The 115,343-nt window shown below is 41.3% G+C and carries 80 protein-coding genes and 5 pseudogenes (1 of these 85 running past the window's edge); 45 read left to right on the top strand and 40 right to left on the bottom strand.

Features of this window, described 5'->3' with window-relative positions; genetic code table 11:
* Positions 1 to 310: 310 nt before the first annotated feature.
* The 6 genes from H6G97_RS06905 to H6G97_RS06930 form a co-directional block, all read right to left on the bottom strand.
* Positions 311 to 838: a GrpB family protein gene (locus H6G97_RS06905; protein WP_190939934.1), complete on the bottom strand. Its 528-nt coding sequence runs from the start codon at positions 836 to 838 to the stop codon at positions 311 to 313.
* A gap of 72 nt (positions 839 to 910) precedes the next feature.
* Positions 911 to 1,408 carry a DUF427 domain-containing protein gene (locus tag H6G97_RS06910; protein WP_190940028.1) on the bottom strand — a complete coding sequence of 166 codons (498 nt, stop codon included), beginning with the start codon at positions 1,406 to 1,408 and terminating at the stop codon, positions 911 to 913.
* 238 nt (positions 1,409 to 1,646) lie between these two features.
* The gene (locus H6G97_RS06915) at positions 1,647 to 3,230 is read right to left on the bottom strand and encodes a beta-barrel domain-containing protein (protein WP_190939935.1); all 1,584 of its coding nucleotides are present in this window, start codon (positions 3,228 to 3,230) and stop codon (positions 1,647 to 1,649) included.
* A 97-nt stretch (positions 3,231 to 3,327) separates the two neighbouring features.
* Entirely contained in the window at positions 3,328 to 6,339 is a 3,012-nt protein-coding gene (locus tag H6G97_RS06920) for a peptidase domain-containing ABC transporter (protein ID WP_190939936.1), read from the bottom strand.
* An 824-nt stretch (positions 6,340 to 7,163) separates the two neighbouring features.
* Positions 7,164 to 9,593 carry a beta-propeller fold lactonase family protein gene (locus H6G97_RS06925; protein WP_190939937.1) on the bottom strand — a complete coding sequence of 810 codons (2,430 nt, stop codon included), beginning with the start codon at positions 9,591 to 9,593 and terminating at the stop codon, positions 7,164 to 7,166.
* Positions 9,594 to 10,002: 409 nt separating this feature from the next.
* Positions 10,003 to 10,455 (bottom strand): Hsp20/alpha crystallin family protein, encoded by a 453-nt coding sequence (locus H6G97_RS06930; protein ID WP_190939938.1) that lies wholly within the window; start codon positions 10,453 to 10,455, stop codon positions 10,003 to 10,005.
* Positions 10,456 to 11,051: 596 nt separating this feature from the next.
* Between H6G97_RS06930 and H6G97_RS06935 the strand changes: the two genes are divergently transcribed.
* On the top strand, positions 11,052 to 11,447 hold the full coding sequence (locus H6G97_RS06935) for a hypothetical protein (RefSeq protein WP_190939939.1): 396 nt from the start codon (positions 11,052 to 11,054) through the stop codon (positions 11,445 to 11,447).
* Between the two features lie 417 nt (positions 11,448 to 11,864).
* The gene (locus tag H6G97_RS06940) at positions 11,865 to 12,593 is read left to right on the top strand and encodes a hypothetical protein (RefSeq protein ID WP_190939940.1); all 729 of its coding nucleotides are present in this window, start codon (positions 11,865 to 11,867) and stop codon (positions 12,591 to 12,593) included.
* Between the two features lie 69 nt (positions 12,594 to 12,662).
* On the opposite strand, the gene H6G97_RS06945 is transcribed toward H6G97_RS06940, so the two are convergent.
* From H6G97_RS06945 to H6G97_RS06955, 3 genes are all read right to left on the bottom strand, one after another.
* Complete coding sequence (locus H6G97_RS06945) at positions 12,663 to 13,466, bottom strand: MGMT family protein (RefSeq protein WP_242054830.1); 804 nt, start codon at positions 13,464 to 13,466, stop codon at positions 12,663 to 12,665.
* Positions 13,463 to 14,116, bottom strand: coding sequence for a PAP/fibrillin family protein (locus H6G97_RS06950; RefSeq protein ID WP_190939941.1), 654 nt, complete (start codon positions 14,114 to 14,116; stop codon positions 13,463 to 13,465). Before H6G97_RS06950 ends, H6G97_RS06945 begins: the two co-directional genes overlap by 4 nt.
* 98 nt (positions 14,117 to 14,214) lie before the next feature.
* Positions 14,215 to 14,532 (bottom strand): hypothetical protein, encoded by a 318-nt coding sequence (locus H6G97_RS06955; RefSeq protein WP_242054831.1) that lies wholly within the window; start codon positions 14,530 to 14,532, stop codon positions 14,215 to 14,217.
* A 429-nt stretch (positions 14,533 to 14,961) separates the two neighbouring features.
* Between H6G97_RS06955 and H6G97_RS06960 the strand changes: the two genes are divergently transcribed.
* From H6G97_RS06960 to H6G97_RS06975, 4 genes and pseudogenes are all read left to right on the top strand, one after another.
* On the top strand, positions 14,962 to 15,261 hold the full coding sequence (locus H6G97_RS06960; RefSeq protein WP_190939942.1) for a hypothetical protein: 300 nt from the start codon (positions 14,962 to 14,964) through the stop codon (positions 15,259 to 15,261).
* 940 nt (positions 15,262 to 16,201) lie between these two features.
* Positions 16,202 to 17,065: a universal stress protein gene (locus H6G97_RS06965; RefSeq protein ID WP_190939943.1), complete on the top strand. Its 864-nt coding sequence runs from the start codon at positions 16,202 to 16,204 to the stop codon at positions 17,063 to 17,065.
* A gap of 168 nt (positions 17,066 to 17,233) precedes the next feature.
* A pseudogene (locus H6G97_RS06970) lies at positions 17,234 to 17,386 on the top strand (SulP family inorganic anion transporter); the annotation flags it as partial.
* Positions 17,387 to 17,583: 197 nt separating this feature from the next.
* Complete coding sequence (locus H6G97_RS06975; protein ID WP_190939944.1) at positions 17,584 to 17,763, top strand: hypothetical protein; 180 nt, start codon at positions 17,584 to 17,586, stop codon at positions 17,761 to 17,763.
* A gap of 41 nt (positions 17,764 to 17,804) precedes the next feature.
* Here the strand turns inward: H6G97_RS06975 and H6G97_RS06980 are convergent, their stop codons facing one another.
* From H6G97_RS06980 to H6G97_RS07025, 10 genes and pseudogenes are all read right to left on the bottom strand, one after another.
* Entirely contained in the window at positions 17,805 to 18,692 is an 888-nt protein-coding gene (locus H6G97_RS06980) for an aromatic ring-hydroxylating dioxygenase subunit alpha (RefSeq protein ID WP_190939945.1), read from the bottom strand.
* A 56-nt stretch (positions 18,693 to 18,748) separates the two neighbouring features.
* Entirely contained in the window at positions 18,749 to 20,377 is a 1,629-nt protein-coding gene (gene prfC / locus H6G97_RS06985) for a peptide chain release factor 3 (protein WP_190939946.1), read from the bottom strand.
* A gap of 283 nt (positions 20,378 to 20,660) precedes the next feature.
* Positions 20,661 to 21,275: pseudogene (gene cbiT / locus H6G97_RS06990) on the bottom strand (precorrin-6Y C5,15-methyltransferase (decarboxylating) subunit CbiT); the annotation flags it as partial.
* Between the two features lie 228 nt (positions 21,276 to 21,503).
* On the bottom strand, positions 21,504 to 21,752 hold the full coding sequence (locus H6G97_RS06995) for a DUF7219 family protein (protein WP_190939947.1): 249 nt from the start codon (positions 21,750 to 21,752) through the stop codon (positions 21,504 to 21,506).
* Positions 21,753 to 22,031: 279 nt separating this feature from the next.
* A complete protein-coding gene (cbiE, locus tag H6G97_RS07000) occupies positions 22,032 to 23,240 on the bottom strand; it encodes a precorrin-6y C5,15-methyltransferase (decarboxylating) subunit CbiE (RefSeq protein ID WP_190939948.1) in 1,209 nt (402 codons plus the stop codon).
* A 12-nt stretch (positions 23,241 to 23,252) separates the two neighbouring features.
* Positions 23,253 to 24,029 (bottom strand): class I SAM-dependent methyltransferase, encoded by a 777-nt coding sequence (locus H6G97_RS07005; RefSeq protein ID WP_190939949.1) that lies wholly within the window; start codon positions 24,027 to 24,029, stop codon positions 23,253 to 23,255.
* A 139-nt stretch (positions 24,030 to 24,168) separates the two neighbouring features.
* Positions 24,169 to 25,377: a 4-hydroxy-3-methylbut-2-enyl diphosphate reductase gene (locus tag H6G97_RS07010; protein ID WP_190939950.1), complete on the bottom strand. Its 1,209-nt coding sequence runs from the start codon at positions 25,375 to 25,377 to the stop codon at positions 24,169 to 24,171.
* 116 nt (positions 25,378 to 25,493) lie between these two features.
* Positions 25,494 to 26,360, bottom strand: a complete 867-nt coding sequence (locus H6G97_RS07015; RefSeq protein WP_190939951.1) for a GDSL-type esterase/lipase family protein — start codon at positions 26,358 to 26,360, stop codon at positions 25,494 to 25,496.
* Between the two features lie 154 nt (positions 26,361 to 26,514).
* Positions 26,515 to 26,670 (bottom strand): annotated as a pseudogene (locus H6G97_RS07020) (ammonium transporter); the annotation flags it as partial.
* 225 nt (positions 26,671 to 26,895) lie between these two features.
* Positions 26,896 to 27,219 (bottom strand): YnfA family protein, encoded by a 324-nt coding sequence (locus H6G97_RS07025; RefSeq protein ID WP_190939952.1) that lies wholly within the window; start codon positions 27,217 to 27,219, stop codon positions 26,896 to 26,898.
* A 237-nt stretch (positions 27,220 to 27,456) separates the two neighbouring features.
* Here H6G97_RS07025 and H6G97_RS07030 point away from each other — a divergent pair, with 237 nt between their 5' ends.
* A complete protein-coding gene (locus tag H6G97_RS07030; RefSeq protein ID WP_190939953.1) occupies positions 27,457 to 32,151 on the top strand; it encodes a GAF domain-containing protein in 4,695 nt (1,564 codons plus the stop codon).
* 77 nt (positions 32,152 to 32,228) lie between these two features.
* On the opposite strand, the gene H6G97_RS07035 is transcribed toward H6G97_RS07030, so the two are convergent.
* On the bottom strand, positions 32,229 to 33,776 hold the full coding sequence (locus tag H6G97_RS07035; RefSeq protein ID WP_190939954.1) for an acyl--CoA ligase: 1,548 nt from the start codon (positions 33,774 to 33,776) through the stop codon (positions 32,229 to 32,231).
* Between the two features lie 290 nt (positions 33,777 to 34,066).
* Here H6G97_RS07035 and H6G97_RS07040 point away from each other — a divergent pair, with 290 nt between their 5' ends.
* Positions 34,067 to 35,209 carry a BMP family ABC transporter substrate-binding protein gene (locus H6G97_RS07040; RefSeq protein ID WP_190939955.1) on the top strand — a complete coding sequence of 381 codons (1,143 nt, stop codon included), beginning with the start codon at positions 34,067 to 34,069 and terminating at the stop codon, positions 35,207 to 35,209.
* A 79-nt stretch (positions 35,210 to 35,288) separates the two neighbouring features.
* On the opposite strand, the gene H6G97_RS07045 is transcribed toward H6G97_RS07040, so the two are convergent.
* Positions 35,289 to 35,750 (bottom strand): hypothetical protein, encoded by a 462-nt coding sequence (locus tag H6G97_RS07045; protein ID WP_190939956.1) that lies wholly within the window; start codon positions 35,748 to 35,750, stop codon positions 35,289 to 35,291.
* A gap of 232 nt (positions 35,751 to 35,982) precedes the next feature.
* Between H6G97_RS07045 and H6G97_RS07050 the strand changes: the two genes are divergently transcribed.
* Positions 35,983 to 37,827 carry a tetratricopeptide repeat protein gene (locus H6G97_RS07050; protein WP_190939957.1) on the top strand — a complete coding sequence of 615 codons (1,845 nt, stop codon included), beginning with the start codon at positions 35,983 to 35,985 and terminating at the stop codon, positions 37,825 to 37,827.
* A gap of 30 nt (positions 37,828 to 37,857) precedes the next feature.
* On the opposite strand, the gene H6G97_RS07055 is transcribed toward H6G97_RS07050, so the two are convergent.
* Together H6G97_RS07055 and tftA are read right to left on the bottom strand one after the other, a co-directional pair.
* Complete coding sequence (locus tag H6G97_RS07055) at positions 37,858 to 40,470, bottom strand: BsuBI/PstI family type II restriction endonuclease (protein WP_338421606.1); 2,613 nt, start codon at positions 40,468 to 40,470, stop codon at positions 37,858 to 37,860.
* A 440-nt stretch (positions 40,471 to 40,910) separates the two neighbouring features.
* Positions 40,911 to 42,263, bottom strand: a complete 1,353-nt coding sequence (gene tftA / locus H6G97_RS07060; RefSeq protein WP_190939958.1) for a hormogonium tapered terminus morphoprotein TftA — start codon at positions 42,261 to 42,263, stop codon at positions 40,911 to 40,913.
* Positions 42,264 to 42,404: 141 nt separating this feature from the next.
* On the opposite strand from tftA, the gene dnaG reads away from it, so the two are divergent.
* Entirely contained in the window at positions 42,405 to 44,360 is a 1,956-nt protein-coding gene (dnaG, locus tag H6G97_RS07065; RefSeq protein ID WP_190939959.1) for a DNA primase, read from the top strand.
* A 15-nt stretch (positions 44,361 to 44,375) separates the two neighbouring features.
* Here dnaG and H6G97_RS07070 read toward each other — a convergent pair whose 3' ends face one another.
* Complete coding sequence (locus H6G97_RS07070; RefSeq protein WP_190939960.1) at positions 44,376 to 45,002, bottom strand: YdcF family protein; 627 nt, start codon at positions 45,000 to 45,002, stop codon at positions 44,376 to 44,378.
* 304 nt (positions 45,003 to 45,306) lie between these two features.
* Positions 45,307 to 46,647 carry a DEAD/DEAH box helicase gene (locus H6G97_RS07075; protein ID WP_190939961.1) on the bottom strand — a complete coding sequence of 447 codons (1,341 nt, stop codon included), beginning with the start codon at positions 46,645 to 46,647 and terminating at the stop codon, positions 45,307 to 45,309.
* Positions 46,648 to 46,856: 209 nt separating this feature from the next.
* On the opposite strand from H6G97_RS07075, the gene infC reads away from it, so the two are divergent.
* On the top strand, positions 46,857 to 47,372 hold the full coding sequence (gene infC / locus H6G97_RS07080; protein ID WP_338421607.1) for a translation initiation factor IF-3: 516 nt from the start codon (positions 46,857 to 46,859) through the stop codon (positions 47,370 to 47,372).
* Positions 47,373 to 48,311: 939 nt separating this feature from the next.
* Here infC and H6G97_RS55875 read toward each other — a convergent pair.
* On the bottom strand, positions 48,312 to 48,461 hold the full coding sequence (locus H6G97_RS55875) for a helix-turn-helix domain-containing protein (RefSeq protein ID WP_190939962.1): 150 nt from the start codon (positions 48,459 to 48,461) through the stop codon (positions 48,312 to 48,314).
* Positions 48,462 to 49,350: 889 nt separating this feature from the next.
* On the opposite strand from H6G97_RS55875, the gene H6G97_RS07090 reads away from it, so the two are divergent.
* Positions 49,351 to 49,917, top strand: a complete 567-nt coding sequence (locus H6G97_RS07090) for a PAS domain-containing protein (protein ID WP_190939963.1) — start codon at positions 49,351 to 49,353, stop codon at positions 49,915 to 49,917.
* Between the two features lie 42 nt (positions 49,918 to 49,959).
* On the opposite strand, the gene H6G97_RS07095 is transcribed toward H6G97_RS07090, so the two are convergent.
* Positions 49,960 to 50,667 carry a Crp/Fnr family transcriptional regulator gene (locus tag H6G97_RS07095; RefSeq protein ID WP_190939964.1) on the bottom strand — a complete coding sequence of 236 codons (708 nt, stop codon included), beginning with the start codon at positions 50,665 to 50,667 and terminating at the stop codon, positions 49,960 to 49,962.
* Positions 50,668 to 51,232: 565 nt separating this feature from the next.
* Entirely contained in the window at positions 51,233 to 51,847 is a 615-nt protein-coding gene (locus tag H6G97_RS07100) for a TetR/AcrR family transcriptional regulator (protein ID WP_190939965.1), read from the bottom strand.
* 297 nt (positions 51,848 to 52,144) lie between these two features.
* Between H6G97_RS07100 and H6G97_RS07105 the strand changes: the two genes are divergently transcribed.
* The 4 genes from H6G97_RS07105 to H6G97_RS07120 all read left to right on the top strand — a co-directional run bounded on the left by H6G97_RS07105 (position 52,145) and on the right by H6G97_RS07120 (position 55,958).
* On the top strand, positions 52,145 to 53,452 hold the full coding sequence (locus H6G97_RS07105; RefSeq protein ID WP_190939966.1) for an HlyD family efflux transporter periplasmic adaptor subunit: 1,308 nt from the start codon (positions 52,145 to 52,147) through the stop codon (positions 53,450 to 53,452).
* Between the two features lie 90 nt (positions 53,453 to 53,542).
* Entirely contained in the window at positions 53,543 to 54,718 is a 1,176-nt protein-coding gene (gene devC / locus H6G97_RS07110) for an ABC transporter permease DevC (RefSeq protein ID WP_190940031.1), read from the top strand.
* Positions 54,719 to 54,806: 88 nt separating this feature from the next.
* Entirely contained in the window at positions 54,807 to 55,523 is a 717-nt protein-coding gene (locus H6G97_RS07115; RefSeq protein WP_190939967.1) for a DevA family ABC transporter ATP-binding protein, read from the top strand.
* 36 nt (positions 55,524 to 55,559) lie between these two features.
* Entirely contained in the window at positions 55,560 to 55,958 is a 399-nt protein-coding gene (locus H6G97_RS07120) for a nuclease A inhibitor family protein (RefSeq protein ID WP_190939968.1), read from the top strand.
* 110 nt (positions 55,959 to 56,068) lie between these two features.
* Here the strand turns inward: H6G97_RS07120 and H6G97_RS07125 are convergent, their stop codons facing one another.
* On the bottom strand, positions 56,069 to 56,911 hold the full coding sequence (locus tag H6G97_RS07125; protein WP_190940032.1) for a DNA/RNA non-specific endonuclease: 843 nt from the start codon (positions 56,909 to 56,911) through the stop codon (positions 56,069 to 56,071).
* A gap of 392 nt (positions 56,912 to 57,303) precedes the next feature.
* Between H6G97_RS07125 and H6G97_RS07130 the strand changes: the two genes are divergently transcribed.
* From H6G97_RS07130 to H6G97_RS07145, 4 genes and pseudogenes are all read left to right on the top strand, one after another.
* Entirely contained in the window at positions 57,304 to 58,500 is a 1,197-nt protein-coding gene (locus tag H6G97_RS07130; protein ID WP_190940033.1) for an HlyD family efflux transporter periplasmic adaptor subunit, read from the top strand.
* Positions 58,501 to 58,546: 46 nt separating this feature from the next.
* Positions 58,547 to 59,719 carry an ABC transporter permease DevC gene (gene devC / locus H6G97_RS07135; protein ID WP_190939969.1) on the top strand — a complete coding sequence of 391 codons (1,173 nt, stop codon included), beginning with the start codon at positions 58,547 to 58,549 and terminating at the stop codon, positions 59,717 to 59,719.
* A gap of 60 nt (positions 59,720 to 59,779) precedes the next feature.
* Positions 59,780 to 60,517: a DevA family ABC transporter ATP-binding protein gene (locus tag H6G97_RS07140; protein ID WP_190939970.1), complete on the top strand. Its 738-nt coding sequence runs from the start codon at positions 59,780 to 59,782 to the stop codon at positions 60,515 to 60,517.
* A gap of 233 nt (positions 60,518 to 60,750) precedes the next feature.
* Positions 60,751 to 61,197 (top strand): annotated as a pseudogene (locus H6G97_RS07145) (IS4 family transposase); the annotation flags it as partial.
* A 577-nt stretch (positions 61,198 to 61,774) separates the two neighbouring features.
* Here the strand turns inward: H6G97_RS07145 and H6G97_RS07150 are convergent.
* Positions 61,775 to 62,065 (bottom strand): hypothetical protein, encoded by a 291-nt coding sequence (locus H6G97_RS07150; protein ID WP_190939971.1) that lies wholly within the window; start codon positions 62,063 to 62,065, stop codon positions 61,775 to 61,777.
* A 3,035-nt stretch (positions 62,066 to 65,100) separates the two neighbouring features.
* Between H6G97_RS07150 and H6G97_RS07155 the strand changes: the two genes are divergently transcribed.
* The 14 genes from H6G97_RS07155 (at position 65,101) to H6G97_RS07220 (ending at position 90,753) form a co-directional block, all read left to right on the top strand.
* Positions 65,101 to 66,957, top strand: coding sequence for a fatty acyl-AMP ligase (locus H6G97_RS07155; RefSeq protein WP_190939972.1), 1,857 nt, complete (start codon positions 65,101 to 65,103; stop codon positions 66,955 to 66,957).
* 295 nt (positions 66,958 to 67,252) lie between these two features.
* On the top strand, positions 67,253 to 67,558 hold the full coding sequence (locus H6G97_RS07160; protein WP_190939973.1) for an acyl carrier protein: 306 nt from the start codon (positions 67,253 to 67,255) through the stop codon (positions 67,556 to 67,558).
* A 40-nt stretch (positions 67,559 to 67,598) separates the two neighbouring features.
* The gene (locus H6G97_RS07165) at positions 67,599 to 68,996 is read left to right on the top strand and encodes a hypothetical protein (RefSeq protein WP_199349284.1); all 1,398 of its coding nucleotides are present in this window, start codon (positions 67,599 to 67,601) and stop codon (positions 68,994 to 68,996) included.
* 192 nt (positions 68,997 to 69,188) lie between these two features.
* A complete protein-coding gene (locus H6G97_RS07170; protein ID WP_190939974.1) occupies positions 69,189 to 74,027 on the top strand; it encodes a type I polyketide synthase in 4,839 nt (1,612 codons plus the stop codon).
* Positions 74,028 to 74,031: 4 nt separating this feature from the next.
* Positions 74,032 to 76,926 (top strand): type I polyketide synthase, encoded by a 2,895-nt coding sequence (locus H6G97_RS07175; RefSeq protein WP_190939975.1) that lies wholly within the window; start codon positions 74,032 to 74,034, stop codon positions 76,924 to 76,926.
* Between the two features lie 190 nt (positions 76,927 to 77,116).
* The gene (locus H6G97_RS07180) at positions 77,117 to 78,982 is read left to right on the top strand and encodes a TubC N-terminal docking domain-related protein (RefSeq protein ID WP_190939976.1); all 1,866 of its coding nucleotides are present in this window, start codon (positions 77,117 to 77,119) and stop codon (positions 78,980 to 78,982) included.
* 138 nt (positions 78,983 to 79,120) lie between these two features.
* On the top strand, positions 79,121 to 80,014 hold the full coding sequence (locus tag H6G97_RS07185; protein ID WP_190939977.1) for an SDR family NAD(P)-dependent oxidoreductase: 894 nt from the start codon (positions 79,121 to 79,123) through the stop codon (positions 80,012 to 80,014).
* A gap of 70 nt (positions 80,015 to 80,084) precedes the next feature.
* Positions 80,085 to 81,260 carry an MGDG synthase family glycosyltransferase gene (locus H6G97_RS07190; protein WP_190939978.1) on the top strand — a complete coding sequence of 392 codons (1,176 nt, stop codon included), beginning with the start codon at positions 80,085 to 80,087 and terminating at the stop codon, positions 81,258 to 81,260.
* A 29-nt stretch (positions 81,261 to 81,289) separates the two neighbouring features.
* On the top strand, positions 81,290 to 82,123 hold the full coding sequence (locus H6G97_RS07195; protein ID WP_190939979.1) for an SDR family NAD(P)-dependent oxidoreductase: 834 nt from the start codon (positions 81,290 to 81,292) through the stop codon (positions 82,121 to 82,123).
* A 70-nt stretch (positions 82,124 to 82,193) separates the two neighbouring features.
* A complete protein-coding gene (locus H6G97_RS07200; protein ID WP_190939980.1) occupies positions 82,194 to 83,738 on the top strand; it encodes a GMC oxidoreductase in 1,545 nt (514 codons plus the stop codon).
* Positions 83,739 to 83,827: 89 nt separating this feature from the next.
* Positions 83,828 to 84,955: a UDP-galactopyranose mutase gene (gene glf / locus H6G97_RS07205; RefSeq protein WP_190939981.1), complete on the top strand. Its 1,128-nt coding sequence runs from the start codon at positions 83,828 to 83,830 to the stop codon at positions 84,953 to 84,955.
* 384 nt (positions 84,956 to 85,339) lie between these two features.
* Positions 85,340 to 86,554, top strand: a complete 1,215-nt coding sequence (locus H6G97_RS07210) for a glycosyltransferase (RefSeq protein WP_190939982.1) — start codon at positions 85,340 to 85,342, stop codon at positions 86,552 to 86,554.
* Between the two features lie 8 nt (positions 86,555 to 86,562).
* Positions 86,563 to 88,128, top strand: coding sequence for an MFS transporter (locus H6G97_RS07215; protein WP_190939983.1), 1,566 nt, complete (start codon positions 86,563 to 86,565; stop codon positions 88,126 to 88,128).
* Positions 88,129 to 88,563: 435 nt separating this feature from the next.
* Positions 88,564 to 90,753: an SBBP repeat-containing protein gene (locus tag H6G97_RS07220; protein ID WP_190939984.1), complete on the top strand. Its 2,190-nt coding sequence runs from the start codon at positions 88,564 to 88,566 to the stop codon at positions 90,751 to 90,753.
* 402 nt (positions 90,754 to 91,155) lie between these two features.
* Here the strand turns inward: H6G97_RS07220 and H6G97_RS55880 are convergent.
* Positions 91,156 to 91,307 (bottom strand): annotated as a pseudogene (locus H6G97_RS55880) (IS66 family transposase); the annotation flags it as partial.
* A gap of 980 nt (positions 91,308 to 92,287) precedes the next feature.
* Here H6G97_RS55880 and H6G97_RS07225 point away from each other — a divergent pair.
* Both H6G97_RS07225 and H6G97_RS07230 read left to right on the top strand, forming a co-directional pair.
* Positions 92,288 to 93,223, top strand: coding sequence for a M23 family metallopeptidase (locus H6G97_RS07225; RefSeq protein ID WP_190939985.1), 936 nt, complete (start codon positions 92,288 to 92,290; stop codon positions 93,221 to 93,223).
* Between the two features lie 120 nt (positions 93,224 to 93,343).
* Entirely contained in the window at positions 93,344 to 93,883 is a 540-nt protein-coding gene (locus tag H6G97_RS07230) for a late competence development ComFB family protein (RefSeq protein ID WP_190939986.1), read from the top strand.
* A 79-nt stretch (positions 93,884 to 93,962) separates the two neighbouring features.
* Here the strand turns inward: H6G97_RS07230 and H6G97_RS55335 are convergent, their stop codons facing one another.
* Complete coding sequence (locus H6G97_RS55335; RefSeq protein WP_190940035.1) at positions 93,963 to 94,592, bottom strand: L,D-transpeptidase; 630 nt, start codon at positions 94,590 to 94,592, stop codon at positions 93,963 to 93,965.
* A gap of 681 nt (positions 94,593 to 95,273) precedes the next feature.
* On the opposite strand from H6G97_RS55335, the gene H6G97_RS07245 reads away from it, so the two are divergent.
* The 3 genes from H6G97_RS07245 to H6G97_RS07255 all read left to right on the top strand — a co-directional run bounded on the left by H6G97_RS07245 (position 95,274) and on the right by H6G97_RS07255 (position 97,221).
* Positions 95,274 to 95,426, top strand: coding sequence for a hypothetical protein (locus H6G97_RS07245; RefSeq protein WP_190939987.1), 153 nt, complete (start codon positions 95,274 to 95,276; stop codon positions 95,424 to 95,426).
* Positions 95,427 to 95,792: 366 nt separating this feature from the next.
* On the top strand, positions 95,793 to 96,449 hold the full coding sequence (locus H6G97_RS07250; protein WP_190939988.1) for a sigma-70 family RNA polymerase sigma factor: 657 nt from the start codon (positions 95,793 to 95,795) through the stop codon (positions 96,447 to 96,449).
* A 157-nt stretch (positions 96,450 to 96,606) separates the two neighbouring features.
* On the top strand, positions 96,607 to 97,221 hold the full coding sequence (locus tag H6G97_RS07255; protein ID WP_190939989.1) for an anti-sigma factor family protein: 615 nt from the start codon (positions 96,607 to 96,609) through the stop codon (positions 97,219 to 97,221).
* A gap of 13 nt (positions 97,222 to 97,234) precedes the next feature.
* On the opposite strand, the gene H6G97_RS07260 is transcribed toward H6G97_RS07255, so the two are convergent.
* Positions 97,235 to 97,687, bottom strand: coding sequence for a gamma-glutamylcyclotransferase family protein (locus H6G97_RS07260; protein WP_190939990.1), 453 nt, complete (start codon positions 97,685 to 97,687; stop codon positions 97,235 to 97,237).
* Positions 97,688 to 98,017: 330 nt separating this feature from the next.
* Between H6G97_RS07260 and leuS the strand changes: the two genes are divergently transcribed.
* Both leuS and H6G97_RS07270 read left to right on the top strand, forming a co-directional pair.
* Positions 98,018 to 100,639, top strand: a complete 2,622-nt coding sequence (gene leuS / locus H6G97_RS07265) for a leucine--tRNA ligase (RefSeq protein ID WP_190939991.1) — start codon at positions 98,018 to 98,020, stop codon at positions 100,637 to 100,639.
* Positions 100,640 to 102,402: 1,763 nt separating this feature from the next.
* Positions 102,403 to 103,557: a pyridoxal-phosphate-dependent aminotransferase family protein gene (locus H6G97_RS07270; protein WP_190939992.1), complete on the top strand. Its 1,155-nt coding sequence runs from the start codon at positions 102,403 to 102,405 to the stop codon at positions 103,555 to 103,557.
* Between the two features lie 414 nt (positions 103,558 to 103,971).
* Here the strand turns inward: H6G97_RS07270 and H6G97_RS07275 are convergent, their stop codons facing one another.
* The 6 genes from H6G97_RS07275 to petM form a co-directional block, all read right to left on the bottom strand.
* Complete coding sequence (locus H6G97_RS07275) at positions 103,972 to 104,199, bottom strand: DUF2949 domain-containing protein (protein ID WP_190939993.1); 228 nt, start codon at positions 104,197 to 104,199, stop codon at positions 103,972 to 103,974.
* A 510-nt stretch (positions 104,200 to 104,709) separates the two neighbouring features.
* Positions 104,710 to 105,216, bottom strand: coding sequence for a DUF192 domain-containing protein (locus tag H6G97_RS07280; RefSeq protein WP_190939994.1), 507 nt, complete (start codon positions 105,214 to 105,216; stop codon positions 104,710 to 104,712).
* 236 nt (positions 105,217 to 105,452) lie between these two features.
* Positions 105,453 to 106,139 carry a response regulator transcription factor NblR gene (nblR, locus tag H6G97_RS07285; RefSeq protein WP_190939995.1) on the bottom strand — a complete coding sequence of 229 codons (687 nt, stop codon included), beginning with the start codon at positions 106,137 to 106,139 and terminating at the stop codon, positions 105,453 to 105,455.
* A gap of 324 nt (positions 106,140 to 106,463) precedes the next feature.
* Positions 106,464 to 107,381 carry an NAD(+) kinase gene (locus H6G97_RS07290; protein WP_190939996.1) on the bottom strand — a complete coding sequence of 306 codons (918 nt, stop codon included), beginning with the start codon at positions 107,379 to 107,381 and terminating at the stop codon, positions 106,464 to 106,466.
* Between the two features lie 131 nt (positions 107,382 to 107,512).
* Positions 107,513 to 108,511: an SDR family oxidoreductase gene (locus H6G97_RS07295; RefSeq protein WP_190939997.1), complete on the bottom strand. Its 999-nt coding sequence runs from the start codon at positions 108,509 to 108,511 to the stop codon at positions 107,513 to 107,515.
* 256 nt (positions 108,512 to 108,767) lie between these two features.
* Positions 108,768 to 108,872 carry a cytochrome b6-f complex subunit PetM gene (petM, locus tag H6G97_RS07300; RefSeq protein WP_094344256.1) on the bottom strand — a complete coding sequence of 35 codons (105 nt, stop codon included), beginning with the start codon at positions 108,870 to 108,872 and terminating at the stop codon, positions 108,768 to 108,770.
* A gap of 207 nt (positions 108,873 to 109,079) precedes the next feature.
* Between petM and pdxA the strand changes: the two genes are divergently transcribed.
* Positions 109,080 to 110,168: a 4-hydroxythreonine-4-phosphate dehydrogenase PdxA gene (gene pdxA / locus H6G97_RS07305; protein WP_190939998.1), complete on the top strand. Its 1,089-nt coding sequence runs from the start codon at positions 109,080 to 109,082 to the stop codon at positions 110,166 to 110,168.
* A 147-nt stretch (positions 110,169 to 110,315) separates the two neighbouring features.
* On the opposite strand, the gene H6G97_RS07310 is transcribed toward pdxA, so the two are convergent.
* Entirely contained in the window at positions 110,316 to 110,981 is a 666-nt protein-coding gene (locus H6G97_RS07310; RefSeq protein WP_190939999.1) for a phosphoribosyltransferase, read from the bottom strand.
* Between the two features lie 981 nt (positions 110,982 to 111,962).
* Between H6G97_RS07310 and H6G97_RS07315 the strand changes: the two genes are divergently transcribed.
* The 3 genes from H6G97_RS07315 to H6G97_RS07325 all read left to right on the top strand — a co-directional run.
* Positions 111,963 to 112,466, top strand: coding sequence for a hypothetical protein (locus H6G97_RS07315; protein ID WP_190940000.1), 504 nt, complete (start codon positions 111,963 to 111,965; stop codon positions 112,464 to 112,466).
* Between the two features lie 711 nt (positions 112,467 to 113,177).
* On the top strand, positions 113,178 to 114,311 hold the full coding sequence (locus H6G97_RS07320) for a hypothetical protein (protein ID WP_190940001.1): 1,134 nt from the start codon (positions 113,178 to 113,180) through the stop codon (positions 114,309 to 114,311).
* 266 nt (positions 114,312 to 114,577) lie between these two features.
* A protein-coding gene (locus tag H6G97_RS07325) for an adenylate/guanylate cyclase domain-containing protein (RefSeq protein ID WP_242054833.1) crosses the window boundary here: on the top strand, positions 114,578 to 115,343 show its 5' end (the start). The gene runs 1,139 nt beyond the window's last position; 766 of the gene's 1,905 nt are visible here — the first part of the coding sequence; the start codon lies at positions 114,578 to 114,580; its stop codon lies beyond the right edge, outside the window.

The following is a 115,343-nucleotide window of genomic DNA, read 5'->3' on the forward strand; positions in this document are numbered from 1 at the left end:
TTTAATTCAGCAACTAAAACGCCCAAGTATTCCTATGTGCTTGGTTTGATTTAAATTGTCGTGTGGTAGGGCTACGCCCCGCTCGCTATTTGTTCCAGTTGCGTAAGTCCTGATATCATGTTCGACTTAATACTTATGTCATTGCGAGCGTAGCGCGGCAATCCCAAACCTTTGCGATTGCTTTATTCCACTTCGTTGCATTCGCAATGACATATTATAAGTGATTTGCCGAACATGATATTATTAGTCTATCTCTGGAATACAGAATTGGAGTTTTAAATCTTATGGAAGATGGGTAAAGGAGATTATCTTATTCAGATTTATTAAGTGTCCACCATACTAATGCTTTCTTTTCCATCTCTTTGATGAACCCATCTTTCCCATCCATATATCCGATGATATCGTTAGGATATTGTTTAGCTAACTTACGTTTTAATTCACTATATTTCTGTGCATCTTCGGGATGTGCAATCATGTAATCCCGAAATGCTAAGTGTCGTTCTACTTCTAGTGATTTGGCTGTGAAGGTGTGGACATGATGCGTTCTTGTACCTGTTTCATTCTCTTTACGAAAGTAGCGGCGACCTGGTATGCCAAACTCGCCCATTACTTGATAACCTAATTCTTCCATACCCAAACTACGATCGTCGACTTTAGCGATGTTTTCAACTTCAATTAACAAATCAATAATGGGTTTGGCGTAGATATGTGGAATTGCTGTGCTGCCAATATGGTGAATAGCAACTACATTTTCACCTAGTGTAAGCGCAACATACTTTGATTCATCATCGAATTTGCCGCGCCATGTTCGATTATGTGGTACTACTTCTACTTTCATCAGGATTTAGAAATAACATTCTTGAATTTGAATTCAAAATTTCAAATCCAAAATCCAAAATCTAAAATTAGCTCACCATCCCCAAGTACCAGGAGCGCCTTTGAATGGCCCAACAATATCACTGGTAATCCAACCGCCGTAGAAGTTACCTGGTTGTGGTTGCACCTCTTCGCCATTTACATAGCATTTATCCATGACATGAGCATAAAAAGCTACATAGTCTTTCATGGATTCGAAAGCTGGTGTGGGGTTTGGGTAGAACCAAGCAACATTATGAACTTCTTTATCACCAACTCGGAGTGTGTAGTAACTAGCACTTCCTTTCCATTCACAAAAGCTAGATTGCGGTGTCAGGTGTAGATATTCCATTTTGATATCCGCAGGAGGAATGTAGTAAGAAGGAGGATGACTAGTTTCTAAAACACGTTTGGCGCTTTGAGTATCTGCAATTACTACTCCATTAAAGATTATTTGGATATGTTTGCTTGTGTCCTCCAGACGAGGTGGACGGGGGTAATCCCAAACTGATTCTTGTCCGGGAGCGGGTTCGATACGTTGAGAATTAACCATCTTAAAATCTTGATGTGAGTGATGAATTTGCGTCACCGAACAGACTGTCATAGATATCGGTTTTACCGAAGAAGAATTCAGGAGCCAGAATCCAGAATGAATTCTGTACGACTGCATAGAAAATCGAGGTTTAAATTCCTCGATTTTAAACGCGCGTGATATTAAATTCTTTTCTCTGTGAGTATTACCCCTGACTTGACTGCTGGGGTATTCTGAATTCTGTCTTCAGCAGGACTTCTCATCGTACCTCTTTAAGAGCATCAACTTGCTTAGTAAACAATTCGGTGAATAAACTAAGCACAGTCCGTTCTTCGCGCACTTTTATATTGGCACTGATGGACATACCTGATTGCAAGTTGACGTTTTTACCCTTAATTACTAGGGATTGCCTATCTAATGAAACTTTTGCCGGAAATCTATAAAACTGATGGGTTTGATCTGGCGGTAATGCGTCTGATCCTATCCCAGTCACTTCTCCTTTGATATCGCCAAACTCGCTGTAAGGAAAGGAGTCAATTCTGACATCTACTTTCATGCCTTTTCGCACAAACCCAATATCTTTGTTAGTGATGAAAACTTCAGCTATATAGTTTTCATTGGGGACAATTTGCAGCAGTTTTGTAGTAGGATTCGCTACAAAACCAGGGTTTTTCGCTTGCAAATCGAAAACTGTGCCAGCTACAGGGGCACGGAGTTCTTGATATCTAACGTTTAACTGTGTTTGAGATATTTTACTATTTACATCCGCCAAACGTTGCTCATTATCTAGGAGAACTTTGGTGAATTGGCTATCGATTGTGGCAATACGCTGTTTGTTTTCACCTATCTTATCCAAAATGTTTTTATCAGAAACAGCGACTGTATTGCTTAACTCTTGTTGCCCTTTTTCTATATCAAACTGGAGGCGTTTTAGCTCCTCACCTAGTTGCGCTACTTCTGCTGTGCGGTTTTGGACTTCTTGTTGCTGATTGAGATACTGAAGTTGAGAAATACCACCTTCTTCTGCCAATATCTTCAGTTTACCTAAAATTCCCTCTTGAATAGCTAAACTTGCTTTACTATCTTCGAGCTTAATTTGATTTTGAGCAAGTTGTTTTTTGGTTTTTTCTACTTCCAGCCGCGCTGCTGAGGAACGTGAGTCTAATTCCTTTTTAGCAACTCTTAAAAGTTGTTGTTCGTCAACTCCTATCCCAGAAGATTCACCAGAATTTTTTAATTGAGTCCGAAATAATTCATTTTCTGCTACTAAGGCTGCCCGACTTTTTAACAGGAAAGCTGTTTCTGGTGGCAAACTGCCGCGCAAATATAACAGTTCAGATCCCGTGGCGGTACTTGCACCCATCAATCGGCGATAAATCTGGTTTTCTTTAATTAATGCAACACGAATTTTGTTTAAAGAATTTAATTCGGCAACGGGGGCGATGGAATCAAAAGTTAGCAGCAAATCTCCTGGCTTGACTTCTTGCCCATCTTTAACGTTAACTGTTTTCACAACTCCACTAACAGGAGCCTGAACTTCTTTGATTGTTCCTTGCGGCTTTAATTGCCCTGTTGCTGGCACTACTTGCTCAATTTTGGCAAAATAAGCCCAAGCAATTGCAAAGCAGGCTAGCCCCATTAGTGTAACCATGATTGTACGCGACCAAATTGGGGATTGGCGCAAGACAATGGATTGCTCAAATTCCTGACTGTTTGAGTGACTTAAAGACTCTTGAGCAGCTTTCTGTTGTTTTGTAAGTACCCGTGAATCTTGCTTCAGTCCGTTTTTCGGATTGCCGTTTTTCTGATTGCCGTTGAGGTGATTCCCATTAATTTGAGTCATAACGATTTAGGGTTTTGGATTTTGGTTTTGGATTTTTTGTAGGGTGGGCAATGTTTACTACTAACGCCAAAAACATTTGCCTTCAGCAATGACTAAATTACAAGTTCACATCTTGTTGTTGATACAGGTAATAATAATGACCTTTCGTAGCCATTAATTCTTGATGGTTGCCTTGTTCTATTACCCTGCTATTATCCATTACAACAATCATATCTGCATTACTTACAGTGTTCAATCGGTGAGTAATAAAGAATACTGTATCACCCTTGAACGCTTTGGCTAAATTGAGACATATTTGCCGTTCTGTGGGATAATCTAATGCGCTAGTTGCTTCATCTAAAACTAATAACTTTGGTCTTTGTAAAACTGAACGAGCGATCGCAATTCTTTGTCGCTGTCCACCTGAAAGTGCAGAACCCCGTTCTCCTACCCGCGTGTTGTAACCGTTGGGTAAGTTCATGATAAACTCGTGGGCGCACGCAACCTGAGCCGCTTCGATAATTTCTTCGGTTGTGGCATCGGGATTGGTTAGGGCAATATTTTCCTGAACGCTGCCGTCAAATAATAATGTTTCTTGGGGAACTACGCCAATTTGCCGACGCAGTGAATAAAGTTCTACTTTGGCAATATCATAACCATCAATTAAAATTCTGCCAGACTCTGTTTCGTAAAGTCTCAGCAGTAATTTCATCATCGTACTTTTACCAGACCCACTTTGTCCGACAATGCCGATAAATTTACCTGGCGCAAATTCTAGGTTGACATTAGAAAGTTGCAGAGGGCCGCTTGTGCCAAACCGGAAGGAAACATTTTCATATTTCACTGCTCCCTTGATTGAGGGTAAAGGTATATTGTAGCGGTCTGTTTCCCCTTCTTGTGGCGTATCGACAATATCGCTCAAACGTTCTAGAGACAAGGCAGTTTCTTGGAAGCTTTGCCAGAGTTGAGCTAAACGCAATATTGGGCTGGTGACGTAACCCGATATAATTCTAAAGGCAATTAATTCGCCTAAAGTTAATTCTCCTTGGAGTACTAAATAAGCCCCTACCCACAAAACTAGTAAGCTGCTGAGTTTGTTGAGAAAGTTACTAGTAGAGTTGGCGAGGGTGGAAGTCACAACTGTTTTAAAACCAGCAGCAACAAACCTAGCGTAACGCTCTTGCCAGGAAAAGCGCGATCGCAATTCGATATTTTGCGCTTTTACTGTTTGAATTCCTGACATCACCTCTACTAAATAAGATTGAGTTTCGGCGTTGCGTTCGGCTTTGCCACGTAACTGTCTGCTAATGGTGGGAGAAGCAACTAAGGTGATTACCACAAACACAGGAATTGTGCTTAAGCCGACTAAGGTGAGTTGCCAACTGTAAATCAGCATGACACCGATATAGACGACTGAAAATAGAGCATCTAACCCCACTGTTAAGGCAGTACCCGTGAGGAATTGACGGATATTTTCTAGTTCGTTAATGCGAGTAGAAAGTTCACCCACCGGTCGGCGTTCAAAATAGCGCAGTGGTAGGCGTAGTAAGTGGTCGATGATTTGCGACCCTAAACCCATATCGATCCGGTTGGTGGTATCGACAAATAAGTAGGTTCGTAAGGTAGTCAACACTGCTTCAAATAGCCCGACTACTAAGAGCAAAATTCCCAAAATATGTAATGTGCCAATACTATTTTGGGTGATAACTTTGTCGATAATTAACTGGACGACTAGCGGATTTGCCAACGCTGCCAACTGCACAAAAAAGGAAGCGATAAAGACTTCTATCAAGACTTTACGGTGGCGCGATAAGTAGGGTATAAACCACCGTAAACTAAAGCGTTCTTGGGGTGTTTCTTTAGTAGCAGTGAGCAATAATACCCTAACTTTGGGCGGAAAGTCGGTTGGATCAACATCTAAATGTTCAACCAATTGAGCGGGTTTACAGCGCACAATTCCTTGAGATGGCACACCTACAACCATCATATTTGCATCCGCTTCATATAAAACGGCAAAACTATCACCATAGCGAATCAATGCTGGTGTGGGAATGCGCGTTACTGAAGCGACTGGTAGCTCTATTAACTGTGCCTTCAGTCCGATTAATTCTGCTAGGTAAGCAGTAACTTGAAACGATATAGTTCCCTGACGCTTGACTTGCTCAGTTAAAATGCGGCGAACCACTTCTCGACGAAACGGCATTTCTAGGTGCTTCGCAATCATTTGGAAGCAGGCGAAGGCTGTATTTAGTTCTCCCTTGCCGCCAAAAAACGGGTATTTTTGTTTTGAGGAATTTTTTGAGTTTTGGGGGGTTGCCTGTGGAACTACTTCGTCGGATGCGTAGGGAATAACATCTAGGTCGTTGGCGCTATCTCTATCTATTCTGGTTTCAGTTACCGCAAGTTCTATCTCATGACTATCTTCCAAGATTAAATCTGACGGATGTATACCAAGCAACCGTGCGGGATTTTGACCTATGACCTGGATTTTGTCTCTGTCGTCTTCCCATTCTAGGCGATCGCTAGGTGAGAAATTTGTGACTGTACCACCGCCACTCACAAACCAAACGCTTTTGCTATCCACTTGGTTAAACGGGGTTTTTCCTGAAGGGAGGTAATGGATTTTCGCCTGTGGTAAGGCTTTTTCTGCCAGTTCTCTGAGATTTAAAGTAGCGATCGCTTGCTTTTGCCAATAGGAACTGAGAATATCGAAAACTTCTACTAAATAACTGCGATTTTTGCGGGCTTCGGCAAAGGCTGGGTATGAAGCTAGAAAGCTAAAATATGCTGCTGCACTCAAGGTTAAACATACTACTTCGGTGGAGGCGATCGCTGTTTCACAGGCGACATCGCGCAACAAACCAATTTCGCCGATAATTTCCCCTGGTTGCAATAATTTTAGGGTGATTGGCATTTGCGTCTGGGGGTCGTATCCCAACAGGCGCACTTGTCCCTCATAAATTATGGTGATGCGTTCTGGGAGACTTTCTTTACCGATGATTTTCTGACCTATGCGGTAGCGCCAGGCTTGTAGCTGTTCTGATAGATTAGCGATCGCTCCATCTGGTAACTGATCAAACCCTTCTAGGGTAGTGAGAAATTCGGGAAAAGTGCTTTTAATATAAGTCATATAAAATCAAGTAGAAGGTAAAAGATGAGGAATAAAGTCGAGAATATTAGGTAATACCTCTTTTACTATCAGTGATAGCGTTTGTTTTTATGCTAGCAGTGGCAACACTTCTGTGGCATTCACAATGCCTAAATATGTAAAACCACAGAGGCTTACTTCGTCTAATTACATACCTGCATTTACATGACAGAGTTCCTACTGTTATACATTGTTCAAAGCAAATATAGTGTAAATAGATCGAGGACAAGTTATCACTTGGTTAACACTACATAATTTATACAAGTTTAAAATCAATAATTTAACATTGCTGCAAGTATGCAATAGGTTTAGTCATCATCAAATCAATACACAGAAACTCGGTTGTTTAATTTAGTGTCGCGTATTTAAATTTATGATAATCAACATGAAAATATCACAAATGCTTTCCTAAGTAAATACCCTACTTTCAAATTATGTAATAAAAAAAACTTTAAATTTCAGAATTATTTTTTACAAATTATTGAATATACGGATTGAAATTATCACTAATAGCGAAAGATAGTAAACTTTCCTCGCTAAACAGTACTTACTGCCCAATTATGAAAGAATTATCCATCACTTTTTTGCCAGCTTAATTTAATAAAAATTAACTGGAAAAGTAAACGCGAAGATTTTTTGTCCCTCTAGACGAATCAACTATTAAATTTATGAAGGAAAGATAATAACTGGCTTCAGTAAATTTACTAATTTAATCAATATTAAATTATTTAAATTCCTACGCATCAAATAACCCCACCCCACAACTGGGATGAGGTTGTTCGATTTTGCTAGGTAATTACCCGATTTTAAGCAAAATTGACACTTAAATTTACCTGCACAATCATATCGTTATAATCTTTGTCACCACCATTTGCTAAATCTTCAAAACCAAAGGTGTTATTCGCTAACAACCGAATGTGATCGACCTTATCGGAGTTAGCACCCAAAAATGCGAAGTAAACGTTCTTATTAAGAATTGCATCGGGTTTCCCATCCACAATAATAAATGGCGCAAACAAAGAATTAGCCCCGAAAGTGCCAGTATATTTTGCAGTACCTTGGTTGTCTACCGCCAAGTCTATGCCTGCAACCCGCCTACCTATAGCTGCTTCGGTGTAACCAGCCTGTCCAACAAGAATATCTGCTATGCCATCATTATTGGTATCAATACCACCATTTTCATCAGCTACTCGATAGAAACCGACAAAATTGTTGTAAGATGCTTCTCTGTTGACTGCAAACTCGGCTGTTACTGATTGTGTCACACTCCGTAAATCAATCAATTCGCCTTGATATTTGCCTTGTAGACCAGTACCTAAAGATATTTCTTGCTCTGTTGTCTGAATATTTACAACCAAATTCTGGAAGTTGAGAGAAAACCCTTCATCTTCTGTGTTGCTATTTGTAGCTGAGGAAAAAAGGACACTTGAGAAGGAGGATTTTCCAGATAGCACAGCCTGAGTAGTACTGTTGGATACCATATAAAATCTAAGTTTGGTATCAGAGTCAAATTCTAATATGTTTTTCAGGTCGGCGGGATTAAAACCATTAGGCAGATTGCTAAGGGTGGAGAAAATCACCTTTGAACGCAAAAGAGCCACTTGCGTATAACCCTCTGCACCAGGGGCTATGCCGTTAATTGTACCTTGTTCATCGTCAACGAAAAATACACCCAGTTCATTCACCTCTTTGGAAGCACTGGTTTTAATCTTGATTGAGAGTTTGACTTTATCACCTTTAATATTCAGCTTAGTCTTGACACTAAAGATATCGCCTGTAATTTTTGTCAGTAGAGTAATGGACTGGATAGTAGGAGCAGTATTGTCAGTAACCGCAAGTGTAAACACATCACTTGCTTTATCTCCAGCAATATCTTTAGCGGTGACTTTGATGTTCAAACTACCCACATCTTTATTTGTCGGTGTGCCACTGAAGGTATTGGTAGCAGAATTAAAGTTCAACCAAGTGGGTAGTAGGTTATCATTTTCCAGGGTTGCAGTGTAGGTGAGGATGTCTCCAACATCTGCATCGCTGAAGGTGTCAACTGGGACGGTGAAGTTGAAGACACTATCTTCAATGGCTTCTTGGTCAGCGATCGCCTTGGACAAGACTGGCATATTGTTAGGAGGGCTATTAAACACCGCCACTGCCGAGTCATAATATCCAGCTGCATAGACGAATTTGCTGTCGGGGCTGACAGTGACGAAGTAAGCACCATCAACACCATCAACACCATCTGTATCATCCTTTTGAAATTCCACAAAACTCAGCTTGCCTGTTTGGGCATTCCGTGTAAACACTGCCACTGCTAAGTCATTAAATCCAGCTGCATAAAGGAATTTACCGTCGGGGCTAACTGTGACATACTCAACATTAGCAAGCCCATCAACACCGTCTATGCCATCTTTTTGAACTTCTACGAAACTCAGCTTGCCTGTTTGGGCATCTCGTGCAAACACTGCTACTGCCGAGTCATCATATCCAGCTGCATAAAGAAATTTACCATCGGGGCTGATTGTGACGGACTCGGCACCAGAAAGCCCATCAACACCGGCTATGCCATCTTTTTGAAATTCCACGAAACTCAGCTTGCCTGTTTGGGCATCCCGTGCAAACACCGCTACTGCTGAGTCATCAAGTCCAGTTGCATAGAGGAATTTACTGTCGGGACTGACTGTGACGGAGTAGACACCAGCAAGCCCATCAACACCATCTGTATCATCTTGTTTGAATTCTACGAAATTCAGCTTGCCTGTTTCTGCATCCCGTGCAAACACTGCTACTGCCGAGTCATTATATCCAGCTGCATAGAGGAATTTACCGTCGGGACTGACTGTGACGGCTCTAGCACCACCAACCCCATCAACACCGTTCACATCATCTTTTTGAACTTCTACGAAACTCAGCTTGCCTGTTTGGGCATCCCGTGCAAACACCGCTATTGCCGAGTCATCATATCCAACTGCATAGAGAAATTTACCGTCGGGACTGACTGTGACAGACTCGGCACCAACAAGCCCATCAACACCGTCCGTATCATCTTTTTGAACTTCTACAAAACTCAGCTTGCCTGTTTGGGCATCCCGTGCAAACACCGCTATTGCCGAGTCATCATATCCAGCTGCATAGAGGAATTTACCGTCGGGACTGACTATGACGGCTCTAGCACCAGCAAGTCCATCTACACTGTCTATGCCATCTTTTTGAACTTCTACGAAACTCAGGTTGCCTGTCATAAACTTATTGATTAATACTTACTATTTCTTTGCCCAATTTATGAAAAAAAATAACTAACTGACTTCAGTATATTCACTACTTTGGTTAATATTTAGTCAGTTTAATAGCGCAACATTAAACAATCCCACTCATGGCCCGAATCAGGGTGCGAGTATCTCAATCAGGCTTGATGCAAAAAATCAGAAGAATCTAAAGTATTTTTAATAGCAACAGTTAGAGTTATAGGAGCAATATCACCAGCAGCAAAATTTAAGGGGAAATGGTTAATGATGCTACTGGTATAGTGTGTGCGATCGCACCTTTGGATATACAATATTTACAAAAACAAAAAAGCCTGGTTATTTGCATAACCAAGCTCTTAGCTATCTCAATCTATCAAAGGAGGTAGAGTAATTTAATCACAACACATTAGGCAGTAGGTTGTTCCAAATTAACCTTGACAACTTTGTTCTTTTCTTGCTCAGTTTTAGGCAGTGTCAGATTCAAGATGCCATCTTTATAATCTGCCGTAACGTTAGTATTTTGAATACGAGCAGATAGAGGAATTACGCGTTGAAACTTACCGTAGTAAAACTCACTTCGGGTAACACCTTTTTCCTCAGTTTTAGTTCCTGATTTCCGCTCGCCGCTAACGTAAACAGCATTTTTTGTGACTTGCACATCCAGGTCTTTAGCTTCGATTCCTGGCAATTCTAGCTTTAGATGAATAGCATTTTCAGTTTCTTCTATTTCAGCAGCAGGTACTTTAGTCAAGCCTCTGTCTAACAATACAGATGGTACTCTGGTATCTTCAAACAAACTATTGAGTTGATGTTGCAGAGTGTCAATTTCTTTCCAAGGATTCCAACGAACTAGTGTCATAACTCTTCCTCGCATCAAGTAGCTTTTGTTTAATCAGTTTTGCACTTCAATTCGTGCTTACATATTCATATTATTTAGCGTTGAGCCTGGTGTAAGTTCGGTTATTAGCACCAACTAATTGATAATTACCGCCTTAAATTGGATATAAAAAAATACGGTTTGCTCTAATTTGTCTGTTCGGTAAAACCGAATAGACAAATTAGATTCAAGCATAGTTAACCAATAAATCTGCTGTTGAAGGAGATGGCTTGAAGATACTCCTGCGGCGGGTTGCGCCAACTTGTCGCTGGGTTGGGCTACGCCTACAACTGAGCAACAGCACTGCATATATTTATAGATTACCTCTGTTAAATAAATATCTGTTCAAGCTTGTTCTGAACTTTGCTCGCAATTTATTAACCAATACAGCATAAGCGATGCAACTCTTTCCCTTGCTCCATTTTTTTCAGTCCTCGCACTCAATTAGCTCACCCGAATGGGTGAATCAAAAATCAACCGTCTAGGTGAACCGATTGCAGGAAGTTGAGACTAATAAAAAATAAGAATCTATTACTCAATAACACTAATTGCACCTTACTATAACTACGAATAATCTTATGAAACTCTCCACCTTGATAGATTCTGTACTCATTGTTGCTTCTATTGCTTTATTGCCTGGAATTGGTGACGCTCAAACAGCTACTAACAATAGTGGCGAACCTATAACTATCAACTCTAACAATTTATTTACTCATTCTACAAATGTCAGCTACCTCAAACCCTTTGATGCTGCATTTCTAGCTTATCAAGGTAATTTGAAAGCACAGGGCATTTCTAGTGGTAGCGCTTTGATATCTCAATACCAAACGGGAAACGTGACTGCACTATATGTAGTTAAGGCTGCTGTTAATGCTAAAAATTTACCAGCACAAGCTTTGAATGATAAAGGCTATTTAAACGCTGTCCAGTCACAACTAACATCATTCGACAACACCAGTCATTTATCTTACTAAAATACAGCGTTGAGAGGTTCGTAACGGATTTATGAAATGCTGTACTATCATCTCGCTACTTTGATGACAAAATGCGTCACTGGCAAGCAAAAGCTGCTGTCTCCTCCTAATCACCATCCGATTATCAAACATTACTCGAACCCCTTCAATCTTGGAGGGGTTTTTAGTTGCTGCTACAGTTGGTACTTGATCTAGCTTTACTTCTGGAATGGTTGTATAGCAATAGTTTTTACGTTTTTGCTACTAAGGGGCGATCGCTCCCACAATGGCGTAGCATATCACACTTTTAGAAAAAATGGTCGAGTAATAAATTATTTACTGTTCTATCAAATTAACGTTGTTAAGTTACTCAGCAGGTGTAATTCTCACCTCTAGGCTGTGTTAGATATTGTGACGCGAAACAGGAGTATAGATACGTTGCTAAAGCTTTCTCCAGAATCTCCTCTATTTATTGTCTTAATCATTATTAGTTTTCTAGTAGTAACTTTGTCAACTTGGTTATCATCTAAACCATTTGTTTTAAAACCATTTGGGGTTAATGATATTATCCAGCTACTCACGTTACAGTTATTTATTTCTTTGTTAGTAGAGCGTTCTTTAGAAGTTTTTATAACTACTTGGCGGGGTTCATATATCGAGCAATTAGATATTAGTATTCAGCAAGAAAAATATCTAATATCTGAGCAGATAAAACTTATGGAAGTGCAACAAAAACAGTTTCCATCTTTAGAATCAAATCAAATAAGTGGACTTCCACCTGAAGGAATGAGTTTAGAACAGCAAATAATCCAAAATTTTACACAAAGTCAACAAGATTCATTAAAAATATTTCAGCCACAAATGGATGAGATAAATCAAAAAGAGCGCCAAAGAACAGCCTATAAATCTGATACGCGAACAATTGCTCTATGGACATCCTTGTTATTTGGTCTGCTAATGAGTGCAATAGGTATTCGTTCAATTGAGCCACTTGTAGTTATTGATTTAGATAATCCCATACAATTAATTATTTTTCGTTGTTTAGATGCATTGATGACAGGAGGCTTAATTGCAGGAGGTAGCGAGGGAATTCATAAACTCATAAAAGTTTTTATCGATTTTATGGAAGCCACATCGAAACAAATAAAAAATCAGGGATTATCTTGATAAAACAAAGTATTTCCCCTCCCATAGCACGAAATAATATTGCAAATAGTATCAAATTTACAGCAATATCTATTTTAGATATAGAGTCTCATCTTCCCATAGATAATCTTTAATATTGACAAAACTTTTGTTTAAATTGCTCACTAAACTTGCTTCAGATAAAACCTGGGCTCCTTCAGTTTCCAACTTATTTTTTTGTTGGCTAACATAGTTTATCAAATAACCTTTAGAGTCTAATATTCTATATAGCGGATAATTAGTAACAGAGGTTTTTTTAAGGTATGTAGGAATAACTCTTAAATAGCTATTATCTACTCCCATAGCTTTGATTATCTGTTTATATGTAACTACTTTTCCACTGGGAATTTTGATGATAAAATCTAGAAATCGTTCATAAGGATTTTCAGATAGTGCTGGAAATTTATTAGCTTGAAATTGAAAATTACTACCAACCTGAATTTTACCTGATTTAATAACTACACCTAAAATTCCTCTTTTGCTTTGGATGCTCTTTAATGATTCTACCAAGTGGGCTATTCGCTTACACGGTTCGCAGTGAAAAGTTAAACGAATTGCTGCACCACTTTCAAAGGTTAGCAAAGAGCCAGGGATAAAATTATCAAATTCTCTACCTTCAATCACAATATTTTCTCGCAATTCACCTGGTTTAATTGATAAGTCTAAGATATCTTCACTCCTAACAATTAAAACTTGCCTGGGACTTATAGGATAGGCATTAATATCTCCTTCTATACCATGACCTACTTTTAAATTTAATGTTTTAAGCTCTACATTGCAGAACCTGGTTTTACCTTGGTGAAAAGATGTATGATTGAGGGAGGCATATTCATTTGGCGGCGTTAAAAATTTCAAGTTGAGAAGGTGAAGTCAGGTAAATCATGGGATTTAGTAAGAATGAATAAACTTCCATCTCCTCCCCGTCCAATCCTTAAGGTTTCATCTAAATAAGTAATATCCAGTGTGGCAGTTCTGCTAGTAGGATTACTTGCAGAGACAACTTTGAATGGGTTGAGTTGGGGGGTATTAATGCCAACAATCTTCTCAATCGATAGGTAACGTTTGTCAAAATAAATGTTGATACGTTTGTTCGGTAGAGGCTCTAAACCTTCTTTGGCTGGCTCAAAGCTAGCTGTTACTTTGACATATCCCGATACTAGCCCAAAAGAATGTTTAACTTTAGCTAGATTGAAGAACAATTTATTTGCAACATCAATCACTTGATAAACTTTACCCAACTTTAATCCCAATGGGAGAGAAACTAAAGAACGGATTTCTCTGGCTGTGGAGTATTGCAGTTGCCAAGCTCCCTCTAGCAAAGAAGTAGCGTAGAGAAGAGGATTGAGATTGGGATTGACACTCTCTAGTTCGGTCGTCAATTGTTCAATTTCTTCGACCAAGGTTTTGTCTAGCTGCAAATCGGTCGCGGGAGAGCCGTCACTCTTGGTTTTAATTTTCTCAAGAGTGGCTTGTAATTTTTCCTTACTTAAAAGTTGTTTGTTCAATGTTTAAAGATTTTCCTTAAAATATTTTATTGCCTGAGTTCCACTTTTATGCGTTTATCGCATAAAAGTTGGATTATTTAGATGATATCTGTGATTGTTCATGCTCCCAGAAAGTAAATTTTGGTTGGAGATTTTTTTGGCTTATTGGCATAGACAGCCAATGTCTTTCCAGTTTCATTGCGGCATTGCGCCTGCTTTCTAGCTGTTTCTATGACATTTTTCTGAAACTGCAATTGTGCCAGTCGCTGCTGGAATTGCTCAGGTGTATCCTTTACAGTTAGCAGTTGATTCAGCGCCTGAGTTACCTCAGCATAGTCAGCCCCTTTAGTGAAATCCTTGCCTGCCCAATAGGGTTGAGCAATTACCAGGTTCACCATCAGCACGAGAGCGACAACAAGAATTTTGAGTAACTGCATATTTCCCTCCTTTTTAAAATTAGTGTTCAGTGCTACTGAAACTCTACCAGATTCCAAAACCTTGAAAATTTTGAGCCCGATCGCGAAAACCCCATAGTCATCAAAATTAATAGTTCTACAAGGTCTCCCCAATATTCAAGTAACGCTTAAATTTACGCTGTACTGAAATTTAAGGCGTAAATTGTGATTCTTGATTCCAATAAATTACACCTAGATTTTTTTTGTTACTAGTGTTTGGTGAATTGCTGAGTCAAATGTTAAACAACAAGGGTATAATTACTGGAGCTTAATTAGACTGGTAATTTAGATTAATTAAAAATATCAATTTTAAATATACTTTACTTAACAAACGTTTTTACTGAGATTAATTATTTCAATTCGTATTAGGGATTTTACTAAGATGCTCTCTCAAAATTACGGTCTAAAAAAATGATTTCAGCAGGAATCGAAGTAAAAATAAATCGTTTGGAATCCATTGTTGAGCAAATTGGGGAAGCAGTACTCTCTACGACTGAGACAATTGAGCATCTTGCAGAAAGATTGGAAAGTCTCAGCATCCAAGTAGAAGCACAGGGGCAGCAGGTGCAGCAGCAAGGCTATCAAATTGTCGCCTTGTGTGATGCTATGCAGACTCTTGCCGAATCTCACCATGATTCACTGCAAAAACTCAACCAACTGACACAAACCCTAGAGCGATTTATGTCTTTAATTCAAGAATTAGATGACTAAAATAATTCGCAATGACGTTCTCTATGAGATGTTGCACATAGCATCTTATAGAGAGCATCATTACAGCAGATTTCAAGGAAGTAAGTACACAAATATTTGTCTCGAAGTTAGATATAAAGGGTGTTTTACTTCTGAATCCCGACTCCTAAATTCTGGCTCCTGAATTCTTCTTCAACAGTCTAAAAACTTGGAATATTGAACTAATTTAATGATGCTGATGTCAAATCCTTAACTGAGTTATATCAATTTACATTGAGCTTGCAAATAGAGAGCCGAGGGTAAGTCGGACAGGAGGAAAATGGCACGTCAGTTAGAAATAAAAATTACCAAAAGTGGAGAATATCTAGAAAATACGCTGATATTGAGATAGCGGGCTTCGGCGTTGGTTAAAAAAGCAGCTTTAAAATGAACTTTCTGCCATACATTAATTCTTTTTTAAATTTCAGTAGACTGAAAAGTTCTGCGATCGCTTCGGGCGGGGCGTAGCTCATCGAGCCTACGATTAAATAAGCTACACAGAGCGTTCCAGGCATTTTATGGATCTCTTCGGGCGTGGCGTAGCCCATCGCCAAAAAAATAGTAGGTAGTTTAAAATATTTTATAGTTAATTTGTAATTAAAAGAGAAAGAGCAACCACGCCCATTAAAAATTTAGTCATCTACTATGCGGGAACGCTATTCGTAAAATGTCCCGTAGGGAAGGCGAAAATTAGTGCAGAGACACAGCAACCACTGAGCGCAATTATGTAGACATAGAGCTATTTTCCCCAAGATATTACGTACTCGAGAAAGCAGTATTGAAATTTCGTCGCAATGGAGCAGAAGTAGAACTAATCGGACTGAATGAGGCTAGTACTACCTTGCTGAATAAATTAGAAATTAATCAAAAATTTTAGCATTTTTACCTTTTAATCATTTTATTTTCAGGGTATAAAACCACTATGAAAACTATTTTAATTTGTACCGATGGTTCATCTTTTGCAGAAAGTGTTTATAAATATGGAGCTTGGTTTGCTATTCAATTGAATGCCAAACTAAATGTTTTATTTGTTACCGATATTCAAAGTCAAAAAGTATCTTCTACTGGCAACTTAAGCGGGAGCATTGGACTTGGCGCTTCCGAAAATTTGCTGAATGAATTAGTGAATTTAGAACATGAAAAAGCCAAGCTGAACAATCAACGGGCAAGATTGATTTTACAAAACGCCAGCGAAGCTCTGACATCTGAGGGTATAAAAGATTTTCAATTAACTAATAAAACAGGTTTTCTAGTGGATTGTTTTCATGAATTTGAAGAAAATTCCGACTTAATTGTTTTAGGTAAAGGGGGAGAAACAGCAGATTTTGGATTTGGGCATTTAGGGGCAAATGTGGATCGGATTGTTCGTAGTAGTAGTAAGCCATGCTTAGTTACTCCCCGTGAATTTAAAACGATTGAGCGTATTTTAATTGCTTATGACGGTAGTCTAAGTGGGCAAAAGATACTGCAATTTTTAGGAGATTACCCTTGCTTTCAAAATTTAGAGATCCATCTGCTGACGGTGGCTAAAAGTAACTCAGATCAAACAGCATTAGCCAGACTGAATGAAGCTAAACAATGGTTGCAAAGAGCCAGATTTGAGCCAGTTTGTAGCCTCTTAGAAGGTGAACCCGAAAAAGCTATCGTCAACTATATTACCCAGCAAGATATTAGCCTTTTGTTAATGGGGGCTTACGGACATAGCCGCATTCGCCATCTGGTGATTGGTAGCACCACAACTCAAATTCTTCAAAGCAGCAATATTCCCGTACTGGTATTTCGTTGATCACAGATATTTTCTTGAGAATACGATTCAGTAACCAAGCAAAAATGCAAAAATATTTATACCTTTCAAATTGAATCGAAGTTTCAAAATAAATATTGTTTAACTACTTAGCCTGATTGTGTTCAAATCTTTCTAATTCAAATCTTTTTAATTGAGAGTAATAACAAGGTGTCCATCAACCCAATCAACAAAATTCATTTTCGCAATTGGCGCGGCGACCTGTTTGGGAGCTTAGCTGCTGCCGTTGTGGCTCTACCCTTAGCCCTAGCCTTTGGGGTTGCTTCCGGTGCTGGGGCAATCGCTGGACTCTATGGTGCTATCATCGCCACGTCTGGATAGTCGTCACCCCTGGACAAGTGGAACGGCGGATTACCCACCTTGAATTGCAGCGATTCTGTAAGCCTAACCATATACAGAATCACTCCTCTGTGTCAGCCCAAATTAGTCAGGTAGAAAGCCGCTTACAGGCATTGAAATCGGCATCTGCCCTAGTTCAGTCAAGAAGTCTTGTCTGAAAAGTGCAGCAAGGTGAAATTGTTGACCATCTGGGTGGCACTGATTTTTATACTGACAGTCTCACCCCTACCGAACATTTAGAAAAGTTGGGGATTGCAGGTTTAATTCTGGGTCATCATTGGATGAGCGATCGCTTGACTACTGACTACTACCACTGGCAAAATCTATTTTCTTGTGGTTAGAGACTTTTAACAGTGCCGATTGAAAAGTTAAACCTAATGATCTAACTACGCCATCGAAGTGTCTTTTCTTTAATTGGGTTAACGAAAGAACGCCCCTGGATTTGAGATTTAGCAAATTCTGCCTTCAATCTATAGTACCAACGGGCTTGAGCATCGGCATCTCCAACTAAAGTTAAGGGTGAATTATATTTCAAACCGATTTGTTGTTTAAGCAAAATTTCTCGATCTTGGTTGAGAAAACTGCGTGTAAACCATAGCAATAATGGCTTGAGAATAGGAAACCAAGGTAAAGTTGTGTAGAACATAGTTGTTTCCTCGGTTTCAGTTTCGGAAATGGGAGTAATTGCTGTTAGGTTACAGACTAGATGTTTCTCGGTAGACACCTTCTCAATCCGAATTCCTGGCAAACGAAATGAGATTTCGATCTGTGGATTATTTCCAATCAAGCGATAGAAAAATGTTTGTTGTTCTAGTGGATGCTTTCGCATGGTAAAGCCGTATAAAGACGGTTCAAAGGTTTTGGCTACCTCATTTAGTGTTTCCGGAGACCGCCACCACCACGCCTGGTGAACGAAAGCAATATGAGCAGGATCGATTAAACCTACTACGGCGTGATCGACATCACAGGGAAGGCAGATGGATTCAACGGCTTGATAGACTTGATCGGCAAATTCAGGGATTCGGGGGATGTCTTCTAGTATTAATGAAGTCTCATCATTTGACATATAAATCCAGATATTTCCTTGCGCCTCTTGTATTGGATAACTTTTCGTTTCACTTCTTTTAGCAAAGACTTTCCCTGAGCGATCGCGGCTAAAAATTATTAGCTCGTTTAAGAGAGTTTTTGAAAGTATCTGTCCAGGTTTTAGCTGCTTACTTGGTAATGCATAGTACCAGGTATTTCTTAAAAACAAAGGTATTTTAGCCATCTTAGAATTTGGGTTAAACTATATTGTAAGTTGAATTAATGCACTAAACCCTCTTTCTAACCCTTCTCACTTGTAGGCGGTAAAGCAATCGGACTTAACTCCAACTCTGGATGTTCTCCAATAATTTGATCTAAATTCCACTGGTTTTTAAACAACAATACCGGACGCTCCCAACGGTCTTTCACCACAAAGGTATTGAACAAACGCCCCACTTTTTCCAGCACAGCCCAGCCTCCAGTTACCCATCGCGCTACTGAATAAGGTAAAGTCTCTAAATAAGTCTCCACTCCGTACTCATTCACCAGACGAAACTGCACCACCTCAAACTGAAGTTGACCAACGGCAGCTAAAATTGGGTTGCGTTTGCTTTCATCTGTAGAGTGTAAAATCTGCACTGCTCCCTCTTCTTGCAGTTCAGTTACCCCTTTGTTGAAATTCTTGTATTTGGTGGGGTCAGCATTCTTCAGGTAAGCAAATAACTCTGGGGAGAAAGAAGGAATACTCGGATATATCAGCTTTTCGCCTATGTACACAGTATCCCCGATCGCAAATGTCCCCGGATTATTTAACCCCACTACATCGCCTGGGTATGCAACTTCAACGGTATCTCGTTCTTGAGCAAACAATTTCTGGGGATGTGATAGGCGGATCGTTTTACCAGTACGGGCATGATTCACCACCATATCTTTTTCAAATTTACCAGAACAGACTCGCAAAAAAGCAATGCGATCGCGGTGTTTCGAGTCCATGTTGGCTTGCAACTTGAACACGAACCCAGAAAACTCTGGATAGGTTGGGGCAATTTTACCCTTGTTACTTTCATGGGGAGTTGGCTTGAGTCCATATTCCAAAAATGACTCTAGGAACAACTCCACACCAAAATTATTCATGGCGCTACCAAAAAACACTGGGGTCATCTTACCTTGATGTACTGCTTCTAAGTCGAAGGTTGAACCTACCCCATCGAGAATTTCTATGTCTTCTTTGAGTTGGTAGTATAATTCTGGCTCTAAAAGCGACTCAATTCTCGGATCGCCCAAGGAAATAGTAGTATCTGCGGCTTTTTTGCTACCATGAGTAGCCGTCTTCTGAAACAGATGAATTTGCTGATGGCGACGGTCAAAAACGCCTCGGAATTGGTCGCCTGTACCAATAGGCCAATTGATGACATAAGTTGAAAGTCCTAACTCTTGCTCAATCTCATCAATTAGTTCTAAAGGCGACATACTGGGACGATCCAGTTTGTTAATAAAGGTGAAGATAGGCAAAGAACGCAATCGGCAAACTTCAAATAGCTTGCGAGTCTGAGTTTCCAATCCTTTAGCAGCATCGATGAGCATCACTGCATTATCCGCAGCCGCTAGCGTTCGGTAAGTATCTTCACTGAAGTCTTGATGTCCTGGTGTATCTAAAAGATTGATAAGAAACCCTTGGTACTCGAATTGCAATACTGTTGAGGTGATAGAGATACCTCGTTGTTGCTCCATTGCCATCCAATCAGAGGTAGCGTGACGTTGGGCGCGACGAGCTTTTACTGAACCTGCTTGCTGAATTGCTCCTCCGTAGAGTAGCAGCTTTTCGGTAAGTGTAGTTTTACCTGCGTCTGGGTGAGAGATGATGGCAAAGTTACGCCGACGATCTATTTCTTCTTGCGGGGCGATTGCATCCCGTAATTCTGTTTGCATAAGTCTAAAATCTTGATAATTGCTCTATTGGTAAACTGTGACTATGTAGCGAGAGTCTGTCTAGCAAGGATGAAACTGCATTACCATGCCAGATAGCCATACTAATAGAGCAATGCTAAGGTGGGCACTGTTTCCCAATTATCGGGTCAGAGGAGTGAATTTTTCTGAGGCTACAGTTGCTCACGGCTCAAATATCAAAACTTGTTACAAGGTATTTTTTTCATTATATAACTATAGGCAATTATTGAATTACTAGGAAATTGTTCCAAAATTTTTCCGCCGATTACCCAATACCTTTTACAACTACCCATTGCGTCACACCCGCCATTCCTCGCCAGCCCAAAAATTTACCAATAGGTTCCGCCCGTTGAATGGCAACACGAGTTAAATCGCCACCGACTCGTTCATGCCATTGAAATAAAGTTTGCTCACCCTCTACCCTCACCACATTTGCCACCAAACGCCCACCCGGCCGCAGTGCTTCCCAACAAACATCAAAAAGTCCCCTTGCTGTCACCCCACCACCAATAAAAATCGCATCTGGTGTAGGCAAGTCTTTCAGAGCATGGAGCGCTTTCCCTTCAATGATTTGCAGATTTTGTGTACCGAGAGTAGCGGCATTATCAGCAATATATAGTAGTCCAGATGAGTTTTGCTCGATCGCGAACGCTCGACACCGAGCATTACTCCGCATCCATTCAATAGAAATTGAGCCACAACCCGCCCCAACATCCCACAATAATTCTCCCGGTGTCGGTGCTAAAGCTGCTAGGGTAATTGCCCTAACTTCACGCTTCGTTAACTGTCCATCGTGGTGATAGGCGTTATCTGGTAATCCTGGTAATCTTGGTAAAGGGATAACCCCAGCATCAGCAATACAATAAACTGCGATCGCATTATCAGAAAATCCATCCCAATAAATTACCCAAGAACTAAAAGATTTATTCATTAAAATTAATTTACGCCCATATTTAGAACGTCATGGGCTTAGTTTTGATGAATAAAAGTTGAGGAATTTAATAGTAGATAAACAGGGTGCTTAAAACACAGTCCATTACACTTTCGCAAGGGTAATTATAAAGAGCGATCGCATTATCGCCTTTTTTAACAAACTTCAGGATTTTTCTCATGGTTCCTCACTAATGAACAATGTTTTTTTACTACGCTTTAACTGTTTCCAAAGTGCTTTAATCTGTTTGTAAGCATCTTCTGGGTCAAGCTTTCCAGATGTTTCTAAACTGGTAATGTAGCCAACTTTTTGAGCAAATTCTTGAAGGTTGGCATTAAATACTAAATTCTCTGGCTTAACTTGACCATAATAGCGACTACGAGGGTAAAGAAATTTATTCTTATCGTCAAGATTATGATCGTCCATTACTTCACCCCCAATAAATGACTTTTTGTCAACGATAATCACAACAGAGATCGCTTCAATAAAAAATTGGTGCGATTGTTGCAAACCATGAGCGAGTCTAAAAGGGAACACAAAACTAATTATACAGCAACTAGCTGTTTATTAACCGCAATGATAATTAGGTTTTTCAATTATGAACATTAAGTGTGAACTATACCAGCTTTTGGTAATAGTGCTGTAATAATAAGTAATAGAAATTTCAGTTTTAAATTAATTTTCCTTAGCTTATGATTCATCTTGTTATTTGACAACTACCCATTGCGTCACACCCGCCATTCCTCGCCAGCCCAAAAATTTACCAATAGGTTCCGCCCGTTGAATGGCAATACGAGTTAAATCGCCACCGACTCGTTTATGCCATTGAAATAAAGTTTGCTCACCCTCTACCGTCACCACATTTGCCACCAAACGCCCGCCTGGCCGCAGTGCTTCCCAACAAACATCAAAAAGTCCCGTTGCTGTCACTCCACCACCAATAAAAATCGCATCTGGTGCAAGTAAGTCTTTTAGGGTATGAGGCGCTTTACCTTCAATAATTTGCAGATTTGGAGTACCAAGAGTGGCGGCATTATCGGCAATATATAGTAGTCTAGAAGCATTTTGTTCGATCGCGAACGCTCGACACCGAGCATTACTCCGCATCCATTCAATAGAAACTGAGCCACAACCCGCCCCAACATCCCACAATAATTCTCCCGGTGTCGGTGCTAAAGCTGCTAGGGTAATTGCCCTAACTTCACGCTTCGTTAACTGTCCATCGTGGTGATAGGCGTTATCTGGTAATCCTGGTAATCTTGGTAAAGGGATAACCCCAGCATCAGCAATACAATAAACTGCGATCGCATTCAAAGCAGCAACTTCAGTTTCACTCCAGAATGCAGCCGTACCTTCTACAATTCTTTCATGAGCGCCGCCCATACGCTCCAATAAGGTGATTTTACTGCCACCATAGCCGCGATTTGTCAAAATTTGGGCAACAATGGCGGGTGTGTCCTTCCCTTCACTCAAAATCAACAATCGCGCTTTTGGGTAAATATAAGACTGAAGCAGAGATGATGGACGACCATTCAAACTCAAGGTTTCCACCTCAGTTAAAGACCATCCAACCCTAGCACAGGCGAGGCTGAAGGCTGAAGGTGCGGGGACAATCGTCATTTCAGAGACGGGAATTCGCCGCATCAAGGTAACACCAATGCCGTAACACATAGGATCGCCACTTGCAAGTACGCAAATTGACTGACCCCGACGCTGGATGATTTCCTCAACTGAAGTGCTAATGGGGGATGTCCAGACTAGTTTCTCACGTTGGTCATCTTTAGGGAGCATTGCTAAATGGCGATCGCCTCCTACAATAACTTTAGCTTGATCCACTAGAGAACGAGCGATCGCGCTTAATCCCTGTAATCCATCTTCCCCAATACCGACGATAGAAAGCCATTTCTCTGTCATGCTAATTCATGATTATTTATCGGCGATTACAAATAAGTAATCTCCTTGATTATTTTCATACTTATTGACAATCTGGGTGATGCGTCCTGTATCAATATCTGCTGCTAGCCTTTGGCATCCTGTTGCGATTTCATCTGCCGAAGCTAATAAAGCAAACGTAGAAATTCCAGACCGGACATTTTCATCTAAATATATTTCAGGACGATATTTTCCACTGTATAAAAATAGGTCTTGCAAGTTTTTAGAAATAGAATAAGGTTCGATATCTACTAAATTAAAACCTACATTATTTAGAGCATATTTTATTTTTTCTAAACTTGGCATCTGTTCAGCAGATTTATGTATAGCCTCTGGAAAATATTCGACTAACCAATATTTGCTCATTTGCTCCGGGGTGGCAGTAAACAATACAAAACGACCAGCCGCCAAGACACGGTAAATCTCTCTAAAGGCAGGAGTTAGTGCAGCAAAATGATGTATTGCTAGCGTGCATAACACACCTGAAAAAGCCCCATTAGCATAAGGTAAAGCTTCAGCTTCTGCAACTTGCCAAGCTACAATATTATTCTTATTTGTAGCAGCATCAATCATATTTTTTGACTGGTCTATTCCACTCCAAACACCGCCATATTTTGCCAAAGCTAACGTGTAATTTCCCGTGCCACATCCCACATTGAGATACGAGGAATCTGATTTGATTTGGAGGTATTTAGCTAATTGGGCAGCAATGTCAGTGTCAGCACGACGAGTCAAATCATAGCCTTTGCCAATTTGCTCATAAACAGCCATTATTGAATTTCTCACAAACTTTAAAAATAGTGAACAATAGTAGTTTCTTAAGCTACTTTTGAGGGTTCGTAGTAAGGACTAAAGTCCTTATTTTTTTCAGCACTAAAGTTTTACTACGAACTTGCTTACTTGATAACTGTTAAACCAACGCTGTTGTTGCTTTCATCGCAAAAATTTTCTCAATTACATCTTCTACTACCTTATCTGGTGTGGAGGCACCAGAAGTAATTCCCACAACAATTTCTCCATCTGGCAACCAGTTTTCTGTAGTTATTAACTGCCCATTTAATTGCCGATGTTCTATGGAATCTCCTGATTTAATCCGTTCAACAGTATCAATATGATAAGAAGGAATTCCCCGCTCAAAAGCAATTTGTTGCAATTGAGTAGTATTCGATGAATTAAACCCACCAATTACTATCATTAAATCTAAATTTTGTTCCACTAACTCCAACATGGCATCTTGCCGTTCTTGAGTGGCATCACAAATAGTATTGAAGCTTTGGAAATGCTGATTTAACTCGGTGGGGCCATACTTTTGCAACATAGTCCGCTCAAAAAGCTTGCCGATTTGCTCAGTTTCGTCTTTTAGCATCGTAGTTTGATTAGCAATGCCAACTCTTGCTAAATCTTGATCGGGGTCAAATCCTGCTAAACAAGCTTTAGCAAATTTTGTCATAAATTCTTTACGGTTGCCACCATTCATAATATAGTCAGCAACATATTGCGCTTCTTGCAAATTCAACACAATTAAATACTTGCCAGCAAAGGAACTAGTCGCAACTGTTTCTTCGTGTTTATATTTACCGTGAATTATTGATGTATAATCGATTTTTTTGTGCTTTTCTACTGTATTCCAAACTTTAGATACCCAAGGACAAGTTGTATCAACAATTTTGCAGCCTTTATCGTGAAGTATCTGCATTTCTTGAACGCTAGCCCCAAAAGCGGGTAATATCACTACATCACCAGTACCAACAACAGAAAAGTCTTTATTCTTTCCTTCAATGGGGATGAATTCTACCTCCATTTCCTGCATTCGCTGATTTACAGAAGGATTGTGGATAATCTCGTTAGTAATCCAGATGTGTTCTGTGGGGAAGTGCTGGCGGGTTTCGTAGGCCATGGCCACAGCTCGTTCTACACCCCAGCAAAAGCCAAAGGCTTGTGCTAGTCGGATTGTCACATCACCCCGTTGTAGAGTGTAATTGCGATCGCGAATTTCTTGAATCAAATTACTCTGATACTCAGACTGCAATTGGGTGGCAACTTCTGCTTGATGACCAAACCCCTTGCGATTGTAATTTTCCGAATGTTGCAGGCTGCGCTTAAAAGCTTTTGTATCCATTAGATTTGTTTATTTAAACCACTATTTCTTATTTTCTCGCGCCAAGACGCGATTTATACAAAGTTGTCTTCAAAGATATTATCAGAGAGGGGGAAAGGAAAAAGGATTTAATGCCTTTAACCTTTACCCTTCAACCTTTTCCCCTCTTTTTCTTGTTGGGGTTTTAATTCGATTTCACTATATATCTGCAATGCAGAACGCCAAACTATATAGCCTTCAGGACTTAGGTGTAAACCATCAGTAGTAAATTCGCGGCGGAGATTTCCTTGTTTGTTGGTGAACAGGGGATATAAATCGAGATATTTGACACCTTTTTTGGTAGATATGCTTTGCAGTTGCTGATTTAACTTGCGAATGCGACTATTGGCAACAGCCAGAAGTTTTTCTCGTCCTTTCCAGGTTGCTTCTTGCGCCCCATGTGGCAAAATCGATTGAACAACAATTTGCGCTGTGGGATGCGTCTTTCGAAGGTAATTGATAATTTGACGCTGATTATCTAAAATTGCCTCGTCGCTGACCCCGCGAATTAGGTCATTAATACCAATCATCACAAAAATCACCTCTGGCTGGGTGCGGTCAAATATCTGTAATCTTTTCAAAAGACCATTGCTAGTTTCGCCAGAAATTCCTTGATTGAGCCAATTTTTACCTTCGGGTAATAACTCAGGGGGAAACCACAAACTCAGAGAATCTCCCGCCAGAATAGTTAAATGCGGAGGACGTTGGTCTGCGGCGACCTTGGCTTCTTGCTTGAGGATGTCTACCCACTGTTGGTAAGTGAGTTGGTGACGGCGGCCCAAATCAGGTGTAGCAATTTGGGGTGAACTGTTCAGGTTGATTGGCTCTAGGGATGTTATTATCCCAAAAAAAGCGGCCAATCTCTGCTGTTGCCAAATTAGCAAAATGACCGCCAACATTAGGATGCCGTTGGTTAACAGCGAAAAAAATGCCCAGATAGGAAAGGTTTTAAAAGAAGTAGACACAACTAGCGAAATTTACCAATTATTTGAATCAAATTTTAACGCTAGCGATCGCAAATTACACAATCTTAAATTGGGAAGTGGGGAATAGGAGAGAATAATAACTCCTTACTCAGTACAGACAGACGCGATTAATCGCTTCTCTGTCTACTCCCTACTAAGTGGGGCGATCGCCAAACTCCGAATTGTAACCTTCTTCGCCATATTCGTTAATATCCAAACTTTGCACTTCAGCTTCCTCTTTGACTCTTAGCCCGACTGTAGCATCGATAACCTTGAGAATAATCCACGTACCAACACCTGCGATCGCATATAGCGGTTCTCGTTTACGTGAGTACACCCGTAAGGGCACCGCACTGCCGTGCCCCTACACCTTGCAATATAATCTTGTACCGTATCTGAATGGGAACCGCTATACCACCAACCCCATGCACCGAATAAGTATCTAAAGCATCGTCAATTTGTAGCTTGTGCTTATTACCTGTTTAAAAGGGAACAATATAAAAGTTCTTTGTCAAAAAAAATATAAAAATTTTATTTAAGTTCTGGGTACAAACATGATCATTAAAACACTCACTAAAGCTAAACATGCTCCGATTAAGTCATACCGGTCTGGAGTTACCCCGTCTACCTTCCAACCCCAAAGCATTGCTATTGCGATAAACACGCCGCCGTAAGCTGCATACACTCTGCCAAAATTTGCCGGTTGGAGAGTTGCAATAATTCCATAGACAGCTAAGGCAATTCCCCCCAATATGCCCCACCAGAACGGCTTACCTTCACGCAACCACAACCATATCAGGTAGCCACCCCCGATTTCAAATAAACCAGCCCACAAAAAATACAACACGGACTTAATCATTTGACTGATTCTTTAATAACGTCGAACTCAGTGAAATTACGCTAACGCTTTTAAGTAAACTATTGCCATTAATTAAAGTAAGTTTGTTGACGTGGGTACTGCGTGCTGAGGGATGAGAAGAAACAAAGTAAGGACTTCTTTTTTAATAATTCTCCCTAACCCCCAGTCCCCAATCCCCCTTATCCCCAGAGGGGGCCCCACCTTCTCCAATCCCCAGAATGTAGATAAGGCTTAAGGATGAAAGCACCATTACCTGATAACGAAGCCCAGAGAATTGAGGCACTTTTGCAATATAAAATTCTTGATACACCATCTGAAGCCGCTTTTGACGACCTCACCCGTTTAGCCTCCTATATTTGTCAGACTCCTATTGCTTTAATTAGCTTAATTGATACAAATCGCCAGTGGTTTAAGTCAAAAGCCGGTTTCCATGTCCTACAAACACACCGAGATTTTGCATTCTGTGCCCATGCTATTCTCCAGACTGATGTTTTCGTTGTGCCAGATACAACAAATGACGAACGGTTCGCTACTAACCCACTGGTAACATCTGACCCATATATTCGGTTTTATGCTGGTGTACCTTTGACTAACCCTGAGGGATACACGCTAGGAACCTTGTGTGTAATTGATTATGTACCACGAGAACTTACTCCAGAACAAGTGGAGGCATTACAAAATTTAGGTCGTCAAGCCATCAAGCAACTAGAATTGCGCCGGAATTTAGCAAATTTGGTACTTGTTACTAAGAAAAGTAAACAGTCGCAGAAGGTACGCAAGCAATTTTTCAAAAAGATAGTAACAGGTTTTGGTTTGGCTTCGACAATTTTAGTTTTGATTAGCGTGGTTTCTGATCAAAATATAAGAGAATCTAGCAATAATCGCACTACTACAGTAAAAACTACTTATAAAAAAATTAACAGCCTAGAAAAATTACTATCCCAGATAAAAGATGCTGAGATTGCACAAAGTAGTTACATTTTCACTGAAAAAAAACTTTATCTAAAACCGTATAAAGTAGCGGTTACTAATGTCAAGCAAGAAATTGCTAACCTGAAGAGTTTAACAGCAAATCAACCAAACCAACAAAAGCAGATTGCAACCCTTGAATTTCTTATAACAGCTAAACTTGCTGAACTAAAACAGGCTATGGACTTGCGCCAGAACAAGGGATTAGAGATGGCGTTGCAAGTACTACTGAGAAATAATGAACAAAATCTCATGGGTGATATCCGCAAGATGATTAATGAGATGGAAAACAAGGAAAGGGAAAGACTTCAGCAGCAGTCACAAGCAAAAAAAGCTAGCAATCGGAATACAATTCTGGCACTTGCGATCGCCATAAGCCTAAGTTTTATTGTTCTTGCTGTAGTCTACTACTTCATCTATCGTGAGTTTCTTGAGCGTATGAGAACAGAAGAAGCCTTAAATCAAGAACGCAATTTTATCTCAGCAGTACTGGATACAACCAGCGCTTTAGTAATAGTTCTCGATTCTCAAGGGCAAATTGTTCGTTTCAATCAAGCTTGTGAGCAAACAACAGGTTACTCTTTCGATGAGGTGAGAGGTAGATATTTCTGGAACTTGCTCCTACTTCCTGAAGAGGTGGAGTCAGGCAAAGCAGTTTTTGAGCAATTTCTAACTGGTCATATCCACAATGAGTATGAAAACTATTGGGTAATGAAGGATGGCAGTCGCCGACTGGTAGCGTGGACGAATAGCTTCCTAAAAGACTATGAGGGGTGTATTGAATACATCGTTGGCACTGGCATTGACATCACTGATCGCAAACGCGTACAAAAGCATTTAACTGCACAATATGCTGCAACCCGCGTCTTAGCTGAGTCTGCCACGACAAGCGAAGCTACTCGTCAAATATTGCAAGGGGTCTGCGAGAGTTTGGGATGGGATTTGGGTGAAATTTGGATGGTCGATGAGCAAGCGAATGTGCTGCGTTTTCTCGATATCTGGCATAAAGCATCCCTTGAGATGCAAGAGTTTAAATCACTGAAGCGGCAAACCACCTTTGCGCCAGGAATTGGATTGCCTGGCCGAGTTTGGGCTAGTTCTGAACCTGTTTGGATCGCTGATATTGTTAAAGATATTAATTTCCCTAACTTCCAAATTGCTGCTCAAGTAGGATTACACGCAGCTTTTGGTTTTCCAATCCGCAGCAGTAACAAAATCCTTGGTGTCATTACCTGCTTCAACCGTGAAATTCAGCAGCCTGACCAAGATTTAGTAAAAACGATGAGTTATATCGGTGAGCAAATGGGGCAATTTATCCAGCGTAAACAGGCTGAAGAAGAAATACAACGCCAAAACTTGCGATCGCAACTATTTACCGAAATCACCCTCAAAATTCGCCAGTCTTTGCAAATCGAAGAAATTCTTCAAACCACTGTCGAGGAGGTACAAAAGATTCTCAAGACAGACCGGGTTTTAATCTATCAGCTTTTACCAGATGAGTCTGCAACCACTGTGATTGAAGCAGTAGTTTCTGGCTTACCAGCAATCAAAGAGCAAAGCATTACTCATCCTTACTTCCAAGCGGAATATCTACAACAACACTATTTACAGCAGTACCGTCAAGGACAGATTTTAGAGCTGGCTAACTTGGATCTGCTGGAAGTTGAACAAAGCTATCTGGAATTAATGCAACAGTTTGGGGTCAAAGTAAATTTGGTTGTGCCCATTCTTGTCAAGGAAGAAGTTCGTGGTTTGCTCATAGTTCATCAGTGTGACGATTCCCACCATTGGTCTAGTTTTGAAACTCATCTTTTGCGGCAAATAGCCGACCAAGTTGGTATTGCCTTAGCCCAAGCCCATTTATTAGCAGCAGAAACTCGTCAGCGACAAGAACTTGAAATAGCCCGTCGCCAAGCCGAATTAGCTTCTCAGGCTAAAAGTGCCTTTTTGGCAAATATAAGTCATGAAATTCGCACTCCGATGAACGCTGTATTGGGGATGACCAGTTTGGTATTAGATACTCCCTTAGAACCAGAACAGCGAGATTTTATAGAAACAATTCGCGTTAGTGGAGATGCTCTTTTAAGTTTAATCAACGAGATTTTGGATCTTTCCAAACTTGAGGCTGGAGGGATGGCTCTCGAAACTCTAGATTTTGACGTATCGACTTGTATAGAAGAAGTGGTGGAATTATTAGCTTCCTCAGCCCATAACAAGGGATTAGAAATTGCTGCACTGATTGAGCATAACGTCCCCACGCAACTCAAAGGAGATAGTGGTAGGCTGCGGCAAATTCTCATGAACTTAATCAGCAACGCTATCAAGTTCACCAGCGCTGGTGAAGTATTAGTGCAAGCCGAATTGCGTTCGCTTTCTTCCAATACAGCCACCATCCATTTTGCCATCACAGATACAGGTCTTGGCATTAGCCCTGAAGACCAACGCAAACTATTTATGCCATTTACCCAAGTCGATGCTTCTACAACTCGCAAGTATGGTGGTACCGGCTTGGGATTAGCCATCTGTAAACAACTGGTGACTTTAATGGGAGGAGTAATTGGGGTAGAAAGTGAGATGGGGAAAGGATCTAAGTTTTGGTTTGAGGTGCTTTTTACGAAGCAAGTTGAGCCTGTTTTGCCACAATGCGATGATCGCACAATTTTGCGCGATCGCCGCTTGTTAATGGTGGATAACAACGCCACTAATTACAAAATTATCCACCATCAAGCAACTCATTGGGGAATGGAAGTAGACCAAGCTGACAGTATTGCTGCGGCTCTCAAAGTTATTCAGGAAGCTCGTGAGCAAGGCAAATCTTATGATGTCGCTTTGGTTGATATGCAAATACCCCAAACTTCTGGCATGGCAATAAACGAACAAATTCAAGCCAATTCTGGAATTGCCAAGATACCTTTGATTATGCTCGCCTCTACTAATCAACGGGATGAAGTACAGCAAGCGCTCAAAATCGGATTTGCTGGTTATTTAGTAAAACCTATCAAGCCATCACGACTCCTCAATACCATCATGACTATTTTAGAAACTCAGCCGGAATCAGAAGAAGGGGCTAGAGGTTCGAGGTTAGAAGCTACTGAAAAGGTTCAGAGTAGAGAAACTTCAGGCATTCTTACTTCCTCTGCTCCTAACGTATCTACTAAAGCCAAGTTAAGAATTCTGCTAGCTGAAGATAATTTAGTAAATCAGAAAGTAGCCTTGAAGCAACTCCAGAGTTTGGGCTACAAAGCCGATGTTGTTGCTAACGGCAAGGAAGTTTTACAGCTATTAGAAAAAATTCCTTATGATTTGATTCTAATGGATTGCCAAATGCCAATCCTCGACGGTTTAGAAACCACAAAAGAAATTCATCGTTTGCAAGAGGATGCTTTTGCCCTGCGTCGTCGTCCTGTAGTGATTGCGATGACGGCTAATGCGATGAAAGAAGATGAACAAATGTGTCTAAGTGCAGGAATGGACGGTTATTTGAGCAAGCCAGTGTTTAAAGAAAAATTGGCTGAGATTCTGGAGCAGTGGACAGGCGTGATCCTCTCACAACAAGAGGAAGTTGTGTATGAACAGACAGTTTGTACCACAAATAACGGCAAAATTGACCTAGCAATTAATTGGGAACACTTGCATCAAATATCGGGAAACGATCAAGAATTTGAATTCAATCTATTGCATTTATGCGTTGAAGATATTAAACCCCGTTTAGAGACAATTAAAATAGCGATCGCACATAATGACTTTAAACAAATAGTGCGAGAAGCTCATCACCTTAAAGGCGCTAGCAGCAACATTGGAGACACAGCTATGTATTTAGCAGCTAACAAATTAGAACAACTAGCTAACAATCAAGACTTGAGAGGTACTACTAACTTAATTTCAGAATTAGAAGAATTTGTCAACCACATTCAAGACTTTTTAAGCAAAAACAAAGTCTTAACAATTCCAAATTCAAAATAATAGGGATTGGGGATTGGTTATTTCCCCCTACCTCCCCTGCCTCCCCTGCTCCCCCTGCTTCCCTCACTCTCTACTCCCTATTCCCCAATATTAAGCAATTTCGCGATCACTAACCGTTGCAGTTTTCCAGTAGCACCACGAGGTAGTTGCTCTAAAATGTGAACTTGCTTGGGAACTTTGAAGTCTGCCAGCATAGTTGAACAGTGAGCTAAAAGTTCTTTTTCGCTAGCTTCTGCTTTTAGCACCACAGCCGCGTGGATATCTTCTCCTAAAGATTTGTGAGGGACGGCAAAGGCTAAGGCTTCGGCGACGGCGGGATGGCGCAGCAAAACATCATCCACTTCTAAAGGAGAAATCTTTTCCCCACCCCGATTAATCAATTCTTTAATGCGTCCAGTCAAACGGAGATAGCCGTCTTCATCCACAGTACCCTGATCCCCTGTGCGGAACCAACCGTTTACAAAAGCTGTAGCGTTAGCTTCTGGGTTGTTTTCGTACCCATCTATAACATTGGGTGCTTTTACCACCACCTCACCCAAGCTTCCCTGAGATAATAAGTTACCTTCAGAGTCCATAATGCCCACTTCTACGCCAAACCCATAACCTACAGTACCTGGTTTCCGCACTTTTGGCGGTAGGGGGTTGGTGGTCATTAAGTGAGATGCTTCAGTCATGCTATAAGATTCCACCACTGGAGCATTAAGAGTTGCCTCTAGCTGTTCAATGATAATTGGGTGTAAGGAAGCACTACTAGAGCGAATGAAACGAAAGCGGTTAGCTTTGACAATTGCTGTGTTGCGGCTAGCGCGTGCCAAAATTGTCTGGTGCATGGTTGGCGCTGCGGAGTACCAAGTGGGTTTGTAGGTATCTACCAGTTTCCAAAACTCCAAGGCATTAAAGCCATTGGGACAAACTAGTGTACCGCCCGATCCCAGAGTTGCTAGCAAACAGCCCACCAATCCGTGAATGTGGAACAGAGGCATTAGGCAAAGTGTAGTGTCAGCTGCGGTGAGTGAGTAAGCACCGATGAGGTTGCTGGCTGAAGCGATTAAGTTGCGATGACGAATCGGTACACGCTTGGGACGACTGGTAGTGCCGCTAGTATGGAGAATCATCGCTATATCATCGTCCCCAACTAAATTTTCCCAGTCTCCAGCGATGCACTTAGCTTGTCCTTCGTGGAACGTCTCGGAGAGAAGTGTCTTTAGTCCCCTGTCCCCAATCCCTAATTCAAAGCTTAATGTGCCGTCAGTATTTACCTTGGCATTAATCAGCATCATATCAGGTGTGACGGCGGCAATGGCTGCTTCTGGCCCCTCAGACAAAGTAATCAGCGCTTTTGCCTGGGTATCTTTGTAGTAAAAGGCAAATTCTTCTTGTTTGTATTTGGGATTCAAGGGTGCAGCAGTGCCACATAGGGCGGCAGCCAAAAAGGTAATCGCCATTGGTGAACCATTAGTCATGGCAATGGCAATACGTTCTCCTCGTTTCAATCCAAAGCTGTTGAGTTGGGATACCAGCCCAATAACATTCTCGCGCAATTGCTTATAGGTTAGCGATCGCCTTTCAGGTGTAACTAGCGCTGAATGATTGTCTTCCCCTGCTAAAAGTTCAAATAAATTCATTAGTTTTTCTGATCTGTAAACAGATGATCTAGTTAATAGTTTTACCAGTAGTTTCTCGTAGATTATCTGCAATCTGGACATGATACATGATATACTTCCCAAAGTTTAAAAATTAGCATTTTTTTACTTTAAACCCTGTTCCCTTGCATATTTTCAAGCGACTTCTGGGGGTTGGCGACTTTAAAACTAAAGTAAAAAGCTAAAATTAAGTAAATAGTCAATTTAAACCGTGTTTGGTGTTACCAGCGATCAGAAAACCTTTTGGCCCAGGTAAACCCCATCGATAAAATATGGATCGTCGGAATTTTCTAAAGTATGTCACTTTAGCAGGATCTACTTTTGCCTCAACTAGTTGTGTTCAAGGTAAAAATTCCAAATCGCAGAGTGAAGTGTCTCTCTCAGCATCGTCTGTGGTAGTAAATGAACCTCTCAAGGTGGCATTTGTTTATGTGGGCCCTGTGGGTGATTTTGGTTGGACTTATGCCCATGATTTAGGTCGCAGAGACATGGAAGCCAATCTTCAAGATAAGGTCAAAACTACCTTTGTCGAAAATGTCAACGAAAGTGTTGACGCTGAAAAGGTGATTCGCCAACTAGCATTAGATGGTAATAAGTTAATTTTTACAACTTCCTTTGGGTACATGAACCCGACAATGAAAGTTGCCAAGGACTTTGGCGATGTTGTCTTTGAACACTGTACAGGATACAAACGTGCTGCCAATGTCGGCACTTACCTAGGACGCTTTGAAGAACCGCGTTACTTAACCGGCATGATTGCTGGCAAAATGACAAAATCCAATGTAGTTGGCTTTATTGGCGCATACCCAATTCCAGAAGTAATTCGGGGCATAAATGCATTTACTCGAGGAGTATTGCTAACAAATCCCCAAGCAAAAGTTAAGGTACTGTGGGTACAAAGCTGGTACGCTCCAGCTAAAGAAAGAGAAGCGGCTCAAGCTTTGGTCAATTTAGGTGCAGATATACTAACGCAGCATACCGACTCTGGTGCTGTTATCCAACTGGCACAGGAAAAAGGCATTTATGCTTTTGGCTACAACACTGATATGAGTAAGTTTGGTCAAAAAGCTCACCTGACATCAACTATTAATAAATGGGGCAAATTCTATACAGATAAAGCCTTAGCTGTAATGAGTAATACTTGGAAGTCTCAAGAGGTTTGGGATGGTATTGGTGCAGGAATGGTGGATATTTCCCCAATGAATCAGGCGATTCCAGCTAATGTGCAACAACTGGTGAATGCAAAACGCGATGAGTTTATTCAAGGTACTGCACATCCTTTTGATGGGCCGGTGAAAGACCAAAAAGGCGTGGTGCGAGTACCCAAAGGTAAGGTGTTGGATGATAAGCAACAACTGGCGATGGATTGGTATGTTGAAGGAATTGAAGGGTTAATTCCTCAAGGTAAATCCTAGCACTGCTAAACAATACTAGGATTTATCTTTTTTATTTTTTAATTTAGTAATTGGTGTTGTGAAATTAGCAGTAGCAGAATTATGAATTAAAAATTTTCTTCAAATTTTCTGGCTGCGTTGCTGCTAAATATTGAGCCGACATTTCCGGTGTAAGTAATTCTATCATGACTTTGTTTTCTAACCAGAACTCAATAACATCAAAAAAAGAGTCGCGGTTACAACGTAATACTCTCCAACCTTCGCGTTTGCCAATCAACTCAATTTTTTCTTGAGTAGAAGAAACTGAGACTGCTGCATGAGTAGCCGTAAACCCAGAAGCAGTAGCACTTTCTGCAAACATACACTGGTTATCTCCCTTACCAGGTATTAGCTGAGTTTTTAACGGATAAAGTTCAATCCCTGTTCCATGTTCGTCAAGGGGAAAAACCATATAGCTACCTGGATGAGGAAAAAAGGGAAAAGCTTGCCCGTTAATGGCTTCAGCCAGAACTTGAGCAACGTGCTGGGGATTTTGCACAGAAAGAGATATGTGATGAATCATACTTAATTACCTCATGGTTTGTTTATAAATTGTTTATTTTGTGGAGTGCTTATCTTCCACAAGTTAAGTTGATTACTTATCACCCGATTTATATTATTTTATGCTCAGAGTAAAATGATTTACTTTTCACGGATTTTGAAAAACCTTGCTTCCATTTTTCTCCTTTAGTAAGCTACTAGTAGTCTGCCAAGACTAGAATTAGAATTGACGTGACATTCTCCTAATAGCCAAAGTGCCAGACTCTCTGCCATTAAGCGATCGCTATCTTGCCTTAATCGATGAAATTGTTGAAACCACCCTCAAGGGCAAAATTAGCTCTGTAGAACAGGTGTATCAAATGCTGCTGAAAGGAATTACTTCCGGTACAGGGGAAGTATTTGAGCTAGCTTTGAGCGATCGCCTGAATGCCCTCCAAAGCCAAGTAGATAGCCAAAAAGACGAACTCAAAAAAGCCAAGGCGACTCGGAGCTTGAGAGCCATTAAAACTATTCAAAGTCAATGGCAACGCTGGCAAGAGCAAAACAAAGCCACAGAAGCTATTGTCTTGGCAGCTTCAGAAATTACCACAGCCACCGCTGACGAGCGTCTGGCGGCCTTTATCCGGGTTACTGACCCCAATCAGAAGTATCCGCTAAATTTACAACAGCTACAGCAGTTATCAAAAGCACTGCTGCAATTTGCTCAGGTAGATTCTGATTTACAACAATTTTCCGAAGGTATTACCCGTGGTTTAGCTTCTTGGCAGCGATTACAAGACAACTTGCTCAGTTGGATGTACGAGCAAAAAGAATCCCTAGGATTTGGCGGCGTACCAGGAGAACGTGGCCCTTGGGCAAGTTGGGCTAAACAACTTAATAGTGAGTTACCCCAAGCACTGCTTCGCACCTTAGCTAGGGAAGAATCGGCAATTGAGTTTGCCCAACAACAACGAGGCATCACCCTTAGAGATTGGGTGGAAATGGCATTGATTTTACAGTTATTGCAACGGGGATTAATTAACTGGTTTGACCAACAAGCTTACGATATTAAAGCCGGGCCAAAGTTGTCCATTTCCACTTTCTTAACCTTTGCAGTGATTTGGAGTCAGTTAGCAAGTGGTTTTGGCAGCATTAGCACAGTATACAGGGATGCCTGTTCTCAAATCATGCTCCAGATTTTGCGAACCTTTGCCCAGCGTCCATATTTTCCCTTTTACGGCGGGATTTTCGCCTCTTTTACTGGTACTTATTTACGAGATGCCCTAGATTATTTGGATGAACCGCTACGGCGAGGCGAGGGAACCCAAGAAAAAGCGCGGATTTTGACCCTTTTAGGCTATTCTCAGCGTGCTTTAGGGCAATACCAGCGCTCTATTGATTTCCATCAGCAGGCGCTAGAGATAGCCAGGAATGCATGCGATCGCGCCTGTGAAATTGCCAATCTCAACCACCTCAGCCGTACTTACGTGCAACAGCAAAATTATGCTGAGGCAATTAGCTACAGTCAACGAGGATTAATATTGAGTCGGCAAGCTGGCGATAGGACAGGAGAAGCAAACGCGCTAGTAAATTTAGGTTACAGCGAAGTCATGCAAGCTCAGGAACTAGAAAATCTAGAACCAGAAACTTATGAAGCTGCAATTAATTATTTGGAACAAGGTTTAAAATTATCAGAAAAATTAGGCGATATTCAAAGTAAAGCCTTATGCGTCAGCAGCTTAGGAATTGCCTATTTAGTAATTGGACAACACCAAACGGCAATTAAATATCTCGAAGATGGTTTTAAAACAGCGCAACTTTCTGGTGATTTGTATCTCCAAGGGCGGAACTTAGCTTATTTAGCAGAAGCTTATTATCATTTACAAAATTCCGAAAAAACTGTTTACACTGGCTGCTTAGGAATGTATCTTTTAGAGCAAATTGCTTCTCGTGAGTGGCGGCAACCAGCAGGGTTACTAAGAATTTTACAAGGACAAATAGGGGCAGAAGCTTTCCAAAAATTATTACAGCAACATCGCCCGAAAATTATTGCAGTTATCGGTGTAGATGGGTACGATCACATTCCGCAATTGTTAGAAGAATATAAACAAGATATGTAAGAAAGTAATTTGATTCAGGTTTAACCGCTCTCAAGTATCGTCGCTTTCCTGTTCAGCGACTTCAATTTGGTAAGCCTGCAATAGATATTCACCATTGAAATGAATCAGGTGAGTTGAATCATCAGCAACCCAAACATCTGTTTCCCAAGCAATCTCTGCTAGATATCCCACCATTGCCTTACGGCTAAGAAATGTTGTTACCATCACCAGCGGTATTTGGACATCTCTGAATAACACTTCAAGTTCTTTCTTCCGTTTAAGATTAATGGGGCCGTGTGAAGTTACAGCTTCAATCAGCACCAACCAGTTATTTGTTGTGAAGTGAATGATCACATCTGGCATTTTGCCGTGGGAATCGATGTTAACACCCAAATCTGTCAATGCCGTTTCATCGAAGTGGGCAAACTTTTCATCTGTATCCCCAATATAGATGAGCTTTCCACCAGGAGTAAAACGAAGGGCAAAATCATGAATAATTTTTTCAATTAGAATATTCTGACCACCTGGCGATAAAGTTTTAATTTCTCCGTTAATTACTATGGGAATACGAGATATTTCACGTTCTTGAGCATATTGCTTTTTTAGAGTTTCAACTGAAGCAAGATAAGTGCAAATACTATTTTTCCATTCGTCAGTACCGTAGCTTATTAATAGTTCTAGCGCACTATTTTCAATTTGATATACAGTTTTGGGACTGTTGATAGGGCGGCTCAAATCATCTGGATTGGCAACTATTAAAGCTGCATCCAAAAATTGATGTACTGTCTGACGGCGAATTGTTTCTCGTGTGTTGGGTTTATAAGTTTTGCCATAATGTTGAGCCATAAAGTTCATCATCGGCGTAATTCCCATCAAAGGGGAAGTGGCTAATTGCCAAGAGTCTATCGGTTTTAAGTCAAGCAACGCCAAGAGAGTTAAAGCTGACCGTTCGTTAAGCTGTGCCCGTGGAAAGCCCAATTGTGTCAAGATTTGCAGCGCTTCATCAATTCGAGACTTAGTTGCAATTGGATTATTCTCTGACAGATTTGACATACTCATTAGCTTCTTTTCGATAAGTTCATCAATTTCCCGCAAAGAAGGAAACTGCTCTTTAAATCCCGTTCCTAAAGATAATAGCTGTGACAAATTAGGGTATTTTAATTTTCGCAAATCTGTTGCATTGACCTGAGTATGCCCATTGAACAACCGGAAAAAAGCATCAACTAAGGTTGAATTGAGATAAACAGCAAGCCCACGAGCCAAGTTAAGGCTGAGTCCACGCCCATCTTTGTGAAAGTAATTCAAGTGATTTTCAAAGCCGACATAGCCATAATTAAATTGGTTGGCATCATAAACTACTGCAACAACACGCCTTTTTTCTTCTTTCGATGAAAATCTTTTACATAAGACGTAATGCTCATTTGGTATTAGAAGATTCGTTGTTTCTTCTATATTTACTATTGCTTGAGGCTTTTTAGTTATTTTCGGGTACTCTACATATCCATTCGATAAATTCACCGGATAAATTAATGGAACAGTATTGGTTTCTGAATTTGTCCTTAAGTACTCTTTTGCTCGGAAATCTACTACCCGTCCGGTTGAAACTGTTAGCCCCAAATCGTTCAAAGTACAGCTTAAAAGTGCCATTCTTTGAAAGATTTGCTGGCTAATATTATCTGGAATAATATGAATAAACTGATCTAAATCATTAGGGTGAACTAAAGCTGTATATGGTACAGAGTGTGACATGATCAATTCATCATTAGCACCAGAACTGGTATTGATAATGACGCTGCTAGATTTTTGCTTTTGTTTTGTAGCTTGGATGATGATAGTTTCCTGCAAAACATCATCATCGCTAAATGCTTCTTGCCGCGATTCAAAAAGATGTATTTGCTTTAAAGCCATCATCTCTAAAAACATCTTGCGGAAGTCACGAAAATATGGCCCATTGCAAAAACTGCGCGGAGTAATCGCTACAAACTCCCCACTTGGTTTTAGAAGTTGCGCTGTAGCAGCCATAAAACCAGTATAAAGATTGCTAGTTTCCAAACCGATGGAACGCAGCAACTCGCGTACCTTGGAATTAGCATTGATTTTCAAATAAGGTGGATTGAGAATAGCATGAGTAAATTCTGTTGCGTAGTTTACCGCCGTAGGCATCGCACTATTTAATAAACCAAGCTTTTGCAGCCTAACTGCATCTTCAATAAAATCAGTCTCACGAATTTCGTAATTGAAGGAAATACCAAGATTTTCACATTTCCTCTTACATAGCTCTAGAGTCTGATGCAAATATCGAATTAGAAAAGGGTCAATTTCATAAGCTACAACGCGCAAACTTGATGTGGGTTTTCGCTGCTGACATACTTTTTCCACAAAAGCCGCTAGTAATGAACCGATTCCGGCTCCAGCATCAAGCAAGGATATTTCAGGCAAATCCAGCCTATTAAACATCCCACTCATCAATTGGGCTACTGAGGCGGGAGTCAGAAACTGACCCATCGATGCTTTTTTATCTTGCTTTAGCTTTAAACTTACTACAGCCCGACGCAGATCCACTTCTGCAAGCAAGTTTCCGCTTGATAGTTTTGCGAGGCTGGTAAACTCTAAACTACTGTTATGACTTGCTACTAACGCTCTACTGCCTGATGGAACGATCACGGTCTGTCTTCTTAATTGCTATCAAGTTTACTAACTTTACGGCATTTTTATGCTAAAGCAGACCACGTTTGCGATCGCATTGTGCAAAATTTTAGTACAGTTTTGCCTAAAAGGGTAGCGTTTTTTATGTCGGGGAACGTATTGGCAAGGCAAGCTGCTGCATTAACAAAACAAGCTGACGCATTGTTAATGCAGTGTATAACCAATTTAATTCGCTACAAATGTAGGACTTACGCATGAGTTACGGAATAACGAACCGCAGAGGCACAGAGGGCACGGAGAAATCAGAGTTGGAGAGATATTTTGCGTAAGTCCTAAAATGAATAAAATCTGTATCTAGTAATTTTGAGGCTTCTCAAGCAATGCTAACTACTCTAATAACTCACGCAGTGACAATACAGGAATACAGGGATTGATGAACTGGAAAGCTCTTGCGTGACTCAAAGAAGTCCTGCTGATTCATATAATCGTTTGAGCATTGCTGAAATCTTTGTACCATAATCCAAATCTGCTGACCACCGCCCTGATAGCTGATCAATTAATGGCGCAATCCCGCGTGTGACAAAGCGAAATCTTGGATCTACTACGTCTTGTACCAAAGGTTCTAAACTAGCGTAAGCTTTTAAATGTTGAATGTGTGCCCTCACTCCAATTCTGGCACTTGGAAAAGACGCAGCTTCCGAACCGCCACCGATCGCACCTAAGCCTGCAAAGTTATTTTGCTCTGGTCTAATATCACTACCAAATCGTAAAAATCCAGTTTCTACACACATTTGGCAAAAGGAAATATCATAGTTCACTCCTTCTATACCTGCTTCTTCCTGATAAAGTTTGGGAATGTCAGGAAACTTTACCAAAGCACTTTCATTATTATTTTTCAAGAATAATTGTAACTGTAATTCTGAGGTAGTACCGTTCGACATCACCCGCGAAAATTGACCAGGACAAACCACCAAATTCGATCGCAAGCTAACAGTACGCGTTGCAGCATCCCAAGTGACTGCAACATTAAAATCTCTCAGTTCAATCGCTTTCACATAAACTACTTTGCGATAGGTAATTCGATTGACATTAGGCGTTTTGGAAAGGTCAATCCGCAAACGGTCTACTAAATCAATGGGAATGTAAGCATTACCATTAACTAAAACTCCTTGCTCTGAGTAATTTTGTCCATTAATATTAATATTAATTGGCGGATAATTTGCTTCCGCCGGAGTTCCAGGAGTGGGGTCAATGACACGACTCCAAGTCACCAATCCGTCGGCAATTCCCAAAGCAAAATCGCGGCGACGACTTTGTAGCAAAGTCCGATCTTCTGGATTGGTAAGAAACCCTACTTCCATCACTAAAGCTGGAAGCGTTGTCTGGCGACAGAATGCTAAACTTCCTAATCCACTATTTGTATCTGGCTTGGCTCCCCGATTTGGTAATTGGGGTACGCGACGCAACAATCCCACTAGTAGTTGTTCAGCATTACTCTTGCGCTCGCTATTATTAGCAATGTAAAAGACACCAGCCCCACGCACAGAAGGGCTATTAGCCGCATTAGATTCAATTTCTAGGGCAACATCACCCCGACGGCCACGAGAATTGATCCAGGTGATAGTTTGGGCGGCGCTCAAGTCATCAGGAACCGCCAAAATTTCCACATTCCGCGCCCTTAGTTCCGTGACAATCAAATCGCGCAGCAGAATCATTTCTTTAGCTTCAGTTGTACCACCTGCGATCGCACCTGGATCGGTTCCTCTGGCTTCTTTGCCTCCATGAGCCGCTGATATAAAAATACGTCCCATTTTAAGTATTTCCTCTGATAAAATTAAATGTAAGCAATTGTATACATCATTCTTGGTCTAGCAACAAGAATATAATAGCTATCAGTTGGTAAACGCACCGCAGTGTTAACTACCAACCCATGAATTAATAAATAGACTAGAATGCAAATCCCCCGCTTGCACCCAGACACAATTGAGGAAGTTAAACTACGGGCTGATATTGTAGATGTCGTCTCGGAATACGTAGTTTTACGCAAACGCGGAAAGGATTTTGTCGGTTTGTGCCCCTTCCATGATGAGAAATCTCCCAGTTTCACCGTCAGCCAAACCAAGCAAATGTACTATTGCTTCGGCTGTCAAGCTGGGGGAAATGCCATTAAGTTTGTCATGGAGTTAGGAAAGCGCTCTTTTGCTGATGTGGTGCTGGATTTAGCACGGCGTTACCAAGTACCTGTGCAAACCCTAGAACCCGAACAACGCCAAGAATTACAGCGTCAGCTATCTTTACGTGAGCAGTTGTACGAAGTTCTGGCAACGTCCGCCCAGTTTTATCAATATGCCCTCAGACAATCCCAAGGGCAAAAGGCACTTCAATATTTGCAATCTAACCGGCAACTCAAAGAAGAAACTATACAGCAATTTGGTTTAGGTTACGCCCCCGCAGGTTGGGAAACTCTCTATCGTTATCTAGTGGAAGATAAACGTTTGCCCGCGCAGATACTAGAAAAAGCGGGATTGATTAAGCCACGCAAGGAAGGAGGCGGTTATTATGATGTATTCCGCGATCGCTTAATGATTCCCATCCGCGATGTCCAAGGGCGCGTCATCGCCTTTGGTGGTAGAACCCTGACTGATGAGCAGCCTAAATATCTGAATTCACCAGAAACCGAACTTTTTAGTAAAGGTAAAACATTATTTGCCCTCGATCAAGCCAAAGGTGGGATTTCTCAACTCGATCAAGCCGTGGTAGTAGAGGGATATTTTGATGCGATCGCTCTCCACGCGGCTGGTATTAATAACGCTGTCGCCTCTCTAGGTACTGCTTTAAGCTTAGAACAGGTACGGTTAATATTACGCTACACCGAATCGAAACAATTAGTACTCAACTTTGATGCCGATAAAGCCGGAACCAATGCCGCAGAACGGGCGATCGGTGAAATTGCTGAATTAGCATACAAAGGCGAAGTTCAGCTAAAGGTTCTCAATTTACCCGATGGTAAAGATGCTGATGAATACTTGCATAGCCACACCCCAGAAGATTATGCAGCACTGCTAAAAAATGCACCACTTTGGCTAGATTGGCAGATTCAGCAAATGATTCAAGACCGCGACTTAAAACAGGCTACTGATTTTCAACAAGTAACTCAGCAAATAGTCAAATTACTTAAAAATATCGCTAACAGCGATACACGCAACTATTACGTTTCCTACTGTGCAGAAATACTCAGCTTGGGAGATACCAGACTTATACCCCTACGAGTCGAAAATCTGCTAACTCAAATTGCTCCCCCTGCGGCTACATACTCTAAACCTGTGTCAGCGAAGAAAGCATGGGGAAGTAGCAAATCCCCACTCCCCACTCCCCACTCCCCACTTCCCACAGAACGGAGCCTTTTAGAACACGCAGAGGCCTTATTACTGCGAATTTACTTGCATTGCCCTGAACAGCGTCAATTGATTATTGCCGAACTAGAGGAGAGAGATTTGCAATTTAGCCTTTCCCACCACCGATTTTTATGGCAGCAGATTTTAGAAATTTCATCCGGTAATGAAGAAACGAAAAATTTTGTGTCTCTACCAAATTTAATTTCCCGCCTGCAAGATCAGTTCTTAGAGTTGGACAGCGAGATGACCTTAATTGCCCATTTATTTCATGTGGATGAAAAAAACCAGAAAGAAATACTTCGGACTCCACAAGTGGTTCAAGCTGCGATCGCTTGCATGGATTTGGTGATGCTGGAAAAACGCTATCGTCACTTTTTGGAACTGTGGCAACAAACTGATCCAGAAGCTGAACCAGAGCGATATCAATCCTATTATCAGGCTTTCTACGCTGAAAAAATCAAGCTGCAACAAATAGATCGACAACGGTTATTTTCCATCACAGAGTTATTGTAGTTTCGGAACCTACAGCTAGATTTTAAACACTAAATAGACAAAGTAAAAATAAGTTTCTCGGCTTAAAAACTCTATCTGACTGTGAAAACTGCGATAGCGGGTAGTAGGTGTGGGAGACGAATGTGCATCCATTCCTAGGTCTCGCGCCATTAATACGGCTCGCTTCAGATGCAATGGGTCGCTAACAATAAGAAACTTGGTTAATTGGTGAGCATTCGCTACTTCCAAAGCATTTTTGAGGTTCTGGTGAGTTGTGCGAGATTCAGTTTCAGTGAAAATGTCAGCAGCTTTTACCTGTTGTGCGATTGCATAATTTTTTCCAACTATAGCTTCTGCTGGTTCATTACTTTCGCCAACTCCGCCAGTAAAAATAATCGTCTCAACAGATCCATTTTTATATAAATTAATGGCGTGGTTGATTCGCTCTCTGAAAACAGGAGATGGTTCTTGTCCCCAAACTGCCGCTCCTAAAACAATAGCTGCATCTGCCTTGATATTATTAGTACTGCTGCCATACAAGTAAATACTTGAGGCTGTAGATGTGATCGCCAGCAAGAAGGCAGATATCAAAGCCAGTGTAACCAAAATTAACCATTTTTTGGGAATTTTGTAATTGACATGGGGCGTTGTGCTATTTTTCATTCTTAGTTTCAATATCTAAGCTAAGTGCGTAAGTCCTAACAGCAGTGTCGCTATTAGGACTTATATCATGTCCGCTTAATTTAGTTATTATTCCGGGCATCTATGCAAAAATATTAAAACTCTCTTTCCCCTGTTCCCTGCTCCCTGCTCCCTGCTCCCTGCCCCCTGCCCCTGCGGTTTTAATGATAAGTCTTTTACCGGACATGATATGAGTCCTGGTTATAAAGTCAAGTTCAAGAGCAGGTTGAAAGTGAATTTAACCGCTTAGGGGCGTTGCTGAAAGAGTAATCCTTAAGAACGAAGATTAGCGATCGCGTTTCGCAGAACGGCGTGATGCAGACGAACGAGCGCCAGGTTTATCGCCATTAATGGCAGGTGGCGCTACCTTACGTTTAGCCGATCTCTCTGGTGAGAGTTTAGCAGTACGAGCCGGACGCTTATCACTGCCGGGCTTGGGTCTGTGTTGCCGTCCATTTGCGATCGCTTCTGGTTCAATATCAAGGTTGGGCCCAAAACCAGCGACTACTTCCCTGGGCAAGCGTTGCTCGATCAGTTTTTCAATATCTGTCAATAGAGGATATTCATCGACGCACACCAGCGATAAGGCTTCACCTGATGCCCCAGCACGACCAGTGCGACCAATGCGATGCACATAATCCTCTGGTACATTGGGCAGATCGAAGTTGACTACATGGGGCAGTTCGCTGATGTCAAGACCTCTAGCAGCAATATCTGTCGCCACTAGTACCTGTAAAGTGCCATTCTTGAACTTTGCCAAAGCATGGGTACGCGCTGGCTGGCTCTTATTACCGTGGATTGCCAATGCTTGAATACGGTCTTCGCCTAACTGCTTAACCAAACGGTCAGCGCCATACTTAGTGCGAGTGAACACTAGCACTTGATACCAATTATCTCGCCGAATCAGGTGAGCCAGTAATTGGCGTTTCTTGTCACGGTCTACCTGATAAATCTTCTGGGCGATCGTGTCGGCGGTGACGTTGCGGCGTGCTACCTCAATCATTGTTGGGTGATTGAGCAGTCCGGCAGCTAGCGCCTTAATTTTGTCCGAAAAAGTAGCAAAGAATAGCAAATTTTGCCGCTTTTTGGGTAGAAGTGAGAGGATGCGGCGGATATCATTAATAAAGCCCATATCCAGCATCCGGTCTGCTTCATCCAGCACCAGAACTTCAATATGCGAGAGGTTGACTGTGCCCTGCTGTACGTGGTCTAGCAGCCGCCCTGGAGTAGCGACCAGAATATCCACTCGACCCTTCAAACGTTGTTTTTGCAGATTAATGCTGACTCCACCAAACATCACCAGTGAGTTTAGCTGCAAGTATTTGCCGTACTCGCGCACGCTTTCTTCCACCTGTGCGGCTAGTTCACGAGTCGGAGTGAGAATTAGCGCCCTGATTTGTGGATATCCATTAGATGTACCTTTGCTCTTGTCGGACGACAACCGATGCAAGAGCGGCAGGGTAAAACTAGCGGTCTTACCAGTGCCAGTTTGTGCCCCAGCTAGCAAATCGCTACCCGACAAAACGGCAGGAATTGCCTGCATCTGAATTGGCGTAGGTTCGGTGTATCCTCGTTCGGTAACGGCACGGATAATTTCATTGGACAAGCCGAGAGTAGAAAAAGACATAAGACTCCAAAAATAACATCGGCCTGTCGCCAATGGCGGCGTCAGTCTTAGGCGGACGAATAAAAATTTATTGAAAAGCTGGATGGGCAGTAGCGCAAAGACTGAGAGCGAGTGCCACAGTGCTCAATTCTAACAGATTGCCATCCATTGTGTAGTTAAAGTTGCTCTGATTCAGTGTTGTGTTAAATTGGCATTATCGGCGAAGTAAAGTGTTAAAGAATTGGGAGAAATTCATTATCGCAATCCAAAAGCAACTGATTAATTCACAGATCAAGTCCCCTAGCGTCTTCTTAATTGATCATGAGAATAATAATCGTGGTCTGATCGACACCAATGAGGCGCTACAGCTAGCTGAAAGCTTAGAGCTTGACTTAGTTGTAGTCTCTCAAGGCAAAGACGCTCCTATAGCGAAGATTCTCAACTATGGGAAGCTTCAGTACCAAAAGAAAAAACGTCAGAGCCAGAGTGCTAGACCCACGGTAAAGGAAGTTCGCTTCGGTCTAAACGTGGGCATCGCTGATTACAATTTACGCATTGAAAAAGCAGTTCAGTGGTTGAGTAAAGGCGATTCAGTGAAGTTTGCCATCCGTTTACGGGGCCGAGAACATCAATATCGTGACCAAGCAGGAGAACTGCTAGACCGAATTGCAAATGATCTCAGTCAAGTAGGTAAAATCCAGTCGCTGGATAAACGCGCACTAATTGTTCAAGTCATTCCTGCCTAATTAATCTAGCGATCGCTAGAGGATGTATTTATGGCAGTTTGTAAAGAACGAAAAAAGCCGGAGGCAACATTGTAGCTTCTATGGAAAAAACTTAACGTTCTGCCCACAGAAGACACCAATGGGTTTTTTCAGTGTGCATCTAGTCGCGCCTGCACAGAGGTACACTGGAGATAAAAATGGAACCTTAAATCAGTGGGGGATGCAATAACCCCAAGTGCTGGGACATTCAAACATCCCAGATACTTTCTACGAATATTCATAGAACCAACCCATCTCTGTGGAACTTAAAGCCGCACTAACACTTAAAGGTGCGGCTTTTGTGTTTATGTTGTTTACTGCAAGATAGATTAAGTACAGCTTTGCCTAAATTCATGAGGAATTGAGGGTTGGAATTTAAACGCAGATGCGCTTCACCTTCCCGCAGGGTAGGGGCGCAAAGGTAAGCAGAGGATTGGCTGCGAGTTAATGAAATGTTGTATTAAGGCTTTTTTATTACTCTGAAAAAATAAGATACAGCGTTTTTCAGGTAAATGAAGTATACGGGTAGGGGCACGGCAGTGCCGTGCCCTGACGATAATTTGTACCTCACCAAGTTGCAATCTGCTGTATTTGTTAAGTTGGGTTGAACTTTAGTGTTACCCAATAAAATCAAGGATTCTTGGTGTTGGGTTGCCCTGTGGGAAGCCGCTTCTCTACGAGATGTCCTGCAAACATCGGTGAGTTTCCAGATAAAAAGACTTTTGTCAATCAGTTAAAATACTTAAAAAAACTTAATAAGAATGATAATCGTGTATGGGGAGAAGCTGCGCGTAGCTTGCTGCTTCTTTGTTCGCGGAGCGTTGCGTAGGGAAGGAGTACAAGCCGGAAAATCCGCTGTTAATAAGGTTCCGATCAAATCCCCCTTAATAGAGGCACGGGGGATTAAAAATTTTCTTCATTTTATCGCCAGTGAGAAAATCGTTCCACAATATCCTTTACTGTCTTATAACTTAAATGAAACTGCTGGGCGATCTGGCGACTAGAATAACCTTCTCTGCTCATTGTTAAGACTTGAAAAGCATACTTGTCTAATTGTTTTAAATCATCCATCTAATTTCTAGACCTTTTGTATAGAGGGTTGGGTAAAAATTTGTATTATTCTAGATGTAACAATTATTGTAAAACAAGCTCTTACAGTAATTATTCGTAATTCTTTTGAGTTATAAGAAAGCCTTAAGTCTGCGAATAAATTAGAGAGATGACTGTGGTTAGGGCATATCTAAAAAAAATTACTCTTTTTGCCAAATTTATTCTTGTACCTGGTGAAAAAGCTAAGGTAGATAAAGTATGGTTTAATGTTAAGTTGGCTAGCAATAAGGGATACAAAGGGACTTGCAAAAAATAAATTATCCCAAATTATTCCTAGATTTGTGAGGCGCAAGGCGTTGCGCCCCTTCGTACCCTGCGGAACGCTTACGCGAACGCAGAGCGTTCCGCAGGGATGGGATATTTTTTTAACTGGAAGCCCCAAAGCAAAAGTTAGGGGTGCTTTTAAGAAAATTGAGTCATAAATGTAAATCTTAGACTTGCCAAAAAGCTCTGTTTATAAAGGTTCTAGTGACATCAACCTCTCAACTTCCTTGCTTAGTTGTAGTTTTTCAAAGCCAGGGTTAAGAACTTGTGGCGACTTTTGCAGCGATACCGGAGTCTGAGTGTCAAGAGCAAATTTTCATAATATTGTACGAAATCGTACTGACTGGGAGCGACTGAGTTCTTTAAACTTTAAACAATACTTAAATTTAGGCAATCCCGAACGTCTAAGAAATTTAGGAGCAAATTCATCGATGGCAATATCCCTTAATTTCTCGTTACTGGTTAAAACCCAGTAACTAACAACTGGTGGGATAAAATCCTTTAGGAATTGCTTAACAGTCTCTTTCTTTATATTCAGGGATTGAAACTTAGATGCCACCTGAATTAATAATGAACCTAGATATGTATGTTTACCCAGCAGTTACAGTCAGTGCAAGGGCGTTCAGCTAACTTGTACCAAGATACGAACACCGCAGTACAGCCAGAAGCCGATATGCTGCTAGCAACTTTGAAGGAACTTGATACTGCTTCAAAAACACTAGAGATAGTTACAGAGAAGTTGTTCGAGCAAACTCAAAAATTGGGAAATGTACAAGTACGGCTTAGAGAGGAATACAAGCGCTACCAAGACCTGTTAAACTTCATACCAAATGCTTACTTGGTGACTGACACACAAGGAAAAATTCTGTCAGCTAATCGTGCCACGGCGTCACTATTCAATCTTCAACAGCGATTTTTGGTAAACAAACCGTTAGTCTGTTTCATTGCAATAGAAGAACGTCAGGCGTTTCGTTCCCAACTAAACCAGATGCACACGTCTGAGTGTGATTATGTGCAAGAGTGGATATCACGGATACAGCCCCGTGACTGTGAGCCTTTTGAGGCTGCTATAACTGTAGCTTGTGTGCGCGACGTTAAAGGCAAGTTAACAGGCTTGCGCTGGATGGTGCGCGACATCCATCACATCTCGTAACAGCCTCTATTAGGGCTAAAAAGGTGAGAAGGACTCTATTCGTTATCTCTCTACCTTAAACTTTAGCAGGCGATCGTATTCTTTTTTGATTACCCCATAACACTCACAAGAAGCCTCTTCTAGTCCCTGCGGATCAAGGATATGGATTTTCTTTCGGCTGCATTCGATAAGACCTTTCTTCTCCAAGAGATGGGCCGTTTCGGTGATGCCAGAACGGCGCACGCCCAATATGTGGGAGAGGAACTCATGGGACAGGAACAGTTCATCCGAGTAGAGACGGTCACTGGACTCAAGCAACCAACGGGCCATGCGTTTTTCTATAGTATGAATGCGGTTGCAGGCAACATTCTGTGAGATTTGCGCGATATAAGCCTGTGTGTATTTGAGCATCACATCCCGCAGCGGCTTATTAGTGTCGAACTCATCCAGCAGCAGATATGCCTTCATTTTCACCGCCTTGCCGGGAACCTGAACGATGTACTCGGTCTGCGTCGTCTCGCTCCCGCCCATGAAGGCGTTGATCCCTACCATCTCCCGACTTCCAACCACTCCGGCTTCAACCGTGCTACCGTCCATCATTGTAACGGTGACTGAGATTAGGCAGGTGAGAGGGAAGTAGACTTGTTCGATGGTTTCGCCGGGTCGGTTGAGTACCTTACCGGATGGAAGTTCGACCTCCTCCATTTTGTTTTCTATGTGCTTGTATATGTCGCGGGGCAGAGCGGTAAGCAGAGTATTTTCAGTAGCCATATTTTTGTTAGAGCTTATTTATTAACTATTTTTAATATTGTTAAGCTATGACATCCGAAGACCTATAAGTAGGTCGGCGTAAATAATTATTGTTGGGATAAGGCAGAGGGCAGGGGGAAAAAGAGTTTGAGCGTTGTTTACTTTTCTTTACACAGTTTGCTTTTATTGTGCCGACTTACTTAAAAATAACTACGGCAGGTTCGCCAATTTTGAAGAGATATTAACTAGCAGTTTTTTAATAATTAGCTGATACCTTTTTAAGGTTTTCACGCCAAGTAAGCTTTTGCAACCTGTATTAATTAAATGTATCCTTTCGTTATTATATGCGGCCCCCGGATTTCTCACTTGTGAGAAATCCGGGTCAAATATTCCACCATTGAGCGGTATCATGTCCGCTTGATTACTTATTAAACCCGCAGAACTCCACGCCCTGTCAAAGCTGTGCTTTGTCTCCCCCAAGAGCAGGCAAAGAGGGGTTCTTTTATTATGGGTAATTTGGCGGAGATGATCTTAATCAAGGTGATATTCGGCTTTCCGACCGAACAAGCGCTGGGAAACAGCCAATCTAATCGGCGCATTTATTAATTAGGTGTGTGAAGGCATCAATCAGGCGATCGCTTTCCATTGGTATAATGTCCTGTCCATGCATCACATTTTGAGTAATATGAAAATGCACCAATGCTCCTATGAGAATTCTCGCTGTTGCCTCTGGGTCAGGTATCTTTAATTCAGGAGCCGCCAAGTATTCAGTTAGAGTTTCCGCTACTGGCTTAATCATCGCCCGAACACAAATTTGAGCTAACTCAGGAAAACGCCCAGATTCTCCTATTAGTACTCGCATAAATGCACTATGTTCTTTGTCGTTAATCATCTGCTCTAATGCTTTGGTTGCTACCTGGTGGAGTATAGCGGCTGGTTCTCCCTCAATAGGTTCTGTGCCAAAAATGGAGTTGTTCTTTTTGCTTGCCAGTTGCTCTAACAGTACTTTAAAAAGTCCTTCTTTATCTTGAAAGTGGCTGTAGACTGTCGCTTTAGAAACACCTGCTGCTACCGCTACCCGATCCATACTTGTGCCAGCGTAGCCATGTTGAAGGAATTCTTGCATTGCTCCTTGCAGAATTTGCTCCACTTTATCAACGGAATTGTCTCGATCCACTTCGCCAGCTTTGATGCGTACCATTTATTAATCATCCTTTCTTATAAACAATATTAATAGATGCTGCAAAATGCCCTGGTAAAAAATGGCGAAAATAAATAGAAGGGTGGAGGGGACTGGGGGAGCCACTTCTCTTACCTTGCGGGAAACTGACGCAACAGTTGGGATCTTAAACCTTTGCTACCTCTGCAATAACTGCCTTCCTTGATAAAGCTGAAAAGAGTTTAGTTGTATCTTCTTGACTAAACTAGTCCGTTTAGTTTAGCATAAACTGAACTGAACAGTTTAGTACAGTTTGCTACTGGTGGTAAGGGGGAATGTATGAGGGAAAACAGGAATTCAGAGGGTTTAAGCTCTTCTCAGAATCTTTTGCGATCGCCTCTTCTACTTGCAATAATTGGCTCTCTAGCGATAGGTGGAATCAGCGTTTATACGGTGATGAAGCTTCAGGCTACGGCTAATGAAAAGCAAAAAGTACCCGTAGCAGTTCAGCCTGTGGTAAAAACAGTAACAGCATTAGGGCGGTTGGAACCAAAGGGAGAGGTAATAAAACTGTCAGCACCTTCTTCTAATGAAGGAAATAGGGTACAGCAACTATTGGTGAAAGAAAGCGATCGCGTCAAACCTGGGCAGATAGTTGCGATTATGGACAACCGCGATCGCCTACAGGCTAGTTTGATTGAAGCACAAAAACAAGTTCAAGTTGCCAGAACCCGCCTTAATCAGGTAAAAGCTGGAGCCAAACAGGGAGAAATTGGAGCGCGTCAAGCTACTGTGAATCGTTTACAAGTAGAACTAGAAGGAAACATTAAAACTCAGCAAGCCACAATTAATCGTATAGAAGCAGAGCTACAAGGGCAACAACGGAGCTTGCAAGCAACAGTGGCTCGCGTAGCAGCCGAGAGACGCAATGCCCAAGCTGATGTGCAGCGCTATGAGACTTTGTACAATGCAGGAGCAATTTCTAGCCAGGAAGTTAATAACAGACGCTTAAGCGCCGAAACTTCCACTCAAGCGTTAATTGAAAGCCAAGCGACTCAGACAAGAACTGTTGCTACCCTACAACAGCAGCTTAACGAAGCAAAAGCCAACCAAGAGCAAACCCTTGCCAGCTTGCAACAGCAGATTAACGAAGCAAAAGCTAACCTAAATCAAACTGCTGAAGTCCGTCCAACAGATATAGCAAATGCACAAGCAGAGGTAGACAGCGCTCAAGCCACCGTGGATAAAATTAGAGCAGAACTGGCGCAGGCTTATGTTGTGGCTCCTAAAGCCGGTCGAATTTTAGAGATTAATACACGAGCCGGAGAAACTGTTGGCAATGAAGGAATTGTGGCTCTAGGTCAAACCGACCAGATGTATGCAGTAGTAGAAGTTTACCAAAGTGATATCAAGAAAGTGCGTCCGGGACAGGATGTGCGGGTAAGCAGTGATTCCCTACGCAATGAATTAGAGGGAAGAGTAGATCGGATTGGTATGCAGGTAAAGCGGCAAAATCTGATCAACGCTGACCCCTCTAGCAATATTGATGCCAGAGTTGTGGAAGTGCATGTGCAACTGAATAAACTATCTAGCCAAAATGCTTCTAGCTTCACTAATTTGCAAGTTAAAGCGGTAATTGAAATTTAATTGGGAATTGGGCATGAGGTTATTCCATTCTTGCCTCCCCTGCTCCCTCTGTCTCCCCTGCTCCCTCATCTCCCCACTCCCCTATTCCCTATTATGAAATTAATCGAACAAGTGCGGCGGCGAACGCCTTTAGGATGGCTGCAACTGAGTCATGAAAAAGGCCGTCTTTTGGTGGCATTGTCAGGCATTGCTTTTGCCGATGTTCTGATGTTTATGCAGCTAGGATTTCAGAATGCGCTGTTTGAAAGTAACACAATCATACATCGCAGTATGCAGGCTGATATGTTTGTCATCAGTCCCCAAGCACGTAACTTAGCAAATATGTCTAGCTTTACGCGGCGACGGCTGTATCAAGCAATGGATGTACCAGGTGTAAAGTCGGCAGAAGGAATGTATATCAACATTGTTGATTGGAAAAATCCCCAAACACATCAGAAGACGACAATATTAGTTATGGGGTTCAATCCGGATCAGCAAGTGTTTAACTTAGCGGATGTGAATCGCCAGATTGATGATATTAAGCTACCAGATACCGTTTTGTTCGATCGCGCCTCTAGAGGAGATTATAATGATGCGATCGCTAAAATAGAACAGGGTAAAACTGTCACAACCGAAATAGAACGCCGGACAATTACCATTAGCGGCTTATTTTCAGTCGGGGCCTCCTTCATAGCTGATGGTACTTTAATCACCAACGACCAGAACTTTCTGCGACTATTTCCCAGACGAGAAGCCAGCGGTGTCAGTGTCGGTTTGGTACAGCTGCAACCAGGCTACGACCCAAAACAGATGAAAACAACTTTAGAAACTTATTTGGATGATGATGTTAAAGTTTTAACCAAAGCAGAATTTATCGAATTTGAAATAAATTACTGGAAAACGAATACTGCTATCGGGTTTATCTTTAGCCTGGGTGTAGCGATGGGGTTTATGGTGGGCGTGATTATCGTCTATCAAGTTCTTTCTACAGATGTGAATTCTCACATCAAAGAATACGCCACTTTCAAAGCAATGGGGTATAACAATCTTTATTTATTAGGTGTGGTGTTTGAAGAGGCAATAATTTTGGCAATTTTGGGCTTTATTCCCGGAGCGATCGCACCTCTAGGACTTTATCATTTAACTCGTAATGCCACCAATTTACCACTTTATATGACTGTAGGGCGGGCCTTAACGGTATTAACTCTAACTATGATTATGTGTATAATTTCTGGTGCGATCGCTACTCGTAAATTACAGTCTGCCGACCCCGCAGATATGTTTTGAAATTAGTCCTTTGTCATTGGTCATTTGTGATTTGTTACTTAAAAGGACTAAGGACAAATGACAATCATCACGAGTAATCGAGCTATTTATGACTAGCAAACCCGTCATCTCTGTTAAAAATCTCGACCACTATTTTGGTAATGGTCAACTCCGCAAGCAAGTTCTTTTTGATATCAATCTAGATATTAACGCTGGTGAAATTATTATTATGACTGGGCCTTCTGGCTCTGGTAAAACTACACTTCTTACCTTAGTCGGCGGTTTGCGTTCTGCCCAATCTGGTAGTTTGCAAATATTGGAACAAGAACTGTGTGGCGCTAGCAAAGGACAACTTACCCAAGCGCGACGCAATAACGGTTATATTTTCCAAGCACATAACTTGCACGGTAGCCTGACAGTACTCCAGAACGTCAGAATGGGCTTGGAAGTACATAATAATATTTCGCCGACAGAAATGAAAACTCGGTCAGCCCAAATGTTAGAGGAGGTAGGATTAGGGCATCGCCTGAATTATTATCCTGATGATTTATCTGGGGGACAAAAACAACGAGTTGCGATCGCTCGTGCATTGGTTGGTCGTCCTAAAATTGTTTTAGCGGATGAACCCACCGCCGCCCTTGACAGTAAATCGGGACGAGATGTGGTCAACCTCATGCAACAACTAGCAAAGGAACAACATTGTACCATTCTTTTAGTCACTCATGATAACCGTATTCTCGATATTGCCGATCGCATTGTCCACATGGAAGATGGCAAATTAGTAAATGACGATGCTGTTATTGCAGCAGTTAAAATGAACGGGTAATGATACAGTATGAGCGGTATCAAAAATTAATTACTCATGAGTAACAAAATTACTGAAAAATTAAAACAGTCTTCTGCTGATTTGTTAATGATGAGCGAGTCAGAATACCCTTTTGAGGTTTTTTTATGGACTGGTGAAGCTAACGGTCTGACAACTCAAAAACTACTCCAGTTAACAAATCATCCCCAAGACTCACCGATTGAGGAAGTGGCTTTAGATTATTTATTTCGAAATTGTGCCTATGAACAAGAGTGGCATGACGAAGAACAGAAACAAAATGTTAAAAAATTTCAAACACTTGTCCAGATTCTTAAAGATAACCTCAATGAAATTAAAGTTTATCGTATCGGTACGATAGATATTGATGTTTATATTATTGGCAAAACTCCATCTGGAGATTTAGCAGGTATTTCTACTAAAGTTGTGGAAACTTAGTAGCTAATTTATAATTCGTAATTAATTTATAGATTAACTCAATTTATGGATTGAAATTAACAAATTTATTAATTACGAATTATATTAAATTCTGTGTAGTTTTGATTGAGCTACAAATTATCAACTCTAGATTCAATCACAGATTGAACAGATGTTGACACATTCGATAATAAATTTAAGCCTGTTTGAACTTCAATTGAGTCAACAGAAACTCGATATGTTCTCCAATCGTTGTTTCTTATGCCTTGAATGTTAGGCATATTAACACTAATAACCCGCGTGTTAGCCGTAACCCCAGACCCTCCAGCACCAGGGTTTACTACAATAGTTTTCCAAACCCTAGTCGGAACTTGAACATTGCCATTAGCAATTGTATATCTTGTGCCATTCGATCCAGTTCCACCAATGCCGTAAGTGCCAGAAATAATACATAGTTCATTCCCTTGGCTCACTAAGCTTCTAGAGTAGTTTTCTAGTGAAGCCCAAGGCCCCTGATTATTATCCGGTGATTGTGGCACCATATTCGTCATGAGAAAAGTTGCTGAGTTATCGGTTACTGTCTTTGTTCTGTCAGCAGAAGGTGTCATGTGTCCTCTATCAAACCCGCTACCAGAATAGTCAGAGCTACCTACCCGATACCACCCAGTAGGGAGAGTAGTATCAGCACGGAAGTTATCTTGTCTGGGTGTGGAACCTAGCCACGAGGAATTTAGCTGCCAAGACACCCAATTTGGAATCCCTTTATCGCGGCTGTAACTTAGCGCATATTGAGGTTTTACTAATAAATAGTTGTTTGGAGATGAGACGTTTGTTGTTGCATTACTTGGATTGCCCACGCACAGATGCACACTTGATGATTGTGCTTTAGTTGGGCGTAAATATCCAATCAAAGCTATAGGTAGGGCTACAGCTACACAAGGCAACAGAAATTTAAAAAGCCTAGTTTTTTTCATGTGTTTAGTATTTAAATACACAATTAGTTTCTATGGCTTATGTCTCGGAGATCAAGTATTCAGGGATACAAAAAGTATAAAATTTGTAATCTGATTGTTGGCGCTGTTACAACCTGCAATTTGAAAACAGTCTACTATACCTGGGTACTTTCATAAAACAAAGGTAGTTTACCAAGAACATAAACCTCTCATTCAATAAAGATATTTGTTGTTCTCTTCGCCAGCTAAATAACTTTATCTAAGTAAAATCTCAACAATTTCTAAATTATTCTATGGGCTTTTAAGTGATAAATCAACAATAACGGACTAAAGAAGTAAGAAGTAGCAAATAAATACTGAGAAAAGCTTAATCTATTCTTTTTTCTGCGCCACTAGTTAAGAGGTAATCTATGGTGCGAAATTCAAAGCTAGGGTACAGAATGTTCCCTAAGTCTATTCTGCGTCCATCTGTTGCTATAGGTATAATTGCATCTTTATTGATTGGCGGAATAAGTTTTTATATAGTAAAACGCTGGCAAAATTATGCAAATCCAGAGGCACAAATTCCAGCAAGACAATTGCCACCGTTAAAAACGGTAACAGCTTTAGGACGGCTCGAACCACAGGGAAAAGTAATAAAACTTTCTGCTGCGGTGTCTGCGGAAGGAAGCCGGGTAGAAAAGTTGTTGGTGAAGGAGGGGGATAGGGTAAAAGCAGGACAGGTAATTGCAATTTTGAACAGCCGCGATCGCCTGGAAGCAGCATTAAAAGAGGCACAGGAACAAGTGAAAGTAGCCCAGGCTAACCTAAACCGCACCCAAGCAGGTGCTAAACGCGGTGAAATTGCTGCCCAAAAAGCCGCGATCGCTCGCTTAGAAGCAGAACGTCAAGGTGATATTAATACCCAAGTAGCGACAATTGAGCGATTCCAAGCCGAAGTGCGTAACGCCCAAGCGGAAGACGAACGCTATCAGCAGCTATATCAACAGGGGGCAATTTCCGCCTCCCAACGGGATAGCAAGCGTTTAAACTTGGAAACTACCCAAAAAAGCCTGCAAGAAGCCCAGGCGCAGTTAAATCGTATCCAATCAACTAGCCATCAGCAGGTAAAACAGGCTACAGCAACACTAGATGAAATCGCTGAGGTGCGAGGAGTGGATGTAGCAGCTGTCCAAGCAGAAATTAATCGTGCCGTAGCAGCCATGAATCTAGCAAAAGCTAATTTAAAACAGGCTGAGGTGCGATCGCCTCAAAATGGACAGGTATTTGAGATCCGCACCCATCCTGGAGAATTAGTATCAAATGATGGCATTGCAGATATTGGACAAACCAATCAGATGTATGTGATAGCCGAAGTATACGAAAGTGACATCGGCAAAGTGCATTCAGGGCAGCAAGTGCGAGTTTTTGGTGATTACCTCCCCATTGAATTGCAGGGAATCGTAGATCGCAAAGGCTTGCAAGTGCGACGGCAGAATGTCATTAACACAGATCCCGTAAGCAATATCGACAACAGAGTAGTAGAAGTCCATATCCGACTAGATGAAGCCTCTAGCCGAAAAGCCGCTACCTTAACCAATATGCAAGTTAAGGCGGTAATTGAATTGTAAAACGGGCATTTCCCCAATCCCCAATCTCCAACCCCAGTACCTAATTATGGGATTGATCAAACAACTGCGACGACGAACCCCTTTAGGATGGCTGCAACTGAATCATGAAAAAAGCCGTCTTTTGGTGGCATTATCAGGCATCGCCTTTGCGGATCTTTTGATGTTCATGCAGCTAGGTTTTCAAACTGCGCTGTATGACAGTAACACCAGACTACATCGCAGTTTGCAAGCAGACATTGTTTTAATGAGTCCCCAGGCTCGTAACTTGCCAAGCTTGTCTACATTTTCTCGTCGGCGACTTTACCAAGCAATGGATATACCAGGGGTAAAATCGGCGGAACCAATGTATTTCAACAACACAATTTGGAAAAATCCCCAAACACACCGTGAGACGGGGGTGTTAGTTATCGGGTTTAACCCAGACAAGCCAGCGTTTGACTTACCGGATGTTAATCAGCAATTGCAAGCGATCAAAATGCCGGATACCGTCTTGTTTGATCGTGGTGCAAGAGGAGATTATCAAAAAGTGATCGCTCAAATTGACCAAGGTAAAACTCTAACCACCGAAATAGAACGGCGCACAATTACCATTAGTGGATTATTCAAAGTTGGTGCTTCTTTTGGTTCTGATGGCAACCTAATTACCAGCGATCAGAACTTTTTGCGGCTATTTTCTGGGCGACAGCCCAGCAGTGTCAGTCTAGGTTTGATTGTTCTTAAACCAGGTTATGACCCGAAAAAAGTAGCAGCAATGCTCAAAGCCTACCTAAAAGATGATGTCAGAGTATTAACCCATACTGAATTTATTGAATTTGAAAATAACTTCTGGAGAACAAATTCCCCAATTGGATTTATTTTCAGTTTGGGTGTATCGATGGGGTTTGTGGTGGGGGTAATTATCGTCTATCAAGTCCTCTCCACTGATGTTAATGCCCACGTTCGAGAATACGCGACCTTCAAAGCAATGGGATATCGCAATTACTACTTGCTAGGTGTGGTGCTTGAAGAATCGTTGATATTGGCAGCGCTGGGCTTCTTCCCCGGATTGGGAGTGTCTTTAGCACTTTACCAACTGACTCGCACTGCCACAAATTTGCCTATGTACATGACTGCAATTCGCGCCTTGCAGGTATTGGTGCTAACTATCATTATGTGTACAATTTCCGGTGCGATCGCTACCCGCAAACTTCAAGCCACTGATCCCGCTGATATGTTTTAAGTTTGTCATTTGTCATTTGCAAAGGACAAATTACGAGCGTTACGAGTAATCGATCTATTTATGACTAGTCAATCCGTCATCTCCATCCAAAATCTCGACCATCATTTTGGTCACGGCTCACTCCGTAAGCAAGTTTTATGTAACATTAACTTAGAGATTAACGCTGGTGAAATTATTCTCATGACCGGGCCTTCTGGTTCTGGAAAGACTACCTTGCTGACCTTAGTAGGTGGGTTGCGTTCTACCCAATCTGGTAGTTTGCGGGTGTTGGGACGAGAACTTTGTGGTGCTAGTGCTGAACAACTAGTGCAGGCGCGACGCCGTAATGGTTATATTTTCCAAGCACATAACTTGCATGGTAGTTTAACAGCACTCCAAAACGTCCAAATGGCTTTGGAATTGCACAAACATCTTGGGTTAAAAAAGATGCAAGCTAGGTCAGCCCAAATGTTAGAGCAAGTAGGATTAAGAAATCATTTGCATTACTATCCTGATAAACTGTCTGGGGGACAAAAACAAAGAGTAGCGATCGCTCGTGCTTTAGCCAGTCATCCTCAAATAATCCTCGCGGATGAACCCACCGCCGCGCTTGACAGCCAATCGGGACGAGATGTAGTCAATCTCATGCAAAAACTGGCAAAAGAACAACGCTGTACCATCTTGATGGTTACTCATGACAACCGTATCCTAGACATTGCCGATCGCATCGTTGACATGGAAGATGGCAAACTCAAGTCCAAAGTAATACTACTGTTTTGTATAACGATACTGTGGCAACTAGGGACAGCGATCATTTAGCAATTACTAATATTGAGAGATTTATCACAATGCGCTTGGGTTAAGAATAATTGTAGTAGTGCGGCAAGCGTAATTTGTTAGGTTGGGTAATCATAGAATAGTTTTGTTTAATACTTTTTAGGCTTTTTGAACCCAATATTTTAACCTTGCCGCGCTAGTAGGTTGGGTTGAAGGGATTGAAACCAAACAAAGGCTTGAAAACGTTGGGTTTCGCTCCTCAACCCAACCTACATAATGTAGTTATTTTGGTCATAATTAATCTTAAAACTAATGTCCGCAGCCATGTAATTCTATTCTTTAGTGGCTTGGAATTATCATTTGAGAAAATAATCGACTACTATAATCTCTGTTTCCAAATCGAGTTTAACTTTCGTGATGCTAAACAGTTTTGGGGTCTGGAAGATTTTATGATCTAAGCCAAACTGCGGTAACTAATGCTGCTAAAACACGCATTTTTTATGGTCAATTTATCCCATCGTCTCCTCTCGTATTTTCGTCAACATAATCCCGGTTCTGGTATTATTGACCTGAAAGCTTATTATCGTGGCTTTCGATATGTCCGTGAAATGTTAAAAATGCTTAGGGAAAAACCTGAGCCTATTTTATTAACCCAAATTTTTGTCAAGCTTACTGTTTTAGGACATATTCATCCCGTTTCTACAGGTGTTGAACCCTCGTAAATTGGCTACGGTATTGATTAAAAGAGATAAAAAGCGATGAATTTAGCACCCAGTGAGTTAGAACGCTATCACTACCAAAGGAAGTAATTACCTAATTTACTCAATTCATATTATTTTTTATAGTTCTCTACAGTTTTTACCAAAATAGTTAGATAATTGTAGCAATCGCTCTATAAGCAGATCGCCACAATTCATTTAGAGCTATTTTGTAGCAATTATGACATCCAACGCTTTAATCACAGCGATCGCTTATTTTCCCTTTTAAAGTTGGAGATGCTCTACTGTATTAGGCATTTAGTTGTATTATATGTAGCGTATAATGTAAATGTATGCTACAATTTTTGGAACGGCGTAAATTAAATCTGTGAAGTATCCCAACCTGCAATTCTTACGCTTGGGCCTTCCTTTGAATATCTTAGAAAGTCCAATCTTTTCGAATCAGCAACGGTCTGAAATTTCAATTTGGTTATATCGAAATTATAGATAACCAATGGGTATTTACTAATTTCCCAGGGATGGCATCGCCTTTAGCTTTATTAAGTTGATGTAAAAGAAAAATTTCTACCTATTAAACTAATTAATGTTTATAATCTTGATGATCATTTGTACCCTGTTCAGTTTCTAGTAGCCGTGAAATTAGCACGTCTGGTTTTCTACTAATAACAGCCTTAATTTTATCAATAGCAATTACCTCACTGATTTTTACAACCATTTCCCATAAAGTATCCTCTTCTGTCTCTTTATTGTAAGTTGTATGTTTAAACCACAATGAATCATCCCAAACTCCGATAATTGTGGCAAAATACCACTTGTCTCGTATTAGTATCCAGATTTCTTTTTCTAAGTAAGTCTGTAGTAGAGTTTTCATAATGCCTAAGATAATGAGTAATACTGTGCTACATATTAAATAAGCATTAAAAGCTAAGACAACAGTTAAAATACTGAAAGTGTTTTAAGAAAATCAAAGGCTGGTTATTAGAGAAAGTTTTTGAAGAAGAATACATCCTTATCTCCAAAGGGGAAAAGGGTCAAGGCTAAAGAATGATGGTAATTACTTAACCCCACAAGGTACAGATAAAGTGTTTTTAAATATACAGAATAGTAAACTACTTAGACTTAGCCGTAGGCTAAGTCTAAGTAGTTTACTATAGACCCGTTGCGCTGCACCTGAATCTGACATCTGGTATCCAACACCCAGTTTTCTTCTGCCCCGCGCTTACCCTACTTGATTCCATTGGCAATAACTCTAGCCCAAAAATCTGATTTTACTGTTAAGGTAGGTTCCCAATCTGGTTTGATCCTTCCAAGGCTCACCCTTCTATAATCCTTACTTGATAAGCCTTTGAAATAAAATTGCCATTCCCTAAGACCTTAACTTCTCACCTATGATATCCATAAAGTTAAAAAATAAAAAAATATGTGTTTTAGTGTAAAGAAGGCAAAAAGCAGGTATGCTGAACATAGAGGAATGCAATAAACGTGTAGACCTCTGTGCCACACTGACTAATAGCTCCAAATCAAAGATTTTGGTAGGGAAATTAAAACCTTGGCTATTCTCACTCGCCATTCTTGGGTTCTGGCATTTCAGTAAAGGAGTAAATCTCTTATGCCCTATGTCTTTAGGTATACAACGGAAAGTTAAGTTTTTAAACTTAATGATCTAACCTAAGAAGTGTTGCATTAACCATCAAATAACTGTATTGTTTAGATTGGTTTTTCTAAAAGATCACTAAAAATAAACAGATGAGGAGGAATAAAAATTGTTTTGATTGATTCACAAAAACTATTAATCAGCCCTTTCCAGGCTTCACCTTTCGGAAGTAACTACTTAATAGGCGCTACTTTCAAATTTTGCAGCAATTACATTTATTAAAAGGTTCTATGGGTTGGTAATTACCTTCTAACCCTAAGATTTTCAACCTTTATAATACTTGTGTTCTCTGATTTCAATGTAATTTTAGCTACGAGTATTGATCTTAAATTGGAAATCTATTATGTTTATTTATAAGTAGCAAATATTCAACAATTAACAAAAAGCCATAGCGAACTTAGATATTCCTTTAGCAATCCCCAATGATAGCAGGTAAAATCTAAGTCCTTATTTAAACCGGGAGTTAACCCCCCTAGTCTCCGAAAATGCCAGAGGGATTATCCCAGTTTTAGTTGTTTATCAGGCTATTAATAAGTTAACCTTTGTGGCTAACTTACTTATGTACTTTTCTGCAAATCTCGGGCAAGAGAAATTCAGAATTAGCTGGCGCACTTTCGTGCAGCCGCTTTTTACCATGAATAACAACTAATAGCAATTATGACACAAACTCTTCGTCAAAATCAAGCTATAGTAAATCAACCTTTTGTAAGTTGTAACACTTGCAAGGGCAATTTATTCTACTTAGGGCAAACTCATCTAAAGTATAAGAATCCTTTAACGGTACAGCAAGGATTGGGGCTTTTGATGATGATTCAGGCTATTGTTTTCATCAATAACCTGTCCAACAAGGATTTCAGAAATTACGTGCGTTTGCCCTGTCATTCTACCAATCAACCGCAACGAAAATTTTGGCTCAAAGATCAGAATTTTCGCTCAATAAATAAATTTAGATTTTTCTCTAGCAGCATAATTTTTATGAGGGTGCGAAATACGGCGGCTAACAACTTTGGTTAGTTAATCTGAGAATTTTAGTAGTTGTTTCTCACCTATGCATCTCTAATCAAGAGAAATACACGGATGTTGTAATTGCTTGTTCAGCATTGATTGTATTTTTAGGCTCAAAGCAGGACAGGTGCATAGAAAACTGGGATCAAAAATTCTAAGTTTGTAGCGCGTTCTTTGAGGTGAGATAGAGCTATCCATATTTTCCAAGTATCAATATATTTGCGATACCTATTTCGCGATGAACTTTGGGATTTATCGCTAGTTTATTGTCGTAGATATTCTGCAATCATTCTCATTTGAAGGCTGCAACATTGAATATAATTCACATTTTTCACAAACGTTGATACAGCACCTATTGCTATGGTTAACTTGCAAATCCACCTTAGTTGGTTGATTATAACCACACAATGAATTAGTATTTGCAACTAATTAGTAATTACATTACAACTAGGCAAAGGCTGATTTTCCTATGTAGTAGCTCGATAAGGAAAATTTTCCTAAAAAGTATTTGAGTTAAAGAAAATATATGTTATCAACACTAAAATACTTTTCAAGTCATCATTCCAAAACAAATCTAATCAGGGTTATCAAGTCTTTTTAGAATACAATTGCAGCAAAAATCTGGAATAAATGCAGATGCAGATGCAACATATTAGACCAAAAAAAGGCTTAAATCATGTTTTTCCAGGTTTATCTGCCTATATTTTCTAAGTTGAATTCACTGTACTTTGAGAAACATAGATTTTAAAGAACATGATAAACTCACTTGATTATTTTGTTCAACTTTGTTATGTCATTGAGTTTTTTGCTAGTAGCTAAAAACTAAGATATAGATAAAGTTTTTGCATATACTTCATTAGATAGATTCATAAAAAAGTTTTAAATAGTGTGTTGACTTATGAAGAAATTAACTATATTCTAATTCCATGAAACACAAACAAAATCTGTAACACTTGTCACATCATTTTAGCTTGTGTAATCGAATAAACCCATCTAAATAAATATAGTTCGCATCAACCTTAATCAGCAATGAATAAATCATTATCTCTAATTTGATTTATTTCCTTAAGCTTCAAACCCATCATTTAAATCTTTGTTAATGAATAGGGTTTAGTGAGATAAACTTAGAATCTATAAATAATAAGATAGTCTGATTGACATCATGCGATCACTCTAATTTCTTAACGCAGATTTAAGTATCACATCTGCCTGACACAAATAACTGTAATTGAATAGAGGCACATTGAATGAGTGTTTATTCCAACAGCTTGATAACTCCGGATCATTTTTCAACGTTAGTTGAATTGCTGATTTATAGAGCAAAAAATCAGTCTGACCAGAAAGCTTATACTTTTTTACAAAGTACAGAGACAGAAGCAGCATCATTGACTTATGGAGAGTTACATCTGCAAGCACAAGCGATCGCAGCTAGTCTCCAGGCTCTAAATCTTGGCGGTGAACGTGCTTTGCTGCTATATCAACCGGGTCTAGATTTTATCGCTGCTTTCTTTGGATGTTTATATGCCGGCGTTATTGCTGTTCCTGCATATCCACCCAGACGAAATCAAAAATTGTCCAGGTTGCAGGCAATAGCTAAAGATGCCGAAGCCAAGATCGTACTTACTTCTAAATCTATTTTAGATAACCTCCAAACTAGCTCCAATCAAGAAGATTTAGAAATTTCTGGATTGCATTGGCTAGCTACCGATGAGTTGAGCAACGATCTAGCACAAGCATGGCAACCGCAGGAATTGACCGGTAATACCTTAGCTTTCCTCCAGTACACATCTGGCTCTACAGGGACACCAAAGGGCGTGATGATCACTCATGGGAATCTGCTGCACAACGAGCGGATGATCGAGAAAGCCTTCGGACATACAAACAAAACTATCGTTGTTGGTTGGCTGCCTGTTTTCCATGACATGGGACTCATTGGAAATGTCTTGCAACCTTTATATTTAGGGGTTCCTTGTATTCTGATGTCTCCAGTAGATTTTCTCCAAAAACCAATTCGCTGGTTACAAGCAATATCTCACTACAAAGCTACAACTAGTGGTGGGCCAAACTTTGCTTATGATCTTTGCATTCGCAAAGTGACACCCGAACAGTTAGCGACTCTCGATCTCAGTAGTTGGGAGGTTGCCTTTACCGGTGCTGAACCTGTTCGTGCTGAGACTTTAGAGCAGTTTGCTTCTACTTTTGCGCCTTGTGGCTTTCGCAAGGAAGCATTTTACCCCTGCTACGGTATGGCAGAAACCACTTTGATAGTAAGTGGGGGTGAGAAAACAGCTTTACCAATCACTTGCAAGGTAGAAAAAGCAGCATTAGAGCAAAACCGAATTGTCAAGGAGCACAAGGCTCAGGGAGATACCCAGACAATAGTAGGTTGTGGCCAGAGTCCTGCTGATCAGAAGGTGATCATTGTTGATCCCCAATCCTTAACGATGTGTGCGTCTGAACAAGTTGGGGAAATTTGGGTAGCAGGCCCGAGTGTTGCTCAAGGTTATTGGAATCAACCTGAGCAGACAGAGAAGAGTTTCCATGCCTATTTAGCAGATACAGATATTAGCGATAGTGCAACCTCAATCCCATTTTTTCGCACTGGAGACTTAGGATTTTTGCAAGATGGGGAGTTGTTTATCACAGGGAGATTGAAAGATGTAATTATCATCAGAGGGCAAAATCATTATCCACACGATATTGAACTGACTGTCGAAAAGAGCCATCCAGCCCTGAAACCTGATTCAGGAGCAGCATTTTCCATCGATTTTAAGGGTTCCGAACGACTAGTTATTGTTCAGGAGGTAGAGCGGAGTTACTTGCGGAAGTTAAACGTTCAAGAAATTCTTGGAAATGTGAGACAAGCAGTGATTGCACATCATGGACTGGATATATTTGCTACGGTACTCATCAGGACTGGAAGTATCCCTAAAACCTCTAGTGGTAAAATTCGCCGTCAAGCTTGTCGAACTGCATTTCTTGCCGGCACCTTGGATGTCATGGAGGATTGGAGTGAGAATCCTCAGAACAAAGCCAAGTTTAAGGATCTAGAAGCAGAGGTTGATTCTGTTCTCAAGCAGTTAATACCTACCAAGCAACTATAAGCTAGGCAGAGGTAGTGCAGGAATCCTCAGTAATTTACCGATCATGATATCAGAGGCAAAAGAAAGCGATCCCAAGTAGATACCTGCAAACTCTCTATAGGTCTATCTATAGGCAGTTAGATTGACAAAAGCTCAGTTGCAGTGGTCGCAGATAGCTCCAGATACGGGGATCATTTATCTTCTAGAGTTTTTTAGCTTGGTTAGGAATATTCATATTCCTAAGACAGGTATGGTTGCAGTGAAAAATTGAACACATTTGATTGTTGAAACATCTACATAGACGAGGACTTAAATTATGACAATGCAGAATCTTGAATTGAATACCACATCTACAGTTGTAACTAAGCAGATCCCAACAGCAACAGAGATTCAAGCATGGATAGTCTTATATCTAGCTGACTTACTGGAAGTCGATTTAGAAGAAATCGAAGTCACAATACCCTTTGACCGCTATGGTTTAGACTCTTCAGCAGCAGTCGGTTTGACAGGTGATTTGGAAGACTGGTTGGGATGTGAACTCGATCCAACCCTACTATACGATTACCCAACTGTTGAGGCTCTAGTTAAGCATTTAGTCTCAGAATTAAAAGTTGAAAAATAATCTCAATTCTCTTCATATTTAGTGCATTCAGGAGAAAATCATGGTAACTGTAAACAAGACTTTCGAACCATTAGAAGCGCAGGAGCGAACGCACTTCCATCGGATTGAAAAAACTTACCAAAATAATAAAGACTCAGATTATACTGAGAAACTTAAAGAACTGGGTCAAGAATTTAATTACGCCAAAAACAGCAATTATTATTGGAGTAAACCTGACCTTTCGCTTCTGTATGGGACTCCTCTTTATGATGCTGCTTCTGACAGCCAAAAGCTAGCGCTTAACCATCTTTATTGGGTTGGTAATTATAACCATACTGCTGTTAGCGAAGCCAGTACAAGTATTTACAACATGGTAACGTCTGGTGTATTTCGTGCCGTTGGTGGCTATGAAACACTTTGTGATGAACTGGACTTTGAAACCGAGCAGGAAAGCTACCACATTCGTACCTTTCAAAAGATAGGCTACAAATCGAAAATGGCTATTGTTGGCAAAACCATATTGGGTAATTCCCTTTATGGCAAAACAGCAAAAGACAATAATAGTTGGCTTAATCTTTTAATTCCTCAACCTGTGCGAGAGTATTTCACCTCTAGTCAAGGAAGTTCTCCCTTTTCAATACAGCGAGACAATACCTTAAGCGCGATCGCTAAGACAATGTTGAGCAATAAAAAACAGTATTACTCTCAGTATTTGAGAAATTTAGAAGAAAAAGGTGAGCCGATTCCTGCACCAGCAGATGGACTAGCAGGACGAATCGCACCCCGCCACTGGTTACGGTTTTTTACTGTTCACTGGGGTATGTCGCCGTTTATGGCGTGTCAGTACTATTCCTTGCGCTACACCGCTAATGCGATTCTCAAGAATCAAGAATATCCTTATGTCAGGTATTACCGAGAGTTAGAGCAAAAAGGCGAATATATTCCGGCCCCAACAGCTGTTTCTTATTACCACTTATTGGATGAGGCTTTCCATACCACAATCTCTCAAACCATTGCCAGAGATATGTATAAAGATTTCCCGAAGCCAACTGCTTACGAGAAATTTATCTCTGGTTCCATAGTCTATCAAATCCAACGCAACCTTTTGAGCGGACTTTCTGGAGTCTTACCTGGTCGTTGTGTTTATGATGACCAGATGTTAATGCTCTTTTACTACAAGCTCTTGAAGTCTCCTTTATTTGAGATGGAAACAAAAGAAGCACTTGATTGGATGGAAAAATGCTTCTGCCAAGAACACGAAGGTTATCAAACCGGACTGAAATATCATCAAAGTCTTTTGGAATTGATGCGGAGATTATTTAATCGCCTAGATTATCAGTGGGCTGTCAACCGTAACATGGGGATTATGGCTGCTGGAGCCTCAATTGACAAAGCAATTCAAAACAATATTCCGGTCTTTAAAGAGTTCAAAAAATCGGTTCTAGCTCAAGACAGTTAAAGCAATCCGTAAGGGACTTCCCAATAAAAAATATCCCAAAAACTCTCTCTTCTTTATTCCTGTGTGTTCTCTGTGTTCTCGGCGTCTAGGTTTATTTGGGTAATTTATTTCTTGGAAATCCCTAATTCGCAATTCGTAATTTAATTCTTAACTACGAATTAGTAATTAGTTAAAAAGAGGCATAATATTTTGATGGAAGCCATAGCAATTGTTGGCATTGGTTGCCGTTTTCCCAAAGCTAAAAATCCTGAATCATTTTGGCATCTCTTGCGTGATGGAGTAGATGCGATCGCACAAGTACCATCAGAACGATGGGATATAAACGCCTTTTATGAATCTAAGCCAGCGACACCAGGAAAAATGAACTCCCGTTCGGGCGGTTTTTTAGATCAGGTAGATTTATTTGATCCCAACTTTTTTGGAATTTCTGCCCGCGAGGCAGAACATCTAGACCCCCAGCAAAGATTAGTCTTAGAAGTAGCTTGGGAAGCTTTAGAAAATACTGGACTTGTGCCAAAAACTTTAGCTGGTAGCCAAACAGGGGTGTTCATCGGTCTTACCAACGCTGACTACCACAAACTGATCTACAAAAACTCTTCCCAAATAGGTGCATATAGTGCTACAGGGACTACCCCTTGCATTGCCGCCAATCGTCTATCCTACTTGCTGAATCTGCGTGGCCCCAGTATAGCTATAGATACGGCTTGTTCTTCATCATTAGTAGCAATTCATTTAGCTTGCCAAAGTTTGCGAAACGGAGAGTCTAATCTCTGCCTAGCTGGAGGAGTTAACTTGATGTTAGCTCCAGAGCCTGCAATTTCTTGCTCCCAAGCTCAGATGATGGCTCCTGACGGGCGTTGTAAGACTTTTGACGCTAGTGCTGATGGTTATAGCAGAGGAGAAGGTTGTGGCGTAGTCGTACTTAAGCGTCTAGAAGATGCTCTCCGTGATGGAGACAACATTTTGGCGTTAATCAGAGGCTCGGCAGTTAACCAAGATGGTACGAGTAATGGACTGACAGCCCCTAATGGGCCTTCCCAGCAAGCAGTTATTCGCCAAGCTCTAGAACAGGCTGGAGTCGCCCCAGCGCAGATTAGCTATGTAGAAGCTCACGGGACTGGCACTTCTTTAGGAGATCCCATTGAAGTCAAATCCCTCAAAGCTGTACTGATGGAAGGTCGTTCTCCAGAGCAACCCTGTTGGATTGGCTCAGTCAAAACCAACATTGGTCATTTGGAAGGTGCTGCTGGCATGGCTGGCCTGATCAAGGTGGTCTTACAAATGCAGCAACGGGAAATCGCCCCCCATCTGCACCTCAAGCAGCTTAATCCTTATATTTCTCTAGAAGGCACACCCTTTGCCATTCCAGTTGAGCGTCAGCCTTGGTCTTCCTCTGGAAGTCGCTTGGCAGGGGTCAGTGCTTTTAGTTTCGGTGGCACCAATTGCCACATAATTTTAGAAGAAGCACCGCTCCCAACCCCAGTCACGAGTGAAGTTGAACGTCCCCAGCACATTCTGACCCTATGGGCGAAAACTGCTCCGGCTCTAGCGGAACTAGCACAAGAGTATCAAGATTTCTTTGCGTCTCATCCAGAAGTATCGTTGGCGGATATCTGCTTCAGTGGAAATACGGGGCGATCGCATTTTGAGCATCGCCTGGCTGTTGTTGGTGAATCTGCTGTAGAAATTTGTCAGCAATTGAGTGCTTTTGAGGCTGGAGAAGATACTTCCGGTCTTAGGAGTGGGCAATTAAAGAAAAAGAAATTGCCGAAGTTAGCATTTTTATTCACCGGTCAGGGATCGCAGTATCTAGGTATGGGTCGTCAACTCTACGATACCCAACCGATTTTTCGGGAAGCTATTGACAAATGCGCCCAAATTCTCCATCCATATCTTAAGCAACCTTTAGTTGAGATTCTTTATCCCGAAGCAGGCAAATCTTCGCTTTTAGATGAAACAGCTTACACTCAACCAGCCTTGTTTGCTCTGGAATATGCTCTATTTCAGTTATGGGAATCCTGGGGGATCAAACCAGATGCAGTGATGGGGCATAGCGTAGGTGAATATGCAGCTGCTTGTATTGCCGGGATATTTAGTTTAGAAGATGGTCTAAAGTTAATTGCCGAACGCGCTCGTCTCATGCAAGCATTGCCCCAAGATGGTGAGATGGTGGCGGTAATTGCGTCGGAAGCTTTAGTAACCTCAATTATTGAACCTTATGCCCAAGTTGCCATTGCTGCTATTAATGGCCCTAAGAATATAGTAATTTCTGGCGATCGCCACGTTATAGAAACAGTTACCAACATTCTGCGGACACAAGGAATCACGACGAAAAAGTTACAAGTTTCTCATGCTTTCCACTCTCCCTTAATGGAACCAATGCTAGGTGAGTTTGAGCAAGTAGCCAAAAATGTTACCTACTCTTCACCTAAAATTAGCCTAATTTCCAATCTCACTGGTCAACCAATTACAGATGAAATGGCTACCCCTGAGTATTGGTGCAATCATGTGCGGCAGGCAGTAAGATTTGCAGACAGCATGGAGGCTCTGTATCAGAGGGGCTACAAAATATTTGTCGAGATTGGCCCCAAGCCTATACTAATGGGAATGGGTCGTTATTGCTTACCGGACGGAGAGGGAACTTGGCTACCTAGCCTGCGGACTGGGCGTGATGATTGGCAACAAATCCTTGACAGTTTAGCGGCATTGTACATTAGTGGCGCGATCGTAGACTGGAATGGTTTTGATCGAGACTATGCCCGTCGTCGAGTTGTTTTACCAAATTATCCATTTCAACGCCAGCGCTATTGGTTTGAAGCAGTTAAGAATGGGCATTCAAAAACAGAGTCTTTATCCCAAGATTGTATTCAGACTCAAATCTTCAATCTCTTACATCAAGGGGAGACTCAAGAACTAGCCAAATACTTACAAACTGCAACAGAATTCTCCCAAGAAGAAATTAAAGTACTGCCTAAGCTGCTAGAAATATTAGCCAAGCAACATCAGCAACAACTAACAGCAGCATCTTACAAAGATTGGCTCTACGAAGTTAGTTGGCAGCCCAAGCCCCGTCAGTTGACACAAATCAGCGATCAAGAACCTGGTAGCTGGCTGATTTTAGCTGACAAACGGGGTGTTGGACAAGCTTTAGCGCATCTTTTACAAGAGCAAGGTGAAAGTTGTTTTCTGGTCTATCCTGGGGACAGCTATGAAGTTAAACAGCCTGGAACTTGGAGTGTTAACCCATCGAATCCAGCCGATTTTGAGCGGCTTTTCCAGGAGGTAGTGGGAACTAACAACTTACCGTTAAAAGGAGTTGTTCACCTGTGGAGTTTAGAAGCAGGATTGACTTCAGAATTAACCGTCCCTTTAATAGAAAAGATTCAGGTTCTTGGTTGTGCCAGTACCTTGCATCTAGTGCAAGCTCTTGCCTCACGCCTCGCCTTGCCCCGTTTGTGGTTAGTAACTAGAGGAGCAGTACCAGCAGTATCTTCATTGCAAGCACCAGCCCAGGCTTCTTTGTGGGGATTGGGTAAAGTTATTGCTTTAGAGCATCCCAAGTTGTGGGGAGGACTACTAGATTTAGCTCCCGATGCTCCCACAGATGAAGCAGTAAATCTGTTAGCAGAGATTTGGGATTCTCAAGGGGAAGACCAAATCGCCTTCCGAGAAGGACGGCGTTATGTGGCTCGTCTCATCCGCAGCGAAGTACCAGAGGCTCGCTCAATATCTCTGCAATTGGATAGCACATATCTAATTACTGCAGGATTGGGAGCATTAGGTCTAAAAGTAGCACAGTGGATGGTAGAGCAAGGGGCGCGGCACTTAATGCTGACTGGGCGCAAACAGGCATCAGCTGAAGTACTCCAAGCGATCGCTCAGATGGAAAATCTGGGAGCTAAGGTAGCGATCACTCAAGCTGATGTTGCCCACTGGAGCGATATGGTTAGAGTATTCGAGGAAATTAAAACCTCAATGCCGCCTCTGGGAGGAATTATCCACGCTGCTGGGATGCTTCAAGATGGCATCCTCCGACAGCAGGAGTGGAAGTCCTTCGAGCAAGTTATGGCAGCCAAGGTTAAAGGAACTTGGATTCTGCACACATTGAGCCAGCAGTTACAACTGGATTTCTTTGTCACATTTTCCTCGGCTGCGGCGTTATTAGGTTCGCCAGGTCAAGGAAATTATGCAGCCGCTAATGCTTTCATGGATGCGTTAACCGATTATCGCCGAGCATCGGGACTGCCAGGATTGAGCATCAACTGGGGACTCTGGAAAGATGCTGGCATGGCTACAAGTCTGGGAAACCGCGACCAAGCGAGATTAGCAGCTCAAGGGATGGAGTCAATACCACTAGAACAGGGATTGCAGATATTAGGAAATTTACTAAAACAGGATAGAAGTCAGGTAGGAGTATTGCCAGTTAACTGGCCTAAGTTCTGCGAACAATTTCCTGAAGGTGTGGTTTCACCATTTCTGGAATCTTTCATTGCCATAGATAAAAAACCATCGTTGCAGCGAACACAATTTTTACAACAGTTAGAGGCAAGCCCTGTAAACGAGCGGCAAACTCTTTTAATTGCTCATATCCAAACTGAACTTGTTAAGCTTTTAGGGATTGATGCATCGGAATTAGAGCCGCAACAAGGTTTTCTTGATCTCGGCATGGATTCTCTGATGGCGGTGGAGTTGAAAAACCGTTTGGAAAACACTCTGAGTTGTTCTCTACCTTCAACTTTAGTTTTTGACTATCCCACGATCGAAGCACTTGTCGATTATCTACTTAAAGATGCGATACCTTCTCTACGAGAGGCTTCTCTTTCAGAGACGCTAACGCGAACGCCAACGGTAAGCTTCTCTACGAGACGCTCCGGGAACGCTAACGCATCTTTAATTTCTGATGAATCTGCTGTCGAGTCACAAGAAACCAACCATGAGGAGCAAGTTGTAACTGATTCATATTTAGACGATTTATCAGACAGCGAAGCGGAAGAACTGCTGCTTGGTAAATTAAATAGCATGAGGTACTGAAGAGATGTCAGAACAAGAAAATAGTGTATCACCCATCAAGCGGGCACTTCGGGCGATTGAAGACCTGGAAGCCAAAGTTAACCAGTTGGAGTATGCCAAACGAGAACCAATTGCAATTATTGGTATGGGTTGCAGATTTCCCGGTGCTGAGAATCCAGAGGCATTCTGGCAACTGTTACGCAACGGAGTTGATGCTATTACTGAAGTTCCTGCCGATCGCTGGGATATTGAAAAATTCTATGATCCAGATCCTGATGCTCCTGGCAAGGTGTGTACCCGCAAAGGTGGTTTTTTAACTCAGGTAGATGGCTTTAACCCAGAATTTTTTGGAATTTCAGCTAGGGAAGCAGCAAGTATAGATCCTCAACAACGGCTGTTACTAGAAGTTGGTTGGGAGGCTTTAGAAAATGCAACTCAAGCACCAGAGCATTTGTATAACAGTTCTACAGGAGTGTTTATCGGCATTTACCTCAATGATTACAGCAAGGTAATGTCCTTAGTAGGAGATTCAACCCAAATCGACGCTTTTAGCGCGATCGGTAACTCCTTGAGTGTAGCGGCTGGGCGCTTGTCGTATATTTTAGGGCTAAAAGGCCCGAGTATGGCGATCGATACTTCTTGTTCTTCTTCATTAGTTTCAGTGCATTTGGCTTGTCAAAGTTTGCGGCTGGGAGAGTGCAATTTAGCCTTAGCTGGCGGAGTTGGTTTGAATCTCGTCCCAGACACCAGCATTGCTCTCTCCAAGTCACGGATGTTAAATCCTAACGGTCGCTGTCAAACCTTTGATGCTGCTGCCAATGGTTTTGTGAAAGGAGAAGGGTGTGGTGTCGTCGTCCTTAAGCGCCTCAAAGATGCTTTAGCTGACGGGGATAATATCTTAGCCTTGATTCGGGGTTCTGCGGTGAACCACAATGGGCGTAGTAGTAGCTTGATTGCTCCTAATGGGATGTCTCAGCAAGCTACGATTCGCCAAGCTTTAGAAAATAGTGGCGTAGACTCAGCCCAGATTGACTATGTAGAGGTTCAGGGTACTGGGACATCAGTTGGAGAACCAATTGAAGTGGCAGCTTTGGGGGCAATATTTGGTAAGAATCGTCCTCAAGATCAGCCTTTAGTTATTGGTTCAGTAAAAACCAACATTGGTCACTTAGAACCCGCTTCTGGGATCGCCAGTTTAATTAAAGTGGTGCTGGCTTTGCAACATGGAGAAATCCCACCACATCTGCATTTTCAGCAGCCTAATCCTAACATTAAATGGAATGAATTCAGGCTAAAAGTTCCAACTGAGCGGATGCCCTGGACTGTAGGAGCAAAGAGCCGACTGGCGGGAGTTAATACCTTTGGCTTTAGCGGCACTAACGCTCATGTGATTTTGGAAGAGGCTCCAATTTCAGAAGTAGCGCCAAGATCAATAGAACGCCCCTTACATTTACTAGCACTATCAGCTAAGACAGACGAAGCTCTAATTCAACTAGCCGAACGGTATGAGAAGCACTTGGCTGCTAACCCAGACTTAGCTTTAGGAGATATCTGCTTTAGTGCCAATAGCGGGCGATCGCACTTTCAGCATCGGTTAAGTGTGGTAGCATCTTCATCTAACGAACTTTATGAAAAGCTAGCCGCCTTCCGCACTGGGCAAGAAGTAACAGGGTTATTTAAAGGAAAGGTCGCAGGTTCTCCGAAAATAGCCTTCATTTTCACAGGTTTGAGCTACAAGCATCTAGGAATGGGGCGTAAACTCTACGAAACTCAACCTACCTTCCGTGCTGCCCTCGACCATTGCGATCAAATCCTGCGTCCTTACTTAGAGCAACCATTACCAGAGTTACTTTTCTCTCAATCTTCCCTCACCCCCCCTGCCCTCTTCTCCTTAGAGTATGCCCTTTTCCAGTTATGGAAATCTTGGGGTATACAACCCACCACAGTTATGGGTAACGATATCGGGGAATACGTTGCTGCTTGTGTAGCTGGAGTTTTCAGCTTGGAAGATGCCTTAAAGTTGGTTGTCAAGTCCCAAGTAGACGAGTTTGAAAAAATCGCTAAGGAAGTAACCTACTCTCAACCACGAATTCCCGTAGTTTCTGATCTAACTGGTGAAATAGCTACCCCTGAGTATTGGTCTGAGCAAGTACGAAAACCCGTAAATGCAGCCAGCGTATATATTTTAGCTCAACAGGGGTACGAAATATTTGTAGAAATAGGTAGCGATCGCTTATCTAAGAATCAAAAAGTTTCGCTTCCTAGTTTGCATCCAGAAAAAGAAGATTGGCAACAGCTACTAGAAAGTTTGGGGACTTTATATGTACATGGGGCAAAAGTAGACTGGTTAGCTTTTGACCTAAATCACTCCCGTCAACGTCTGCAATTACCAACCTATCCCTGGCAGCGAAAGCGTCATTGGTTTGGAGCTAATCGTAATGGGCACGAGAAAGTTGAGAGCGTCTCCCCGAATAAATCTCTCAACAATGCAGACTTCAAGCAATTAGTCAAGCAGTTAGAAATGACCGCAGAACTTTCACAAGCAGAGTTGAATTTGCTGCCGAGACTGCTTGAGCTATTAGAGAAGCAACACCAGCAGACCGAAACTCAGGAGGAAACTAACATAACATTGCAGCAACTGAGTCTTAAATCTCTGACAGCAGAAGATATTCAAGCTTGGTTAGTTAATCAAATTGCCCAAGAACTGGGAGTCAAACCCGATGAAATCAATGTCCGGCTACCTTTTGACAGTTACGGCTTAGATTCTGTGCTAGCGATCGCGATCGCTAGTACTGGAAAACAATTTCTCGGACTTGATATGTCTCCACTTCTCTTGGTGCATTATCCCACTATAGAGTCACTTTCACAGCACTTAGCCAAAGAAGTAGAAGCTTCTGAATCAGAAACCTTTGAAATTTAAGTTAAGCATTTATTTCTTCCTTTGTGTTCTTTGCGCCCTTCTCTAACGAGACGCTGCGCGCAGGTTGCTTCTCCGTAGGAGTATGCGGTTCGTTCAAAAAACTGCCTTTTAGCCAAGCCTATTGATACATAATTCATTCTGACTCGTGACCCCTGAATTCTATTTACATAACAACAAAAATGGTGAATCTATGAACGTATCAGAACTTTTGGAAAATCTTAATCATCAAGGCGTTCAGTTGTGGGCTGATAATGATAAACTCAAGATTAATTCCCCCAAAGGATTACTAACAGCAGAGATCCGCACAGAACTAGCTCAACGCAAAACAGAAATCCTCGCATTTCTGCAAAAAAGTAACGATGTCGTTAGTGATAGTTCTACAACTAAAGCTCAAGACCTGAGTTTGCAAACAATTGGGCGTTTGATTGGTGGTTATTGTCGTAAAATTACAGGCTTTATCCCTCCTGTCATCGATCCAAAACTGATGGCAAATAAGCTAAAAGTTACCTTTAGACCTTTGCCTAATGGTTACAAAGAAGAAACAGTTTTACAGTTTAGAAAAGAGCTAGAACATAAACTGCAAGAAAACGGAGTTCAGATATTATCTTGGGAAGAAGCAACTAAAGAGTTTAACTACGAAATTACTATTCCTTTGATTAATTGGAAAAAGAATATTACCACAAGAGTAGTTAAATCAGGTGTGAATGCTGTAGTAGATGTTGAAAAGCATCCTTCTTTATTTGGTAAAGTAAAGATACTTTTAGCAGAATTGCTCTATCGATTATATTCTCGTTTTGTTTTCAACAATAGCCCGATATCTGCTTCTAAAATCATGCAATTTATCAGTTGGGCTGAAGAGAGTGTTCAACCACTTGAAGACCCAACAAATACTCAAGCGATCGTTTTAACAAAACTGAATCCAAAGCTAGTCGATCCAAAGATACCTTATCAGCAAAAAATTCCAATTGGTGTAAATACTCTCATCAAGAACTTTTCGGAAATTGTGATTGGGGTTGATAACACCAATATCTCTATCTTAAACATGAACCTCTCAGACTCAGTATTTTCTACAGAGTTGCTTGATGAGTTCGTTTCTAAGTCTTTAATTCCTAAAATATTTGTACCAATTCAACCATTACCTTTAAGTCGATTTGAAATTGGTGAATATGACGCGAAAGCATCTCTATATGCAGGCCAATTAGTCAAATTGGGTAAAGAATTAGCATCAACAGACTTACTACCTTCTGGTTTTAAAATTAACGATGTGATGAAAAGAAAGTCTCATCGTGATATTGTAGACTGGATGATAAATGGCAGAACCGGAGTTTCTTACGGTTTTGTTGCTTACGCTGAACCGCCACAATATATCGGTGCTGTAGAAATATCCGAGAGGGAGTGGGACAGCTTATCAACGATCGCAGGATTCAGCCGTGATGAACTGCGTCAGAATGAAATTGGTAGAAGGTATATCAAAACCAAGATTGCCGAAAAATACGTATTTAAACAAATCCCAGATATCTGGCTTGCTAGTTCTCGTTCAGGCTCAAATAAAACAAACCTGAATTTAGAAACAGACGTGTTTAGGGTTGGATTACAAGATAGGTTATTACTCCAGTTACCAAAAGGACTTGATTCTGTAGTAGGCGATATCAAACCCTCTTATGATATCTATGTCATGGTGGCGATCGCACTGGCTGCTGCTTTATACGCACCAGAGTTAATTGAAAATGGGATGCCAATGATTCATTTCCACGGATATCCTTCAAAAGAATGGTTGCAACCCCATGAATACTGCACTGGAGTTCAAAATCCCTCGGTTCCTTGTGGAACTTATGAATCAGGAGTTTTTAATTTCTTAGGTATATACAATCTAGTGAATAAATATGGCAGCAATATTGCCTTAGCTAGTTTGATAGAACCAGATCATGGCACAAATATCATCGCCTCTGACTGGAAATATTTACTCGCCAGAATCAAAACTGGAGTTGAAGAGGAACAAATTGAACTGGGTGGTAAGCATTTCCCTTCTCTCAAAGAGAGCGTTGCTACTTCCTAGTGAGTGTGGTTAGCGAACCACAGAGGCACAGAGAACACGGAGAAAAAGAGAGAAAGATTCTAAAACTTGGTTTACTTAAGCATTGTTGACTTGGCGGACTGATAGGTTGGTACTGATGAAAGAGGATGTTAAGCAATCATGTCAATTATTGCAGGTCAGACAGTACTTTTGACAGGAGCCTCACGCGGGATAGGAGTCTTTATTGCTCGTGCTTTGGCAAAAGAAAAAGCAACTATAGTTGGGGTTTCGCGATCGCAAGAGGCACTAAATCAAGTAGCTACCGAAGTCAAAGCTTTAGGAGGTCGCTGGTTAGGTATTAAATATGACCTCAGCAAGCTTGAGGATCTGCCAAACCTCATTCAGCAAATTAATCAACTTGCAGGGCCAATTGACATTTTGATTAACAACGCAGGTATAGAGATATACAAAAAATTTCAAGATTATTCAACTGCGGAGTTACAGTCAATATTAACAATTAACTTGCTATCGGGGATGGAATTAAGTCGTTTGGTACTACCAACCATGTTAGCCCAAAACAGGGGTCACATTGTTAATCTTGCTTCTCTGGCTGGTAAAAAAGGAAACCCTTATAACAGTGTTTACTCTGCTAGCAAAGCTGGTTTTCTTATATGGACTGATGCACTTAGACAAGAACTAGCTAGTACTGGCGTGGAGATTTCTGCAATCTGTCCGGGATATGTTTCTAACGAGGGAATGATTGCCGATACTGGCGTACCTATACCAAAGTTAGCAGGTGCATCTACACCGGATGATGTCGCAAAAGCCGTCATCCGCGCTATTAAGCAGAATGAAGCAGAAGTGATTGTCAATCAAGATCCGACAACAGAAACTATATCAAAACTGCTGATGGGGCTATGGCAAATTTTTCCCCTATTTGGCGATGCAGTTTATCAGTGGATGGGAGTAGGTAAGCTCAATCAACTCCGTATCGAGAATCAAAAGCCCGTTGCGTTGAAATTTAATGGAAGTAAATCAATGGTAGCAGCAACAGACAAAACTACTGAAAGATAATCTTGTTGAATTTAGATATGAAATTTAAAAAGATTGTCTCGAACCCAAATACAAACCCAATGGAAAAGCCATGAAAAAAGTATATTTGATGATTTATGATTTAGGTGCAGGTCATCGCAGCACAGCCAATGCTTTGCAAAAAGTGATCGAGAAGCGGCAATTGCCTTGGGAAATTCATATAGTCGATGCTTTCAAAGAAATTATTGGCACAACTGCTCCCCACTACGTTTATAATCAGCTAATCCTCAAAAAGAATTGGGCAAAAATTATTAATGACCCTTTCTTAGTTCCTTCATTCAAATTACAAATACGCCTTTCTCGTTTTGCTTGGTTAGGACGTTTTAAAAGATACTGGCAGCAGCATCAACCTGATATGGTGGTTTCATTACTGCCTTATATCAACGGTCTGATTAATCAAAGCTTGCAAGTAGTATCGCCTAATGTGCCTTTTACAACGGTAATGACCGATCATGCCGATTGTCCACCCAACTTCTGGATTGATCCACAAGGACAATTTTTAATTTGTCCTACTCAACGAGCAGTTGAACAAGCAAAAAATTTGGGTTATACGCAAGAGCGAATTTTCAGCACTTCAGGAGTAGTAATTCATCCTCGATTTTCTGAACCCGTAAATAGCGATCGCAAAATTGAAAGAAAACGCTTAGGTCTAAATCCAGATTTACCTACAGGTTTAATAACTTTTGGTAGTCAGGGATCAAAAGCAATGCTAGAAATTGCCGATTCTCTAGAGAAATCGTCACTGAATCTACAACTTATTTTTATCTGCGGACGCAATGAAGAGATAGCAAATACTTTGCGCGGTCAAAAGAGTCGTTTACCAAGGTTCATTGAAACTTTTACTAGTGAAATTCCCTACTATATGCATCTATCGGATTTCTTTATTGGTAAATCAGGCTCTGTAGGTGTTAGCGAAGCTGTGGCAATGAGCTTGCCAGTAATTACAGATTGCAACGCTCTAAGTATGTTTCAAGAACGACCTTCGGCTGAGTGGATTGCAGAAAATGAGATTGGAATTGTAGTCCCCAATTTCCGCGATATTAACCAAGCTGTAGCAAAGCTAATCCAACCGGAAACCCTAGCTCAGTACCGTGCCAACGCCGCCGCGATCAACAATCAAGGAGTATTTGAAGTTGTTGATATTTTGGAACAAATACTTGAAAACTCCTGTTCAGTTGCGCCTTCTCCAACGGTTGAGACAAATAAGCAGTTATCCTCAACAGTTTGATGGATATATAAAAGTTTTGGAGGGTGAATGTGAAAACAATAGCAGGTAAAACAGCAGTTTTGACTGGTGCTTCCGGTGGCATCGGAGTATTTATTGCTCGTGCTTTAGCAAAAGAGCAAGCAACCGTAGTTGCCATTTCTCGTTCTCAGGAAGGTCTAGAACAAATATGTGCTGAGATTGAAGATGAGGGCGGTAAAGCTATAAGTATTCCCTTTGACATTAGACAATTAGAAGAATTACCCTCCTTAGTGCAGAAAATTAAGCAACTTGCCGGTCCCATTGATATTTTGATTAATAATGCAGCAATAGAAAAATTCCGACCTTTCCAGAATTACACCTTAGAGGATATCCAATCTATATCGACAACTAATCTTCTAGCACCAATAGAGTTAGCTCGTTTGGTATTACCAACCATGCTAGAGCGTAATAGTGGTCATATTGTAAATATTTCCTCTACAGCTGGTAAAAAAGGAGCGACTTATAACAGCATTTATTCAGCCAGTAAAGCTGGTTTGATTATGTGGTCAGATGCAATCCAGCAAGAATTAGCTAATACCAACGTCGGGGTTTCAATAATTTGTCCTGGAGTTACCGATGCTGGAATGTTTCATGCTCTTGGCATAACAGCACCCAGTGTAGCTCGCCTCGCCCATCCGACAGAAGTAGCAAACGCAGTGCTTCAGTCCATTCAGCAAAACCAGAAGGAAGTAATACTTGATGGACTGACCTCTAAAATCTTCTTTGCCATTTCACAACTTTCTCCACAACTTGGGGATGCAATTATTCGACGAGCTGGCTTGGTAGAACTGAATCGAAGCTGTGCAGAAAACCAAATGCAAGTGAGGAATCTTGTGAAAAAATAAGTTACACGAATTCTTCGAAACAAGGTAGATTAAATCTGATTTTATTAGTTACAAATTACGAATTAGGCAAATGGTTCATGAACATTATGATGTCATTATTATTGGTACGGGTGCAGGTGGTGGAACTCTGGCACAAGGCTTGGCATCAAGTGGAAAGAAAATTTTAGTTTTAGAGCGAGGCCCTTTTCTTTCCAAAGAAAAAGCCAATTGGGATTCTCAAGAAATCTATGAAAAAGGTCGCTACCGCACTTCTGAGGTATGGTACAACAAAAACGGCAAACCAATGGATACGCCAACATACTATTACGTTGGTGGCAATACGAAATTATACGGTGGCACTTTGTATAGATTTCGTGAGCGGGATTTTGAAAAAGTCATTCATAAAGATGGTATCTCTCCAGAATGGCCGTTGAAGTATCAGGATTTTGCCCCCTACTATGCTCAAGCTGAAAGGCTTTATGAAGTACATGGTATGCGAGGTCTTGACCCGACTGAACCTCCAAGCAGCGAAGACTATCCCTATCCAGCCATCAGTCATGAACCATACATTGAACAAATTTGCTATGCTCTCAAAGATAGAGGATTTCATCCTTCTTACCAGCCATTGGCGATCAAACTCAATGAAGTCGATCGTTTTTTAAGTGCATGTATTCGTTGCAACACATGCGATGGCTTTCCATGTTTGGTCAATGCCAAAGCCGATGCTGACATTAACGGTGTACGTCCAGCAATGGTCTATCCCAATCTGACTTTGATCACCGAAGCCAAAGTTTTATGTTTGCATACCAGTCCATCTGGTCGTGAAGTAACTGGCGTGGAAGCAGAAATCGCAGGTAATAGCCAGATTTTCTCTGGAAATATAGTTGTTGTTGCTTGTGGTGCAATCAACTCAGCAGCATTATTGCTCAAATCTGCCAATGACCAACACCCAAACGGACTAGCAAATAGTTCCGATCTAGTGGGACGCAATTATATTAAGCATAATATTGCGGCAATTGTGGCTTTGAGCGTAAAACCCAATCCGACAGTTTTTCCCAAGACACTTGCTGTTAATGATTTTTATTGGGGAGAGAAAGATTTTTCTTACCCAATGGGGCATGTACAGACACTCGGCGACATAAATCAAGATAGAGCTGCCGCGAATACACCACCTTTTATTCCAAAAGCAATTCTTCCCAAGAGAGTGTACAAAGCAGTAGCAGATCGTACCACTGGTTGGTTTCTCATGGGTGAAGATTTACCAGATCCCAACAATCGAGTACGTGTTAAGAATGATAAAATTTTTCTCGAATATACAAATAACAACGAAGAAGCATTTAATCGGTTTATTAAGCGTTGGATTCAAGTATTAAAGTCCATTGAGTCACATAGTAATAGCTCATTTTCAATTTATGTAACTACAAAAATGCCCTTTGGGTATCAATGTGGTACTTGTCGTTTTGGTGAAGACCCCAAAAATTCTGTACTCGATCTCAATTGTCGTACTCACGATATTGATAATTTGTACGTTGTTGATGGTAGCTTTTTCCCGTCTAGTGGCGCTGTGAACCCAACGCTAACAATGATGGCCAACGCTTTGCGGGTTGGAGAACATCTACTTGAAAGACTAAGATAACTCATTTCAATCCAAAACTTTAAACAGTAATATCGCCGAATTTAACACTATCAAACGCGCTGTCCAAAAAATAACCGGAGTGAAATGAAATGCTATTTGATTGGCTAATCGTAGGGGCTGGATATTCAGCCTGTGTAATGGCTGAACGCCTAGCAACTCAGCTTGGACAGAGAGTACTGATTGTAGAGCAGCGAGATCACATCGGGGGTAATGCCTACGATTACTACAATGAGCATGGCATTCTCGTTCATAAATATGGGCCTCACATCTTTCATACTAAGTCTAAGAAAGTTTGGGATTATCTCTCTCAATTCACAGAATGGAGACATTACTATCATCATGTACTGGGAGTTTTAGAGGGTAAGAAAGTCCCTATCCCTTTTAATCTCAATTCTCTCTATGCACTTTTTCCTGAGAAATATGCAGAGAAGTTGGAGAATTTGCTTCTAGAAAACTTCGGTTTTGGAGTGAAAGTACCCATTTTGAAACTGCGAGAAAGTGCTAGTGGCGATCTCAGTTTTTTAGCTGATTACATTTATGAAAATGTTTTTCTCCATTACACAATCAAACAGTGGGGGATGAAACCAGAGGATCTGGATCGGGGAGTAACGGGACGTGTTCCAGTTTATATCAGTCGGGATAATCGTTACTTTCAAGACCCCTATCAGGCTATGCCTAAGTTAGGCTATACAGAAATGTTCCGGCGAATGCTTGCTCATCCCAACATTAAGGTACTGCTAAACGCAGATTACCGCGAGATTATCAAAGATGTGAAGTTTCATCGTTTACTTTGCACTGGGCCGATTGACACCTTTTTTGATTATATGTATGGTGAATTGCCCTATCGTAGTCTGCGCTTTCAATTCGACACTTTGGATCAAGAACAGTATCAAGAGGTCGGTACAGTTAACTACCCCAATGACTACGACATCACTCGTATCACTGAACAGAAGTATTTGTCAGGACAAACTTCTCCTAAAACTACCTTGGTGATGGAATATCCCCAGGCTTATGTACCAGGGAAAAATGACCCTTATTATCCTATTCTCAATGAAGAGAGCCGCGATCGCTTGAGCTTATACCTTAAAGAGGTAGAGAAACTCAACGGTACAGTACTGTTCGCAGGGCGACTTGGAGATTACAAGTACTATGACATGGATCATGCAGTACTTCGGGCACTTGGTTTGTTTGAGAAAGAAATAGCCAATTCTATGTAAAAAGTGTCAAAAAGATGCGATCGCGCTTGGATGAATAAAAAAACATAGAATTTCCCTAAAATTCTGACTAAAAAATTGTTAATGTTTTTTAACATAAGGATTATAGTGGAACAAAAACTCGTTAGTAAAACCAAGCAACGCCTTGAATGTTTGATTTGCAATTCTCGCGTCGACCCAAATAATGAATCTGCATTTTCTACGTTCCCATGCAACGTCAGAGCCTTTATGAATGAAACTGGGATGAGCATCATTTTCCGCAAAAGCATTTAATCCAACAATCGCCTCCTTATGGAGTTGCTGGAGAAGTGAGTTGAATAGAAGTTCCCCCAGCAGGATAACAAAAAAAGTTTAGTTTTTAAGAGATATTTTGTATTTATGGAAACAATGCAATCACCGTCATATCCGAAAAAAAAGTTTTTGATCAATGTTGTCACCGGAAATAGTGGTGGAGGGCATATTGCTACTTCTAATGCGATATCTTCAATCATTGAGCAACAACTCCCCTGTCAAACTAGTATTACCGATGTAGACGTATTAGCACAGCGTTTAGCAGAAGGACAAAAAACACTGGATATCTACAAGTTATTCGGAACTAGTGGAGATCAAGTTCTCAATCAGATTATGCAAAGCGGTTGGACATGGATTCACCATCTGACCATGCCCTTCAATAAGCTACTGATCAAACTAAATCACGATGCTGGTGTGAGGATATTTGAGGAAGAATGGCGCGAGCAACAGCCAGACATGGTAGTTTCTGTAGTGCCGTTGTTTAATAAAATGATCTGGGAAAGTTTACAGAAAGTAAAACCAGGCACACCTTTAGTGACAGTTCTGATAGATTTTGCTGATTTTCCGTCGGCCTATTGGATAGAACCAGAAACGGGAAGTTATGTTGTTTGTGGCACGCAAAAAGCAGTTGAACAAGCTCATTCTCTAGGAGTAAAGGAGGATCTGATCGTCAAAACTTCGGGAATGGTAATTAACCCTCGCTTTTATGAACCGATTGTCAGCGATCGCTCCCAAGAAAGGCAACGCTTGGGTTTAGATCCAGACTGTCTCACCGGACTTGTATTATTCGGGGGTAATGGTTCCAAAGCAATGCTAGAAATTGCCAAGCGTCTGGAGCGTTTTCAACAAAAGCTACAACTCGTCTTTATCTGCGGACGCAATGAAGAACTAGCTTTAGCTTTACGTGAAAGCCAAGATATCCAGAAGAGGTTTGTCACCACCTTTACAAAAGACATTCCTTACTATATGCATCTTTGTGATTTCATGATTGGTAAACCAGGCCCTGGTAGCATCAGCGAGGCGTTAGTCATGAAGCTACCAGTGATTGTGGAACGCAGTGCTGCGACAATGCCACAGGAACGATACAACACTGACTGGGTTCAACAGCAGCAGGTGGGTTTGGTTATCCCCAGTTTTCGAGATATTGATCGAGCAGTTGAGCAGTTTCTTCAGCCGGAGAATTTTGCCCGCTACCGTGCAAATGTCGCTGCGGTAAACAATAGAGCCGTATTTGAAATTCCCGATATTTTGGAGAAGATTCTAGCTAGTAATTATAAAACAACAGTGGCAGAACCACTCCAGCAGAGGTAGTGAAAGCGATGAATCAAGATCGTGTTAAAGCAGTTACGCTGGCGGCAATGTGTTTCGCCCTCTTCATGGCCAATCTTGACGACACTGTGATGAATATGGCGCTTCCCAAGATTCAGACAAGTCTGGGTTCTGGTCTGTCAGGATTGCAGTGGATTCTTAATGCTTACACCCTACCTGCGGCTAGTCTAGTGTTGCCAAGTGGAACATTAGGAGACATTTATGGACGAAAGCGAGTCTTCCTCTCAGGACTAGTCATCTTTACGATCGCTTCTTTAATTTGCGGTCTAGCTCCAAATTTGAGTATCTTGATTACTGGGCGAACCCTTCAAGGAATTGGATCTGCTGCCCTAATAACTGGTTCTCTCTCGATCATTGCTGATACATTTCCTGAACCAAAGGAAAAAGCTAAAGCCCTTGGTATTTGGGCTGCGGTGTCAGGACTCGCCCTGGTTGCTGGCCCTGCCCTAGGTGGACTGCTAGTAGATACTCTGGGATGGCAAAGCGTGTTTTTTCTCAACTTACCACTGGGAGCGATCGCTTTTCGGGTGACTTCGCGTGTTGTTAAGGAAAGTAAAGATCCCAACAAGCAACGTCTTGATGTGCCTGGTTTACTGCTCAGTGTAATCTTTTTGGCTTCACTTACCTATGCACTGACCGAGGGTAATGCTGGGCTGTGGCGATCGCCGCTCATTGTCTTGCTGCTGATGGTTGCTGGACTTAGCTTTGTAGCATTTTTATTTATTGAGTCCCGCAGTAGCCACCCAATGCTGCCATTATCCTTATTTCAAAATTCAACGTTTACTGTAGTCAATATCGTTGAAATTTTGGTATTCTTCACCCTTGTCAGCTTGCTTTTTATCTTCAGCTTATTCTTGCAGCAAGTGCAGGGGTACTCGGCAACGGCGGCGGGCTTGCGCTTCCTCCCGATGAATGGAGCTTTTGTCATTGCATCTATATGTTCTGGGTGGTTTGCTGCTCGCTTAGGGTGGCGCTTTACGATCGCGACAGGACTGATGTTAGCAAGCATAGCTACGTTTTCCTTGATCCGAATCAATGCCAATACAGAGTATGGAGCAATTTTGTGGAGCCTGGTTCTTTCGGGGTTCGGTAGCGGCTTGACACTCGCACCTTTAGCAGCAGTAGGTCTGAGTTCTGCACCCTCCACAAAAGTGGGAATTGCCTCAGCAGTAATCAACGCTAGTAATCGTCTCGGCACTATTTTAGGAGTTGCTATACAAGGAACAATTCTCACGCAACAGGTAGCCTCAAATTTGGCGCGATCGCTCTCTACTTGGGGCCTCCCCTCAAACCTCCAAGATCGCCTCATCGCTGATGTTTTGCATGGTGGATTTAAAGTCCCCAGCGACCTGCCAATCAACATTTCGGGCCAAGCTATGCATCAGGCGATTAGTAATGCATTTGTGTCGGGTCTACACGCAACTGTGCTTGTAGCTAGTATTGCCCTCTTCGGTGGGGCATTTTTGATTCTGGTGTTTGTTCAGCCAACTTTTAACCAAGTCACTAAAAATTCTTTTCTTTCTATTAAATATAAGAAACAGGATAAGCGCATCTAAATTAAACTTTACAAAAAAGATGACTTATGGATAAACGGAAAAATCAGGATTTATCGTTTATTTGAGACTGTTAAGGAAGCTGCGAAAAATAAATCATTTACTATTTAGTCTAATTATTGGATACTATTCTTTGGAGATACCTAAATATAACCACCAAAGCATCCATCGATAGCAGCTAACGAAAATTAGTAAAAGGATGTTTTAAGGTAATTTTTCTTTTTCCCACTTTCGCAAATTTATCGCTCATACTCTTGATAAAATCATAATCTTATCGAATGAAACAGCCCTGCCCTAGTCCCCAGGGACGTTTCATTCGAGTAAGTAAAAATTCTATCAAGATAGTATATTTTGCGACTTTTAAAGCATCCTCACATAAGTCCGAAACTGAGTCTCGAAAAAATCTAGATTGTTTTTCAAATAAAGGATTTCAACAAAATGGCTGATGAAAAATTAGCAATCTCATTATTGACACCTGCCAGCGATATAGTCCTTGGAGGGGGTACAAATGATTCTGAAGCCCTTTTTGGCCGTGCCGGAAACGACACCATTTATCCTGACAATCCGATTGCAAGCGCGACTCAAGCAACAAATGTAGATTATTTGTTCGGTGATATATTTGACAACTCTGCTGAAGAGTATGAGATTATTCTGAATATTCAGAATGCTCAACAAGGTGGTAATCCATTTCTGATCTTAGATAGAAATATCCCATCTGTAGGGGCAGACAGATTTGTTCTTGGTGATACAAGTCAGCCCTACTACACTACCTCTAACCCAGATACTCTACTAACCACAAACTTCCTTGGTTTGAACGAGTTTGCTGTCATTTATGATTTCGGTATCAATAATGATATCATCCAGCTAAATGGTAAATCGACAGACTATCGAATCGTAAAAATTAATGGATTACAGATTGCAGGAGTAGCACAACCTCTTTCTGGAGAAGCGATATTTTCACTGCAACAGGGAGCACCTGACCTTGTAACTTTTGTAGTTGCCAAGCCGGAAGTCAATTTAGATTTGACATCGAATAATTTCCGATTTGTTGGTGAAAAACCACCTAAAAAACCAACAGAAAACAATAAAATTCAGCAGTTAGGGACTACCGGAAACGATCTCAGTCTTGCTACGGGTGCAGATGCTGCTGGCAATGTTTATATATCAGGAACTACCAACGGGCCATTGTTTGGAACAAATCTTGGTTTTGGAGATGCTTGGCTAGCAAAATATGACAGCAATGGCAACCAGGTTTGGGGTAGACAGTTTGGCTCTTCTGGGGATGAGTCTAACTTTGCGATGGTTACAGACAAGGATGGTAACTCCTACATGACAGGTGGCATGTCGGGTAACTTGTTTGGAACCAAGCAAACAGAAACTGATGTTTGGGTGGCTAAATATGACACCAATGGTAACCAGGTTTGGGGTAGGCAGTTTAGTGCTGGTGGCTTTAGTAGTGGAGCCTTTGCCATTGATCTAGATCCAACAGGGAATGTCTACTTATCAGGAATAGAAATTAACAACAATGATAGAACAGACATTTTCAATTTTGCCGTTCAGGATAATTCCTGGGTGTCTAAGTTTGACACCAATGGCAACCAGGAGTGGCTTACCCTGATTAAAGATCCTTCAGCGACCTTTCCTTTTGATATAACTCCCTTTTTTGATGAATGTTACGACCTTGCCGTTGATAAGGATAGCAACAGCATAGCTGTAGGCTGGACTCAGGGCTTACTCAGAGAGTCAGACCCATCACGACAACTTTTGAAGTACGATGCTTGGGTGTCAAAAGTCAATACCGCAGGGGAGATACAGTGGGTTCAACAGCTTGGAAGTACAAATCAGGGACTTGATTTTGCTTGGGGTGTTGATACTGACAGCAAGGGCAATATTTATGTTACAGGATGGACTACAGGGGATATTGGCACAACGGTAGGAAAAAAGGGAATTGGGGGTCGTGATATTTGGATTAGCAAACTTAACCCAGATGGCTCTCAAGTGTGGGCTAAACAGTTTGGTTCTCCAAATGATGATGGCATGTACTTGTCAGATATGCAGATCGATGAAAATGACAACATCTTTATTATCGGAGAATCTAATGGGAAGTTAGGAAAAGGCCAAAAAGAAGAATCTTATAATGCCTGGGTGGCGAAGTTCGACACTGATGGCAATAACAACTGGATTCAACAATTTGGAAGCAAAAATAATCTTGACTACGCTACAGGTGTTACTATTGACGGAAAAGGTAGTCTTTTCGTGACTGGAGCTACTGATAGCTTATTAGGGAACAGTGGTGGCGTTAATACCTCAGCTCTGGACGGTTGGTTGGCTAAACTTGACGTCAAGGACGGAAAACTGCAAAAATTTATCGGCGGTTCAGATGTCATCAGTATTGCCGCTCCTGAATCAATTCCCACCATTGATATCACTAACGAACTTGTAACTAGCGAAAGGCTGCCTGAAGGCGATAACCGGATTAACCCTGCTGCGGGAATCAGTACTAGCCGCAGTGCATTCAACTATGGACAGATCACTTCTAGTCTTGGTGACATATTTAACTCTCAGTCTGAAGGTTCTTTTCCTTTAGCTTTGGCTGAGGCAGTTAATAAGGGCGATATAGTTATTTGAAATGATTTAACAATACCTTTGCCAATTTACAAAGTTTTAACACTGATGGCAATAGAGTGAATACGACACAAATCTGTAAGTAAGCTTCCAGAAAATCTTAGCCTATTTTATTGGCTTAGATTTTCTAGAAGCATTTTTATGATTTCATAGACATATTGAAAGCCGTGACAGTAAGTAGGCTTTAAGTTATGGAATTTTGTTTAATTTCTTCACTTATCCCCTTGCCATTATCAGCAATTAATATTTGTAGATGTATAGGCAATACTGGCTATAGTTTCTAAGCGATTGAAGTTGAATTCTTACTATTGCAAAATGCGTTTGAGTAGTTGGGGATAGCGTTTTTCTAAGTCATCAGTTTTGGCTTTTGCTCCCCAAGGGGCATAGCAGTAATATGCTTATTGCAGATATCCTTCTGCGGTTTTGGGGAATAACAGCATATCGTAAAGCTCTTTCAGCCTCATTATAGTAGGTGGTAATTGCGGATGATAAAAACACGCAACCACAGCGTCCCAATCGGCTAAAATCTCATTTGCTAGAGCCTTTAACTTGGAGTAGTTAGTCCGCTACTTCTAAGCCACAAAAGTGCATTTCGTCACGAGAAGTTTGTCACTAGTGAATTTACAGCACTGGTAATACGTGAACCTATCCCACTATTCCAAAAAACCCTACTTCGTTTCGTAAAATGTGCTTGAAAACCTTAATTTTTCGTTTTTAGTTCTCAATAAGCTTAAGCTTTGTAGCACAAATATTATTAGTGGGATAGGTTCGTCGAGTCATTAAAGCTCCTTAAATAAATATGAGTCTTCTATTTTTGCTCATACTTAGTTCTATATCTGTTGTTTGCAAATAAAAAAGCACTAATTTAGAAATATAGTCAATGATATTACGTAATTCAATACCTTAAATCGAGGTTAGATGGTTTAGCTTCCGATATGGGGACAGGCAAAACTGAAATCTTGGTGATTGTAAGAAAAGATAATTCCCAACTCAACTTTTTGAACAACGGGCATTGGGTAAATCTGCTCAAGAATCTCAGCGTAGGCGTAGCCCGCCGTAGGCATCGCCTGCAAACAGCAATTTACTCCACACATTAATTTATCCTTGCCGACTTTTTACCTAGTTTAAGTAATTTCCCCATACCAATTTCAACTTAACAGTGTAATATTAGTGTCCAGTTGAAAAAGTGTCCAGTTGATTCCCAGATTTTCTTCAAGTATTATTATGTAATGATTGTAACCACAATGAGTTTCCTTTATTGCTTAACAAGTGACACCTATAGCAAGCCATAAGAGCGTTTTTGGCATCAATCTAGTTAAATTTTATGCTCATTGTCAATTTCACTACGCCTTAGTTATTAGAGCTAAGGCCAATTCACTAAAAATTACAAATAAAATGATTCGCCCTTGTAATCCATAAATACCTGGAGAATTTCCTAAAATTTATAGTTGTCAACAACATTGGCTTCAAACAGGAAACACTGGCGATAATAAGCTAGTCTATTTTCCAACACAAGCAAGGGATCTTTTGTAGTTCTATGATTATTGAGAATAGCGCTAGTAGTTTAAACAAAAAGTTGCTCGGTTTTGATGTCAAAAATTTGACAGTCAATCGCTGTGCAATAAATGTATTAAAGGGTATATTTGCTGTTTTCCCGATCACCTTGGCACTACCCGTAGATGCCCTACAAGTAAAGGTGACTCCAATTAATCCGAAATTAGGGGATACACTCTCGGTGGAGATTAATGTAGATAATCCAGATAATAGTACAAATCCGACAGTAGCTAGTGGTAAAAATACGTATCCAGCCTTTGAAATTGCACCCAATCAATATCGGGCTTTTATTCCCACAACTCCACTAGAAAAAGCTGGAACTAGAACAGTTCGGGTTGCAGGGGATGGTCAAGTACAAAACTTGGCAGTGAATGTGCTTAATCGCAAATTCCCCGTACAACGCATTACTTTACCACCTGGCAAAGCCGGAGTGGGTGCCACAGAATATGAACTGAAGCGCGTGGCAGCTTTTAAGGCACTGCAAACACCAGAAAAGTATTGGAATGGAGTATTATTGAAGCCAAATGCAGGGCGGATGAGTACAACCTATGGTGTTCGTCGCTACTATAATGGTACATTTGCAAAGGACTACTATCATCGTGGTCTTGACTACGCTGGTGCTGCCGGTTCACCAGTGATTGCCCCAGCTGCTGGGCGAGTTGCTTTGGTAGGTAGGGTATCCCAAGGGTTTCGGGTACACGGTAACGTAGTTGGCATTGACCACGGTCAAGGAGTAACCAGTATTTTCATGCACCTGAGTCGTATTAACGTTAAAGAAGGTGATTTTGTGAAAGCTGGCCAACAAATTGGTGCAGTAGGTTCAACGGGCGCTTCTACGGGGCCGCACTTACACTGGGGTTTATATGTCAACGGACAATCTGTTGATCCAACACCTTGGCGAACTAAGGCTGTTAACTAGTAGAGGCGGAATTGATCGCGTCTTTGCATAATTTGTGTTTTTTCTGCTGATAATTGAGCAAAATAAATTGGATTGATACCGTCCCTACCTTGCTTGGCTAACATAAAGATGATAAGCGTTATGAGCATCGAAAAAATTGTAGAACAAGCTCTCCAGGATGGTTATTTAACACCAGCAATGGAAGCAGAAGTCGGTAGAATCTGTGATAACGCCTCAGAACTCTCAATTGAAGAGTATATGGCGCTGGATCGGTTGATGGGTGCGCTATTGACTGGTGAGGTAGTGGCGGTACCTCGCAAACAATTCATTAACGTTATGGAAGAATTGGTACTGACGGAAGCGATCGCCCGAGTTGCAGAAATTGAAGCCACCAGCGAAAGTTCTTTAGATGTTGGGGATATTGCTGCTTACGCTCTCAATCGGCTACCACCTTTGTATGCTACTACAGAAGAAGGTGCTAGCTTCCAACGCCAAAACGCTCAGGCGCAATTGCAAGACTTAATTTCTCAGCAAGTAAGTGAAGCGATTAACCGTTACCTAGATCGACCCAATTTCTTTCCAGAACGGCAGGCCTTGGGTAAAAACAGTGGTAATGAAGTTGTACGCCAAGTTAGTGCTTTACTCCAAGCATACGCACCTAACTTTGAGCAAAAATTATAATTTTAAGAGTCATCAGTCATTGGTCATTGGTCATTTGCAAAGAATAACTGACAAATGACAAATGACAAATGACTCTTAATTAATCACGTACTAACACTGTTGTTCCTAAACTTACTTGCTCATACAACAATCGCACATCAGAATTACGCATTCTTAAGCAACCGTGGGATACAGCAGTTCCCACTAGGTGAATCTCTGGCGTTCCATGAAAGCCAATTTCATTCCGTCCATCTGACCAAAAACCAATCCATCTATCTCCCAAGGGACTATCAGTACCAGCTTCAAAAACTTTGCCCGTAATTGGGTGACGCCAGATTGGATAGTGTCGCATGTGGATCACCTGGAAAGAACCTGTAGGTGTTTCCCAACCTTTCTTACCGATAGCAATTGGGTAGCTGGCTATCACCTCCTCTCCTGCATATACATAGGTGCGGCGATCGCTTAAATCAACTACAACTTGCGTCTTGGCATCTGCCAGCCGATTAGATGCTACTTGTTGGGCTGAAGCCTTAGACCATAAAGCTTTTGGCCAACTATCCGCAATTGGATTTTGTCTTTCTACTTGCGCCACCAGCCGTGTCTGAGTTGGTAGGTCGGTTACTTTAGCTACATTTTTCTTAATATTTTTGGGCTGACTTTGCGGCTTAATAGTTGAAGGCTTAAGTGTAGAAACCCTATTAATGGTTGCTTTAGCTACATTCTTCTTAATTGTTTTTGACTTTGTTTGAGACTTAATAGTAGAAAGCTTGAGTGTAGAAGCTTTACCAGTATTTGCTTTGGCTACATTCTTCTTAATTATTTTTGACTTAATAGCAGAGGACTTTGGTGTAAACGTCCTCTGGGCAGTTGAGCCTTGGTTAACTTCATCAGGTGGCACAGATGCACCCAGTGCAATTTCTCCTAAACTCACTTGGGAAAGATTTTTGTAGACTGCCTCTGGGCGGCTTCCCTTTGGATTGGTTAGGGTAGAATCTCGCCGCATTGAAGTAGATACAGGCTTCTCAGACTGCCGTTCCGCCGTAGTAATGCGCCAATGGACAGCTAAAGATAAAAATGCTGTGCCGAAACAAAGCAACATTACCATACGCCCTACAGATTCGTTTCTTACCATTGCCATCGCCTATTGTTTATCCCTGACATATCCAGCCGAGTAATTGGATGAGTTCATCATCTGATTATCAAAAATTTATCAATACTTATCATTTCCGATATAAATCTGCCAACACCTCTGGGCAAACTAAGACTATACAAATTGTCCCAGTGGCAAAACTCTATATGAGCAACCTCATTCTTCAAAGGTTCTGGGCATCGTAAGTCAATATTTAGACTTTCTGATAAAACTTTTGAAATGTAGGAATCAATCATTAATGGTGTAGGTGGAAGAAAAACCATGTTTGAAAAACTATTACTAGCAGTCACAATTACATTTTCCCTCAATTTCTTTTTTCAAGTTCGTATCCCAGGGCAACATAACTCTAGTGCTGCTTACGGGCCACAACCAGAACAATCAGCAACTATTATGGTCACAAAAGCAAAAAAATAAATCATCATCTTAACAACTACAGCCACCCAACTTCCAGAAATTATTACCTGAATTTAAAAAGTATCAAGAAGTTAGAATTACAAAATTTTATCTTCATCCTTATAACCAAATTTAATTATTTTTATCAAGCGTATATACTCAGTTGCTAAAAGTACGAAATTGTGCATATCACAGCGTCTTTGTTCGTCGATGGGTTTCGGGCAACTATGCAAGTAGTATAAGGAAAAAGTGGCTCTCGTTATTGCTATAAATGTATCCAAAATTGTTTGCCTCAGTGTTCCAGTCATAAATCCGTCACCTTAGCATGGAACTTCTGTCCCATTAGCAGGTCTAATAGATAGGGATGATTTAGAGCCAGTACGATCTATGAGTCAGTCGATCTCTGTATCCTGGTCAACGGTTGATGCAAAGTATCCAGAAGCATCAGTGCAAGTTGACAAACTCCCTAACCACGATTTAATTTTGCGCTGTCAAGCGGGACTGCGACCAGATCGTGTTGCGTTTGCAGAACTATTACGCCGCTATCAAAGTCAAGTTGATAGAGTTCTATATCACCTAGCTCCAGATTGGGCTGACAGAGCCGATTTGGCTCAAGAAGTTTGGATTCGAGTGTATCGGAATATTAACCGATTACAAGAGCCTGCCAAATTTCGGGGCTGGTTAAGCCGCATTGCCACCAACTTGTTTTATGACGAGTTGCGGAAACGCAAGCGGGTTATGAGTCCTTTGTCGCTGGATGCTCCCCGTTCCTTAGAGGACGGCGAGATGGATTGGGAAATCGCTGGCGATACTCCCGGCCCTGAAGAAGAACTGACAACTAGAGAATTTTACGAGCAACTGCGAGAAGCGATCGCGGATTTACCAGAAGTTTTTCGTACTACCATTGTCCTGAGAGAAATTGAAGGCATGGCTTATGAAGAAATCGCTGAAATCACTGGGGTTTCCTTAGGAACTGTGAAGTCAAGAATAGCCAGAGCTAGAACGAGGTTGCAAGCTCACTTGCAGAATTATCTAGATTCCTAATTTACAGTATCTTGCCTCTGCCCAATAGCAGAATTTAAGCATAGATTAAGAATTTCCAGAAAGACGTAGATCGCTTCTGCCCTTAGGAGGAAAATTGGCTAATTTCTCCGAAATTCCCGCCCAGTTTTCCCGTGTATGAGTTGGTAATAATGTTAAGATGACTACTGATTCTCAGTTTTACGACCGTTCTCCTTTGCAACTTCCTCAAGATTTGTCAGATGGAATGGCCAATCATACCAATGAATCAACGGGTCTTATGGATATGGTGAAGCGCGATCGCTTCGAGTTATTGAGTGCTTATCTCGATGGTGAAGTCACAGCCACCGAACGCAAACAAGTAGAAGAATGGCTGGCAAATGATGCCTCAGTTCAATGCTTGTATGCCCGACTGTTAAAGCTGCGCCAAGGCTTGCGGACTCTCCCAGTGCCAGCATCCCAACAGTCACCAGAAGTAACAGTTCAGCAAGTATTGACACGTTTGCGCCGCCGCTCTCGTCTAAACTGGATGGCGGGAGGTGCAGCTGTTGCTGCTTGTGTCATCAGTGCAGTATCTGGCTTAGTACCTATTGGTTTGAGTTCGCCGCAACTGGCGCAACGAACACAAAAAGAACCGATACAAACCTCCTCAGCCTCTATAATTCCGCCTTCCCCGCTGATGGTGGGACTAAATAACCCGGTAATTGAAATTCCTAAAGCAGCAGTAGCTTCTCCAGAAAATTCAATCTATCCGGTACAGCCGCAACGCCACGACTCCAAACAGGACATAAACTAATTGCATTAACAGTTTACTCATAACTGTACTTTGCGGTTAAACCACAGCCACTCCACCAGCCGTCAGGTTGGAGGAAGCCTCCTAATTGGTCAACTCGGTCTAGAGTCATTAAATAAACCCAAGCCCAACCCAGAGAGAGCGACTGTGGCTCATAAACCTCGGTAATTTGTCGATTATAGAGGTTTTCTGGCATTTGTCTATTGGGCTGGTAATCTTCCAGCACATCTAGCTCATTTAAAATCCTTGGGTTGGAAAAAGAGAGTAAATATCCGTGAACTTGGCTATCCCCTAGCGTCATTGCTGGGTAGCCTATTGGCAGAGCAAACAATTTGCCTTGTACAAAGGCTCTTTTGACATCAACTACTTTGTCAGCACAGTATTTTTGATAGTTAGTTTCACCTGGTTTGAGCGTGCCGTAAACAAAAACTTGTATTAAATCAGAAAATTCTATATTTGATTCAATCATTTAAACCTTTATCAAATCAGGGCTTACGCATACTCTACGAACTCTTGGGGTTATTCTCTAACGAGATGCTTTGCGTTCACGTAGTGCCTCGTAGAGAAGGCGACTTGGCGGTTCGATAAATTAAGCTTTCTGCGATTTTTGCGTAAGTCCTAAAATGACTTTCACTATATCATCTGAAAAGGTAGCAGTTTGGGCATAATCAGGCTGAAGCTCAATCGCACTTATCGCTTATATATAAATCTGTGAGTAGTTGACCTACAATATTAGATTAACCTGCTATGTTGACATAGGTAGGTTGACATAGTAAGTAGACTCAGTAGGAGAATTTTGGTGGATTTCCGATATAACCCAGCAGCGATTGAGGAAAAATGGCAAAAAACATGGGTAGAACTTGGCTTAGACAAAACACCGACAGCTACTAACAAGCCAAAATTCTACGCTCTTTCCATGTTCCCTTATCCATCGGGCAGCCTACACATGGGTCACGTCCGTAATTATACAATTACCGACGTAATTGCCCGCCTCAAGCGAATGCAAGGGTATCGGGTAATACACCCAATGGGTTGGGATGCTTTTGGCTTGCCAGCAGAAAATGCCGCCATTGACCGTGGTGTACCGCCAGCAAAGTGGACTTATCAGAATATGGCCCAGATGCGGCAACAATTGCAGCGTCTTGGTTTATCCATTGATTGGGAATGTGAAATTGCTACCTGTTCACCAGATTATTACAAGTGGACACAATGGATTTTCTTGCAGTTTTTGCAAGCGGGGTTAGCTTACCAAAAAGAAGCAGCAGTAAATTGGGATCCCATTGACCAAACTGTATTGGCAAACGAGCAAGTTGATAACGAAGGACGTTCCTGGCGCAGTGGCGCAATAGTTGAGCGCAAATTGTTGCAACAATGGTTTTTTAAGATTACCGACTACGCTGAAGAATTACTCAATGACTTGGATAAATTGACAGGTTGGCCGGAACGCGTCAAATTGATGCAGGCAAACTGGATTGGTAAATCTACAGGTGCTTACCTAGAATTTCCCATCATTGGAATAGATGAAAAAATCGGCGTGTATACTACACGTCCAGATACCGTTTATGGTGTCAGCTACCTAGTCTTAGCACCAGAACATCCCTTGACAAAGCGTGTCACCTCAAAAGAACAGCAAGCAGCCGTAGAAGCCTTTATTAAAGAGGTTTCCAATCAAAGTGAGTTAGAACGTACTGCTGAAGACAAACCTAAGCGGGGTATCCCCACAGGTGGGGTGGCAATTAACCCATTTACAGGGGAAGAACTGCCGATTTGGATTGCTGACTATGTACTGTATGAGTATGGTACTGGGGCAGTGATGGGTGTACCAGCACACGATGTCCGAGATTTTAAGTTTGCCAAAAATTACGACTTACCAGTTGATTTTGTCATCGTTTCCCCAGATGATGTTGTAGGTTTTGACTTAACTCCAACATCAGAGATTGATGAAGTCACACAACTCATCCAAATTGAATACAACCAGGCATACACTGAACCAGGAATTTTAATTAATTCTGGGGCTTTTACTGGCATGAATTCCACAGATGCTAAACAAGCAATAATTGAACACGCCGAACAACAAGGTTTTGGTAAAGTAAGAGTGCAATATCGCTTGCGGGATTGGTTAATTTCGCGGCAGCGTTACTGGGGCGCACCAATACCTGTAATTCACTGTCCCAACTGTGGGATAGTCCCAGTGCCTGATAAAGATTTACCAGTCCAGTTGCCAGAAGAAGTGGAATTTACTGGACGTGGCGGTTCACCTTTGACTCAGTTGGAAAGCTGGGTAAATGTCTCTTGTCCAACTTGTGGCACTCCAGCGAAGCGGGAAACTGACACGATGGATACTTTTATTGATTCCTCATGGTATTTCTTGCGCTTCCCTGACGCTAAAAATGAACAACAGGTTTTCGATTCTAGTAAAATTAATGACTGGATGCCAGTTGATCAGTACGTGGGTGGGATTGAACACGCGATTTTACATTTGTTGTATTCGCGGTTCTTTACTAAGGTTCTGCGGGACAGAGGGTTACTGAATTTTGATGAACCCTTCCAACGCTTATTAACTCAAGGTATGGTACAGGGTTTAACTTACCTAAATCCCAACAAGGGCGGCAAAGATAAATGGATTCCTTCTAATTTGGTAAATTCAGGCGACCCCCGCGATCCCCAGACAGGCGAATCACTGCAACGTCTCTACGCCACCATGTCTAAATCAAAGGGCAACGGTGTAGCCCCAGAAGATGTAATTTCCAAATACGGTATAGATACAGCGCGGATGTTCATCTTGTTCAAAGCGCCGCCAGAAAAAGATTTGGAATGGGATGAAGCTGATGTGGAAGGACAATTCCGCTTTTTAAATCGGGTTTGGCGTTTGGTGACAGATTATGTTGCAGCTGGGGTATCCCGTAAGCAAGCCCAACTCGCTGATTTAACTAAGGTAGAAAAGGAATTGCGGCGGGCGATTCACACGGCGATTCAAGCGGTAACAGAAGACGTGGAAGACGAATATCAATTCAACACAGCTATTTCAGAATTGATGAAGTTGAGTAATGCCCTAACTGATGCCAACGGAAAAAATTCACCAATTTATGCAGAAGGTATTCGGACTTTGGTGGTATTGCTAGCACCATTTGCACCACACATTGCTGATGAATTGTGGCATTTATTGGGTGAAAGTAATTCAGTCCACACTCAAACTTGGCCATCATTTGACCCGGCTGCTTTGGTTGCGGATGAAATCACTTTAGTGATTCAAGTTATGGGTAAAACTCGCGGCTCGATTCAAGTACCAGCACAAGCAGATAAAGCAGCGCTGGAGAAATACGCCCGTGAATCAGAAATTGCCCAACGTTACATCGAAGGTAAGGAGATTAAAAAGGTAATTGTGGTGCCTGGAAAGTTGGTGAATTTTGTAGTTAGCTAAGTACAGCTTTGCCTAAAATCGTGGCGAATTGAAGGTTGAAATTTCACCACAGATGCTGTTCGCCTTCCCGCAGGGTAGGGGTGCAGAGAATTCGCTACTAATTATTAATGAAATGTTGTACCTATACCAATTCAATTAATGATTGCAACACATCCTTGGGTAAAGACGCGATGAATCGCGTCTCTACAGCAATATGCTTGGGTTAAGCATTTCTTTCTTCTCTTTACGTCCTACCCTGCGGGAAGCCACTTCTCTACGAGACGCTCCGCGAACGTCTCTATGTGTCCTTCTCTAACGAAACGCTGCGCGTAGCTTGCTTCTCCGTAGGAGTATGCGGTTCGTTAAAAAAAATTGACTTTGGCAAAGAGTTTTAGCCTTAACTGAACTGTATTTAATTATAACCACTTGGGTATTATTGTTTGTACAAACAATCGTAATTGGCAACAGTTTGCAGCATGGATAGATGAAGCTGTAACAGCAGAAGAACCGTTGCAAGGAAACTAATTCGTGTGGTACGTCCAGTCACTTAAAAAGATTTTGATAGAACGCACAAATACTAAAGTTATGAAGAATGTATTATAAAAATTATTACAAAAGTAGTTTACTTTTTTGGTATATGTGTATTTAAAAACATTTTTAATTATCGTCCAGAGAGTTTAACTGTTTTATTTATACACGAAAAAACGCTTGAGAGTTTTGCTCACTCAAGCGTTTTTCCGTAAAAGCTTATACCAACTCACTCGTTTGATGCAACATTTGAAATCTGCAACACTCCCTGAGGAGGGAAAATTGCGGGGATAACTTGTGACAAACATGTGGTGAAATGGTATCACTCCTTGCACTAATTAAGAATATCTCTTTTGCAAGAATACCGGGGATCTGGTGAGTGACAGTTTATAAACTGAACACTAGTTAAAAACGACTCACCATGAATAGTAACTAAGAAGACTACGCACGATTGTAGCAATTTTGTAAGTGTAGTATAAAAACTTATAGTTTATTAGTGTAAGTGTAGCCTACCGTAGGCATCGTTTACTACTGAGTGTAGTTTTATAATGTGCAGCAATTAGTAGCATAAATATCTCAACTTCGGCGGCAAATGCATCGCCATTGAGTCAGCCAAAGAAAGCTTTGATATTGGCATCGAAGCGATTTTGAATCAAATAAATCATCACCTCCTCTATAGATAAAGATATTCTTTGGAGAATGGCAACCCAAGAACAAATCATTGACCTAAGCACATTGAAAAGTTTGGGTTGGGTATCTTATATCTCTTAGCAAACGGTGACATCCAAGTCTTCCGCATAGTGTAGGCGGTTACTTTCTTCGTGGAACCAAAACACCTCTTTTTCATCGATGATTTCCGCGATATGCAAGACGATTTCGCGTGTTTTTATAAAAACAATAGGGAGGGATTATGGGTAAATTTAAAAATTTATTATTCCTGTGCCTCATCTGGATAGACGTTTCGCCTTTGGCTAAAATAGCCACTCTCCTACGAGCAAACGCCTTAACCTGGTGTCTAGGTGTGTGGTAAGATTGCCTGGAACAGGGGTTTTATCTGAGTTGAAGTCTCGTATAAATTGCAAAGGTCAAGCTGACCGATCATTAACTCCCACGATACTTTTCCTATGGACTTGGAAAATATACAACAAGGCTGGTGACGAACTGAGTGGAATTTGTAGATAAATATCTAGAATTTGCTATCAGACTTAACCAACTTCCCACAATTTTGACTTTTATTTGATTTTTAGGATACACACATGAACGATAAGCTGATGCTGATGATTCCAGGCCCTACCCCGGTGCCAGAAGCTGCTTTACTGGCATTAGCCAAGCATCCGATTGGGCACAGGACTAGTGAATTTAGCAACATATTGGCAGAGGTGACAGAAAACCTCAAGTGGCTGCACCAAACTCAAAGTGATGTGCTGACGCTGAATGTCAGTGGTACGGGTGCTGTAGAAGCGGGAATAATTAATTTTCTCTCTCCAGGCGATCGCATTTTAGTTGGTTCTAATGGTAAATTTGGCGAACGCTGGGTAGAAGTTGGCCAAGCCTACGGTTTGAATGTAGAAGAAGTTAAGGTTGAATGGGGAAAACCCTTAGACCCCGCAGTATTCGCCGAAAAACTCCAAGCAGATACCCAAAAGCAAATCAAAGCCGTAATCATCACCCACAGCGAAACCTCGACGGGTGTGTTGAATGACCTAGAAACTATCAATCGCCACGTCAAAGAACACGGTGAAGCTTTAATTATCGTTGATGCGGTAACTAGCTTGGGTGCATTCAATCTACCCGTGGATGCTTGGGGCTTGGATATCGTCGCCTCTGGTTCCCAAAAAGGTTATATGATTCCGCCAGGATTGGGTTTTGTCTCTGTCAGTCCCAAAGCTTGGGAAGCTTACAAAACTGCGAAGCTACCGAAATATTATTTGGATTTAGGCAAATATCGTAAAGCCACAGCCAAAAATACAACCCCATTTACTCCACCTGTAAATTTGATCGTAGCGCTGCACACCACGTTGCGAATCATGAAAGAGGAAGGCTTGGAATCAATCTTTGCTCGACATGAACGGCTTAAGAATGCTACCCGCGCCGCCATTCAAGGGTTAAATTTACCCCTGTTTGCAGCAGATAGTTCCGCTAGTCCGGCGATTACGGCTGTAGCACCACAGGGAATTGAACCGGATAAGATTCGGTCATTGATGAAAAAACGCTTTGATATTGCCCTAGCAGGTGGTCAAGACCATTTGAGTAACAAAATATTCCGCATTGGTCACTTGGGTTTTGTGAGTGATCGCGATATCCTCAGTTGTATAGCATCCTTAGAAGTTACCCTCTCAGAACTTGGTCACGAAAACTTTACCCCTGGGTCTGGTGTAGCAGCAGCAGTTAGAGTATTTAATAATTCCTGAATACTAAGCTGTGAATGATGAGTATGATTTTTACTCATTACTCAGCACTAAATCAAAAGAGCGAGTTAAATTATCAACTCGCTCTTTTGATTTGGATATAAATGAGTAGAAACTGTCAGAGTCAACAGAGCTAAATACCAACCTTTGCAGAAGATAAAGTGGATGTGACATACCTTAATTCTCTTAAATCATACCAAGTTGCCCTAGATAGTATTATTTGTTTAGAAGACAGTCGCACAGAGTCTTTTACACCAAACAAGAGTAACTTTGGCAACTTAGTATGATACCAAATTAGTATAAGTAGTATTGTTTGAGATTGCAGTAACAGTCTTTTGGTAGAGACTTTTAATCCAAAATCCAAGTTGGGTTGAAAGCGCACCAAAGGCGCGACCTAAAATCCAAAATTGGGATAATCTATGCTGTTTCAAGCCAATCATAAATTTGTTCTAACTGTTCTAGAGTAATCAACCCATACTGCCAGAGAATCATTGCCAAAGGGCCTGGGTCTTGCTCCCGATGGCGAAGCGCCAGCGCTAGTGATGCTGTGGAAATTGCCAAATCTTCTTGCAAAAAATGAATCAGTCGAGAATATTTTGATGGTGACACTTGTATCTCACCTCCTTGTACAGAATGTATTGTCATATATCAGTTCACCATTTCTTGGTAGCCAGTAGCCAGTATTTTATTTGTCACTGTGCCGTTATCGGCTATACACCCCGGCACAGTTTTTTTAATTCGCCTTCAAGAGAGGCTTTTCATAAAGCGTCTGAGAAATAGAAATTTTCGTACAAATCACCTGCTCAATTTTTCAGCAGTATTTTTACTTAATTAAATTGGCTCCATTTTGTTTACTTTTCTGCTTTATTTAATTACACAGGTAGTAACAAAGATTCCATAGCCTATACTCTCTTATTGGCGACTATTTACACTTACGCCCAAGGGAATATTTTTGCGACCAAACCTTAAGACTGCGATTTTAGGTCGGAGACAGGCGAGTTTTACATTATTACCACAGTTTTTAAATAGTAACGTTACAGATGACTTTTTTGCCACAATACGTGACATTTTTTACAAAAAAAACATATATTTCGACCGTGTAGGTTTTCAACCGAGTAACCACTCAAATTTGTATCCCCACAAAGCACCGAAGTCTCAAAACTCAATTTTGACAATATCGCCCACTTTCAACTTCAATTCGGCAGCTCTTCCAGAGCGAAGTTCAATCACCTTATCGATTGGTGTCTTGGGGCCATAAGTAGGACAAGGTTCAGCTGCACAAGGAGGCGCAGATGCTTGAATATATTTAACTACACCGTTATGTAAAAATACCATATCTAATGGCACTGGTACATTCTTCATCCAGAAGCTGACTGGTCGCGCAGAAGGGAACCCAAACAGCATCCCCCGATCATCTGGCAAAGCTGGTCGATACATTAACCCCATTGCCTGTTGTTGGGGGGTTTGCACTACCTCTAATTGAATTGTTGTGCCATTAGGAATAATGGCTTTAGCAGAGATTGGTAGTGTTTGACCTAAATTCTCTGGTGCTGGAGTTTGAGAAGCAGAGGTGGGCGTGGGAGGGTTAGCTGTTGTTGGCACAGAACAGCCCATTAGGAAAATACTGAGCAACATCGAAAGCAAACTTAGCCGACGAGTCATATAGTTTTTCTATTTTGTAATTTAGATTTCAATTTTACAGTGTTGTCAGCAGAAAAATATGGCAGCAGCCCCCAAGTGTGCATTCCCAGTTTGACACTGGAAACGAGGTAACGAAGTAGGCAAACTTCCATCACAGTATACTAATAGTCTGTAAAGTTTAAATTGATGGGTAAGCAAGTTTGTAGTAAGGACTTTGGTGCTTACTACAAACCCTCAAAACTAGCTTAGACATTGTACTAAGATTCTCTTAAAACGTACCCTACACCGCGCACTGTTTGAATGAGGCGCTTTTGACCTTCATCTTCGATTTTTAACCGCAAGTAACGGATGTATACTTCAATTACATTCGACTCACCTAGGAAGTCGTAACCCCAAACATTTTCGAGAATTTGCTCGCGGGTTAATACCTCACGAGGATGTTCCATTAAGAATTTTAAGAGTTCAAACTCCTTCATTGTCAAGTCAATTGCCCGTCCGTTGTGTATCGCACGGCGAGTTGCTATATCTAAAATCAAATCTCCAAAGCGTAATTGCTCTGTGGTATCGATATCGGGTTTTAAATAGAGGCGAATTAACTTTAAAAAGTCTTCTGAGCGATAAGGCTTGAGGATGTAATCATCTGCTCCAGCTTCTAGACAAGCTACACGATCATCGACTGTATCTCTTGCCATTAAAATCAATACAGGCGATCGCAGACCAGTGCCTCTCAGATTTTTGCACAATGAGAGTCCTGATTCTCCTGCTAGCATCCGGTCTAAAACAATTAAAGCAGGCTGGCGATCGCGACAATGTTCTAAACCACCTGCTGCATCATGAACCACAATTGATTCATAGCCGGCTTCTTGCAAGTCGCAAGAAAGTTGATTTGCTAGGCTCTCATCGGTTTCAACCACCAAAACACAGGGACTTTGAGCAACTGTCATAACAATTTGGGATATTAGATTTAGGATTGTAAAGGTATTCGAGTGAAAATCTTTACATCAGTTATAAAGTGCAACTACGAATTTTTCTTGATGGAGCAATCCTGATTCGACATACTGTTAAGGATCTTTTAGCACGTTCAGGTGTCAGCCATCGAATTCTTCGATGCAATCTTAATTAACTAAATCCAAATACCATATTTACACCAGTAATTCTGGAAGGAAACAGTAAGTTGGGGAGTAGGGAGTGGGGGATGAGGGAGAAATAAATTCAAAAATCAAAAATCAAAAACTCCTACCTCCTGCCTTCTACCTCCTGCCCAATCCCTATGGCAATTCTACCGAAGTTGGTTTGGCGATATGTGGCAAACCCCAACCTAATTTTTCTCGCAAAATTCGGAAAAACTCAGGGGTTTGTAGGCGAATAAATCGGGCACTATATTGCGATCGCTCCATATATACTCGATCTTCTGGTAGGATGTAGCACCCTCCATTGCCATCTACCACCATCACCAATCGAGGAATATTGACTGGGTAGATGTTCACCGATTCAGTATCTGGAAACACTAATGCTCTAGAAGCGAGAGAATGGGGACAAATGGGTACTAACTGTAAAACAGGTACGCCAGGAGTCACCACCGGGCCACCAGCACTCAATGAGTAAGCTGTAGAACCAGTGGGCGTAGAAACAATCACACCATCCGCCGCAATATCTACTGGCGCATGACGCCCTATAGCTATTTCAAAATGGCACATAGAGGTCAAAGGTTCCCGATGCAACACCATTTCATTCAAGCAGAGGGCTTCCCATAGTACTGAATCTCCCCGAAACACTTTGACGGTGAGCATGACTCGTTCTTCAATTTCATACTCACCCGCCATCACCTGTTCTAATGCTTGAGGCAATTGATTTAAGAAAGTTTCTGTCAAAAATCCCATGTGGCCAGTATTCACTGTTAACAGTGGAATACCACAGGGGGCGACCTGACGAGACGCTGCTAAAACAGTGCCGTCTCCCCCTAATACCACTGCAAACTTCATATCTGAGTCAAAACCAGGGGGTGTCAGACCGTCAATGGGGGTGTGGCATACAGAACTCTCTGGGGTAGAGTAGCCCAATATTCCACCGATACTCGATGTGATACATACATTCCAACCGGCTGCGGTTAGCTTGTCTTTCAACTCGATAGCGACACGGCCCGCTATCGGTTTAATGTCATTGTAGATAATGCCTGCTTTCGGCACACTCAAATATCCAAGTTTAGGCGATGCTCTGTATTATGTAATCCTTACACATTTTTGGTCATGTAGTCATTAATCTAGAGTCAAATATCTTAGAGTCTAGAGTTTAACGACTAATGTCTGTTTTGTAATGACTATTGACTATTAGCTTTTGAAGACTGTTTAAAAGGAGTTTTTTTAGGTTTCTGCTTTTTATTTTTATTTTTCTGGTAGTCTACCTCTTTAAGCTTCTTCATTATTCGGCTGAAGTACTCTTGTAGATAGCTTTCTAAGGTTGTGGTTTGTTGCTGATCTAAACCGAACACTGTATATACTTCATCCATTGAAGCATTTAACTGTTTACCACTAGCCAATACTTCTGTAAACGCTAGTCTGTCTGCTACGTTCCATCCCCACTGGAAGAACCGCATTAAGCCCCGCACAGCACGCAGTAAGCTTATTGGCATCCGCGTTACTCTAGCATCTTTTCCAGATAAGCGTTCGCATAGGTTGATGATTTCTTCTGCACTCCATGCACGAGTACCGACTACAGGGAAAGCTTGGTTTTCCGTTTCTGGTACACTCAATGCTCGGATCGCAAACTTAGCAATGTCTTGAGTGTCCATATAGGCGATAGGAGAAGAATTACCTGTTACCCAAACTGGCTGTCCTTCTAAAATAGGAATCCCGTACTGACCGATTAACCCTTGCATAAAGCCAGCTAGCCGCAAGATGGTATAATTCAAGCCTGACTCAGCCAAGAAGAGTTCTGTACATCGCTTAATTTCCATTAGCGGGACTTCTGGGTATTTATCAGCATCTAAAATCGAAAAGAAGATAAAACGCTCTACACCAGCTGCTTTTGCTGCTTGAATCAATGCTACTTTGCCTTCCCAGTCCACTTGTTTGATGCTCAGTGAATCTGTAGGGCGAGATGTTGACGCATCAATAACTTGGGTTACACCAACTAAAGCTTCCGCTAGGCTATCGGGGTAACGTAAATTTCCGGGGACGAGTTCTGCACCCCATTCTTTGAGAAAAGCTGCTTTTTTACTGCTGCGGACAAGACAGCGTACTTTATACCCCTCATCGATTGCACGACGAGCCACTTGTCTTCCTAAGGTGCCAGTGGCACCGACAATTAATAATGTCATGAGGGTTGTAATAAATTTTAATGTTTTATGAAAAGAATGTTATCAGAATAACCTATGCAAACAAAACTTTACATATTTTCTCAGAAAATCTATTTATTTGGATAGACTTATGGGAGAATCACTGTCCGGTTAATAGACAAGATTTTTTTCATTTCGATCAATAAAGGGAATGGGGAGAGACGCGATTAATCGCGTCTGTACTAGAGAGTGGGGAGAATAATAACTCCTAACTCAGTACTAAGGACTCAGTACTCTATTATTCTTCTGTGCCCTGAATTTTCAGTAACAACGCGCCTAAGCCCCAGCCCACGAAGATTAAACCGAAAGACAATAGAGCTGCATTCAAAATTTCGCCGCCCATTAGTGTGATTCTCCTTATGCAAAGTGGTGTGTAAACTAGGTCTACCAGAAGCTTTTCAATAGTTGCTGTAGGATTAGACCTGTGTAAATAATTTTAAACTAGTTTAGCAGGTTATCCCTACTAGTTTGGGGGGCAATCCCTACTGTTGAGGCAGGGAGAGATGGGGAAATTGAGAAAATTTGATAATACTAATTATGAAGAGATTTTATGTATCAAAATTATCAAAGTAATTTAATCAATTTTGGCAAAGAAAATCGTCCGCATTTGGCGCTGACGCTGGGTGATCCGGCGGGAATTGGGCCAGAGGTGATTTTGAAAGCTTTAACAGATTTGGAAATTAGTCAAAAATATGACATTACAGTGGTGGGAAACCGAGATTTGCTGGCACAGATTTATCACAAACTGAATTTAATCGAGAATTTAGCACCTTTGGCAAATCCAGACGAGTTGTCAGTTATTGATGTGCAATTGGATGGGGAAATTAAAGGTCAAATTATCCCAGGAATAGGTAATGCGGCCAGTGGTGCGGCTAGTTTTGCGTATATGGAATATGCGATCGCTCAAACACTGGCTGGTAAATTTGATGCTATTGTCACAGGGCCGATCGCTAAATCTGCTTGGAAAGCCGCAGGATATAATTATCCAGGGCAAACGGAACTTTTGGCGCAAAAGTCAGGTGTTGACCGTTTTGGGATGTTATTTGTGGCGCGATCGCCCCATACTAATTGGACACTCCGCGCTTTACTTGCGACCACACATATACCCTTGCGTCAAGTAGCTGATACGTTGACACCGCAGTTGTTGACACAAAAACTAGATTTGCTAGTGGAGTGTTTGGAGAAAGATTTTGGTATAGATAGAGGGAGAATTGCGATCGCAGGTTTAAATCCCCACAGTGGCGAACAGGGACAATTAGGACATGAAGAACAGGATTGGTTAATTCCCTGGTTGGAGGAAGAACGACAAAAACGCCCACAATTCCACTTAGATGGGCCGATACCGCCAGATACCATGTGGGTTAAACCAGGTCAAGCTTGGTATGGAAATTCTTTAGTACAAAATCCAGCTGATGGCTACTTGGCACTTTATCACGATCAAGGCTTAATTCCTGTGAAGCTGATGGCGTTTGATCGGGCAGTTAATACTTCTATTGGTCTTCCTTTCGTTCGGACTTCACCAGATCACGGAACAGCATTTGATATTGCAGGTAAGGGAATTGCTGATGCTACGAGTATGAAAGCGGCAATACATTTGGCGGGTGAGTTAGTTAGTCAAAGGCTAGCGCAGAAAAAGTAATGATGATGTAGGAGAATTCAGAATTCTGAATTCTGAATGGGCTATGCCCCGCTACGCTAACAAGAATAAAATACTTTTTATAGCTGGCTTTGAAATGGAATCGTTGTCTACTTCACCTTCCTTGAAATCTGCTGTATGTAACGATTCTCATTGGGGTAGGGGCGCAAAGCTGGCTGCCTCTAATGCTTTTGCAAGTAAGTCGCGCACTTCTTGATCCGTAGTTTGAGGAAAATCTTCGTACCAAAGACCGACGCTATTGAAAGGGCTAGGTGTCGAGACGCAAACGATTTTGTCTACCTGAGTTTCTAATTCTTGGCAACTTTCAAGGGCAGCGACAGGCACAGCAATCACAATCTGAGCCGGTTGCTGTTTTCGCACAGCCATAACAGCGGCCCACATAGTTGCACCCGTAGCTAAACCATCATCTACCAAAATAACAGTGCGTCCTTGTAAATCTCTTAAGGGGCGATTTGCGCGATAAAGCCCTTCTCTCCGCTCTAACTCCCGTTCTTCTTGCAATGCAACCCTGGCAATTACTTCATCGGATATCTTCATCAGACTGATAATATATTCATTGACTATCCGTACACCACCAGAAGCGATCGCTCCCATCGCTAGTTCTTCTTGCTCAGGTACACCTAATTTACGTACTACCAAAATATCTAAGGGAGCATTTAAAGCTTTGGCAACTTCAAAGGCTACGGGTACGCCACCCCTTGGTAGCCCCAATACCACAACATCTGGGCGGTTAGCATAAGCGCCTAACTCCCTAGCCAAAACTTGACCTGCAAACCTCCGATCTTTGAATAGCATGGTGTGACATCCTGATTGGTTTCCAAAAAATTAATTATTATTTACACACGTTTTTTCTTAGCTATCCACCTCAAACAATGGATTAAATTTCAAACTTGGTGTTATGGTTAAATCTTCTGAACTAATCTTAGAAAGCTAAATATTCCCTGTCCTCTGACTAACGGAACGACATCTTCCATCTCAAGTTCTATCAAAAGAATGAGTTAGCTTTAATGGACAAAGATTTTTGCATCTTAGGCTGATATCACTTCACACCGCGCACTCAACAATTAATTAAGAATTGTTAATAGCCGTCTCAAACTGGCTGGCGGCTGAGAAGACATGATGACGCGGTAAATCAGCCTTATAGGTGAGTGATGTTAGCGTGAAGCAAAGCTATAACGAGAGTAGGGAGCGCGTCACTCATACCGTTGCTCTTAAAGCCTGCTACGCGCAACAACGACAAGAAGAGAAGCGTAATGCAAAGAAACCCGTGTCTAATAACATTTTCAAAAATCTATGCAACACAATGAATCAGCTTTAGATAGGTACATTTGTACTGTACGCCCCACCCATATATTTGTATTAGCTATTTAGTGAAATGGTGCAAGTATAAGCGTAATTTAACACTGTTATAAGTTTTTTCCCACTTGCTAGTCTTTACTGTTAAACTTTTATTGAGCATTTTTTTTAACCGCATCTTTGAAAAAAATTACTTAACTGCGAACAGATGCGAAAATTTATAAAAATACAATGAAAATTCAATTGCTAATTTTTTGCCTACACTCTTTTACTTACATTGTGTTAACAGTACCTTTACATTATCCCTTGATTGTAAATACGAGATAATACATTGTTATGCTTATTTGTCATATAATACCTAGTATTACAGAGAAAAAGGTCATCAAAGTTACCCCTTTAACACTTTTGAAGAAAAATTAATACGGTAGAATCACTGAATATTGCTAAACCATTCTTTAAAATTAAAAGTAGGATTTTTTAATGATCAGTTTAAGTAATTCGGAAAACAGCACAGTTAGCAGCATAGCAGCCACCAAGAGGTTGGCAAGAGCGATGATGGTTTCTGGTGGACAATTCTCACTGTTATTAGCGTGTTGTAACTGTGTTCATAGGCAGCAGCAAGTGCTGAATTTGCTAACAGAATTTTCATCAGCAGATATCCACGAAGTTTTGCTCTCACCTGCGGCTGACAAACTGTATACGGCTATTACAACTGAAATTGATGCTACTCAGCCCGAAGCTTTAATGGTACGGGGGTTAGAATCTGTGGTGGCAATCAACCAACTAATCATCAGTACCAATATCATGCGAGATGAGTTTCGGAAGCAGTTTCGGTTTCCCTTAGTGTTGTGGGTAAATGATGAAATCCTTCGCAAGCTAGTCTGGCTAGCACCCGATTTCAAAGATTGGGCAGCTAGTACTATTAGATTTGATGTACCTAATAGTCAGTTAGTTGAATCTGAACAACAAGCTATCAGCGCCTGATATTGCCTGAGATGACTTTTAAAACCTTGGATACCTTAGGTTGAACCGAGCAGTAGCATTCTTTTTAAAATTACTTTTATAGAGTCTTCCCTTACCAAAGTGAAGCAGAAACTGTTGCAACACTTTGCTTGCAATCTATTTTCTAAGACAATTGTGTGGGTTGTCTTCTCCAAGAAACTTCTTAGCTTAAGAGAACTCCAAAAAACAAATTATCTAATTTCTTGACTTAAAACGACTTTTCCTCCTGCTGCCCTCAGAGCGATGGGATATTTTTTTATTTGGAAGCCCTTAATGAAGCCTTAGCTTTTAAGTTCTTAATTGGTTATCGCAAGGTTACAGGGCGTTTTGATTGAGTGCATCTGCATAAAAAATTTGCATAAGGAACAAACAATCAGTTTGTCAACGTCTGTCTTTATATATGTTTCAAAAACAGATAATAAAGTAATTCCAACTGGCGAAGTTATGAAATTATATACTTTATAGAAACAGAATTCAGGAGCCAGAAGTCAGAATGCAAGAAGGGTATTCTGTACAAATGGTGGAGCACTGTTAGCTATGCGTACTCCTTTGGAGAAGCAAGCTACGCGCAGCGCCTTGTAGAGAGCGTCTTAATTCTGACTCATGAATTCTTCTTTAATATCTATTAGTGATTAAATTCTATTTCTAAGCTGTGTAACTTTTGGGTAACATCACTACATTTTTAAGAAAAATATGTTGAAAAACTACTTAAACACTAATCAAAGGCGCATTTTCACTGCTTTGATTTTGACTGGGATTTTGTCTGTTGCTAGCGGTTTAACAGTTATCCAAAATGCTACGGGTGCTTCTGCAAACTTATCACTAGAAATAAGCAACGAAGTCATCAAAGACAATATTAAACTAAACCGCTTGCCACGTCCAGTAGCTAGAGCGGTACTGCGAGATTTAGCCCGCAGACAGGGAATTTCAACCAGACAGCTGCAAATTATTGATTATAATCAACAGACTTGGCGCAATGGGTGCTTAGAACTGCCTCAACCTGATGAATTTTGTACCCAAGCGTTAATTCCGGGTTGGCGAATTGTGGTATCTGATGGCAAAGAAAACTGGATTTATCATACCAATAACAATGGGCGATCGCTACGTTTAGCTTCGGCAAAAAATCCCTCAGAAAATCTGCCAGCTAAGTTACCCGCATCTGTAAAAAACGCTGTTTTGCAAGCTGCCTCCAAACGTTTGCAACAGCCAATTTCTCAGCTAACTATCATTCAGGCTGAACAGCAAACTTGGAGTAATGGTTGTTTGAGCCTACCACGCCCTGATGAAAACTGTACTGAGGCTATAGATAGTGGCTGGCGGGTGGTTGTCGGCGCGGTTGAGCAAACCTTGGTTTATCATACCAATCAAACAGGTTCCGCAGTTAGGCTAAATGAAAAAGCTAGCAATAGTACACTAGCCTCTGTGCAAATTCCAGCCAGCGAGTTACCACCACCCTTAGATCGGGATATAGTATTTCGGCAAATCTCCAGTGGTGGTTTTACTGGTAGAACCTACGAGACTGTTTTACTCAAAGATGGACGACTGATTCGCGTGCGGATTGGTGATGCCAATGATTCTGAACGTAGTGTTCGCCGCGTTTCTGTGCAACAGGTGCAACAATTTGTGCGATCGCTAGAACATTCTAAGTTTAGTAAATTTCAGAATTTGAGTTACCCCGCCCCTAGTGGTGCTGCTGACTATATCACCTACACTCTCACCAGCCAAGAGGGTACGGTTCGATACAACGATATTTCTCAAAATAATTTGCCTAAAAATTTACAGACAGTAGTTAAAGCCTGGAATCAGATCATAGTCAGCGCCCAATAATAAACCTCAGTTGATATGATTTTAAGATATCCTGAAAGCTATACTAATAGGGGAAAAACAACTGTTTTAATTACAAAAAATTAACCGATTTTTAGGGCATAAAACCCATATATTATGATATATATATTATCGGTTAACAGCAGAAAAATAAATGAATAGTTTTGATAGAAGATGTTGCCGATAGGCTTGTTTTAAAGTAAAAGTTATCAAAACAAGCCAAGAAAACCAATCTGCTATCAAGTGCTTTAATCTCGTGCGAGAATTACATGGAACAAGTAATTACTTCAATTGCAGATGCTTTATTAGTAACTAGTAATGCAGGAAAAATCAAAAAAGTCAATCGTGCTGCTCAAGAATTATTTGGTTTTAGAGAAGAAGAATTAATTAATCAACCAATATCACTGATAATTGATAACGATCAAGTATTAATAGAAGCTATTTATCAACATTCGTATTTGAAGCAAAAGTTACAGAATTTAGAGGTAGTGTGTCGAACAAAAACTAGAGAAAAGCTGTTGATTGCTTTTTCTTGTTCGGTGATTGCGAAAAAAACAGAAGAACTAGAAGATATTGTCTACATTGGTCGTGATATTACTGCTTGGCAACGACGGGAACAGCGTACAAGTGCCCAGTATGCTATCACTCGTATATTATCAGAATCCCAAAACGTAAAGCAGGGAATTCCCCAAATTTTGCAGTCGATTTGTCAAAACTTGGGATGGGATCTAGGCGAACTTTGGACACCAAGCCAGTATATTGGCACTTCCGTACAAGGAGACAGCTTGAATGCAGTATTAAGGTGTGTGGAAATTTGGTCAAGTCGATTAATTTCTGGCCGAGAGTTTAAAGCAATCACCTGGCAAACTACCTATGCACCTGGTATTGGCTTACCTGGTCGAATTTGGATCAGACGTTTGCCCTTATGGATTAAAGATATTACAGAAGATGGAGACAAAAGGCGATCGCTACCTGCTGCTGAGACTGGGTTACATGCAGCTTTTGGCTTCCCGATCTTAGATGATAGTGAAATCT

Source organism: Nostoc flagelliforme FACHB-838 (genome assembly GCF_014698065.1).
Classification (GTDB): domain Bacteria; phylum Cyanobacteriota; class Cyanobacteriia; order Cyanobacteriales; family Nostocaceae; genus Nostoc; species Nostoc flagelliforme_B.

Coding starts and splice junctions, on each gene's coding strand:
- H6G97_RS06905 (WP_190939934.1), bottom strand. CDS start 838: ATGAAAGTAGAAGTAGTACCACATAATCGAACATGGCGCGGCAAATTC.
- H6G97_RS06910 (WP_190940028.1), bottom strand. CDS start 1,408: ATGGTTAATTCTCAACGTATCGAACCCGCTCCCGGACAAGAATCAGTT.
- H6G97_RS06915 (WP_190939935.1), bottom strand. CDS start 3,230: ATGACTCAAATTAATGGGAATCACCTCAACGGCAATCAGAAAAACGGC.
- H6G97_RS06920 (WP_190939936.1), bottom strand. CDS start 6,339: ATGACTTATATTAAAAGCACTTTTCCCGAATTTCTCACTACCCTAGAA.
- H6G97_RS06925 (WP_190939937.1), bottom strand. CDS start 9,593: ATGACAGGCAACCTGAGTTTCGTAGAAGTTCAAAAAGATGGCATAGAC.
- H6G97_RS06930 (WP_190939938.1), bottom strand. CDS start 10,455: ATGACACTAGTTCGTTGGAATCCTTGGAAAGAAATTGACACTCTGCAA.
- H6G97_RS06935 (WP_190939939.1), top strand. CDS start 11,052: ATGAAACTCTCCACCTTGATAGATTCTGTACTCATTGTTGCTTCTATT.
- H6G97_RS06955 (WP_242054831.1), bottom strand. CDS start 14,532: ATGCAGTTACTCAAAATTCTTGTTGTCGCTCTCGTGCTGATGGTGAAC.
- H6G97_RS06960 (WP_190939942.1), top strand. CDS start 14,962: ATGATTTCAGCAGGAATCGAAGTAAAAATAAATCGTTTGGAATCCATT.
- H6G97_RS06965 (WP_190939943.1), top strand. CDS start 16,202: ATGAAAACTATTTTAATTTGTACCGATGGTTCATCTTTTGCAGAAAGT.
- H6G97_RS06980 (WP_190939945.1), bottom strand. CDS start 18,692: ATGGCTAAAATACCTTTGTTTTTAAGAAATACCTGGTACTATGCATTA.
- prfC (WP_190939946.1), bottom strand. CDS start 20,377: ATGCAAACAGAATTACGGGATGCAATCGCCCCGCAAGAAGAAATAGAT.
- H6G97_RS06995 (WP_190939947.1), bottom strand. CDS start 21,752: ATGGACGATCATAATCTTGACGATAAGAATAAATTTCTTTACCCTCGT.
- cbiE (WP_190939948.1), bottom strand. CDS start 23,240: ATGACAGAGAAATGGCTTTCTATCGTCGGTATTGGGGAAGATGGATTA.
- H6G97_RS07005 (WP_190939949.1), bottom strand. CDS start 24,029: ATGGCTGTTTATGAGCAAATTGGCAAAGGCTATGATTTGACTCGTCGT.
- H6G97_RS07010 (WP_190939950.1), bottom strand. CDS start 25,377: ATGGATACAAAAGCTTTTAAGCGCAGCCTGCAACATTCGGAAAATTAC.
- H6G97_RS07025 (WP_190939952.1), bottom strand. CDS start 27,219: ATGATTAAGTCCGTGTTGTATTTTTTGTGGGCTGGTTTATTTGAAATC.
- H6G97_RS07030 (WP_190939953.1), top strand. CDS start 27,457: ATGAAAGCACCATTACCTGATAACGAAGCCCAGAGAATTGAGGCACTT.
- H6G97_RS07035 (WP_190939954.1), bottom strand. CDS start 33,776: ATGAATTTATTTGAACTTTTAGCAGGGGAAGACAATCATTCAGCGCTA.
- H6G97_RS07040 (WP_190939955.1), top strand. CDS start 34,067: ATGGATCGTCGGAATTTTCTAAAGTATGTCACTTTAGCAGGATCTACT.
- H6G97_RS07045 (WP_190939956.1), bottom strand. CDS start 35,750: ATGATTCATCACATATCTCTTTCTGTGCAAAATCCCCAGCACGTTGCT.
- tftA (WP_190939958.1), bottom strand. CDS start 42,263: ATGGGACGTATTTTTATATCAGCGGCTCATGGAGGCAAAGAAGCCAGA.
- dnaG (WP_190939959.1), top strand. CDS start 42,405: ATGCAAATCCCCCGCTTGCACCCAGACACAATTGAGGAAGTTAAACTA.
- H6G97_RS07070 (WP_190939960.1), bottom strand. CDS start 45,002: ATGAAAAATAGCACAACGCCCCATGTCAATTACAAAATTCCCAAAAAA.
- H6G97_RS07075 (WP_190939961.1), bottom strand. CDS start 46,647: ATGTCTTTTTCTACTCTCGGCTTGTCCAATGAAATTATCCGTGCCGTT.
- H6G97_RS55875 (WP_190939962.1), bottom strand. CDS start 48,461: ATGGATGATTTAAAACAATTAGACAAGTATGCTTTTCAAGTCTTAACA.
- H6G97_RS07090 (WP_190939963.1), top strand. CDS start 49,351: ATGTTTACCCAGCAGTTACAGTCAGTGCAAGGGCGTTCAGCTAACTTG.
- H6G97_RS07095 (WP_190939964.1), bottom strand. CDS start 50,667: ATGGCTACTGAAAATACTCTGCTTACCGCTCTGCCCCGCGACATATAC.
- H6G97_RS07100 (WP_190939965.1), bottom strand. CDS start 51,847: ATGGTACGCATCAAAGCTGGCGAAGTGGATCGAGACAATTCCGTTGAT.
- H6G97_RS07105 (WP_190939966.1), top strand. CDS start 52,145: ATGAGGGAAAACAGGAATTCAGAGGGTTTAAGCTCTTCTCAGAATCTT.
- H6G97_RS07115 (WP_190939967.1), top strand. CDS start 54,807: ATGACTAGCAAACCCGTCATCTCTGTTAAAAATCTCGACCACTATTTT.
- H6G97_RS07120 (WP_190939968.1), top strand. CDS start 55,560: ATGAGTAACAAAATTACTGAAAAATTAAAACAGTCTTCTGCTGATTTG.
- H6G97_RS07125 (WP_190940032.1), bottom strand. CDS start 56,911: ATGAAAAAAACTAGGCTTTTTAAATTTCTGTTGCCTTGTGTAGCTGTA.
- devC (WP_190939969.1), top strand. CDS start 58,547: ATGGGATTGATCAAACAACTGCGACGACGAACCCCTTTAGGATGGCTG.
- H6G97_RS07140 (WP_190939970.1), top strand. CDS start 59,780: ATGACTAGTCAATCCGTCATCTCCATCCAAAATCTCGACCATCATTTT.
- H6G97_RS07150 (WP_190939971.1), bottom strand. CDS start 62,065: ATGAAAACTCTACTACAGACTTACTTAGAAAAAGAAATCTGGATACTA.
- H6G97_RS07155 (WP_190939972.1), top strand. CDS start 65,101: ATGAGTGTTTATTCCAACAGCTTGATAACTCCGGATCATTTTTCAACG.
- H6G97_RS07160 (WP_190939973.1), top strand. CDS start 67,253: ATGACAATGCAGAATCTTGAATTGAATACCACATCTACAGTTGTAACT.
- H6G97_RS07165 (WP_199349284.1), top strand. CDS start 67,599: ATGGTAACTGTAAACAAGACTTTCGAACCATTAGAAGCGCAGGAGCGA.
- H6G97_RS07170 (WP_190939974.1), top strand. CDS start 69,189: ATGGAAGCCATAGCAATTGTTGGCATTGGTTGCCGTTTTCCCAAAGCT.
- H6G97_RS07175 (WP_190939975.1), top strand. CDS start 74,032: ATGTCAGAACAAGAAAATAGTGTATCACCCATCAAGCGGGCACTTCGG.
- H6G97_RS07180 (WP_190939976.1), top strand. CDS start 77,117: ATGAACGTATCAGAACTTTTGGAAAATCTTAATCATCAAGGCGTTCAG.
- H6G97_RS07185 (WP_190939977.1), top strand. CDS start 79,121: ATGTCAATTATTGCAGGTCAGACAGTACTTTTGACAGGAGCCTCACGC.
- H6G97_RS07190 (WP_190939978.1), top strand. CDS start 80,085: ATGAAAAAAGTATATTTGATGATTTATGATTTAGGTGCAGGTCATCGC.
- H6G97_RS07200 (WP_190939980.1), top strand. CDS start 82,194: ATGGTTCATGAACATTATGATGTCATTATTATTGGTACGGGTGCAGGT.
- glf (WP_190939981.1), top strand. CDS start 83,828: ATGCTATTTGATTGGCTAATCGTAGGGGCTGGATATTCAGCCTGTGTA.
- H6G97_RS07210 (WP_190939982.1), top strand. CDS start 85,340: ATGCAATCACCGTCATATCCGAAAAAAAAGTTTTTGATCAATGTTGTC.
- H6G97_RS07215 (WP_190939983.1), top strand. CDS start 86,563: ATGAATCAAGATCGTGTTAAAGCAGTTACGCTGGCGGCAATGTGTTTC.
- H6G97_RS07220 (WP_190939984.1), top strand. CDS start 88,564: ATGGCTGATGAAAAATTAGCAATCTCATTATTGACACCTGCCAGCGAT.
- H6G97_RS07225 (WP_190939985.1), top strand. CDS start 92,288: ATGATTATTGAGAATAGCGCTAGTAGTTTAAACAAAAAGTTGCTCGGT.
- H6G97_RS07230 (WP_190939986.1), top strand. CDS start 93,344: ATGAGCATCGAAAAAATTGTAGAACAAGCTCTCCAGGATGGTTATTTA.
- H6G97_RS07245 (WP_190939987.1), top strand. CDS start 95,274: ATGTTTGAAAAACTATTACTAGCAGTCACAATTACATTTTCCCTCAAT.
- H6G97_RS07250 (WP_190939988.1), top strand. CDS start 95,793: ATGAGTCAGTCGATCTCTGTATCCTGGTCAACGGTTGATGCAAAGTAT.
- H6G97_RS07255 (WP_190939989.1), top strand. CDS start 96,607: ATGACTACTGATTCTCAGTTTTACGACCGTTCTCCTTTGCAACTTCCT.
- H6G97_RS07260 (WP_190939990.1), bottom strand. CDS start 97,687: ATGATTGAATCAAATATAGAATTTTCTGATTTAATACAAGTTTTTGTT.
- H6G97_RS07270 (WP_190939992.1), top strand. CDS start 102,403: ATGAACGATAAGCTGATGCTGATGATTCCAGGCCCTACCCCGGTGCCA.
- H6G97_RS07275 (WP_190939993.1), bottom strand. CDS start 104,199: ATGACAATACATTCTGTACAAGGAGGTGAGATACAAGTGTCACCATCA.
- H6G97_RS07280 (WP_190939994.1), bottom strand. CDS start 105,216: ATGACTCGTCGGCTAAGTTTGCTTTCGATGTTGCTCAGTATTTTCCTA.
- nblR (WP_190939995.1), bottom strand. CDS start 106,139: ATGACAGTTGCTCAAAGTCCCTGTGTTTTGGTGGTTGAAACCGATGAG.
- H6G97_RS07295 (WP_190939997.1), bottom strand. CDS start 108,511: ATGACATTATTAATTGTCGGTGCCACTGGCACCTTAGGAAGACAAGTG.
- petM (WP_094344256.1), bottom strand. CDS start 108,872: ATGGGCGGCGAAATTTTGAATGCAGCTCTATTGTCTTTCGGTTTAATC.
- pdxA (WP_190939998.1), top strand. CDS start 109,080: ATGTATCAAAATTATCAAAGTAATTTAATCAATTTTGGCAAAGAAAAT.
- H6G97_RS07310 (WP_190939999.1), bottom strand. CDS start 110,981: ATGCTATTCAAAGATCGGAGGTTTGCAGGTCAAGTTTTGGCTAGGGAG.
- H6G97_RS07315 (WP_190940000.1), top strand. CDS start 111,963: ATGATCAGTTTAAGTAATTCGGAAAACAGCACAGTTAGCAGCATAGCA.
- H6G97_RS07320 (WP_190940001.1), top strand. CDS start 113,178: ATGTTGAAAAACTACTTAAACACTAATCAAAGGCGCATTTTCACTGCT.